Origin of the sequence: Fibrella forsythiae (genome assembly GCF_017353175.1) — a bacterium.
Classification (GTDB): Bacteria; Bacteroidota; Bacteroidia; order Cytophagales; family Spirosomataceae; genus Fibrella; species Fibrella forsythiae.
In genome coordinates this window covers 1-115343 of sequence record NZ_JAFMYW010000005.1, presented here as the reverse complement: position 1 = coordinate 115343, position 115343 = coordinate 1, and the positions used below count along the sequence as shown (strand labels likewise).

99 protein-coding genes and 1 rRNA gene (1 of these 100 running past the window's edge) are annotated in these 115343 nt (G+C 51.6%); 47 read left to right on the top strand and 53 right to left on the bottom strand.

Annotated elements, in window-relative coordinates:
• From J2I46_RS16990 to J2I46_RS16935, 12 genes are all read right to left on the bottom strand, one after another.
• Window positions 1-792 carry the 5' end (the start) of a hypothetical protein gene (locus J2I46_RS16990; protein ID WP_207330252.1) on the bottom strand. The gene continues 948 nt to the left of window position 1, outside the view, so 792 of the gene's 1740 nt are visible here — the first part of the coding sequence; the start codon lies at window positions 790-792; its stop codon lies beyond the left edge, outside the window.
• A 64-nt stretch (window positions 793-856) separates the two neighbouring features.
• A complete protein-coding gene (locus J2I46_RS16985; protein WP_207330251.1) occupies window positions 857-1660 on the bottom strand; it encodes a hypothetical protein in 804 nt (267 codons plus the stop codon).
• 224 nt (window positions 1661-1884) lie between these two features.
• Window positions 1885-2613, bottom strand: a complete 729-nt coding sequence (locus J2I46_RS16980; RefSeq protein ID WP_207330250.1) for a hypothetical protein — start codon at window positions 2611-2613, stop codon at window positions 1885-1887.
• A 13-nt stretch (window positions 2614-2626) separates the two neighbouring features.
• Window positions 2627-3094 carry a hypothetical protein gene (locus J2I46_RS16975; protein ID WP_207330249.1) on the bottom strand — a complete coding sequence of 156 codons (468 nt, stop codon included), beginning with the start codon at window positions 3092-3094 and terminating at the stop codon, window positions 2627-2629.
• A gap of 24 nt (window positions 3095-3118) precedes the next feature.
• Window positions 3119-4441, bottom strand: coding sequence for a C39 family peptidase (locus tag J2I46_RS16970; RefSeq protein WP_207330248.1), 1323 nt, complete (start codon window positions 4439-4441; stop codon window positions 3119-3121).
• A gap of 16 nt (window positions 4442-4457) precedes the next feature.
• Window positions 4458-5096, bottom strand: a complete 639-nt coding sequence (locus J2I46_RS16965) for a response regulator transcription factor (protein ID WP_207330247.1) — start codon at window positions 5094-5096, stop codon at window positions 4458-4460.
• Between the two features lie 75 nt (window positions 5097-5171).
• The gene (locus tag J2I46_RS16960; protein ID WP_207330246.1) at window positions 5172-6245 is read right to left on the bottom strand and encodes an ATP-binding protein; all 1074 of its coding nucleotides are present in this window, start codon (window positions 6243-6245) and stop codon (window positions 5172-5174) included.
• 209 nt (window positions 6246-6454) lie between these two features.
• The gene (locus tag J2I46_RS16955) at window positions 6455-7522 is read right to left on the bottom strand and encodes a hypothetical protein (RefSeq protein ID WP_207330245.1); all 1068 of its coding nucleotides are present in this window, start codon (window positions 7520-7522) and stop codon (window positions 6455-6457) included.
• Window positions 7425-10211: a S8 family serine peptidase gene (locus J2I46_RS16950; protein WP_207330244.1), complete on the bottom strand. Its 2787-nt coding sequence runs from the start codon at window positions 10209-10211 to the stop codon at window positions 7425-7427. The genes J2I46_RS16955 and J2I46_RS16950 overlap by 98 nt, the downstream gene beginning before the upstream one ends.
• Before the next feature lie 210 nt (window positions 10212-10421).
• Window positions 10422-10862 carry an ester cyclase gene (locus tag J2I46_RS16945; protein WP_207330243.1) on the bottom strand — a complete coding sequence of 147 codons (441 nt, stop codon included), beginning with the start codon at window positions 10860-10862 and terminating at the stop codon, window positions 10422-10424.
• Window positions 10863-10874: 12 nt separating this feature from the next.
• Window positions 10875-11519, bottom strand: coding sequence for a DinB family protein (locus J2I46_RS16940; RefSeq protein ID WP_229379811.1), 645 nt, complete (start codon window positions 11517-11519; stop codon window positions 10875-10877).
• 129 nt (window positions 11520-11648) lie between these two features.
• On the bottom strand, window positions 11649-12458 hold the full coding sequence (locus J2I46_RS16935; RefSeq protein ID WP_207330242.1) for a DUF6597 domain-containing transcriptional factor: 810 nt from the start codon (window positions 12456-12458) through the stop codon (window positions 11649-11651).
• Window positions 12459-12714: 256 nt separating this feature from the next.
• Between J2I46_RS16935 and J2I46_RS16930 the strand changes: the two genes are divergently transcribed.
• The 3 genes from J2I46_RS16930 to J2I46_RS16920 all read left to right on the top strand — a co-directional run bounded on the left by J2I46_RS16930 (window position 12715) and on the right by J2I46_RS16920 (window position 16876).
• A complete protein-coding gene (locus J2I46_RS16930; RefSeq protein WP_207330241.1) occupies window positions 12715-14775 on the top strand; it encodes a CHU_0125 family OmpA-like outer membrane integrity protein in 2061 nt (686 codons plus the stop codon).
• A 124-nt stretch (window positions 14776-14899) separates the two neighbouring features.
• The gene (locus J2I46_RS16925; protein ID WP_207330240.1) at window positions 14900-16015 is read left to right on the top strand and encodes a carboxypeptidase-like regulatory domain-containing protein; all 1116 of its coding nucleotides are present in this window, start codon (window positions 14900-14902) and stop codon (window positions 16013-16015) included.
• Window positions 16016-16087: 72 nt separating this feature from the next.
• Entirely contained in the window at window positions 16088-16876 is a 789-nt protein-coding gene (locus J2I46_RS16920) for a TspO/MBR family protein (RefSeq protein WP_207330239.1), read from the top strand.
• Window positions 16877-16956: 80 nt separating this feature from the next.
• Here J2I46_RS16920 and J2I46_RS16915 read toward each other — a convergent pair whose 3' ends face one another.
• Entirely contained in the window at window positions 16957-17946 is a 990-nt protein-coding gene (locus tag J2I46_RS16915) for an aldo/keto reductase (protein ID WP_207330238.1), read from the bottom strand.
• A gap of 236 nt (window positions 17947-18182) precedes the next feature.
• Here J2I46_RS16915 and J2I46_RS16910 point away from each other — a divergent pair, with 236 nt between their 5' ends.
• From J2I46_RS16910 to J2I46_RS16900, 3 genes are all read left to right on the top strand, one after another.
• Window positions 18183-19751, top strand: a complete 1569-nt coding sequence (locus J2I46_RS16910) for a capsule assembly Wzi family protein (protein ID WP_207330237.1) — start codon at window positions 18183-18185, stop codon at window positions 19749-19751.
• Between the two features lie 46 nt (window positions 19752-19797).
• Window positions 19798-20301, top strand: coding sequence for a 2-amino-4-hydroxy-6-hydroxymethyldihydropteridine diphosphokinase (folK, locus tag J2I46_RS16905; RefSeq protein ID WP_310589045.1), 504 nt, complete (start codon window positions 19798-19800; stop codon window positions 20299-20301).
• 77 nt (window positions 20302-20378) lie between these two features.
• Entirely contained in the window at window positions 20379-21599 is a 1221-nt protein-coding gene (locus J2I46_RS16900; protein WP_207330235.1) for a pyridoxal phosphate-dependent aminotransferase, read from the top strand.
• 74 nt (window positions 21600-21673) lie between these two features.
• Here the strand turns inward: J2I46_RS16900 and J2I46_RS16895 are convergent, their stop codons facing one another.
• Window positions 21674-22141: a hypothetical protein gene (locus tag J2I46_RS16895; RefSeq protein ID WP_207330234.1), complete on the bottom strand. Its 468-nt coding sequence runs from the start codon at window positions 22139-22141 to the stop codon at window positions 21674-21676.
• A gap of 210 nt (window positions 22142-22351) precedes the next feature.
• On the opposite strand from J2I46_RS16895, the gene J2I46_RS16890 reads away from it, so the two are divergent.
• Window positions 22352-23869: a S41 family peptidase gene (locus tag J2I46_RS16890; RefSeq protein ID WP_207330233.1), complete on the top strand. Its 1518-nt coding sequence runs from the start codon at window positions 22352-22354 to the stop codon at window positions 23867-23869.
• 107 nt (window positions 23870-23976) lie between these two features.
• Here the strand turns inward: J2I46_RS16890 and J2I46_RS16885 are convergent, their stop codons facing one another.
• The 6 genes from J2I46_RS16885 to J2I46_RS16860 form a co-directional block, all read right to left on the bottom strand.
• A complete protein-coding gene (locus tag J2I46_RS16885; protein WP_207330232.1) occupies window positions 23977-24327 on the bottom strand; it encodes a hypothetical protein in 351 nt (116 codons plus the stop codon).
• 59 nt (window positions 24328-24386) lie between these two features.
• Window positions 24387-24749: a hypothetical protein gene (locus J2I46_RS16880; RefSeq protein WP_207330231.1), complete on the bottom strand. Its 363-nt coding sequence runs from the start codon at window positions 24747-24749 to the stop codon at window positions 24387-24389.
• An 83-nt stretch (window positions 24750-24832) separates the two neighbouring features.
• Complete coding sequence (locus tag J2I46_RS16875; protein WP_207330230.1) at window positions 24833-25324, bottom strand: hypothetical protein; 492 nt, start codon at window positions 25322-25324, stop codon at window positions 24833-24835.
• Window positions 25325-25428: 104 nt separating this feature from the next.
• Entirely contained in the window at window positions 25429-25803 is a 375-nt protein-coding gene (locus tag J2I46_RS16870) for a hypothetical protein (RefSeq protein WP_207330229.1), read from the bottom strand.
• 74 nt (window positions 25804-25877) lie between these two features.
• Window positions 25878-26213 (bottom strand): hypothetical protein, encoded by a 336-nt coding sequence (locus J2I46_RS16865; protein ID WP_207330228.1) that lies wholly within the window; start codon window positions 26211-26213, stop codon window positions 25878-25880.
• 126 nt (window positions 26214-26339) lie between these two features.
• A complete protein-coding gene (locus J2I46_RS16860) occupies window positions 26340-26684 on the bottom strand; it encodes a hypothetical protein (RefSeq protein WP_207330227.1) in 345 nt (114 codons plus the stop codon).
• A gap of 189 nt (window positions 26685-26873) precedes the next feature.
• Between J2I46_RS16860 and J2I46_RS16855 the strand changes: the two genes are divergently transcribed.
• Window positions 26874-28082, top strand: a complete 1209-nt coding sequence (locus J2I46_RS16855) for an anhydro-N-acetylmuramic acid kinase (protein WP_207330563.1) — start codon at window positions 26874-26876, stop codon at window positions 28080-28082.
• Window positions 28083-28172: 90 nt separating this feature from the next.
• Window positions 28173-29369 carry an L-2-hydroxyglutarate dehydrogenase gene (gene lhgD, locus J2I46_RS16850; protein WP_207330226.1) on the top strand — a complete coding sequence of 399 codons (1197 nt, stop codon included), beginning with the start codon at window positions 28173-28175 and terminating at the stop codon, window positions 29367-29369.
• A 118-nt stretch (window positions 29370-29487) separates the two neighbouring features.
• Here lhgD and J2I46_RS16845 read toward each other — a convergent pair whose 3' ends face one another.
• From J2I46_RS16845 to J2I46_RS16835, 3 genes are all read right to left on the bottom strand, one after another.
• On the bottom strand, window positions 29488-30966 hold the full coding sequence (locus J2I46_RS16845; protein WP_207330225.1) for a M28 family peptidase: 1479 nt from the start codon (window positions 30964-30966) through the stop codon (window positions 29488-29490).
• 260 nt (window positions 30967-31226) lie between these two features.
• Window positions 31227-32663, bottom strand: coding sequence for an MOP flippase family protein (locus tag J2I46_RS16840; RefSeq protein ID WP_207330224.1), 1437 nt, complete (start codon window positions 32661-32663; stop codon window positions 31227-31229).
• Window positions 32664-32696: 33 nt separating this feature from the next.
• Window positions 32697-34808: a hypothetical protein gene (locus J2I46_RS16835; protein WP_207330223.1), complete on the bottom strand. Its 2112-nt coding sequence runs from the start codon at window positions 34806-34808 to the stop codon at window positions 32697-32699.
• A gap of 283 nt (window positions 34809-35091) precedes the next feature.
• On the opposite strand from J2I46_RS16835, the gene J2I46_RS16830 reads away from it, so the two are divergent.
• The 4 genes from J2I46_RS16830 to J2I46_RS16815 all read left to right on the top strand — a co-directional run bounded on the left by J2I46_RS16830 (window position 35092) and on the right by J2I46_RS16815 (window position 38967).
• Window positions 35092-35865, top strand: a complete 774-nt coding sequence (locus J2I46_RS16830) for a 4'-phosphopantetheinyl transferase family protein (protein ID WP_207330222.1) — start codon at window positions 35092-35094, stop codon at window positions 35863-35865.
• Window positions 35866-35885: 20 nt separating this feature from the next.
• Entirely contained in the window at window positions 35886-37007 is a 1122-nt protein-coding gene (locus J2I46_RS16825; RefSeq protein ID WP_207330221.1) for a glycosyltransferase family 4 protein, read from the top strand.
• 12 nt (window positions 37008-37019) lie between these two features.
• Window positions 37020-37976, top strand: a complete 957-nt coding sequence (locus tag J2I46_RS16820) for a hypothetical protein (protein WP_229379810.1) — start codon at window positions 37020-37022, stop codon at window positions 37974-37976.
• A 121-nt stretch (window positions 37977-38097) separates the two neighbouring features.
• Complete coding sequence (locus J2I46_RS16815) at window positions 38098-38967, top strand: alpha-1,2-fucosyltransferase (protein ID WP_207330220.1); 870 nt, start codon at window positions 38098-38100, stop codon at window positions 38965-38967.
• Window positions 38968-39008: 41 nt separating this feature from the next.
• On the opposite strand, the gene J2I46_RS16810 is transcribed toward J2I46_RS16815, so the two are convergent.
• The 15 genes from J2I46_RS16810 to J2I46_RS16740 all read right to left on the bottom strand — a co-directional run bounded on the left by J2I46_RS16810 (window position 39009) and on the right by J2I46_RS16740 (window position 56605).
• The gene (locus tag J2I46_RS16810; RefSeq protein ID WP_207330219.1) at window positions 39009-40217 is read right to left on the bottom strand and encodes a glycosyltransferase; all 1209 of its coding nucleotides are present in this window, start codon (window positions 40215-40217) and stop codon (window positions 39009-39011) included.
• Between the two features lie 96 nt (window positions 40218-40313).
• The gene (locus tag J2I46_RS16805) at window positions 40314-41765 is read right to left on the bottom strand and encodes an O-antigen ligase family protein (RefSeq protein WP_207330218.1); all 1452 of its coding nucleotides are present in this window, start codon (window positions 41763-41765) and stop codon (window positions 40314-40316) included.
• A gap of 114 nt (window positions 41766-41879) precedes the next feature.
• Window positions 41880-42785 (bottom strand): glycosyltransferase family 2 protein, encoded by a 906-nt coding sequence (locus J2I46_RS16800; RefSeq protein WP_207330217.1) that lies wholly within the window; start codon window positions 42783-42785, stop codon window positions 41880-41882.
• Window positions 42782-43954: a glycosyltransferase family 2 protein gene (locus J2I46_RS16795; protein ID WP_207330216.1), complete on the bottom strand. Its 1173-nt coding sequence runs from the start codon at window positions 43952-43954 to the stop codon at window positions 42782-42784. The genes J2I46_RS16800 and J2I46_RS16795 overlap by 4 nt, the downstream gene beginning before the upstream one ends.
• A gap of 227 nt (window positions 43955-44181) precedes the next feature.
• Window positions 44182-44694: a YdeI/OmpD-associated family protein gene (locus J2I46_RS16790; RefSeq protein ID WP_207330215.1), complete on the bottom strand. Its 513-nt coding sequence runs from the start codon at window positions 44692-44694 to the stop codon at window positions 44182-44184.
• A 131-nt stretch (window positions 44695-44825) separates the two neighbouring features.
• The gene (locus J2I46_RS16785; protein WP_207330214.1) at window positions 44826-45317 is read right to left on the bottom strand and encodes a VOC family protein; all 492 of its coding nucleotides are present in this window, start codon (window positions 45315-45317) and stop codon (window positions 44826-44828) included.
• A gap of 181 nt (window positions 45318-45498) precedes the next feature.
• Window positions 45499-46665, bottom strand: coding sequence for a glutathionylspermidine synthase family protein (locus J2I46_RS16780; RefSeq protein ID WP_207330213.1), 1167 nt, complete (start codon window positions 46663-46665; stop codon window positions 45499-45501).
• 128 nt (window positions 46666-46793) lie between these two features.
• Window positions 46794-47429, bottom strand: coding sequence for a Cj0371 family chemotaxis-regulating polar lipoprotein (locus J2I46_RS16775; RefSeq protein ID WP_207330212.1), 636 nt, complete (start codon window positions 47427-47429; stop codon window positions 46794-46796).
• Window positions 47430-47639: 210 nt separating this feature from the next.
• The gene (uvrA, locus tag J2I46_RS16770; protein WP_310589049.1) at window positions 47640-50495 is read right to left on the bottom strand and encodes an excinuclease ABC subunit UvrA; all 2856 of its coding nucleotides are present in this window, start codon (window positions 50493-50495) and stop codon (window positions 47640-47642) included.
• Between the two features lie 170 nt (window positions 50496-50665).
• The gene (locus tag J2I46_RS16765) at window positions 50666-51586 is read right to left on the bottom strand and encodes a bestrophin-like domain (protein WP_207330211.1); all 921 of its coding nucleotides are present in this window, start codon (window positions 51584-51586) and stop codon (window positions 50666-50668) included.
• Window positions 51587-51712: 126 nt separating this feature from the next.
• Window positions 51713-52321, bottom strand: coding sequence for a DUF1684 domain-containing protein (locus J2I46_RS16760; protein WP_207330210.1), 609 nt, complete (start codon window positions 52319-52321; stop codon window positions 51713-51715).
• 52 nt (window positions 52322-52373) lie between these two features.
• Window positions 52374-54515, bottom strand: a complete 2142-nt coding sequence (locus tag J2I46_RS16755) for a PASTA domain-containing penicillin-binding protein (protein WP_207330209.1) — start codon at window positions 54513-54515, stop codon at window positions 52374-52376.
• Window positions 54516-54627: 112 nt separating this feature from the next.
• Window positions 54628-55017, bottom strand: coding sequence for an FtsL-like putative cell division protein (locus J2I46_RS16750; RefSeq protein WP_207330208.1), 390 nt, complete (start codon window positions 55015-55017; stop codon window positions 54628-54630).
• Between the two features lie 57 nt (window positions 55018-55074).
• On the bottom strand, window positions 55075-56034 hold the full coding sequence (gene rsmH, locus J2I46_RS16745; protein ID WP_207330207.1) for a 16S rRNA (cytosine(1402)-N(4))-methyltransferase RsmH: 960 nt from the start codon (window positions 56032-56034) through the stop codon (window positions 55075-55077).
• A 79-nt stretch (window positions 56035-56113) separates the two neighbouring features.
• Window positions 56114-56605, bottom strand: coding sequence for a hypothetical protein (locus tag J2I46_RS16740; RefSeq protein WP_207330206.1), 492 nt, complete (start codon window positions 56603-56605; stop codon window positions 56114-56116).
• 228 nt (window positions 56606-56833) lie between these two features.
• Between J2I46_RS16740 and J2I46_RS16735 the strand changes: the two genes are divergently transcribed.
• The 3 genes from J2I46_RS16735 (at window position 56834) to J2I46_RS16725 (ending at window position 61721) form a co-directional block, all read left to right on the top strand.
• Window positions 56834-58087 carry a peroxiredoxin family protein gene (locus J2I46_RS16735; protein ID WP_207330205.1) on the top strand — a complete coding sequence of 418 codons (1254 nt, stop codon included), beginning with the start codon at window positions 56834-56836 and terminating at the stop codon, window positions 58085-58087.
• A 157-nt stretch (window positions 58088-58244) separates the two neighbouring features.
• Complete coding sequence (locus tag J2I46_RS16730; protein ID WP_207330204.1) at window positions 58245-58829, top strand: YceI family protein; 585 nt, start codon at window positions 58245-58247, stop codon at window positions 58827-58829.
• A gap of 240 nt (window positions 58830-59069) precedes the next feature.
• Window positions 59070-61721: a valine--tRNA ligase gene (locus J2I46_RS16725; protein WP_207330203.1), complete on the top strand. Its 2652-nt coding sequence runs from the start codon at window positions 59070-59072 to the stop codon at window positions 61719-61721.
• Window positions 61722-61793: 72 nt separating this feature from the next.
• Here the strand turns inward: J2I46_RS16725 and J2I46_RS16720 are convergent, their stop codons facing one another.
• Entirely contained in the window at window positions 61794-62543 is a 750-nt protein-coding gene (locus J2I46_RS16720; RefSeq protein WP_207330202.1) for a carboxypeptidase-like regulatory domain-containing protein, read from the bottom strand.
• A 203-nt stretch (window positions 62544-62746) separates the two neighbouring features.
• Between J2I46_RS16720 and J2I46_RS16715 the strand changes: the two genes are divergently transcribed.
• On the top strand, window positions 62747-63553 hold the full coding sequence (locus tag J2I46_RS16715; protein WP_207330201.1) for a mechanosensitive ion channel family protein: 807 nt from the start codon (window positions 62747-62749) through the stop codon (window positions 63551-63553).
• 72 nt (window positions 63554-63625) lie between these two features.
• On the opposite strand, the gene J2I46_RS16710 is transcribed toward J2I46_RS16715, so the two are convergent.
• Together J2I46_RS16710 and J2I46_RS16705 are read right to left on the bottom strand one after the other, a co-directional pair.
• Entirely contained in the window at window positions 63626-64348 is a 723-nt protein-coding gene (locus J2I46_RS16710) for a hypothetical protein (protein WP_207330200.1), read from the bottom strand.
• Between the two features lie 117 nt (window positions 64349-64465).
• Window positions 64466-64705: a type B 50S ribosomal protein L31 gene (locus tag J2I46_RS16705; RefSeq protein WP_085411487.1), complete on the bottom strand. Its 240-nt coding sequence runs from the start codon at window positions 64703-64705 to the stop codon at window positions 64466-64468.
• Between the two features lie 595 nt (window positions 64706-65300).
• On the opposite strand from J2I46_RS16705, the gene J2I46_RS16700 reads away from it, so the two are divergent.
• The 4 genes from J2I46_RS16700 (at window position 65301) to J2I46_RS16685 (ending at window position 68601) form a co-directional block, all read left to right on the top strand.
• Entirely contained in the window at window positions 65301-67769 is a 2469-nt protein-coding gene (locus tag J2I46_RS16700; RefSeq protein ID WP_207330199.1) for a ribonucleoside-diphosphate reductase subunit alpha, read from the top strand.
• 124 nt (window positions 67770-67893) lie between these two features.
• A complete protein-coding gene (locus tag J2I46_RS16695; RefSeq protein ID WP_207330198.1) occupies window positions 67894-68196 on the top strand; it encodes a hypothetical protein in 303 nt (100 codons plus the stop codon).
• On the top strand, window positions 68183-68374 hold the full coding sequence (locus tag J2I46_RS16690; RefSeq protein WP_207330197.1) for a hypothetical protein: 192 nt from the start codon (window positions 68183-68185) through the stop codon (window positions 68372-68374). The genes J2I46_RS16695 and J2I46_RS16690 overlap by 14 nt, the downstream gene beginning before the upstream one ends.
• Before the next feature lie 8 nt (window positions 68375-68382).
• Window positions 68383-68601: a hypothetical protein gene (locus tag J2I46_RS16685; RefSeq protein ID WP_207330196.1), complete on the top strand. Its 219-nt coding sequence runs from the start codon at window positions 68383-68385 to the stop codon at window positions 68599-68601.
• 128 nt (window positions 68602-68729) lie between these two features.
• On the opposite strand, the gene J2I46_RS16680 is transcribed toward J2I46_RS16685, so the two are convergent.
• The 3 genes from J2I46_RS16680 to J2I46_RS16670 form a co-directional block, all read right to left on the bottom strand.
• Window positions 68730-69872 (bottom strand): hypothetical protein, encoded by a 1143-nt coding sequence (locus J2I46_RS16680; protein WP_207330195.1) that lies wholly within the window; start codon window positions 69870-69872, stop codon window positions 68730-68732.
• Window positions 69869-70501: an ABC transporter ATP-binding protein gene (locus tag J2I46_RS16675; RefSeq protein WP_207330194.1), complete on the bottom strand. Its 633-nt coding sequence runs from the start codon at window positions 70499-70501 to the stop codon at window positions 69869-69871. Before J2I46_RS16675 ends, J2I46_RS16680 begins: the two co-directional genes overlap by 4 nt.
• A gap of 240 nt (window positions 70502-70741) precedes the next feature.
• A complete protein-coding gene (locus tag J2I46_RS16670) occupies window positions 70742-71803 on the bottom strand; it encodes an FAD:protein FMN transferase (RefSeq protein ID WP_229379809.1) in 1062 nt (353 codons plus the stop codon).
• A gap of 134 nt (window positions 71804-71937) precedes the next feature.
• Between J2I46_RS16670 and J2I46_RS16665 the strand changes: the two genes are divergently transcribed.
• The 5 genes from J2I46_RS16665 (at window position 71938) to J2I46_RS16650 (ending at window position 77321) form a co-directional block, all read left to right on the top strand.
• Window positions 71938-73434, top strand: coding sequence for a type III PLP-dependent enzyme domain-containing protein (locus tag J2I46_RS16665; protein ID WP_207330193.1), 1497 nt, complete (start codon window positions 71938-71940; stop codon window positions 73432-73434).
• Between the two features lie 13 nt (window positions 73435-73447).
• The gene (locus J2I46_RS33195; protein WP_262898038.1) at window positions 73448-73576 is read left to right on the top strand and encodes a hypothetical protein; all 129 of its coding nucleotides are present in this window, start codon (window positions 73448-73450) and stop codon (window positions 73574-73576) included.
• A 157-nt stretch (window positions 73577-73733) separates the two neighbouring features.
• Window positions 73734-74204, top strand: coding sequence for a MarR family winged helix-turn-helix transcriptional regulator (locus tag J2I46_RS16660; protein WP_207330192.1), 471 nt, complete (start codon window positions 73734-73736; stop codon window positions 74202-74204).
• A gap of 13 nt (window positions 74205-74217) precedes the next feature.
• On the top strand, window positions 74218-74808 hold the full coding sequence (locus J2I46_RS16655; protein ID WP_207330191.1) for a hypothetical protein: 591 nt from the start codon (window positions 74218-74220) through the stop codon (window positions 74806-74808).
• Window positions 74809-74885: 77 nt separating this feature from the next.
• On the top strand, window positions 74886-77321 hold the full coding sequence (locus J2I46_RS16650) for a 3-hydroxyacyl-CoA dehydrogenase/enoyl-CoA hydratase family protein (protein ID WP_207330190.1): 2436 nt from the start codon (window positions 74886-74888) through the stop codon (window positions 77319-77321).
• Between the two features lie 108 nt (window positions 77322-77429).
• Here the strand turns inward: J2I46_RS16650 and J2I46_RS16645 are convergent, their stop codons facing one another.
• Both J2I46_RS16645 and J2I46_RS16640 read right to left on the bottom strand, forming a co-directional pair.
• A complete protein-coding gene (locus tag J2I46_RS16645) occupies window positions 77430-77864 on the bottom strand; it encodes a hypothetical protein (protein ID WP_207330189.1) in 435 nt (144 codons plus the stop codon).
• A gap of 79 nt (window positions 77865-77943) precedes the next feature.
• A complete protein-coding gene (locus J2I46_RS16640) occupies window positions 77944-78339 on the bottom strand; it encodes a DUF3887 domain-containing protein (RefSeq protein WP_207330188.1) in 396 nt (131 codons plus the stop codon).
• 124 nt (window positions 78340-78463) lie between these two features.
• On the opposite strand from J2I46_RS16640, the gene J2I46_RS16635 reads away from it, so the two are divergent.
• Entirely contained in the window at window positions 78464-79075 is a 612-nt protein-coding gene (locus J2I46_RS16635; protein ID WP_207330187.1) for a hypothetical protein, read from the top strand.
• Between the two features lie 100 nt (window positions 79076-79175).
• Here the strand turns inward: J2I46_RS16635 and J2I46_RS16630 are convergent, their stop codons facing one another.
• Entirely contained in the window at window positions 79176-81089 is a 1914-nt protein-coding gene (locus J2I46_RS16630) for a RecQ family ATP-dependent DNA helicase (RefSeq protein WP_207330186.1), read from the bottom strand.
• A 108-nt stretch (window positions 81090-81197) separates the two neighbouring features.
• Here J2I46_RS16630 and msrB point away from each other — a divergent pair, with 108 nt between their 5' ends.
• The 4 genes from msrB (at window position 81198) to J2I46_RS16610 (ending at window position 86270) form a co-directional block, all read left to right on the top strand.
• The gene (msrB, locus tag J2I46_RS16625; protein ID WP_207330185.1) at window positions 81198-81593 is read left to right on the top strand and encodes a peptide-methionine (R)-S-oxide reductase MsrB; all 396 of its coding nucleotides are present in this window, start codon (window positions 81198-81200) and stop codon (window positions 81591-81593) included.
• Window positions 81594-81614: 21 nt separating this feature from the next.
• Window positions 81615-84260: a T9SS type A sorting domain-containing protein gene (locus J2I46_RS16620; RefSeq protein ID WP_207330184.1), complete on the top strand. Its 2646-nt coding sequence runs from the start codon at window positions 81615-81617 to the stop codon at window positions 84258-84260.
• A 96-nt stretch (window positions 84261-84356) separates the two neighbouring features.
• Window positions 84357-84728: a fluoride efflux transporter CrcB gene (gene crcB / locus J2I46_RS16615; RefSeq protein ID WP_207330183.1), complete on the top strand. Its 372-nt coding sequence runs from the start codon at window positions 84357-84359 to the stop codon at window positions 84726-84728.
• Between the two features lie 138 nt (window positions 84729-84866).
• Window positions 84867-86270 (top strand): M14 family zinc carboxypeptidase, encoded by a 1404-nt coding sequence (locus tag J2I46_RS16610; protein WP_207330182.1) that lies wholly within the window; start codon window positions 84867-84869, stop codon window positions 86268-86270.
• A 90-nt stretch (window positions 86271-86360) separates the two neighbouring features.
• Here the strand turns inward: J2I46_RS16610 and J2I46_RS16605 are convergent, their stop codons facing one another.
• Window positions 86361-87305, bottom strand: a complete 945-nt coding sequence (locus tag J2I46_RS16605; protein ID WP_207330181.1) for a DUF8428 domain-containing protein — start codon at window positions 87303-87305, stop codon at window positions 86361-86363.
• Window positions 87306-87696: 391 nt separating this feature from the next.
• Between J2I46_RS16605 and J2I46_RS16600 the strand changes: the two genes are divergently transcribed.
• Window positions 87697-89238, top strand: a complete 1542-nt coding sequence (locus tag J2I46_RS16600; RefSeq protein WP_207330180.1) for a YifB family Mg chelatase-like AAA ATPase — start codon at window positions 87697-87699, stop codon at window positions 89236-89238.
• Between the two features lie 429 nt (window positions 89239-89667).
• On the opposite strand, the gene J2I46_RS16595 is transcribed toward J2I46_RS16600, so the two are convergent.
• From J2I46_RS16595 to J2I46_RS16585, 3 genes are read right to left on the bottom strand one after another with little or no spacing between them, the layout of a single operon-like run.
• Window positions 89668-90696 (bottom strand): MlaD family protein, encoded by a 1029-nt coding sequence (locus J2I46_RS16595; RefSeq protein ID WP_207330179.1) that lies wholly within the window; start codon window positions 90694-90696, stop codon window positions 89668-89670.
• Window positions 90693-91445 (bottom strand): ABC transporter ATP-binding protein, encoded by a 753-nt coding sequence (locus J2I46_RS16590; protein WP_207330178.1) that lies wholly within the window; start codon window positions 91443-91445, stop codon window positions 90693-90695. Before J2I46_RS16590 ends, J2I46_RS16595 begins: the two co-directional genes overlap by 4 nt.
• A 21-nt stretch (window positions 91446-91466) precedes the next feature.
• Complete coding sequence (locus J2I46_RS16585; protein WP_207330177.1) at window positions 91467-92267, bottom strand: MlaE family ABC transporter permease; 801 nt, start codon at window positions 92265-92267, stop codon at window positions 91467-91469.
• Window positions 92268-92521: 254 nt separating this feature from the next.
• Here J2I46_RS16585 and J2I46_RS16580 point away from each other — a divergent pair, with 254 nt between their 5' ends.
• The 7 genes from J2I46_RS16580 to J2I46_RS16550 all read left to right on the top strand — a co-directional run bounded on the left by J2I46_RS16580 (window position 92522) and on the right by J2I46_RS16550 (window position 100620).
• Window positions 92522-93454: a ring-cleaving dioxygenase gene (locus J2I46_RS16580; RefSeq protein ID WP_207330176.1), complete on the top strand. Its 933-nt coding sequence runs from the start codon at window positions 92522-92524 to the stop codon at window positions 93452-93454.
• Between the two features lie 106 nt (window positions 93455-93560).
• Complete coding sequence (locus J2I46_RS16575; protein WP_207330175.1) at window positions 93561-94187, top strand: alpha/beta hydrolase; 627 nt, start codon at window positions 93561-93563, stop codon at window positions 94185-94187.
• A gap of 29 nt (window positions 94188-94216) precedes the next feature.
• Window positions 94217-94510, top strand: coding sequence for a muconolactone Delta-isomerase family protein (locus tag J2I46_RS16570; RefSeq protein WP_207330174.1), 294 nt, complete (start codon window positions 94217-94219; stop codon window positions 94508-94510).
• Window positions 94511-94608: 98 nt separating this feature from the next.
• Window positions 94609-95127: a guanyl-specific ribonuclease gene (locus J2I46_RS16565; protein WP_207330173.1), complete on the top strand. Its 519-nt coding sequence runs from the start codon at window positions 94609-94611 to the stop codon at window positions 95125-95127.
• A gap of 54 nt (window positions 95128-95181) precedes the next feature.
• Window positions 95182-95625, top strand: a complete 444-nt coding sequence (locus J2I46_RS16560) for a barstar family protein (RefSeq protein WP_207330172.1) — start codon at window positions 95182-95184, stop codon at window positions 95623-95625.
• Window positions 95626-95776: 151 nt separating this feature from the next.
• Entirely contained in the window at window positions 95777-99208 is a 3432-nt protein-coding gene (gene mfd, locus J2I46_RS16555; protein WP_207330171.1) for a transcription-repair coupling factor, read from the top strand.
• Between the two features lie 137 nt (window positions 99209-99345).
• Window positions 99346-100620: an SUMF1/EgtB/PvdO family nonheme iron enzyme gene (locus J2I46_RS16550; protein WP_207330170.1), complete on the top strand. Its 1275-nt coding sequence runs from the start codon at window positions 99346-99348 to the stop codon at window positions 100618-100620.
• A 39-nt stretch (window positions 100621-100659) separates the two neighbouring features.
• Here J2I46_RS16550 and J2I46_RS16545 read toward each other — a convergent pair whose 3' ends face one another.
• Entirely contained in the window at window positions 100660-101361 is a 702-nt protein-coding gene (locus J2I46_RS16545) for a ComF family protein (protein ID WP_207330169.1), read from the bottom strand.
• A 132-nt stretch (window positions 101362-101493) separates the two neighbouring features.
• Here J2I46_RS16545 and J2I46_RS16540 point away from each other — a divergent pair, with 132 nt between their 5' ends.
• From J2I46_RS16540 to J2I46_RS16515, 6 genes are all read left to right on the top strand, one after another.
• Window positions 101494-101853: a hypothetical protein gene (locus J2I46_RS16540; protein WP_207330168.1), complete on the top strand. Its 360-nt coding sequence runs from the start codon at window positions 101494-101496 to the stop codon at window positions 101851-101853.
• A gap of 4 nt (window positions 101854-101857) precedes the next feature.
• Window positions 101858-105187, top strand: coding sequence for a DUF4175 family protein (locus J2I46_RS16535; protein WP_207330167.1), 3330 nt, complete (start codon window positions 101858-101860; stop codon window positions 105185-105187).
• 62 nt (window positions 105188-105249) lie between these two features.
• On the top strand, window positions 105250-107124 hold the full coding sequence (gene mnmG, locus J2I46_RS16530; protein WP_207330166.1) for a tRNA uridine-5-carboxymethylaminomethyl(34) synthesis enzyme MnmG: 1875 nt from the start codon (window positions 105250-105252) through the stop codon (window positions 107122-107124).
• Window positions 107125-107126: 2 nt separating this feature from the next.
• On the top strand, window positions 107127-108008 hold the full coding sequence (locus tag J2I46_RS16525; RefSeq protein ID WP_207330165.1) for a class I SAM-dependent methyltransferase: 882 nt from the start codon (window positions 107127-107129) through the stop codon (window positions 108006-108008).
• A 4-nt stretch (window positions 108009-108012) separates the two neighbouring features.
• Entirely contained in the window at window positions 108013-109638 is a 1626-nt protein-coding gene (locus tag J2I46_RS16520) for an Ig-like domain-containing protein (RefSeq protein WP_207330164.1), read from the top strand.
• A gap of 439 nt (window positions 109639-110077) precedes the next feature.
• A complete protein-coding gene (locus tag J2I46_RS16515) occupies window positions 110078-111904 on the top strand; it encodes a tetratricopeptide repeat protein (RefSeq protein ID WP_207330163.1) in 1827 nt (608 codons plus the stop codon).
• Between the two features lie 81 nt (window positions 111905-111985).
• On the opposite strand, the gene thrC is transcribed toward J2I46_RS16515, so the two are convergent.
• A complete protein-coding gene (thrC, locus tag J2I46_RS16510; protein ID WP_207330162.1) occupies window positions 111986-113290 on the bottom strand; it encodes a threonine synthase in 1305 nt (434 codons plus the stop codon).
• Between the two features lie 150 nt (window positions 113291-113440).
• Here thrC and pruA point away from each other — a divergent pair, with 150 nt between their 5' ends.
• Both pruA and J2I46_RS16500 read left to right on the top strand, forming a co-directional pair.
• Window positions 113441-115072, top strand: a complete 1632-nt coding sequence (pruA, locus tag J2I46_RS16505) for an L-glutamate gamma-semialdehyde dehydrogenase (protein WP_207330161.1) — start codon at window positions 113441-113443, stop codon at window positions 115070-115072.
• Between the two features lie 193 nt (window positions 115073-115265).
• A 16S ribosomal RNA gene (locus J2I46_RS16500) occupies window positions 115266-115343 on the top strand; the annotation flags it as partial.

The following is a 115343-nucleotide window of genomic DNA, read 5'->3' as shown; positions in this document are numbered from 1 at the left end:
ATTTTGGATACCCAGCAGCAGATCGCGGGTCAATACGCTACCGCCCAGGTCAATATCAAACAGCAGCTTGTGCCTGAACAGGCCGAAATTGCTCTTGAGCCCAACCGCCACGTTTTCCATCGGCGTAATCTGTGACCGGCGGGATGGCGTCGGAATAGAGCGCATGCGGTCGGTTGCTTTGAAGAGGAGCAGGTCAACGTAGTCGGTCTGTTTACCATAGCCGAGCCGGGCCGCGTAGCCGAGCCGCTGATAGGTTGGCCTGACGTACCGATAGCGTAGATCGCTGTTGGCTTCGTCTTCTGCCACCGCCCGGCTAAACTGCCCGTATACGAATCCCAGCCGCAACTTGCCGGGATTCAGTTCAACGCCCGCCCCCAGAAAGTTGGCCCCGCCCAGCGTATAGTTCGAAAACCGGATGGTACGGTAGCCAAGGTGTAGTTTCACCCATTTGTAATAGGGCGATACCCCATACTGGTTGAAAGGCTGCGAAAACCGCCGTTCCTGCTCGCTCACCACCAGCGAAAACGGCATCACCACGCCATAAATGGTGATCACCGGCGCGCCCGACAGGTACCACGAGAACGGTTGCCGCCGGTTGGCAATGCCATTGGCCTGGTAATAGGTCAGCCCGGCCGAAAGAGACCCGCGAATGCTGATCGGTTTCTGGTTCCGAAGCCCCTGCACATCCTGACCCGCCGCCGGGAACGTACCCAGCATGGATGCGACCAATAGCACGATCAACGGCAGTAGCGATAGGCGACAGAAACGGTATAAACTGGATGGAGTGGACATAGGAATAGCAAAGAGGTTTGCATAAACCACTGACAATCAACAATAAACTAATTGAGATTCGCCCCTATCGACAGCTTTGATTTGTAGTCAGAAAGTAGCGGCGCCCCTGTAAGTTAATCTCGCCTTGGACGCCAGAAGTCAATTCGTATACACTCGGCTGGCCATTATTCGGCCTTAATTCGAGATAGACTACATTACCTTCGAGCCCAACCCGCCACGTTCCGCTGCCGCCATCGCGTGTGTATGCGCTGAAGTCACTTCCACCGCCGTAACTACTATAGCTGGTGTCGTCGCTATACAGGTAGGTACCGTTGCTACATAGGTCGTAGAACCACTTCTGAGCCAGGCCATTCCCTGTTTTAAGATACAGCAACCGCCGCCCACGTACCAGATCATCTACTTTGGCGGCAATACCCGACGTGGGCCGTTTAGCTGAGGCCACAGGAGCGGCTCTTTGCTGACTTGGTACGTTGCCTGCCTGCGGGGCAGCTTTGCCAGCACCGCCTTGTTGAGTAAACACGCCCATAATGACCGGCACGTTGTTGAGGCCAAATGCCACCACCAGCTTCCCGTTTGTGAGGGCCAGCTCTACGTTCATCGACGTACCTGCGGCCGCGTCGGTAACCATACCGGCTGCCTGCGTACCGGTTATCTGGGCGTTTACCCGGTACGTTTCGGTGCCGATGGGTACCTGCGCCGTTACCGACCCCGTAAGCTGGCTACCGGCTACGCGGAGATTCATACTGGCCGGATATTCCTGTTGCGGATTCTGCACGCTGGCTATGGCTCCCTGCCAGTGGCCCGAGAAAGTCTGAGCCAGTAATGCGGGTGAACAGAGAAGGAAGAAAAGAGTAGCTAGCTGTTTCATGGCCGTAAGGTCGTTCGTGTTCGGGAATCAGGAAGTGGCTCACTTTGCTGCTTATTGGACAGCAACAACTCAGAATCAACGGGTTTAGGCGTTCATATACGTTCGTTGACCAGGTCAAAGGTCTGGTTGTTCTGACCGATCTGTACCCGCCAGATGTGGTGGTAATTTGGCCTACAAAAAACCGCCCCGGAATGAGGCGGTTTTTCCTTTTTAAGACCGAAAGGTCAGGCGGTTTTCGTTATAAAGCGCACGTAACGAACCTGGTAAAAAGCGCAGGCGTACAGGCCTAGACTGATGAGTACGAATGCATTTCTAAGCAGCGAAAGCTGTAGGAAACGTATTCCATCAGTTTCATTCAGCTTGTGGCCAAACAACGACAGATAGAAGCTGAATATATTGGCCGTTAACAGCCCCAGACTGATCAGGAAATATGAATTTTTCCATAGACTCAATGCAGGCAACGAGCGGTAGATCAGCCACAGGTGTAAGAGCGGTAAAACGATCAGATAAACCCGGTTCATCAGCGCATTTACCGCCCCGAACGACCGAAAGCCATCGATCCAGATATATACGCCAATGGCTGTGAAAATCAAGGCGATCGATGTCCATCTGATCCAGTTGGCCAGTTGGCCTGTAAGCAGCCGGGCATAGAACGGCCCCAGAAAAATATAGTCGAGCAGGCGCGGCAGGATACTCAGAAAATTGGTGTCGCCGATCTTGTATTTTTCCAGGTAAGGCAACCAGAAATCAGTCTGGTTATTGACCGACCAGATAAAGCCCTGTTCCAATAAATTAGAGCCAAAGCTGGCGAGGAGATAGTACCAGAAAATGCGTAATTCATCGGTTAACAATCGCCATCGCCAGGCACCCAACAACAGCAACCCGATACGCAGTACCAACAGTACGGTACCACTTTGCACATAAAGCGAATTGTAGGTGTTTTCAGGGGTCATAACAGCTTACGGATCAGCCACGTGGTGCAGGAATGCGGGTACCGGTAGTATCATTTTCACCGCCCACTCCACCGCCGATGATCATGGGTTTGAACATGATGTAGATATTATGATGAATGTCTTTTCTGAGCAATGCTAACAAGGCGTTGGGCGGCTGGCCATTGCCGGGGCTGGTAAGGGCATCTACCTGCGCGCTTGTTAGTACGAAATAGTGAAATGCGTTCTGCGGATGGTTGCCATCATCAAACGGCAGCCATACAGCCGAGGCATAGCGCGGGCTTGTCAGCGAACGCACCCGTAGGGCCACGTGCCCCGTAGGCGAACCGTTGCGAAGGCCTAGTAGGCGGTCAAAGGTGATTCCGAAGAATGCTTCAGGATGATTACCCCAATAATTGATTCGATCGATCGATATGTCGGCAGGGGGACCATCAAAATCGGCATTTCCGGTGGTTCTGGGGATATTGCTTTCATAGACAGGCATAGTGAAAGAGGGATAAGTTGACAATTAATTAAGGGCAATGCGAAGCCGACTCAACACGGTCGTTTCGGCGTAGGCTACATTGGGCAGAAGCGATTGGTCATCGCGGCCATCGCGGAACGTATAGCGAATACTGGGGACTAAGTACCACCGTTTCCGGTGCGAGAAGCGATAGTATGACTGCCCCAGCGCCCGGATTCTGACGTACTCATAGCGTTTGGTACCCGCCACATTTGGGCGGTAGGTCAATAGGATTCGTTTAGGACCCAATGAACAGGCAAACCGTTTTTTGTAATGGCTCTCGCTTAGTTTAATCACCGCTGGGCTTTGATTGCGCGTTCGCTGAAACGTGTACGCCAGGGGGCGGCTCCCTCTTGTATCGACCCAATCGAAAACGGGCTGCGCACCCCGGAGTGAATCCAGCACCAGCGATACGGTGCTGTCGCGGAGTTTCTGAACCGATACGTAATGATTTCTGATGAGGCGGCTCACCTTCACTGCCGGTAGCTTATTTAATCGGAGCAGCCCGGCCAGGAGCGGTGTCTGACGCATTCTTGCCCAGTAAAGGGTATATTTTCGTTTTGGCCCACAAGTCAGTCCGGCTGTTAGGTCCTGTGGCTGAATGCCGTAGATAAATGACTCCGCATAAATCACCTGGTCGGTGTTGACTCCTATGTTCGTTGTGAGCGAAGTGGGGTGGTTTAGCAGGTACGTTTCGGCTTCGCAGTTGGCTGGACCGAGTGGGTCGTTGATCAGCAACCACCGCACGGGTAGCCCCTTTACAAAGCCGGTCAATTGGACGTAGCCCGTTGTTACAACAGCGTGTGTGTTCCTGTCGATACTATTTCCCTCGCTGATGATGGAAATAAGCGGCCGACAGTGGTCAATTTCACCTTTCAGAGCAGTCCAGGAGAGCGGTGTATAGGTCTCTGCCGAGGCAAACCCGATTTGGGCAAATATTGGCAAAAACTGACTCGGTTGGTACAGGTCATTGTTCCAATTGCCGGTTGTGCCAATCTGTAGCTGATCGAACTCGTCGGGGGCACAAACAAGACTCTCGCATACCGGTGTGAAATTGGCGGGAGGCGTGGCAGCAGCGCTGTTTTGTGTCTGCCAGTAAGTTGAAGCCTCTACCCGTAGTTGGCACTGCGTTCTTTCCTGACCATGGTAACGGGTAATCATCTGCATACTCGCCGCCCAGCACAACAGCGATGCCTTTTGCGGAATGAGAGGTACGCGGCAATTGGCCACTCGTAGTGAGAGCGAAGTCGGGGTCCAAAAAGTGGCCTGGGCAGTAGCCCATACCCCCCACAGGCAGAAGAGCACGCAAAAGAGATACTGTTTTTTCATGCAGGTTCAGGATTCATTAACTCACCAGTTTTCCCTCAATTGCTTTCGCCACCGCTTCGGGGGCTGAGTTGACGTGGAGTTTTTCGTAGATGTTCTTTACGTGCCAATGCACGGTGTGGTAGCTCAGGCAGCAGGCGTCGGCGATTAGTTTGTAGCTCATGCCTTTTACCATGCAGCTCAGCACTTCGCGCTCGCGGTCGGTGAGGTCGACGTAGGTGGGTTGGGTCTGCACAAACTGCTGCTGAAACATACCCAGCACTTTCGCCGCGATCGTGGGCGACATCTGCGCCCCGCCGTTGTACACGTCGCGCACGGCCTGCACGATCACCTCCGGGTCGGGGCTTTTCAGCACGTACCCAGACGCCCCGCCGCAAATGGCCGCAAACACGCGGTGTTCATCTTCGTAGACAGTCTGCATCAGCACTTTCGTGGCGGGCAGGGCAGCTTTGATTTTCTGTAGCGCTTCAATACCCGAAATGCCCGGCATCTGAATGTCCATCAGCACCACGTCGGGTTTGTGTTTCCTGATCTTGGCCAGCGCGTCGTTGGCGTCGGGGAAAGCGCCGCAGAAAAACAGGCCATCGGCACTGGCCAGATACAGACCAAGGCTTTGCCGAAGGCTTTTATTGTCTTCAAACAGAACGACGCGGATCATGGCATAAGCGGTTAAAACGAATAAGCAAAACTGCCGGAAATTCAGAGGCGGCGTACCCCCCAATTCTGGCGGTATTTATAAAGTTGGTACCAGTAAGGTCATTCGTGTCCCCTCCCCTAGCACCGACTGGATGGTCAGATCAACAAAGCACTCGGCGGCCCGTGCTCTGAAATTCTTGAGGCCGTTTCCTTCACAGTCAGCCGACATATCGAAGCCACGACCATTGTCGCTGATTTCCAGTCGAATACCTTCATTGGCGAGACTCACGACGATACTGGCTTTGGTGGCTTCGGCATGTTTGGCAATGTTGTTAATCGCCTCTTTCACCATCAGGTACACATGCCGGCGCTGATCCATATTCATTGTCAGCCTGGTGTTTGGCGGGAGTGCATATCGGAACTCGAAGGCTACTCCCTGAGTGGTCAGCACCTGAAAAGCAAACGACCGCATTTTCTCGAACAGCTTGTCGAGCGAGTCATTGTCGGGGTTGATGGCCCAGATCGTGTCGCGGATGGTGTAGATCGTTTCTTCCGAATCGGTCATGATCGTGTTCAGGATCGACTGCACGTCGGGTCGCGAATCGCCCACTTTTTTTTGCGCCAGCCGGGTCGAGATGGCAATGCTGCTGAGGGTGGCGCCCACTTCGTCGTGCAGATCGGCGGCAATTCGGTAACGGATATGCTGCACTTTCAGCTTTTGCCGGAATGTGTAGAGCAGGAAAAAGTAGATGGCCGCTCCCAGCAGCAGCATAACGTACCCAACCACCGCCGGTACAAACCACCATTCTTCAGTCAGTTCGCGCTCAACCAGCACCGGAATTGTGGTGGTTGCCGACAACCCGCCGCGTACCTGATACCTCACCTGAAACGCATACTCGTTACCGGTCAGGTTCGTGTAGCGGGCAATGGGGTACGGGCTGCTTTGCCACTGCCGGTCGAACCCAACAAGCTGGTACTGATACGTACCTGCGTCACCGGGAATCGGGTTTAGCAGGAAAGTAACATCATTGTCGAGCGCAGCCAGCCGGATGGGTTTCCCCGGCTGAACTACCAGTACCCTATCATTGGCACGTACCTGCCAAACAGCCCCTTTTGCCAGGCTGACCAGTGGCAGCAGGCAAAAGCAGGCCGAGAGCAGAATAATGAACATGCCGCAACTTACTAGTTTAACAGTATGCTCAAATATAGGCGGTTAAGTAGTTTTTTTTTACATGACAACAAAACAAACTGTAGCAACCAGCATCCTGATGTCTATCGGATGTTACGGTTAGACTATAGCTGGTAGAGTTCGGCAGATGACGTCCAAATACAGACGTAATTGTATAGCAGCGCTGGTCTGTTTTTGGACGTCATTTTGTTTTATCCTTTTTGGGGGCCTGTCTGCTCTGTGCGGGCGGGTGTACATAGGCAACGGCGCAGGGCTGTCAGGTTGATGCCCAGTTCCTGTAGTCGCTTTGCGTCTAAGGCGCCGTTTTTCTGCCAGCACCCTATAAGCTGGCAGAAGCGTTCGTAGTCGGAGGGCCGAGGGGGTTTAGTATCGCCGCCTTTCCAGACAATTGCGCTTCGTAATGCCTCACGCGTCCAACGCGACCCTAACGTGGTCATGCCCGACCCAAGTACGTGGACCCTATACACGCCGCTAAGGGCGGCTACCCAGTGCATCTCAAAAATTCCGTCGGCGGTTTCCGGGGCCGGGTACGTTGTCTGACTGCCGTCGGGCGATGTTACCACGACGTTCACTCGCCCGCCCCGCTGGGCCGGATAGCTGTATTCGGTCACAACAACTCGCAATTGTACCATAGCCCCTGGTTCGTAGCTGGTCTGCGATAGGTAAGTCTGCATGGTTAGCACTGACCTTGCCTGAGCCACAAAAGCGTAGCGCAGCCCGTGGGCCTGGCTCATCCGGTACTCGGTCTTATCGTCTTTGAGCTTTTCGAGGTACCTTTTGAAGCGGCGGGCATCAAGCGTCAGAATAGCGTGCCATACGCCTTGAGGATGCTGGGCCCCCACTTTGCTTACCGGTAACGATAATCGGTAGAAGGCCGACTTCTGGTCAGTAACAAACTGGGAGGCTGGTTCACCCGCCAGACTCCCGGGGTCGATAATCTGACCGTCGGGGGTTTCAAGTTGGTACGTAATAGCATCGGGTAGTGGTGAGTGCAACACGGCATCGACCTGCCAGTCGGTCTCGTTGACCCGGAACGGAATCCGAACACTGGCTCCGGGTTGCAGCCAGCCCTCGGGGTCAACCACAATCTGCATATTCGTTATACCTGCCAGAATCTGCTGGTAGTATTTGGTAAGCAGAAAGTAATCATCCACGCCGATGTTACCCGTCATCAGAATATACCCATTGTTGCCGCCCGTGAGCTGGGCCAGAGCCGTAGGCTGGATGTTCTCGGGCGTACCCAGCCCAATAGCAAACACATTGGCGTTGATTGTTCCCGCCGGCAACTCCGACAGGTAAAGGCTCCCGGCCGTCGGTAAGCACCACCACTGCTTTCACGCTGTAGCCTCCGGGCGCGTTGGGGGCGGCGTTAAGCATGTTCTGGGCTGCCAGCACACCATCGCCAATGGCGGTCATCCCTGCCAGATTAGTATTATGTGCCGAAATATGCGTACTAAGGGCGTTTCGTCCCACACCGATGCCCGCGAAGCCAGCATCCTGTACAGGCATTGCGCCGGCCACGTCGGCATTTGAATCCCACGAAACCGCGCCTAGTCCCGTATCGGTCTGGGCAAGGGCCGCCACTACCACAGCACTGTCGCGTAGTACCTGAATTTTGCGCCGTCCGTCGCCAGCAAACTCGTCCATGCTACCCGAGCGGTCGAGTGCCAGAACCAGGGCCGCACGGGGGCGCTCGACCACGTTGGCGCTGAATTGAATCGTGTACTGCTGACCCGTTTCGACACACTCAACTATGGCTTCGCCGTGGGCTATATCATCAACGTTGGTGGCTACGTAACGTACCCAAATACGAGGTGTAGAAGGCGAGCAGGTGTAGTTGCCCACATGAATGGCCTCATTGCCGTTGTGCAGCACAAACGAGTTGGCTGGCCCTATGGTCGTGATTGGCCCGTCAATTACCCTAAACGTATGATTACGAGTGCTTTGTACCGAGAACGAGATAGCCCGTAGGGTAGGCTCACCGGCGGGAACGTTCAGAAACTGCACCGTAGGCGTATTAAGTGTGATGCGCGTTCGGGCGGCGCAGACAGCTTTGGCAGCATCAATGCGCCCGTAACCGTACCAGTTGCTGTATTCATTCACACCGTCGCCGTCACGATCACGCCAGCGACCTTCGGTGTCAGTATTGGCAAAGTCGATTTTCACGGCGGTGTTATACAGAATCTCCCGTATTTCCTGCCAGGTAAGCGAGGGGTCCATACTGAGCATGAGCGTGGCGATACCCGCTGCAAACGGCGTGGTCGACGAGGTACCTCCGAACCCGTTGGTATAGTCGGAAGGGCCACCCGTATGCCCGGTTCGATTGCCAGTTCCCGGAAGTGTGGTGGTTGTTATGCTGCGCAGGCCAGCGCCGGCGTCGCTGCTTGGGGCGCACAGGTCAATCCCGTCGCCGAAGTTGGAGTAACCTGCCTTGCGGTCGTTTTCGTTGGAGGCAGCAATGCCAAATGTGCGCGGGTGGTTGGCCCAGGGGCGGGCCGACGCAAACTGAACGTTATCATTCCCGGCCGAAAAGAACAGGAGCGTACCCAGCCCGCCCCGGCCATCATCGGTAATGCGCTCGAAGGTCGCATCTATCAAGTCGGAGACCGGAAACGCCGCCGGGTTATAGGTGCCGGCACTATTAGTGATAACGGCCGCTCCCTGCGCCAGCACCGCTGGGAAACCGGGCGTGGTGCTGGCTGGGTCAAGGCCCGCCATCCAGAGATAAATGTCGGAAAACTCGGCTTCGGTGCTGGCAGAGGGTACTTGCACCGACAATAACCGGGCGTTTGGCGCGGCCCCGGACACACCCTCTTCTTCGCCCGCCACCGATGAAGCATTACCTGCCATCGCCGTGGCAACGCCACTACATCGAGTGCCGTGCGCGCCCAGCGGGCTGTTGTTGTTGGCAACCATACCGCCAAAATCGAAGAATCCAGTTACTTTGGGTTGACCGTTCGATACATTACCCTGAAAATCAGGGTGCGCTGGCCTAAGTACACCGCCAACGGTTTCCGACGTCAACCCCTCGTCGATAACCGCGATCGTCAGATTAGCGTCGCCAAAGGTGCGGTCATTCGCCGTACCAGGCACTACACCGTCGGCATTGGCATCGCGCAGGTGTTGCCAGGCATCGGGCAGGCCAACCAGCGGAATGTGCCATTGCTGGGCCACTAACTCGTCGGTGGGGGTAATGGCATCGGGTTCAAACGTAAAGGTCAGTTCGGCTTCAGCCCCCAGCACAATCGGCGAGGTCTCGAGCTTGTCGCAGTCGTTAAGCACCGACAAATCACCTACCGCCGATTGCAACAACCACCTGTCTTTTAATGACAATTTCCGCAACACGCGGGTGTTCGTCTCCTGCGCTAAGGTTTCCACAGCTTCCGGTTTTGTACCAGGAACGACACGCACCATGATATTACCCGAAAAAAACGCAATGCCTCTTTCAGACAAATGCATTACCGGCCCCACGGCGGCAATATCTGGCAGACCGCGTAGTTCAGCTACAAGCTTGGCTAGTCGGCCGGGTGTAACCTGTATCACAAACAGGTCGCGGGTCGCTATGGGTTTGAGGTCAGCTAGCTTGCCGATTCGTTTCTCGAGCTGCTTTGCCGCCTCTTTTCCCCGAACAGAAATTCCAACAAGCCCTTCAACTGGCCGAAACGGCACCCGTATTCCCCGTCGTTTATAAGCAGGCAAACCAGGTTCGCCCAGAATAAACTGCGCTACATTACGCCCCAACTCGATTCGGATTTCCCGCTTTTCAGCCTGTAGGCCATCCGCTTCTACCTGCAACGTGACGCTTCCCAGTATGAGTTGTTCAATGATATACCGTCCGGGGCCATCTTCCCGAGCCACTGCTCCTTTATCTGTCGTTATCCGCGCTTTGTCGAGGGGCTTTCGTTCAATGGTAAAAACCTCGATCCACAAACTGCCAAAATTGATCATAGCTGTAAAGGTTTAGTTCGATACAGGCAAAGCTATCTTATTCCTCACTGGCATATACCCTCCAAATGTGGTGGTTAATACCAATGATCCATAAAGAGATAGGTAGATAACAAAGCCTGCCATGCAGCATAAGTAGTCTGTAGCATGGCTCCCCTTCTGCTAATTTTAGGAAACGGTTAGGCAGTGAAGTTAACGGTAGGAAGGTCGGCACTAAGCCCCCAACTGCCGGGCAAAACTGGCGGCGTCCCAGTTGATGGTCAGGCTCTGAATCTGGTCGGCGGCGTTGAAACGGAAAACGAAGATATGGTCGGAGTCAAATCGGAATCCTTTGCTGGCAATGCCCAGAAATTCCTTCGTTTGTGTACCGCCAATGGTTACGTTGGCCGTTACGGTATCACCCTCAGCCGAGAGGTTATCAACGGTGTTGCTAATGTCGGGGAAGCTGTCGATGAGCGAATCCCAGACGGCTTTGCCAAACTCCCAGAACGTACCTAGCCCACCTTCGCCAAGGGGCAGAAAATGAACGGTGGCGTTGGGGGCGGCAAGGCCAATCATGCGGGCGGTGTCGAGGTCGTCGTAGGCCGTGAAGAAGGCAAGGCAAGCCCCCTTACGGGTCATTTCCGAGATAGATTCCTGTTGTGTGGTCTGCATGGCTAAAGGAGTTTATTTGGTGGAAAGGGAGGCGGGTGGATAATTGGGGTGCTGCTTGATTTTACGGATCTGGCGAAGGTGCCGGTCTACATGACCCCACTGAAAAATATACACCTGGTGCATGTTCCGGGGGCTATCGGTGCCGGTCAGTTCAAACTGCGCCCGCATATCGGTGGTCGTTGTCGACACAAAGTCGATGGTCTGATTACGCAGTTTTGTGAAAAAGAGCAGGTTATTTTTGCCTTCAATGAAGCCCGTTGGCCGCGAAAAATCGGGCGATTTGTGTGGGGTAGGTTCCATAATCCACTCGGCATAGTAGCCGTCGGGTTTGCTGGTCTGGTTCAGTTCGGACTGTGGTTTGCTGCGGCTACCCATACTGACCTCCCGCGCCCAGATAATTTCCCACAGGGCCAGATGCTCCACCACTTCGCCGATGCTCCAGCGGTCGGGCGATTCGTGGAAAGCCCACTGTGCCGGGGTTAGGTTTTCGGTTTCCCGGGTTAGTTCATCGCGGGTACGTTTCAGGTTATCGAGCGTATACTGGCGGTCGGTTTCGGTCCAGAGTTTGGCGGGTGTCTGCGCCAGTAACGAGCTGCTGATCAGCAGAAAGAAGAGCATTGCTTTCACGGTTTCGATCTGGTTTTGATAGATAGTCAAAACTAACTTGCCCGCTTCAGGCCAGATTGTACGTTTGCGACATTCTGTTTTGTGTCCTTTGTTGCGTTGCCTGGGTACGTTGCCGTTGACTAGCTGCACAACAGAGGACGGAAGACTGAAAACCGAGGATTATAAATACTGACTCAGTTCGGCGTTGTCTTTCACGTAGAGCGTCGGTCTTTTTCCCGTAAACTGTGTGAACTCCCGAATGAAATGTGACTGATCGTAGTAACCGGCCCGAAAAACGAAGTCCTGCCAGTCGCTGACCTGCCATCGCTGCGTAGCCAGTTGCGCGCAGACATGCCCCACCCGCCGAATGCGGGCATAGTACTTCGGACTAACTCCCACTTTTTGCAGAAACTGCCGCTCAAACTGCCGCCGACAAACGTACAGGTCGTTCATTAATTCACTGACAGTCAACACACCAAACCTGTCCACAATCAGGTTAGCGGCAAAATCGGTCCGGTCGAAGCGGTTGCCCTGGCGGAGTAACTGCCGGTTCAGAAACTGTTCCAGCAGGTTTATTCGTGCTGTCGTGCTGTTACACTCGCATAGCTGTTCGTGCAGGTACGTTATCGATCCCGTCAGCACGTCGGTCAAGGCAATTCGATCATCGGTAAACTCGTACATGGGCAACCCGAACAACGTGTTCAGGCCCGCCGGCCGAAACACAATCCCCACCATACCGATTCGCCCCGGCAGTTGCAGTTCATATTGCCGGGTAGCCTGGCCAGTTATAAAGGCCGTCGGGGCCGTTTTGGCATATTTCCCGGTCTGAACAACATACGGATCGCCATAAGTGAATACCATTGATGCAAACCCGGATGGGGGCGATTCAATGCGCAACGGCACAACCGGATGAGCATCGTTTTCCCAAACGAAATAGCATGCTACGAACGGGGCCAGATGAGGAGACGGGTGTACTTTTTGATAGCGCATATACTTGACTGTCAGTATACGAAGCTACCCGACTTTTAGTAAGTACGTGCAACAAAAACCCCGCGCATTAGGTAACGGTAGACAGGATCCTCTCCGGCGCAGACAACCAGCCTGATACGCATGCCTGGGGCGGTCCATTTCACATGAACATTTGCTAATAAACGAGGCCCTGATTTCGTTTAAATAAGGTATTGACGAATGACCCCGCCAAAACGTTATTATCTTGGGCGGGTTAATCTGTTTTGCTCCATTGATTATGAAATTCTATACGCGGGTTCCGCTGCTGATACTGAGTGTCGCCATTGGGCTAAGCAGCTGTAATTCGGCCATGCAGGCCTACAAAAAAGGTGTTCGCCATTTCGATGCCGGCGAATACAATCTGGCATTGGGCCAGTTTACCAAAGCAACAGGAAAGGTCGATGCCGGCCGCCTCAATTACTACACTGCCGAATCGTACCGCCTCTCGAACCATATCGATCAGGCGGCACCGTTCTACCAGAAGGCGCTCGATGGTGGGCTGGGTACGTCGGTAGCAGTTGCCGCAACGACCGATGCCACCGTAAAACCGGCCTTTGCCGACCAGAATCTGGCCGACCTTCGCCTTAACTATGCCTATGCGCTGAAAGCAAACGGCGATTACGCGGGTGCTCAGGCGCAGTTGCAGCAATACATCGATGCCCGGCCAAAAAGTAAGGTTGGTCTGGCCAAAGCGCAGCGCGAGATCGAAACGTTACGGGCCATTAGTGCCATCAGCGGCAAACAGGCCGATTTCCGGGTCACAAATCTAGGAACGATCAACTCAGCCGGTACCGAATATGCGCCGGTGCTCCGCGGCGATGAGCTAATTTTTACGGCATCGCGGAAAGACGTTACCTATAAAAACAATGGCCTGGCCATGACGGGCCTGTACAAGGCAAAAATTGGCCAGAAACCCGACGAAACCGGGGTAGGCAGCGCTGGCCCCCAATTGTTCAGTGGAAGCGTGTTTCAGGGCGACGTTAACGAAGGAACGCCTGCTTTCTCTAAAGATGGCAAGATGATGGTATTTGCCCGGGGCAACAATGGTAAGCGCAAGGGCGGTGCCGATGTTGACCTGTATCTGAGCCGACAAGACCAGAGCGGCAACTGGAATCAGCCCTTCCGCCTGCCCATCTCCGATTCGCTGGCCTGGGATGGGTCACCGGCGTTCTCGGCCGATGGCAAAACACTTTATTTTGCGTCGAACCGGGCGGGTAGCGTTGGCGGTATTGATCTCTATCGGGCCAATATGGACGCGTCGGGCCGGTTTAGCCGCCCGGTGAATATGGGACGCGACATCAACACCCCCGGCGACGAGATGTTCCCGTTCGTAGCGGCTGATGGCAAGCTGTATTTCTCGTCGGATGGGCACCCTGGCCTGGGTAAGCTCGACGTATTCGTAGCAACCCGCTCGGGCGGCGTTATCCGGATCGAAAATATGGGGCAGCCCATCAATTCACCCGCTGATGATTTTGGCCTCACATTCCCCGAGCCGAACAAGGGGTACATGGCCAGCAACCGCCCCGGTGGTAAAGGCGATGATGATATCTATCTGGTCGAAAACGGATCGGCTTCGTCGGGCGATACAACGACCATTGCCCGGAACAACCCGCCCAAGTCAGGTTCGCCGAAGATAGTGCGCTACTTCCTGGCCGGTACCGTAAAAATCAACGCGGCTCCCAACGCCCCGCTCGATTCGGCGCGGGTACGTATTGTTGACGACAGCAACGACGCTACCGTAGCTGAGGCCACTACGGGTCAGCCAGGTACGTTCGGGAAGTTCCCGGTGGTAGAGGGCAAAACGTATAGCGTCATTGCCGAGCGCCCCGGTTATCTGACCCGCCGCGAACCGTTTACGATGCAGGGCCGCAGCATTCCCGAGATTTTCCTGACGAAGCCCGAAACAGACACGACGTTCAACGTGGCTTTATTGCTGGATAAGGTGGAACTGAACAAAACCTTCGCGCTGGAGAATATCTATTATGATCTCAACAAGTACAACATTCGGCCCGACGCAGCCGAGGAACTGGACAAGCTGGTGACGATCCTGAAAGACAATCCATCGCTGAAAATCGAGTTGGGCTCACATACGGATGCCCGCTCACCCGATGCGTATAACATGACGCTCTCGCAAAACCGGGCCAAGGCCGCCGTTGAGTATATTGTTTCAAAAGGCATCGACGCCGACCGCATCACGGCAAAGGGCTACGGAGAAACGCAGTTGGTTGTGAAAAACGCCCGCACGGAGGAAGAGCATCAGCGCAACCGACGTACCGAATTCAAAGTATTGGCGCTGTAACGTACCTACTCCCAAAAAAGGGGCCACTCATGTGTATGGGCGGCCCCTTTTTTTGCAACCTCACAACTAAACTTATAGTTAATCGGTAAATTTGTGACCCTATGCCCGTAAGACTGCCTAAATGATGATGCGCCTCCTGTTGCTCCTTCTGCTGATTTCCCTCACGGCCCAGGCTCAGTTCACCTTGCGTGGCCGGGTTGTTAATGCCGCTGATGGGCAGCCTGTACCCTTCTGCAGCGTATTTCTGGCCAACACAACCAAGGGCACCACGGCCGACGAGAATGGGAGTTTCGTGCTGGCGAACCTACCCGCAGGTCGTTTCGATCTGGTCGTGTCCAGTGTGGGTTTCGAAACGCTGGCGTCGCCGATCAACACCAACCAGCCTGCCTCTCTGCTGATTCGGATCATGCCATCGGCGAATCAACTGGCAGAGGTGCAGGTACGTGCCAACCGCGACCCGGAGTGGCTAGAGCAGTTGGGCGTTTTCCTTAAAAACTTCATCGGCACCAGCAAAAACGCGCAGGAGTGTAAAATCATTAACCAGAACGCACTTTGGTTTGATGATAACCGGGCCACCATGCGTATGACAGGTGGAGCCCGGGAGCCGCTTATCATCGACAATAAAGCGTTGGGTTATCGGATCAGGTACGTGCTGGAGCAATTCCTGTTCGATTACGGCAACAAATCGGTGTCGTATCTGGGCTACCCTGTCTATGAGCTCATGAAGCCTCGTGGCCGCCGGGAAGCTTTGCGTTGGGAGAAAGCACGAACAGAAGCGTATCGGGGCTCATCGATGCATTTCATGCGAACACTCTACGCGAAGAAAACGGCCGAAGAAGGCTTCGAGATTCGTCGGGTTCTGGAGCGAACCGATTCGTCGAAAGTGGCTGGGCAATGGCGGATAAAGAAAGCGCGGTACCTGGTTAAGGATGCATTGCCGGCAACGTTCCTGTTAAGTGAGGAAGCATCGACAGACTCAACCACCGCCCTCTCGTTCGAGAACCTTATTCAGGTTACCTACACACTGGAGAAAGAATCGCCCGAATACGTGCGCTCGCTCTCGCCGTTTAGCGAAAAACTTAGCCCCGGTGGGCCTCAAACTTCGCTCATCTACCTGACCGAGCCAACCGTTACCATTGAACGGAACGGCAACTTTTACAATCCGCTCGGTGTAATTTTTGAAGGATATTGGGGTTGGGAAAAGATGGCTGAATTATTACCACTGACCTATGAGCCCTAACTATCAGGTACGTGCTTCGTGAACACTTGACGAGCAACGTCGGTTGTATCACCAATCAATGCTACAGTATGTATGATGAATGATCGTTTACGTCAGGTTTTGGTCGTGGTCGTAACTGTCACGCTGATTGTGATGAATGGCCTCTCAAATGCGCGCGTGTTTGGTCCGCAAACCAACGGCGACGTGTCGAATAAGTACACTACGCTGATCACGCCTGCAGGTTATGCCTTTGCCATCTGGGGCGTCATTTTTCTAGGGCTACTGGGTTTCGCCATTTATCAGGCCTTGCCATCGCAACAGCATAATCCGCGTTTTCGGGCAGCGGGTCCGTGGTATATCATCAATGCATTGGGCAATGCTATCTGGAGCCCGATCTTCAATCAGGAATGGATTGGCGGAGCATTGACGGTCATTCTGATCATGTTTGCCAGCCTGTTTATGGTTATGGAAGCATTACGGATCAACCCACGCACGGATATGGCCATGATGCGGCCTGTAAAAACGGCCGAAACGTGGCTGGCGCGCGTGCCGTTCTCTATTTATTTCGGCTGGCTCACCGTTGCCACCATCCTGAATATTACGTTGTGGTTCCGTGCCCACAGTTTCGATCTGTCTGGCATTTCTGAACCAGTCTGGGCTGTTGGCGTACTAGTATTGGCGCTGGTTGTAGGGGCCGTGCTGTATAATCGCTACCGGAGCGCCGCGTTCATTTTGGTCTTTACCTGGGCCTACACGGCCATCGCGATGAAGCAGGCTGCTACGCCAACCGTTCAGCTTGCAGCCGGGGCCGGTGCTATTGTTGCGGTTTTATTGGCCATCTACGGCCTTATTGCCCCCAAACGAAGGCAGGTATCTTTTTAAATTAAGAGTGAAGAATTAAGAATGGCTCCGCTTGCAGTCTAATGTATCTGCAAGCGGAGCCATTCTTAATTCTTAATTATCTACCCGTTCACCAGTTTCATCATCATAGCAGGGTAGCGCTCGCCGGCGGCGGCACCTTTGGGCGAGATGGCTTCGATGGCGGCCAGATCAGCCGGCGTGAGTGAGATGTTGAGCGCGCTAAGGTTTTCCTGTAGATACGATCGGCGTTTTGTACCAACAATGGGGAGTAATTCATCGCCTTGCGCCATGATCCAGGCTAAGGCCAGTTGCGAGGCGGTAACACCTTTTTGAGCGGCCAGCGCTTCGATCTGCTTTACCACGTCGAGATTCTTCTGGAAATTTTCGCCCTGAAAACGAGGTGAGTGCCGGCGGTAATCATCAGCGGCCAGGTCATCGAAGTTCTTTATTTGCCCGGTTAAGAATCCTCGGCCAAGCGGGCTGTAAGCTACCAGCGTAATGCCCAATTCACGTACGGTGGGTATTACGTCGTCTTCAATATCCCGGCTCCAGAGCGAATATTCAGATTGCACCGCCGCAATTGGGTGAATGGCATTGGCCCGGCGAATGGTATCGGCACCCGCTTCTGACAAGCCAATAAAACGAACCTTCCCTTCGTCGACCAGTCGACTCATTTCGCCTACGGTATCTTCAACAGGCGTGTTGGGGTCTACGCGGTGCTGATAATACAGATCAATGTGATCAACGCCCAATCGTTTCAGGCTACCTTCGCACGCCCGACGTACGTAGTCGGGTTTTCCGTTGATGCTTCGCTTTGCGGGGTCGTTTGGGTCGCGAACAAATCCAAATTTGGTGGCCACGAAAACAGCAGGACGGCGGTCCTGAATGGCTTTTCCTACCAGTTCTTCATTCGTAAACGGGCCATACATATCGGCCGTATCCAGAAAGTTAAGCCCCTCATCCAGCGCCGCATGAATCGTGGCTATCGATTCGGTGTCGTTGCGCTGACCGTAGAAATCGGTCATTCCCATACAACCAAGGCCTAAGGCGGATACTGTCTGGCCTGTATTTCCGAGTGTTTTCGTTTTCATAAAAGCAGTTTAATTGGTTGAATTGGCCAATACAATACAGGCAGATGACGTACTCAGCACGCTAATAGTTTTGGGTAATCTGAATTGTTATCGTGCGTGTAAATAACTACTCATTCTGTGCCCATTAACTGGAATCGAGTGGCATTGTATCTAAATTTTCTATTTATGTCGTTACCTTATAGATAAGCTATGCGTATTGGTTAATAGCTTACAAACCCAATTAATAACGTTGCTTAATGCAAGTACCTCCTTTCAAAGTGAACAGTATCCCTACTTGTCTGATCGTTTCAGTTCATGTATACTGTTTGTTGCTTTTCGTCACGAATCCGATTCAGGCGCAGGATCCGGCCCGGATAAACCAATATCATCTGGAATCAGGTAGTTTACTGGCCACTGACCAGACACCCTTCTGGCTCCGGGCCAATCAATATGGTATTGTACCACTAAAAGGCCCTGTTATTCGCTTTCAGGGCGGCATCCGGTCTGATTACCGGCTGGCCGATAGCACCGGTCATCGGCGCAAAACAGATTGGGGGTATGCCGTTGATGCGGTAGCCAATATTGGGGTCACCAATCAGTTTATTCTTCCCGAAGCCCACGTGAAAGCCCGTTTAGGGGCTTTTGAGCTGTATGCTGGCCGGAAGCGTGAGATCATCGGGCTAGTCGACACCTTGCTGACGTCGGGGGCATACGCCTGGTCGGGTAATACGTTACCAATACCAAAGATTCAGATTGGGTTGTATCAGTATACAGCTGTTCCGTTTACGAAAGGTGTTCTCTCAGTGCTGGGTGCCTATGCCCACGGTTGGTTCGAAAACAGTGATCGACTAGTAAAAGGGTCGTACCTGCATCAGAAATACCTGTACGGCCGAATCGGGAAGCCTAACTGGCCATTTCGGTTATATGGCGGATTCAACCACGAGGTAATCTGGGCGGGTCAGGCAGCACCGGGCGTATTAAGTGACCTGATTGCGGTAAATGGAAAATTGCCATCGGGTATCCAGTATTATCTGCCAATGGTTCTTGGTCTACGTGGGCAGGGCGACCGGAACGACCCCAACGTAACCTCGCTTGAAGACAACCGGATTGGCAACCATCTGGGGTCGATCGACCTGGCCGCCGATGTAAACCTTCGAAACTGGAATCTGTACGCTTATCGCCAGTTCCTGTACGACGACGGTTCGTTATTCTACGGCACAAACCTGGCCGACGGGCTGAATGGGCTACGACTGAAAAACCGACGCCAGCCTGCCGGGGAGCCATTCTTTTTACAACAGCTAACCGTTGAGTACCTATACACGAAAAGTCAGGGCGGTGACGATTTTGATGTCATTGATCCTGAACGCAGAGGGCGTGATAACTACTTCAACCACGGCCAGTTCCCTGACGGGTGGACGTACTTTGGCCGTACAATTGGCTCACCTTTTCTAACGCCGACCGCCGAGGCTCGTTCGTCGCTGCCAATTAACCGGGGAATTGTAAACAATAGGGTCAGCGTAGTCAACCTGGGTGCCAGTGCGCTGATTTCAGGAACGGTTCATATAACCTCTCGCCTATCGCTGTCGCAGAACCTGGGTACGTATTCCGTTCCTTACCCGGATGCGCCCACGCAATTTTCCGGGTTGCTGACGGCCGCGCTGCCCATCTCTGCCTTTGGCGGCACCATGCTGAGTAGCTCGCTTGGTATAGATGTGGGCGGTTTATTACCAAATAGCGTTGGGGTTTATGTTGGTCTCCGCAAGACGGGGTTGCTGGGTAACAGTAGCAGCTCAAAAGTGGTAAGCACACGATTCGCACAGCGCTGAGCATCGGTCAGGTACGTATTTTTACGCCTTAAATGAATGCATGGCCGTGAGTAAGGAACCACCACTTAGCCACAATCTTTACCTGCTGCTTGGTGCCAATCTGGGCGATAAAGCGCAAACGGTTGCCCTGGCCCGCAGGTACGTTGCCGAGCAGATTGGCTCAATCGTCTTGGAATCAGGGCTATACGAAACGGCGGCCTGGGGAATAACCGATCAGCCATCCTACCTGAATCAGGTATTGTTGGTGGTAACGTACCTGACACCCACCAGTGTATTAACGCATACACTGGCTATAGAAGAGCGCCTGGGCCGGGTTAGGGCAGAAAAATGGGGTGCCCGCGTGATTGATATCGATCTGCTTTTCTATGATGGTCTGATCCTCAATACGCCTACTCTGACGTTACCCCACCCGCTGCTGCACAAACGGCGTTTTACGCTGGTACCCCTGACAGAAATTGCCCCTGGCTTCGTTCATCCTGTATTGAAACAGACGATCCAGACATTACTAGATGACTGCTCTGATGAGGGTGAGGTAATTAAATTCTCCTAACAAGTCGGCTTAACTGCGTTGAAGTCACTAATTTTGTGGCCGTTCAGTTGCCAAATTTTCAATAAACACATACCAATATGGCTATTGCCGTAGAAAGTCCCGCCAGTATGCTGGCCGACCGGATCAATGCACTTGAAGAATCGTCTACGCTGGCCATGACCAAGATGGCTCGTGAGTTAGCCGCGAAAGGCCATAAAGTGATCAGCCTAAGCGTAGGTGAGCCCGATTTTAAAACGCCCGCCCATATTTGCGACGCCGCCAAGAAAGCCATCGACGACGGTTTCCACGGCTATAGCCCAGTAGCTGGCTACCCCGATTTGCGGAAGGCCATTGCCGATAAATTCAACCGTGACAATAACCTGCCCTGGAAGCCCGAGAACGTAGTTGTCTCAACCGGTGCCAAACATTCATTGGCCAACGTGTTGCAGGTACTGGTGAACCCCGGCGACGAGGTAGTGATTTTTTCGCCGTACTGGGTAAGCTATTCCGAAATGGTGAAACTGGCCGAAGGCGTGTCGGTGGTGATCGACGGAACGTTTGAGAACGATTTCAAGGTGACACCCGAGCAGTTTGAAGCCGCCATTACCGACCGTACGAAAGTGGTAATGTATGCATCGCCCAACAACCCAACCGGCTCGGTATATTCAGAAGCTGAACTCCGCGCCATTGGTGAGGTAGTAGCCCGCCACGAGAACGTGTATGTACTGGCCGACGAAATCTACGAATACATCAACTTCACCCCCGAAGGTCATTTTAGCATCGGTTCGATTCCTGAAATCGCCGAACGGGTGATTACCGTTAACGGCGTGGCAAAAGGTTACGCCATGACGGGCTGGCGCATCGGTTACATCGGCGCCGCCAAATGGATTGCCGATGGCGTCGAGAAACTCCAGGGACAGGTAACATCGGGGACGAACTCGATTGCCCAGAAAGCAACGGTTGCCGCTCTGAATGGTTCGCTGGATGCCAGCCGCGAAATGGCGAAAGCCTACCACCGCCGGCGCGACCTGGTAGTTGGTTTGCTGAAAGAGATACCTGGCTTTAAGGTCAATACACCGGAAGGTGCTTTCTATGCATTCCCGGACGTAAGCGCCTACTACGGCAAATCAGACGGAACAACGGTGATTAATAACTCCGACGACTTCTCAAACTGGCTGTTGAATACTTGCTACGTTGCCACCGTAGCTGGCTCAGGATTTGGTGCTCCTAACTGCATCCGTATCTCTACCGCCGCCGCCGACGAAGCCCTCGTCGAAGCGGTACAGCGCATCCGCGACGCCGTAGCAACGCTAGCTTAAGAGTTAAAAATTAAGAGTTGCTTTGCTAACAGCAGAATACGTTGTTAGCAAAGCAACTCTTAATTCTGAACTCCCTAAACCAGTTCCTGGATTTCCAGCAGGTCGGCGGGGAGTTTGATTTTGGCTAAGAGTCGTTCTTCGAGCAGGTTAGCCCACTCATTCAGGTACGTCACTACGTCGTCGCGGCGGTTATGTTTCAGGAAACGCTGCTCGATCGGGAATCGGCGGAGCACGTCGCGGTCGTCCAGTTTTTCGAGGTGACGCAGATCTTCCAGCGAAAGACCCGCCTGGAGCATCTGATTGATAATCACATCGAACGGAAGCTGGCTGGTTTCGCAGTAATCAGCCACCTGCTCGTTCCAATCGCCGTAGCGCTGCATCGCATACTGATGAATCTGGTCTTTGGTCATGCGGGTCAGTTCCTGGGCTAAATTGCCGCAGTTGCAACTGCCCATATGGCCCCACTGGTAGGGGGCGCCCTCAGCCACGTTACGGGCCGTGCGGCGCAGGGCGTCGATCAGTTCGGGGGTTGGTCTTGCCATAATATTGGTTGACTAGGTTTATTGGGAAAGCCGATTAACTCGTCAGAATGAACCGTCGAAGCTACACGTTTTGCTGACCAACTGGTGTGGAGAAGGCAAAAAATGCGCACGAATTACAGTTCGCATTGACAACGACCCGTTCAGCCGATTTGTTCGATGACTGAAAGGTACCTGATTGTACCTTTGGTGACCCGTTCAACCTATTCGTTTGTGATTGACTCCACACTGAAACGAAGCCAATACAGGCTATTTATCTTTCTCTTTTTTCTCGCAGGGCAAGCAACTGGCCAATCGGTACTGAATACACCTTTGGTCAAGGTGTATTCAGTGGCGCAGTTACGCAGCGATTTCCGGCTGATCCGGCAGGCAATGGAAGAAGCGCATCCCGGCCTGTACCGTTACCATTCCCGCGATAGTGTGTCGCACTGGTTCGATGATACCGAAGCCCGCCTGACAAAGCCGATGACCGAACTTCAGTTCAGGCGAACGGTTGAGCCCACCATTGATCGTATTGGTTGTGGCCACACAGATCTGTACGGCTCAAAAGCGTTTGTGAAGTACCGAAAAAAACACCCGTTCAGGCCCTTTCCGGTTGATGTGTTCGTACTGGACAATAAGCTGTATGTTCGTGAGAACCGCAGTACCGATACCACCGTTCAGCGCGGGTCAGAATTGCTGGCCGTCAATGGTCGATCGGCAGGTACGTTGCTCAGCCACTTTTACCAGTACATCTCATCCGATGGCTACAACCAGACGTTTAAGCCCTACGTGCTTAATACAGGTCTTTTCACGACCTACTACACGCTTGCATTTGGCCTCGATTCAACGGCTCAACGGCTAACCCTACGCGATTCGACGGGAAAGATTCGCACGCTGACCTTTCGGCCACGCCCCGATAAACTCAAAATCAGCACTGATTCAGTAGAAAAACGGGTGATTCCAGCGTCGAAACCCAATAAACCCAGCCCTCGAAAACCCGTACCGCTGGAGGAAGAACCCCGCACGCTGACCTTCTCTGACCGTGATTCATCGGTGGCTATACTGAAGGTCAGTTCGTTTACGGGCGGTGGTCAGCGCGCCTTTTTTCGTCAAAGCTTTAAGGCCATTGCCAAACGGAAAATTGTTAGCAATCTGGTTATCGATGTCCGCGGCAATTTGGGCGGGAACTCCGCAACCTCGGCAAAATTGGTCACTTATCTGGCCGACAAACCGTTCCAGGCCTACAAGGAAGTAGATGCACCCGTCAGGCAGGTGTCGTTCAACCGATATCTCGGCTGGAAATTCTGGCGGTTCTGGATCCGAAACTTCTTTACCCATAAGACTCCTGAAGGCGCGTTCCGCCGCTCGGGTGTAACCGGAATCTTCAAGCCAATCAAAAAGAACAGATTTAGGGGAAAAGTCTTCGTGTTGACCAACGGGGGGACGTTTTCGGCAGCGTCGATCTTCACGTCGCTAGCCAAACATAACGCCGTCGGCAGAGTTACGGTGATTGGTCGGGAAACGGGCGGTGGTGAATATGGCTGCAACGCCTTCACCTCTCCGTATATGACCCTCCCCGAAACAGGTGTGCAACTCCGGTTGCCGCTTTACAAAATTGTGCTGGCTATTCCCGGAACCGACAAAGGCCATGGCGTAATGCCCGATGTACCGGTTACTTATACTGCTTCGGCCATCCTGTCGGCACAAGACCTGGACATCGAGAAGGTGTATGAATTACTGAAAAAATAAGTGGTCATTACACTGCGCTGTTATTGGTTGTCATGAAGCGATCATCTGTCAGAAAAACAATGAATGAGCACGACAACCAATGACAGCGCCGCCGTAATGTCCGCTGATCACACATTTGTCAATTGACCAGCTACAGTCTGTAGCGCTGCGCCCAGGGCTTCAAGGCGGGTGGCCATGTCTCCCTCCGGGCCAACTTTTACGCCCATTTCATGGGTGTGCGTTGCCAGATCGACCAGAATCTGTTGCAGTTCGCTAGGGTTAGGCGAACCGCTCTCCAGCTGGGTCTTCAACTGCTGAAGCAGGGCAACAACTTCTTTGGTGTTCTCCGACTCGCTCAGGGTGCTGATCCATTGATCGATGACCCCTTTTCCGCTTTGTGGCGTCAGGTCTGTTACGTCTGTGGCCAACGCCCCCATAGTGGTGTCGAGCAGATCGGTTGCTTCTTCGTGGTTATCCATAATGGTATAAAACAGAGGTGCTCCACGGCCAGGTTAGCCACGGAGCACTAAGTCATTGATTATACAGTTGTTGACAATTGTCCCGCAAAATTGCGCAGTGATGTGCTCAGCGTGCTCAACCGCGAGGGAAGATCCCCTCCCGCCGACGTACCCAGCGCATCTGTTTGGTCGGCCAGCGTCAGTAGCAGGTCGTGCATTTTCTGGTTGCTGGGCGAACCGCTTTGCAATTCGGCCTGCAGATCATGCAATGGCTGGATCATCTTGCTGGCATTATGGTCACTTTTCAGTGATGAAAACCAGTCGGTAATTAACGAAAGGCCTTCCTGTGGCGAAGCCGCCTGACCTTGATCAAATGCTTCGATAGTAGCGTCGATGAGCGTTGATGCCGATGACCCGCTCGATTGTGAATGTTGATTTGCCATTGTTTTTCTATTTACTGTTCTTTTTTGTGTCCTCTGTTGCGCTGCTCTCGGCACTATACGTACCTAGGTAGCACATATTTCTGTTAGTTGCCGTAACCTGAGTTGTAAGGGCCGCCATCTTGCTGGGCTGCACCGCTGGCACCGATCGAGTCGTCGTCGTTGCGGGTACTGGTTGAGGCACCCACACTCGGCGCAACCGTTGCACCAGCACTACCATCGCCTGATCGTTTGCCATCGAGCCGTTCCCCAAAGCCTTTGAGCGCATCTGACAACTCGATAAGCGATAGCTGTTCACCACCGTCGACCGACTTTGCCGCATTTCGGGTTTGCTCTGTTAGCTCTTCCAGAATTGTCTGAATCTGCCCAACATTAGGCGTACCGTTCTGGAGTTGCATACGTAGCTCGCTCAGCGTATGCGCAATTGGATTCGTTGACTCGTCGCCTGAATGAAGGGCACTGATCCAGTTTTCGATCAATGAAATACCGTCTGTAGGCGATACCGTTTCGGCTCCGCCGCTAAAAGTTGTAACAGTCTCGTTAATGAGTGCCGTTGCAAATTGTGATGATTCTGCCATTGGGATAGGAGAGTAAACCAGTTGGCTGTGGCAGTAAGCAGTTGCTTACGAGAACTACATTAGCGTAAGTAATTGCTTACTGCCGCTGCCAACTACCCTACTGGTTATTTAGCTACTTGTTGATTAATGTTTTCCAGGGTAGATACGAGCCGCTGCAATTCCGTTTGTTGTGCGCTGGCTTCGGGCGATTCCATCACGCTCTGGGTAATATCGATCAGGTCTTCGAGGTAAGCCTGGATAACTGACGATTCGGGCATAACGCCATCTTTCTGACTTTCTTCCAGTTCAGCCTTCAGATCTTCAAGCACATCGGCAATTTCGTCGGTTTCGTCGTTACCATTCTGGTCGAGCAAATCAAGCCATTGGTCAATAAGGGCAAGGCCATCTTTAGGCGTCGATGGCTGAAGACCGCTATCGAACGTAGAGATCGTCTGTTCGAGAAGCGCAGTTGTTTTAGGATCTTGTGATGTAAGGGCCATTTGAGTAAGGGGTTGCGGTTAACAGTAGCGAAAACAACGCCATCGAACTGGCGGAAAGCGCTGTAAACGGTTGCTTATTTGAGTTCTTTAGCAAAATCTTTAAGCGATTCGCCCAGATCTTTCAGCGAGTCCTGATAGGCTTGGTCGGCCTTTTTGGCGGCTTTAGTGGTCTCGTCGCCTAGCTTCTTTACCAGTTGGGCAATCTTCTTTTTGTCAGGCGACTGCCCGCCGAGTTGATTGTGCAGTTCCTGAAGCTCATCGGCCACTCCACTGGCCGTTTCCTCTTTCTTTACCAGCGCAATCCATTCTTCAATTAGCGAAGCACCGTCTGTAGGATTTACGCTATCGAGGCCGTTGTCGAGGGTTTCGATGGTAGAGGTTATGAGCGTATTGGCTTTTTTAGGGGCCATTTTTTTAAGCTGATGAGTGTGAATTAGATCTCCGTGCCCGAAGGAGATGGCACAGGAATAGAACTCGACTAAATCTGTATTGTTTATAGAAAAAATGACACGTGAGCCAGTGGGTCACCTTCCGCTTTACGAATGGCCGATTTGGTCGGCACTGATAATCAGGCCCTGAAGGGTATTGGCCAGGCGGCGTAACGCGTCTGGGTTTGATGTCGCTTCCTGTGCTGAAAAGGCTTGTGTATACTGAGCAAGCTCCATCAGCAACACCCGGATCTGAACGGGGTCAGCTTCATTCAATAACGCTTTCTGAAGGCTGCTGAGTGCTTCCCGAACGTTGGCCAGCCCATCATAGTGACTCAGTGCATTAAGCCAGTCATCAACCAGGGCAGGTCCAGATTCGGTGGTATGTTCACCGTTGGTCAATGCCTGAATCGTTGTTTCGAGTAGCGTCTCGGTTGTTTGTTGTGTGTTCATTGGGTTGCGTTTTATAACGTTTTTCAGAACGCGGATTTAGCGGAACTGGCAGGTTGACACGATTTCTACCGTACGCTTGTGCCAGCCTTTCATTCGCCTGTCTGTGCTGATCCGTCAAATCTGTATACCATCAGAATCTGTCGTGTATCAGATAACTAGTTTGGCGGGATAATGGCTGATATTTACCGCATGAATCCGCAACTCGAATGTCTGTATCAGCTGGCGCAGAAACCCGAACGCCGAATTATTGGCCTTATGTCAGGTACGTCACTCGATGGCCTCGACATAGCCCTTTGTCGCATTACCGGCAGTGGACCGGCCACAACCGTGGTGGTGGAACAATTCACGACGATACCGTACGACGACACCTTTAAGGATAGTATCCGGGCCGTTTTCGCGAAAAAACAGGTCGATTTTGAGCACCTGACCCTACTGAATGAGCAAATCGGGCGACGGCATGGCCAATGGGTGGCTGATTGCCTGCGTTCCTGGAGCGTACCCGCCGAAACAGTTGATCTGGTGGCCAGCCACGGACAAACAGTATATCACGCGCCCCGGAAACAGCACCAGCGGCCAGACTATCCGAATGCTACGCTACAGATTGGCGATGGCGATCATATTGCCGCCGAAACCGGCATTATCACGCTTAGCGATTTCCGGCAACGGCATATTGCTCACGGTGGCGAGGGCGCTCCGCTGGCTGTTTACGGTGATTATTTTGTTTTTTCGCAGGCGGGCGAAAACCGGGTGCTGCTCAATATGGGTGGTATTGCCAATTTCACGTACCTGCCCGGTTCACTTGATGCCAGCGTTGTATTCACAACCGATACCGGACCTGGCAACACACTTCTTGACGCGTACGCCCGCCAGTTTACGGGTAAGCCCTACGATGAAGATGGGCAACTGGCCGCCGCCGGTACCATTAGCGCTCCACTGCTGACTGCCTTACTCGATCACCCGTTCTTTGGCCAGCCTTTTCCGAAAACCACAGGCCCGGAAGTATTCAATACCGGGTACGTTCGAGATGCACAGCAGCGCAGCCAAACGGATGGTCTGCCGGCCGAAGACCTGCTGGCTACATTAACCCGATTTAGTGCCGAAAGCATCGCACAGGCCATTAGCAAAGCGCTGGCTAACGTACCTGAGGCAGACCGGCACGTTCGTATATATATGAGTGGAGGCGGGGCCCATAACCCCGTGTTAACGCAAACAATAGAAGCGTTGCTTCCGGGTTGTACCTTTGCAAAAACCGATGAGCTGGGTATTGCCGGCGACGCTAAAGAAGCCGTACTTTTTGCCGTGCTGGCCAACGAAGCCGTGGCTGGTTCAGGTACGTCATTCGGCGAACGACAAGGCGTGCCCAGTGTATCGATGGGGAAAATTAGCTTTACTAAATAGCGTTTACTGTTTACCGTTTGCTGTTTACTGTTGCTCCACTATTGGCAGCGCAACAATGAATAGCAAACGGTAAACAGTAAACACAAAACCATGATTGACGTAACTGTAATTGGCGGGGGTATCGTGGGTTTGGCCACAGCCCTACAAATCAAGCAGCAGCGACCAACCTTGTCGGTGGTGGTGCTGGAAAAGGAAAATCGGGTGGCGGCGCATCAGACCGGCCATAACTCAGGCGTGATTCACTCGGGGCTGTATTATAAGCCGGGTAGTCTGAAAGCCACCAATTGCATCGAAGGCTATCGGATGCTGCTCGATTTCTGCGACAAGGAAAGCGTACCCTACGACCTGTGCGGAAAAATTGTAGTGGCCACCAAGCCCGAAGAAGTGGGTCAGTTGAACACGCTCTTTCAACGCGGTCAGCAAAACGGATTGGGTGGTCTTCGCCGTATTTCGCTGGCCGAAATGCGGGAGATTGAACCGCACGTAAATGGCGTAGAAGGCATCTTCGTTCCGCAAACCGGAATCATCGATTACACGCAGGTGTGCGAAGCCTATGCCCGCAAATTCCGTGAACTGGGTGGCGAACTGCACCTTGGCGAACGAGTTGAAGAGCTTACGCCGGGTACGTCGCTGAGCGTAGTGGTAACCAACAAAAGCCGCTACGAAACAAAGCTGGTTGTGAACTGCGCAGGCCTGTATTCCGATAAAATTGCCCAACTAACTCAGCGCGAGCCTATTGGCCTTCAGATCGTTCCGTTCCGGGGCGAGTATTTCAAGATCAAGCCGGAGAAGCACTACCTCGTCAAGAATTTAATCTACCCTGTTCCCGATCCGAACTTTCCGTTTCTGGGTGTTCACTTCACCCGCATGGTCCACGGCGGCGTTGAGGCCGGACCAAATGCGGTGCTCGCCTTCCAGCGCGAAGGATACAAAAAGTCGGACGTGAATTTGAAAGAGCTTTTCGAGACATTAGCCTGGCCCGGTTTCCAGAAGGTAGCAGCTAAATACTGGCAAATGGGCCTCGGTGAAATGTACCGTTCCTTCTCAAAATCAGCCTTTACCAAAGCCCTGCAGGAGTTGATTCCCGAAATTCAGGAAGATGACCTGATCGAAGGCGGCGCGGGGGTTCGTGCACAGGCCTGCGACCGCACCGGCGGCCTCCTCGACGATTTCTCGATCATTGAAACCGCCCGCGCCGTGAACGTCTGCAACGCCCCGTCGCCAGCGGCGACGTCATCACTGTCGATTGGCAAAACCGTATCAGAGAAAGTACTGGCTCGGTTTTAGGAGTTGATAACCAACTCGTTGATCTGTAGGGGCGGCCACGACGGGCCGCCCCTACAGATCAACGAGTTGGTGCCGGTTGGCAATGGATATCGGTCGCGTCAATGATCCGTAAATAGTGCTACCGCTCCAGTTTGAAGCCGGGATCTACTGGCGGGCGGGTTGGGGCATTAGCCACTTGCCAGGCCGTAACATACATCCAGCGGGTCATGTTGGCCAGTTTCGCGTAGTCGATACGGGCGGGTTCGTCGCGGGGCGTATGGTAGTCGGGGTGAAGCAGTGAGGTGAAGCAGATCGCAGGTACGTTGGCACGGGCGTAGGGCAGGTGATCAGAACGGAAGTACCAGCCTTCCGGGTGGTCGGGCCGATCCCAGAGCGTATCGAGCTTGAACTTCGCCGTTGCCTGATTTGCCGCCATGGCCTGATTAACCAATTCCGTAGAATTCCGGTGTGGCACCTGCGAGCCCAGCAAGGCTGCACTATCGGGCGAGTTTCGGCCCATCATTTCCCCATTCAGCACCGCCGCGATGCTCGATTTAGGTACCGTTGGGTGATCAACGAAATACCGTGAGCCCAGCAGGCCCCGCTCTTCGGCCCCGTGGAACACAATCAGCAGCGATCGCTTACCTGGTTTTTTTGCAAAAGCCCGACCAATAGCCAGGGCAGCGGCGCAACCCGTGGCGTTATCGTCGGCCCCGTTGTAGATGGAGTCGCCCGCCACGGCCCGGCGAATACCGTCATGGTCCTGGTGGGTGCTGATCAGTACATATTCCTCTTTCAGTTTAGGGTCTGTTCCCGGCAGCTTCGCCACAATATTTACCGACGGGTAGCTGAAGCTTTCTACGTTCACGACGTTGGTAAACTGCTGATTCGGCTGCTGAATCATCGCCAGTTTACTGGCCGGAAGCCACAGCAGCGGTGCCTGCGCAAACACGCGGGTATTGGGGCCGCCGGGGAGATCGTAACGCCCCATTTCCATAGCGCTGCTCCACCAGTTATAAATTGCATCGGCGCGTGAGTCAGACACGAAAATGGTGGCTACGGCTCCCGCTTTCACAAATTCAGCCGCGCGGCGATTCATGGTTGTCAGCATAAATCGGCGGAAACTGAGGTCGCCCGGTGGTGTTCCTGAGAACAGAATGGCTACGGCTTTCCCTTTTATATCTACTTTCGCCATTTCCTCCGGCGTGCCGGTGCCCACATATACAAGCGGTGCATCGACCGAGGCAATAGCCGGTGCCAGCGCAATCACATCCGGGCCGTAGGTCAGGGCCTTACCTCCCACAATAAACCGGCTGGTTTCGCTCACGCGGGTGCGCTGAATGTGGAAAAACTGAAAATATGTGCCGTCGTCGCCAGCGGGTTGAAGACCCATCGCGCGAAACTGCTCGGCAATCCAGGCTGAAGCTTTCAACTCGTTGAGCGACCCAGCAACCCGACCCTGAAAATGATCGTCGGCGAGTTTATATACATCGCGTTTAAGGTCTGCCTCGTTAATGGCTGCCCGGTTGTCGGCGGCCTGTTTCTGAGCAAGAACGGCGGTAGACACCAGGGTTAGTAGCAGGGTTATTCGGCTGATGAAGCGGGTAATTTTTATCACAGCAGCTAGTCGGTTAGATGATAAGCTAAAGTACTACGGATTTAGGCGCAATTGGGGCGCTTAGGTCCATAATTGCGCCTGGATGCCATAAGATTAGCGCAGATCCAAATCGAATGGATACAGGGAAATGGCAGACAGACTTATTTCCATATGAAAAGGACGCAGCCTGAAAGAGCCCTCTGTATGTCGGAAGCAACCTGTTTTCCAACACGTCCCGCTCACTGGTATGTTCAGCGGGCGTTTTTTTGCAGGCCCTGCTATCAGAGGGCCTGTTTCAGTTCTTTTATATCGCTTACCGAGAACTTGAAAGCCAAGGTTAAGGCCCCGTAAACAGCCCCGCCGATACTAATTTCTGCAATGGTGTTGACGATACCCTCGTAGCCGAATAATGCCTTATAGGCCGCAATAGAAGCCACCATGAGTACACAAAACAGTACCGGACGGACCACGTTGCGTAGGAAAACCCCCATAAAATTGCCGATCAGGTAATGAACAACGGCAAAGTTGGCCAGCAAATTGAAGAGGGTCGCCACCAAAAAAGCCGTTGCCGCACCCGTAACGCCGTAGGTACGGCCCAGCCAATAGACCAGCGGAATCTTGACGATCAGCGTAACCAGGTTCAGGTAAAACAGAAGGTTCGGCTTGCCTTTGGTAAACGCCAGCGTGAACAGCGGATGGCTCAGGCACATCATCATACCCACAAACACGAAAATCTGGATCAGACCAACGGTGCCGCCCCAACCGGGACCATAAAAGAGGGGTACAACGCTATCAGCGGTGATAAACAGGCCCGCCAGCAACGGAAAATTGCAATAGCTCAGGATGTCCAGGATTTTCAGATACGACCGTTTCAGTTCGGCGTTGTCATTCTGCATCTTCGCCAGTACCGGATAGGCTACCTGCAGGATGATTGGGTTTAGCTTGGTGATTGGGAAGATGGCCAGCTGATAGGCGAGTGTATACAGCCCCAGCATCTCGTTGCCCAGAATAAAGCCGATAAACAGGTTGTCGTAGTTCGACTGAACGTACCCAAGAATGCCATCGCCGAGGTTAAAAAAGCCAAATCGAAGGTGTTCGCCTACTTCGTTGAACGCAAAGCGAAGCACGGGTTTGAACAGCGAACTGCCCAAAACAACCTGTAGGGTGGTCTTTATGGCCTGCGTAATCAACTGCCCAATAACCAGCGACAGCTCGTGATAGCCACTGTAGGCCATAATCAGGGTCGTAGCCGTGCCAATGAACGTACCTACAATTTCAATGATGGCAATAGTGCGAAACTGAAGTTCCTTTTCCATCAGGAACAGGTAAATCTGCCCGAAGTAAACAATCAGAAAATAGCAGGACGACAGGTGCAGCACCCGCTCGAGGCGAGGCTCTTCTTTAAAGGCAACAATAGACGGCGTAGCCACCTGAATAATACCGAAGATGAGAATACCCAGCGTGATATTCAGCAGATACAGCGTTGACAGAACCGAGCGGTCGCTCTCCTGTTTATAAATGATCGAGTTAGAAAATCCGAGGTTAGTAAAAAGCTGAAAGAACGTGAGAATCAGGTTACTGAGCGCCACCAGCCCAAAGTCGCTGGGCGTAAGCAGGCGTGCCAGAACAACCATCTGACCAAACTGGAAGACAGTTGAGATCACCGTTGCGATGGTGATCCACTTCCCCCCGTTCATGGCCGCACTTTTTGTATTCATTAGTTACTGATTATGAGGCTAAAATCGTATCTATCATTTCCGTGATCGTTCTGCCGGAAGCAGCGCAAAAACAGGTGTTTCGCTAACGGGAATCTGAACGCTACCGTTTAGACTGACAAGCATTCGTTTTGTCATACTCTCCTGCCCCTTCGTAGGTACAAATAACTGAACCGTATCTCCTTCAGAAACAGGCAATGTGTAGGTAGCGGTGCGACCGCGCTCGTCAGGAACAACCAACACGTAGGCTGTCTGTCTTTTTCCGCCGGGCAGGCTCTGCTCGTACCTGTCAACGATCGGCTGGGCAGGGCTGGTCTGGCGAAGGGTCTCCTGATACGTAAAACTACCAATTAACCTCGTTGCCTGATAGAGATAATCGGCCGCAGGTTTGCGGGTCTTATTGCCATTGATAAGCCCCATTGAACTAAACTGGGTTGGGTCGGCCGGATTTTCGTCGTACATCTGGTAAAAAAATACCCGATCGATGCCCTTGCGCAGGTACAGCAACGCCGTACGCAGGGTCCAGTCGGCCTGGGTTTGTTCTACTGATTTTGAGCCAATGGCGATAGCGTGGAACGGGCTGCCGGGATTGGTATCATACCCCGCTTCAGTGATCCAGACGGGCATGTCGTTGCATAACTCGTGCGACAGCCTCACGAAAGCCACGGCCTGTTCACCAACACCCGCCAGTTCAGGCGCGGCACCGCGCGAAGCAGCCTTACCGCTACCGAGTTGCGACGTACCCACGTCGTTGGCATACAGGTGCTGATTGATCACATCCCAGCACAGATTCACACGCCCGTCGGGGTGGTAGCCCCGAAACTCGCGGCACCAGTCAACCATCGCGCGCACATAATCGGTCGTGTGGGCGGCCAGCCCGCCAATGACCACGGTAACCGTAGGGTCGGCATTTTTTACGCCCGTGGCAGGGCCCAGCGTATTCTTGTGTCCATCGTAGAACGCCGATAAGTTGGCGGCATATTCGCGGGCGGTCTGGTAGCCCTGGCGGCCTTTCCAGGTTTTATCACGCTCGTTTTCGCACTCAATGTACCGAATCAGCCCCATCCCGATCTTTTTCTGGTTGGCTGGCGCCCAGCTGTTATGTTGTGCCGTTACGCTGACCAGCGCGGGGTCGATCCGTTTGTTGTAGCCGTAGCGGGCCATATACTGAAACGCCACACGCGCCTGTTCGATGTACGAAGCCGGTTTCGACAGATCGGCACCGTAGCGAACCGGGTTGTTGCCGTAGTCGCGTTGATCGGCGGGGTACAGGTTTTCGAGCCACTTCGGAATGGTTTTCAGGCAGGCCAGCACATCAACGTGTTCGGCTTTCAGTCGTTCGTACATGGCGTCGTAGTTCCAGGCACCGCTGAGCGTGAGGTTATACGAATACTGGCCCGGTTGTGCTTCCAGCTTTTCCCAATCCATATAATGCCGTACCGCCGCAAAACTGCGCAAGGCCGGTATCCGGTTCTCATCCACCTCCCACGATCGGGCGGCCTCTTCCATATTCCATTCGAACATGTTCACGCCCACAGCTTGCCGAAATGGGGTATGACGTACCTGAATGGGCAACGTGGGTCTGTTGCCGGGTGTGTAGCTGCCATATAACTCTATTTCCGACGGATACGCGCCCGAGGTATTGATAAGTAGAAAACGCGCACCCGTCACCGGTGTTTTCAACCGGAACGTACCTGGCTGCCTGGGGTCCGGGCCAACCCATTCCTTGTATTTATCGCCCACAAACCGGGCAATCGGAATCCGTTTCCAGTCGGCGGTGATGATCGACAGCGTCATGGGCTTGTCGAGGTTCTGGTCGGCGTAGTCGTAGAGGCGGATGCGGTCGATGGTCATCTGCTCACCAGTGCGGAGGGGGTAATAGGCGTCGTAATTATCGAGCAGTTTGCTCCATCCGGTATTGACATTCTCTTCCGTAACACCGTCGAAAAGCCCTTCCAGGCCACTGCTGGCATTCACGACCTGATACCACCGTTTAGCATCGATTGGAATTCGGCCCGCCGTATCGAAATGGGCAGTTGGCTGTACGTCGACCAGTTGCGGCGGATGCGAAGACGCGCTGTTGGGCCGGTTTAGCAGCAACAACGTAACGCTTAAGGCCGCAACAGAAAAAAAGAGAAGTGGTTTCATTACGTAGTGCCGATTGGGCGGGGGGTATACCTTGCCCAGCGTCGGTTCTGGCCATGTTGCTGTTGATTACCGATGCTGACATGGCTCGTTCTTCAGGTCGGTACTACAAATCATCGTACGAACAGTACGCGGCTCACATACGAATAGGTTACCATGCTGAGAGAACCTGTTTGTGGTTTGAGCAACCGATTGTATGGATGCGGGTAAAAATGCCTGTTCAGTATGTTGATTTAGACCTAAAAGCTGCAACTTCGTCACGTAACCCGCTCGTTCATATCGTCTAATGCCTACGCTTCTCATTGATACATTGCCGGTTGTGTCCTGGTATCAGTGGCCCGCTTCGCTCACACCGCCCGACGTGGCCGTTTTTCGGTACAGGCTATGCGCTGCAGACCAGCCCTGGCTGTACGGCCTGTTGCACCCAGATGAACGGGAGCGCGCCGAACGATTTAGACAATTGGATGATAAGCAACGATTTGTGGCCGGGCGCGGCTGGTTCCGATACGTGGCAGGTCAACTGCTTGGTCAGTCTCCACAACAGGTCCTGCTTACAACGGGGCCGTCGGGTAAACCTGAGCTTATTCGTACCACGGGTTCGCAGCCTGGCTGGCATATCAACGTGTCGCATTCGGGCGAGTGGGTGCTTTTGGCCGCTGGCTACGTACCTGTGGGCGTTGATGTGGAATGGATCAAACCCGGCTGGCCTTTTCAGGACCTGATCGAATCCAGCTTTAACGCAGACGATCAGGTCCAACTGGCTGCCAGTCAGCACCCGCGCGAGTTGTTCTACACGCTCTGGACCCGAAAAGAAAGTTTGTTTAAAGCAACAGGCCAAGGGTTAACAAATGACTTTATGCGCATTTCGGCGTCAAAAGGGGTACATCAGGTCAAGTATGGCCTGCCAGCCGGGTCAGGTACGTGGTCGATTCTGAGTTTTGCGGTTACAGATAGCTACATTGGCGCTGTCGCCTGTCAGGAATCGCCGATGCCTGTTCGCTTTTTTACGCTTGAAACGGCCTCATTGGGTCTTCCATTCTCCGCTTCGGATCATCAATAAGCAGGAGGCGTGTACACAATATGATCATTGGCATTGAAGCCCAGCGGCTATTGCGGCCCCACAAACACGGAATGGACATTGTTGCCCTGGAGACAATCCGGGCGCTGGCTGCTCACCGTGACCACGAGTTTGTTGTTTTCGTAAAACCCGATACCGACCGCGCCTGCTTGCCCGATGCCCCCAACTTGCACGTGGTTGATTTGCACGGCGGGCCATACCCGGTTTGGGAACAGTGGGCGTTACCCAAAGCCGTTAAACAGGCCGGTGTTGATTTGCTTCATTGCACGGCCAATACGGCACCACTCCGATCATCAGTGCCGGTGATAGTAACGCTGCACGACATTATTTTTCTGGAAAAAGCCATCGTTGGCGGCACGGCTTATCAACAGTTTGGCAACGTATATCGCCGCTGGAACGTACCCAGTGTTGTGAAAACCGCCGACCGTATTCTGACCGTTTCGCACTACGAACGGGAACGAATCATTGATCATCTCCGGGTTGCACCCGAGCGGGTAATTACCGTGCATAACGCCGTTAGCCCAACATTCAGGGTAATCGACGATTTAGTGAAACTAGCTGATGTTCAGGCGAGTTTTGCGTTACCCGACGAGTTTATTTTCTTTCTGGGCAATGCCGATCCGAAAAAGAACGTACCCAACGTGTTGCGGGCGCTGCTATTGCTCAAACAGCGCGGACAGCTCACCCTCCCGCTCGTAATGGCCAACGTGTCGGCCGGGTACGTTGATAAAGTGCTGGCCGAAACGGGAACCACAGCCCTGAAACCAGACATAATCCTGTGCGGCTACATTCCGAACCCGTTGCTGCCGGCCGTTTATAATCTGGCTACGGTGTTTCTGTGCCCATCGCTGCGCGAAAGCTTCGGCCTGCCCATTCTGGAATCGATGGCCTGCGGAACGCCTGTACTGACGGCTAGTACATCGGCTATGCCCGAAGTAGCAGGCGACGCCGCACTCCTGGCCGATCCTGCTTCGCCTCAAGCCATGGCCGATCAACTCGCTCGCCTGCTGACCGATACCGATCTATGCCTTAGTTTACGGCAGCGGGGTCTCGAACGGGCCGCCTTATTTTCGTGGGCCAATACGGCCAAACAATTGCTCGATGTCTATGCAGGCGTTTTGTAGCGGCTGGGTACTATGATTCAACAATTACTTCTCAAATCGCTTTACCTCGTTGCCGCCCTGCGGTATCCCCGTTTCCGGCCCGATCTGCGGTACTTTGTGCGCGATAACTACTTCGCCCGAATAAGCCAGTTTCGCTTCTGGAAGGCCGATTTCGTGACGAAAAAGCCCTATAAAGTGATCGAGTTTTATGGAGAATTTGATCAGGAGGTGCGGTATGCCATGCCGTTTGCGTACTGGCATCATCTGAATGGAACACTGAAACAGACCATCGCCGCTAAAAACACCCGGCCGTTTTATTTCTTTAGCCCCGATCACCTAGAGAAGCATGATAAACGGGTTTGGGAAGCGGGCTACGGCAATTACAGCATTCCAAATATGACCCACGCCCCCACCTACGACTTTTCGAAGTGGGCGCGGGTGCCGTTTAAGCAACACTATAAAAACGAGTTGTTTGTCTACGGGAAACCGCTGCTGGTGATTGCCAATAAGTACAATATCGAATGGGATAAACCACCTATCAATTTCCTGGACATTCCGGCTCTCGATCGACTGATCAACGGGTTGAAAGACCGGTATCAGATTATCTACAACCGCCCGCTGGGGGGGCAGATCGTGCTCGATAACAGCGAAATCATGGATCTGGGCGAGCATGTCTGGCTGAAAACAAATCACCCGGACGTGCTGTTAATGAACGACTTATTTGAGCAACACTGTCATCGGGTCGACAATTTCAATCACCTGCAACTAATGGTGTACGCCAACTGCGACCGCTTCATTTCTATGCATGGCGGTACGGCGGCGCTGGCCAGTTGCTTCGGTGGCATCAACACGTTACTATCTCACCCCGGCGGCGGTTTTGAACACGATTTCGACGAGTACACGAACCTGTTCCCGGCCCTGTCGGGAGCCAGAATCCTCCACGCCAAAAACCGCGACGAGTTGTTCAGGTACGTGGAAATAAATTATTAGTCCACCCTCTTTTGTCCTCTGTCTTCAGTCTTCCGTCCTCTGTTGCGCTGCTTTTTAAATCCAGGTACGTTAGTGAGCAGCGCAACAGAGGACGGAAGACTGAAGACATTTTAACGGTTTTATGGTTATTGCGAAAATTACATCGGGGCTTGGTAATCAGCTATTTCAGTATGCACTGGGGCGGCATCTGGCGTTGCAGAACAACACGTCGCTCTGGTTCGACCTGCGCTATTTTCACCAGGAATACGAAACCGATACGCCCCGAAAATTCAAGCTCGACCGCTTCAACGTGGCCTATAACCTGCTCGATAAGTCGCCCTGGCTATACGCATCGAAGGCCACCCGGCTGCTCCCCAATCGGTCGTTACGCCCGCTTGTAGAGACTCGCTACGAAACCGAGTTTCATTTTGAACCCCGCATGATCAGCCCCACTGCGCCGCTGACAATCTTGTGGGGATTCTGGCAGTCGGAACGGTATTTCGAGGCCAGTACGGCGCAGATTCGGCAGGAGTTGACATTCCGGCGCGCGGAAGGAGATACGTTCCGGGCGTATAAACAACAGATCGAGCAGGCTAACGTACCTGTTTCCGTCCATATCCGGCGGGGCGATTACGTTACGCATCCTGAGTTCAGCCAGTCGTTCGGCTTTCTGGGGCTCAACTATTACCAGACGGCCATCACATACCTAACCAGCCGGTTACCGAACGCAACGCTCTTCTTTTTCAGCGATGATCCCGACTGGGTACGTGCCAATCTGAACACGGCGCATCCAAACGTGCTGGTAGCTAATACCGGCCCCGACGCCGACGTGGATGACCTGCAATTGATGAGCCTGTGCCATCATCATATCATTGCCAATAGTTCGTTCAGCTGGTGGGGCGCCTGGCTCGACCCTCGGCCCGATAAAATCGTGATTGCCCCCCAACGCTGGTTTGCCAACAAACCCTGGGATACCAAAGATCTGGTGCCCGCATCGTGGCTACGAATGTAAGATACCGTATCTGCCGATTTACGTATCTTATTGTCACAGACCTACGCTACTGCCAGCTTCTCAAAAATGGCTTCGAACTCGTCTGCCCGATGGGCCCATGAATTGGCGCGGGCCATATCGACGCGGGCCTGAATACGGTCGGGGGCGTTGTCGGTAAGGGCGTGGCGAAGGGCGTCGGCGAAGGCGTCGGGCGTATCGGCCAGTTCGATGATGCCTGCAAAATCATTGAGGATCGAGAACGGCGTTGACACGACCGGCAGGCCGCCAGCCAGATACTCATTGATTTTCAGAGGATAGATCGTGTACGTATGCGCATTGCACACAAACGGAATCATGGTAGCCGATAGCCCGGCAAGCAGCGGCGGCAAGTTGGCAGGCTGGTGCGGCGGCGTGAACAGAACGTTGGGGAACGTACCCAGCCGCTGCGTAATGGCCGGTTCTTTAATTTCACCGATGAACTGGAATGTCACGTCGGGCATCGTCCGAACGCAATGTTCCACGATATCGATATTCACCCGGTCGTCGGCCGTGCCGAGGTAACCAACTACAGGGCGCTTCGGATCTGATAGTGGGGATGGTGCTTTCTGCTCAATCAGCTGACGTACCTGGCTGAAAAGCGGAAAATCTACCCCGTTTTTTACGCAAAAGGTATTTGGCTGACTTATCGCTTTAGACTGCCGCAGCGCTTCTGACGTCGTGATCACGCCATTGACCCGTTTCATGTACTCGGGCTCGAACCGCCCCCCGTGTTTACTCATCCACTTGGCAATGGTAATCTCGTCGAAGCAGTAATAAATGGTGCCCGCTTCATTGAGTTTTCCCAGCATGGCCAGCCCTAAAACGGGATGCATACCATTGATAATCAACGGATTTTTGAAGTCGATTTCGTGCATAACCCGCCGTAGCCCGGCAATCAGACGGCCAGCGTTAACCCTCAGCAGTTTATCATGAAGAGCAGGAGGCAGAAAATTGATCGGCAGCATAACGGGTGGCTGCCAGACATGAACCGTACTGCCTTCCTTGCCTTGTCTGGTTGTCAGTGGGTTTTCAAGCCTGAGCATAGACCGTACGGGTACGTTTTTCTGCCTGCCCAATGCGCCCATGATCAGATCTTTTGCCGTATGCTGATAGTCGACATACAATACGCGGCGGCGCACCGATAGTTCACACATGAGTTGAACTACGGCTTTCTGAAAGTCGCCTTCCCAGGTTGTCTGACCTACGCAAATGATACTATCGAATGGAGGCATAGATGAGTTTACTGTTTACCGTTTACTGTCTTCTGTTGCGCTGCTAGTCATTGTCGCGATCCATAGGCAGCGCAACAGAAGACAGCAAACGGTAAACTATTTTTTCTTCTCCCACCGGTTGGCCGAGGCGAAGAGCATGGAGTTGATATACAGCATGGTACTGGTTGGAAACTGCCCCAGAATTGGGTTGGAGTAGCTCACGACGCAGATACCGATGAATTCGCAGAGGAGAATGAGCATCATCGTTGTCAGCCACGGGTCTTTTAGCTGCCAGAGCTTCCAGATTCCCGTCATAATAATACCAGCCAACACAAACAGATAAACACTAAGCCCCACAATTCCCGTTTCGATCCAAAGCTGAACGTACCAGCTATCGGGCGGGATCTGCGCCGCCCAGTGCCAGGGCGTAAACCGAACCCCCGCCCCCGACGAACTACCGATACCGGTACCAAACGGCAAATCTGCCAGATAGGCCTTCAAGCGGTTCTGATTTTCTAACCGAACCAGAAACGACTCATCCTGCGTGGGATGTAGGGCCGTACGAATACGGTAAATCTGGTAAACGCTATCGCCAATGTGGGTGAAATACAGGATGCACAAAATCGGAATGCCTACTGCAGCACTGTAGATGATGGGCTTCAGTTTTTTCTGAAGTACCAGAAAAGCGCCAAACCCACCTACGAGTACAAAAAGAGCCGACCGTGTTCCTGATACGGCAAACCCCCAGAAGATGACAAGGGTCAGGCCCAAATAGATGAACCGATAGAACCAGTTTTTCTCGGCCATGAACAGGATAATGCAGATCAGCGTAACGCCCGCCATCTCCGCCCCAAACTGCCCTGCATCTGAATAAAACGAGAAGCTGCGTAGTTGCCCCCATAGAATGTGGGTACGTGCACCGCCCGCTGCCAGCCAGTTTAGTTCAGCCTGTTCAAGGTCGCGAAGGCCGATAGCATGGCCATACTGTTGCTTGAAGCCCCAAATGGCGGCTATCACCGACCAGACGATCCAGGTCCGGATCAGCAACCACACGTCGGTGCGGGTAATGGGGTTTACCAGCACGATCAGTGACAGAAAAGACCAGCTCAACGAAAACGAACGGGCATGGTAGAACCAGGCAGGCGGATAGGGCGAATCAGGGTTGAAATATTCGAGAATGGTGTAGAACAACCAGAAAAGAACCAGATAAAAAGCCGGATTTTTCAGTCGATGCCAGTCCATCCGGCTGGCGTTGAGCAGCGTACCGGCGAAGGTGAGCACCAGCAGCCCATCGAGGCCGAGGCCCACCTGAATATCACCGTCCAGGAAGCGGGCGGCACCAATCATAAAGCTCAGGTTCGCATAGATATACACCCCGATTTTCGGCTCCAACAACACAGCGACCAACGTAGCAATGCCAACGGGTAGCCCGATAACCATCAGCCCGCCCATAACGCCGAACCTGGCAATGAGCACACCCGCCAGTAGAGCCAGCACAATACCCAGCACACCGTATATCCACGGATTATAACGCCAGCGGCTGGTCAGTATGGAAAGTTGTTCGCGCAAAAAAACAGTCAGTTTACAGTTTTCTGTTTACTGTCTTCTGTTGCGCTGCTAATCACAGTCGCGCTCCGTAAGCAGCGCAACAGAAGACAGTAAACAGAAAACTGTAAACTTTTTTTACACCGCAGAAGCCGTGCCATGCTGCAGGTTCCAGAAGGTTGCTTTCAGAAACGCGCTGGCATGCGCGAAGCGGCCTTTAACTACATACGAAGCTACGTGTTTAGGTAGTACGGCTACCATGAAAAAGCCATAAAAAACCCATCGTTGCACCAGCGAACCATGACGCCGAATAAAAAGAATGCGGTTGCGGGTCAGGTAATAGGTACGGATGGTGCTTTCGCGGCCCACCGACGCCGACTCTTTGTGCCAGATGGTAGCCGTGGGCTGATACTGGATCAGAAAGCCTGCATTACGAATCCGTTGCGACCAGTCGAGTTCTTCATAGTAGAGAAAAAAACGATCGGCAAAACGGCCCACCCTGTTTACTACCGCCCGGCTGACGAGCATAGCGCAGCCATGGGCAAACGGCGACGTACCTGGCTGATCGAATTGCGGGCCATCGGGCTGGTTGAAACCAACGAGGTGTGCCGTACCGGTGAACATGTTCATGGGGCCATACCCCGCAAACTGCACCAGATTGGGCGCGTCGAAAAAGCGGATTTTCGGGCATACCACGCCTACCTGCGGGTTTTCCAGAAACGGCTTGATCAGTTCCGTCAACAGGTTTGGCTCCAGTTCGGTGTCGTTGTTAACGATAAAAAAGTAATCCCCCTTCGCCGCATCGATACCGAGGTTGTTGCCCCCCGTGAAGCCCATATTCTGCTCACTTCTGATAAGCCTGGCAAACGGATACTGGTTCAGATCAAGCTGCGTACTGAGCGCCGGTGACGAAGCATTATCAACCACGATTACCTCAAACGCCGGGTACGTTAACCCCCGCGCCGACTCGAGAAACAGCCGGGTCATTTCGGCCTGGTTGTAATTGATCGTGACCAGCGAAATAAAAGGAACGGCGGGGCTCATGCGTTGTGGGGCGTGTGCATGAACGATTTAAAGGCCTTCCGCATGTTGAGCAAGGCCCGCCCAAAGCTGATCATCAGGGTGAAGACCACGCCCAGGTCGCGAATGGAGAGGCGCTTCCAGAGATAACCGGGAATCGATAGCGCCATGCTGAAGCATAATGCCAGTAGCAAACTAACCGACAGCAGCAGCGAAGACAGGTGCCCGATGAGCAGGCAAAGCAGCGTGACGATTAGCAGAATACCGAGCAGCAACACTTTCGGCAACGCCATTTCCTGCACCAGTTTGATACCGCTAAGCCATTGACCAGCCAGCAGATTGCGCATACCGGGTTTGAAATAATCGGCCACAAACTGCCATTGTGCGGCGATCCAGCGCGTACGCTGGTGCTCGAAAACGGCCCGTTTGGCCACTTTCTCATCGTACACATACGCTTTTTCGAGGTAGCCGATCTTGTGATTGCCAACGGCCAGTTTCATGGCCAGTTCCTTATCAAAGCCGCCAATGGTAGTCAGGTTATTCATGGCCGCTTTCATTAAACCCAGATCTATGGCCATACCCGAGCCAATGATCGTGGCCGAGACGCCCGCTGCCCGGTAGCCTTTACGGGTAATGTGGTTATTGATTTCTTCGCTAACGGCATCAAGTACGGCCACACGCGTGTTCGTATTCTTGGCCACCCGGTGCCCCTGTATGGCCTTCCAGCCCTGCGCAAAAGCAGAATTGACCCGGCTCAGAAAATCGGTAGCCAGGTGATTATCCGCATCGGCAACTACCACAATATCGTAGTCGCCAGCCGACAACGTACCCAACGCGGCGTTGAGGGCTTTGGTTACGGTTGACACCTCGAATGAAACGGGCAGTACCCGAACGGGCATCAGGGCGAGCGCATCGAGCGTGTGTGGCTGAAATGAATCGGCAATGACAATCAGGTCGTAATGAGTGTCGGGGTAGTCCTGGTTTAGATTGGCCTGTACGGATTCTAAAATGACAGCATCCTCTTTATACGCCGGCACCAGTACCGCAATCCGTTTTTTCGGCAGATCGGCCGCAGGTGGTACATCGTCGGCCCGACCGAGGCGGCCCAGAATGGCGTAAAATAGGTAGTGTAGTGTATTGAGGACCAGAAAACCGAAAAAGAGGCTAACCAATAGCCAGAGAACTGTTTGCATGAGAGTAAACATATAAGTCATTTCCGAAGACCTTATATGTTTGGATGTTCAGCTATTTAGACGCAAAAAAAGCCGTTCAGTAACACCAGCTGTAAGATGGGTTGTTTTTGGCAGGATTAATACCGCCCCTACTCTGGATCGACAGCGTTCTTCTTTGTTTGAGCGACACTAGCGCGAGCACAAAATCCTGTCAATATTCTCCAAAAAAGGTCGTCAAGAAAACCGATCTACTCCTCCTGCTTCTTGTAGTACCGGATCATTTCGCCATAACCCATTCCCATCGAAAAACCCGTGATGGCCTGCGCAATACGTTTCGCCTTTGTTGGTGCCGTTTTGGCGCTCTCGATCCAATTGGTGTAATACCGCTGGTGCCCCGGTGCCAACGAATCGAAAAAGGCCTGCGCAGCCGGGTCGTCGGCCAGGCACTCCAGCAAGTCGGCCGATTGGGTAAATGGCTCGTCATCGACCTCAAGCGTGACCTGCACCGAGGCGCTCTCTTCCTTCCGAATAGCCCGGCGCATGGTGGTATTCACAACCAGGATAAAGGTATCGTCGCCCATGGGCAGTAGCGCAATCTGCCGGATCGGGTGTGCGTCGAGTGTACCTTTCACCCGATAGGAGGTGCGCTGGCCGGGTTTAAGGGTTTCGGTTAAGGCGAGTGGTATCTTAATGTATGTCCAGCCCGTTTTTTCGCCGTTCCGGCCAAATTTCAGTAAAGTAGCTTTAAACGTGATAGGCATAGGTGAATGTCATTACGCTGCGCTGTCATTTGTTGTCTTTCAATGTCATACGTCGTTGAGCAATGAATGACCATCCAATAACGCCAAAGGCAAATGGCCATTAACGACAGCGAAGCGTAGTGACCGTTCAGTTATTCTACTTCCGTCATCGAGCGCCAGATTGACTTGGCCGCCGACTGAAGAAAGCCGGGGCCTTCAGATTTGCCTTCGTTGAATTCAAACACATACCCGTCGGGGTCTGAGACAAACAGCGACGATTTGCCGCCTGTCTGCAAATTTTGCCGGGTAGCGGTAACACCCCGCTGTCGAAGTTGCTGCTCCGTTTTCCGTAGTGAGCTAACCAGTAAGGCTATGTTCATTCCGGTTGATCGGCTGGCTTCGGGACGACCTTCAACCAGTCGAATTTGCTGGCCACTGCCAATATCGAACCAGGCTTGTGAACTGGCTATACCGCTGGGAACCGCTACGGCTTTCAGACCCAGCACGTTATTGTAAAAAGAGATGCTGGTTGCCAGCGATTTTACGGGAAGCACTACATGACCATACCGTTGAATACCCAGCCGTTCCTGACCGACCGCCAGCAGCGAAACAAACATTAATAAGACCGTCAATCGTTGTTTCATGCGTTGGAATTATTTCGTTGAGCAAGTTAGCGGTAATGCAGGTACGTTGTCGATACCACCACTTTGCAAATAACAGATGCTAAAAGGGTACGTACCCGTTGCATCAATGAACGGTGGATTTGTTGATTGGTGGACTGGTTGATTGGTTAGTCAGTCGTACAATCATTTGCCTTACAATCAACTACTCAACGATATGACCAACAAATTGCGCGGTGTTATCGATCACGGCTCCACCCCGCCGGAAGCCCAGGCCGCACGCTTCGCCCGCGAAAAAGACGCCTGCCTGATACTGGTTACCGGCCGCATCCTGCGGGAAATCAACGTATTGCTGGTAAATCGTATCCTGGTCACCGTAATCGCCATCAACGCTTTGCGTAACTTGACCGGTGGCGTCGAGAATACGAACGTTGGCTCCTTCGCGCCCGAATAAAACTTTCTCGACCGACGCTTTTCCCAGCAGTGGTTCGGTGGTCGTTTCAAGCAAAAGCGGGCTCTCCGGAAACAGTTCCCAAAGCACTTTCAACATGTATTTCGACTGAAACAGCAGCGCATAAGCCGGGTTCAGAATCACCACTTTACGCTCCTTCACCAGTTGCGTCAATATCGTTGCGAGTTCGGGTTCGTCATGACCGATATATTCCCAGGGAATCAGTTTGAACCAGAAGTCGAAGCGGGTAAATGTTCCATCTTCAAAGCGATAAATGCCTTCGGTGGCCGAAAATTCAACCTCATCGATATAGGCGAATGCTACCTCAAAACCAGCTTCGCGGGCGGCCTCGCCCAACAGGGCTACGTTGGCGTCGTCTTCCGGTGAGTCGCGCATGGCCGAGAGTAAGATCGTTGGCGTGAGGTCGTCGTTTTGCGCTTTTATTTCCTCAAATTGAGCCACCAGTGCTTCAAAAACAGCATTAACCTGCTGGCTTTCGTCGAGACCATTGGCTTTGAGGTGAGCGTACTGAACCACCGCTGTTTCGGGTAAACAAGTGGCTGTATCGGCGTTGAACTCGATCAATTTAACGGGCGCATCATCGATGCCACCGGCCAGATCAAACCGGCCGTAGAGCAGAATATTCCGGTCATCGTCCCACGAATGGCGGATGATGTCGATCAGATTGGCCGGAATGCCGAGTTCGGCAAACCGGTCCTGATCAATCACGTGCTGCCCTGCCTCGACCAGCATTTCGAACAGGCGATTGGCCGCTTCGGCATAGCCCATTGCCTGCTGCACGTTGAGCTGTACAACTTCATTGGTGAGGTAAGGCAGGGTGTCGGTGCCCAACATCCAGTCCCAGCCAATCTGCCGAAGTTGCGCATCGGGCGATTGTGGTAGCGATTTAAGAGAAATCATTCGATTAGAAAGAGGGAAAACTAACGTTGGGTACGTTGCTGGTAACTGGTAGGGGGATTGGATCAGTTATTCTGGCTTTGAGGTACCCCCTTCAGGGCGGGAGCTACCCCAAATAGAAAACAAAAAAATTACCCTGAAAAGCCTCTACCACCAGAGCCACGGCTGAAAAATCCGCTACGGCCACCTGATGGGCGACTAGTTACCACACGTGACGAGGTAATCGTTCGGCCAAGTTGCTGCGAGCGATTATAGGTATTCTGGTTCGTGTAAAAACCCGAACTGTAGCGTTGGTCGTTATAGTTCGGCGCTGTACTCCGGCCCAGCATATAGCCCATGCCCCCCCACAGCAGCGCGTTGGCAAGGCCATTTGAGTGGTGCTGACCATACGAACCGGGATCATTGAAATACCGGCTCGTCGATGGATCATTCTGCACCAGTTTCCGGGCCGCTTCCACACTCAGCGTGTCGGAATGACCATCTTTATACTTCACAATTGCCCCTGATTCGCTTGGCTCGGCTTCGGTCTCGTCAGTGATTTTGAATTCGCCGGGAGCCGTTTCCGTAATCACCGACCGAACGCCTTTTTTAAAGGTAACGGTTTCTTCGGCGGGGCCATCGCCATAGCTGCCCCCCGCCTCGTCGGACCGGTTATTACCACAGCTTTGCAGCATCACGGTTCCGTTGAGGAGGGCAATGGTGAGCGTGGTGCCCAAGGTTATGTCTTTCACACGCCGTAACAGCGTGCCTTGTTTGAGTATGGTCATGAGTGTTAACGGCCTGTATGTGTACACTAAACTACAATCAGCCAGTGCTGGTTGCAAACCGCTTTCGGGCAGGCGGTTCCCGGGCTGTGCAAACGTTAGCTTAGCTGGGTGAGTGGGGTTGGCAGCGTACCTGTTACTCGACCATATTATCTTTTTTGTCATCCCGCCTGCCGTCGGGATGACAAAAATCCTCAACACGACAAAGAGCGTTTACCCCGCCAACTCCATGGCCAGGAACTTACCGGTATAGCTGCCTTTGGCTTGCGCTACTTTTTCGGGGGTGCCTTCGGCGATGATCGTACCACCTTTGTTGCCTCCTTCAGGGCCGAGGTCGATCACGTGGTCAGAGACTTTGATCACGTCGAGGTTGTGTTCGATCACCAGCACTGTGTTGCCTTTATCGACAAGCTTTTGCAGCACGCCGAGCAGTAGGGCAATATCCTGGAAGTGGAGGCCCGTAGTGGGTTCGTCCAGAATATACATCGTCTTGCCCGTATCCTTCTTCGACAGTTCTTCGGCTAGTTTTACCCGCTGGGCTTCCCCACCCGATAGCGTCGTGGCGTGTTGGCCGAGCGTGATGTAACCCAGACCCACGTCGCTAAGCGTCTGTACTTTACGGATGATCTTGGGTTGGCTCTGGAAGAAGTCAAGCGCTTGCTCAACGGTCATGTCGAGCACATCGGCGATGGATTTGCCTTTGAAGCGTACCTCCAGCGTTTCGCGGTTGAAGCGTTTGCCTTTGCAGGTTTCGCAGGGTACGTGCACGTCGGGCAGGAACTCCATTTCGATCTTCTTCATGCCTGCGCCTTCGCAATCTTCGCAGCGTCCGCCTTTCACGTTGAATGAGAAACGGCCCGGCTTATAGCCCCGTATTTTGGCTTCAGACAGTTCGGCAAACAGCAGACGAATTTCCGAGAACATACCCGTATAGGTAGCCGGGTTAGAGCGCGGGGTACGTCCAATCGGCGATTGGTCTACCTCGATCACTTTATCCAGAAACTCCAGCCCTTCCACGCTCTTGTGCGGCATCGGCTCGCGCTTTGACTTGTAGAAATGGCGGTTCAGCACCGGAAACAGCGTATCATGAATCAGCGACGATTTGCCACTACCCGACACGCCCGTGATGCTGATCATACGACCTAGCGGCAGTTTCAGCGTGGCGTTTTTCAGGTTGTTACCCGTTGCACCTTTGATGATCAGAAATTTACCACTACCCTTACGCCGTTCGGCAGGTACGTCGATGTTGGTTCGGCCACTCAGATAATTGGCTGTGGTGCCGCCTTTCTGAATGAACTCGGTAGGGGTTCCGTAGCTGACTACCTGCCCGCCATGCCGACCCGCACCGGGACCAATATCCAGGATATAGTCCGATTCGAGCATCATGTCTTTGTCGTGCTCAACGACTAGTACGGTGTTACCCAGATCGCGCAGGTTCTTCAGCGACTCGATCAGTTTTACGTTGTCGCGCTGGTGGAGGCCAATACTTGGCTCGTCCATAATATACAGAACACCAACGAGTTGCGTACCAATTTGCGTAGCCAGCCGGATGCGTTGCGCTTCGCCGCCCGACAGCGTTTTCAGCGACCGGTTCAGCGTCAGGTAATCCAGGCCAATGTCGACCAGGAAGCCGATGCGCTTGCGGATCTCTTTCAGAATCTCTTTGGCAATGGTATTCTGCCGGTCGGTCATCCGGCTTTCTACGTCAACGAACCACTCGGCCAGTTCGGCAATGTCCATGTTGGCCAGCTCGGAAATATTCTTCTCGGCCACCCGGAAATACTGTGATTCTTTCTTCAGGCGCGCTCCATTACATTCCGGACAGGTATTGACAACCAGAAAATCGCGCAGCCATTCCTGTATCTTCTCGGAACCCGTTTCCTGCTGCCGTTTCAGGAAGTTGACGATTCCCTCGAACTTGAAATTGTAGTAATCTTCCCCCGGATGCTTTTTCGACGGAACTGCCGCTTCTTCTTCCGTGCCATGCATCAACACATGCAGCAGTTCGGGTGGGTATTTATGAACCGGTGTGGTCAGGTTCATCTTGTATTTTTTCAGGATAACCTCCACTTCCTTGAAAAACCACAGTTCACGGTATTCGCCCAGCGGCGCAATAGCTCCCCGACTAATACTCAGCGACTTATCGGGAATGACAGACTCTTCGGTGATCTCTTCCACCACACCCAGTCCCTGACAGGTAGGGCACCAGCCGTAGGGCGAGTTGAACGAAAAGGAGTTGGGCGATGGCTCGTCATAGCTGATGCCCGATTCGGGGTCCATCAGGTTTTGCGAGAAGTAGTGCAGCTTGTCTTTGTAATCGAGCACCTGAATGGCCCCTTTTCCCTGCTTTAACGCCGTAGCCACCGACTGGCTCAACCGGAAACGATCTTCGATCGTCGGAATCAGCCGGTCGATCACAATTTCGATGTCGTGGACTTTATACCGGTCGACCTGCATCTTGGGCACAATGTCCTGAATGACGCCATCGACCCGCACTTTGGTATAGCCGAGCTTGGCAATCTGTACGAACAGTTCGCGGTAGTGTCCCTTCCGACCGCGAACAACCGGAGCCAGCAGCGTTGTTTTCTTGCTGGCGTGTAGCTCCAGCAGCGTATCCACGATCTGGTCCTGCGATTGCCGAATCATTTTCCGACCCGTCACATACGAGAACGCTTCACCCGCCCGGGCGTAGAGCAGGCGCAAAAAGTCAAAAATTTCGGTAGTGGTTCCAACCGTCGAACGGGGGTTCTTCGAGGTCGTTTTCTGCTCGATGGAAATCACCGGGCTCAGGCCGTTGATCTTGTCGACGTCGGGCCGCTCCATGTCGCCCAGGAATGAGCGGGCGTAGGCCGAAAAGCTTTCCATATACCGCCGTTGGCCTTCGGCGTAGATGGTATCAAATGCCAGCGACGACTTGCCCGATCCGCTGATGCCCGTTACGACAACCAGCTTGTTTCGGGGAATAGAAACGTCGATGTTTTTGAGGTTATGTTCGCGGGCACCGAGCACGTCGATCTGCTCATAGCCGGTTAATTGTACGTCGGTCAGCGGTGAGCGATCAGACTGGATCGATGGCTCGGCTGTTGGCGTAGTATGGTTCGTTTGTTGTTCCTGCGTCACGTGTTGCTCATTGGCCCAAAGCGGTAGGGCTATTCCTAAGATCAACACCCAATGAGCGGGGGGAGTTTCCGGCCAATTTTATTTGTGCAGGATTGCTGCTCAGGTACGTTGTCTAAGCGCTACTTAACCGAGCCAGCACCGTTCAGAAGCGCGCCGGGGCTGATAGTACCAGGATCTGGTGGCGCGATGACCGACGAACTGGGTTGGTTACCCATCACGTTTTTCAATACCAGTTCGTACGACTCTGATGTCACGCTGACGTCGCCCCAGTACGGATGGTCGAGCGCGGCCAGCAGAAACACCAGCAGGCCAATCATACCCGCCAGTAAACCGGTCATGCGAGCGTGGACCCAGAAGTTTTTCAGCGAAAAGTAGTAGGAAGAAATCAGCGTGATAATGGCACCGATCAGCACGACCGACCACAGAACCCCTGGCACACTGCCCCGCACCGACTCGATCCGCTGGCGACGCAGTTCAACCATGTTGTTGAAGGCCCGCACGGCTTCGGTATGAATGATTTCCTGCCCCGTCGTTTCGGGTTCGGTATTAAGCAATTTCTCCTGAAAATTGGTCAGTAGCCCAGCCTCACCGTCGCTGATTCGTCCCCGCCGTTGGATGGGCCACGACTTATTGATGATATAAGCGGTGTAGTCTTTCAATAACTGCCGAAGCTGTTGCTGCTCAGGCTGTTTGTAGCCGCTCAGGTCTCGGTAGAGCACCGTTATTGTGGCCGCCTCGTTGGACGCGATGGAGGACGCCTGCGAAAAATTGCTCCAGGTAGCCACGGTTATCAGGCCAAGCGTGAGGCCGTAAAGGACAGTGACCGACGAGAAAAACCAGCCAATAGTGCCGTTATCGAGTAGCAGGGCCAACTCGCTTCGGTGAATACGGCGATGAACAAACCCAAGGCCGATCAGCGCGGGGACCACAAACACCAATACAGTGAGCAACCCGAAAAGCCAGGTTGGTAAATCATAGAGCCAGAGCATAGGCAACAGTACATCGTCGACCGAACGCCCGGTTTCATCGTTCGTCAGCATAGGTTCGCGTATCCATAACAACCCCAGGCTTGGGGTGTAGGTACGTCTCCTGTAGAGACTAGCCTTTCTGGCAGATGTTTTGTAAAGCGAGTTTGAGGCAGTACATCGGAGCCTCTGCACCAAGGGCTAATGTGTGCCACCGTAGGTCAGTTCACCCGCTTTTATGGGTATAACCAGGCGGTTGGCCGCGGGTGGAATCGGGCAGGCATAGCCTGATTTATAGGCACAGTACGGATTATAGGCTTTGTTGAAATCGAGCACGAGTCTGCCGTTCTGAATTTGCCCGGTCCGAAGGTCGAGATATCGCCCGCCGCCGTAAGTTTCTTTGCCGGAAGTGGCGTCGGTGAAGGGCAGGAATAAGTAATCGCGATAGAGCGGGTTATTTGCCAGGCTTAGGCTTCTATACACCGTTAACTGGCAGGGTTTCCTGTTAATGACGAACGATAAGGTAGCATAGGGGACTTCGGTCGCTGTTCTGTTAGCCATCGACGTAGGCAGATCGACCGGCACGGAGCCGGGGGTACGTTGCACGGTAGCCGTAACGCGATAGGTAGAGTCGGCCGGATAAAAACGAAGTAACGATACAGCCTCCTTCGATTGTAGCGGGCTGCTTTTTGTACTCAGAAACTCAGCTTTATACTGCTCCCGATGATCGGCAATCTGCTGATCAAACGGCGTTTGCGCAAAGGCTGGCAGCCTGAAGAGAGCGAAAAGAAGGAGGTGATGTAAACGCATAGGTACGTAGTTTTTGTGGCTGCCGTCGGCTCAATAGGTAGTTCATCTACGACTACTCACTCCCTTGAAGAGTCAAGGCAATTTGCCGGTTAGTCGTTACGGCCTGACCAGGTTCCAGCGACTGCCCAACTACTTTGCCATGCCCCTGCGCAATGACGTGGAGCCCCCGGTTTTCGAGTAATGGAAGAGCATCGCGCAGGGGTAAGCCCCGTACGTCTGGAACACGATCTTTCCGGACGGGGATGCTCTGCCATGATCCACCCGAACTACGACGTACCCAGCCCTCGGCAGCGGGTTGACTGTCGATGTTCAGTTCTGAACCGATCGTGTGCAGATCATCGGCATAACCGGCACTAGCCAGCATGGCGCCCTGCGGACGAGAGGTAACGTTCTTGCGAACCCGCATCGGCGCATGAATGTCGATGTCGTACGCGTAAATTCGGTCGGCTACTTCCTTGAAAACCGGAGCCGACACGCTACCGGCATACAGCAAATTGACGTTTTCGCCGTGCGGATTGTCCACCATCGTCAATACGCTGTATTTAGGTTTATCGGCGGGAAAATAGCCGATGAATGAGGTATAGTAACGCCCCTTCTGATACAGCCCGTTGACGATCTTCTGCGCGGTACCGGTCTTCCCTCCGATCGAATAATGTGGATTCTGAATGTTGCGCGCCGTGCCGTGGGTGACCACACCCTCCAGCATTTTCTTCACCAGCCGAATAGTTTCGGGTTTGGCAATCGGGTTTGGTGAAATGTACGGTTGCGTTTCCTCAACCACTTCACCGGCCAGTTTCACCTGCTTTACAAGCATGGGACGTACCCAGTGCCCGTCATTGGCCACGGCGTTGTAGAACGACAGCATCTGTAACGGCGTCAGTTGCATCTCGTAGCCGTACGACATAAACGTAAGCGATGTTTTGCTCCAGCCCTTCATGTCGGGGTTACGCATAATGGGCGGCGCTTCGCCTTTCATATGAATGCCTGTTGGCCGGTTCAGATGGAATTTGCGCAGGTACTGGCAGTACAGGTCGGGGCGGGCGTAGAAGTAGCTCTGCATCATCAGGTGAATGCCTACATTCGATGATTTTTCAAACACCTGCTGCGCCGTAATACTACCCGACGCCCCCCCTTTCGAATCGGCCACTTCAACGCCATGATACCGAACAGCCCGGTCGCCGGTATGGATCATTTTGTTCGGAGTGATCGCTTTTTCTTCCAGAAGCGCCATCATCGTGGCCAGCTTGAATGTGCTGCCGGGATCAGTACGGCCAGCCAGGGCGTGGTTGAAATTCTCGACATACCCATCACCCTGCCGGGTGAGGTTGGCTAGTGCGCGGATCTCGCCGGTCTGTACGTCCATCACGATCACGCAGCCCTTATCAGCATTGTATTTGTTCAGGGCGTTTTTCAGGGCCGTTTCGGCAATATCCTGAAAATTAACGTCCAGGGTTGTATGCAGGTCCAGGCCAGGTTCGGGTTTCATATCGGGGCCATCGTCAACGGGCTTTTTTACGCCGCCCGCCAGTACTTCTACCAGACCCACCGCGTTTTTTCCGGCCAAAACGGGCTGAAATGATGCTTCAAGGCCCATTTGCCCCTGCATATTCTTCGGGTTCAGGTCACCAACGGTTCGGAGTGCCATTTGTCCATAGGGGTGATACCGCTCATAGTAGGCCCGCAACCCGCCGCCCCGCGCCGAGAGTTTTTTGGTGGCCCGGAAGAAAGGCCAGGTTAACATTTTTTGCCGTTCAACAAACGAAATACGCCGGTGATTGAGCAGCAGGTACTTTCGGCCACTTTGCCGGGCCGCCCGAATCAGACTCGTGTATTCATTCGCCGATTTATCGCGAAACAGCCCCGACAAATGATGACCCAGCGAGTCGACCTTACTATTGAAATATGCGTCTTTGGCCACGCGTGGGTCTATACCAACCTCGTAGGTTGGTAGCGAGGTAGCCAGCAGGCTTCCATCGCGGGCGTAGATGTCGCCGCGTTTAGCCCGTAGCGTATCCTGCCGGATCTGAAAGCCTTCAATCCGGTCGTGCCAGTACTTGGCCGTTGTTTCGCCTTTTTTCTTGAAGGTGGCAAAGTACTGCATGTAAATCAGTCGGGCGGTAATGGCTGCGCCCAGCAACACCAAAAAATAGAAGGCGTGCCGCGACCGGATAAGGAATTCTTCTTTGATGTTCATGGGAAGGGAGTTCACTGTTTGCAGTTTGCTGTTTACCGTTGCGTTGCCGATTCAATAATACTTGCCTTAGCAGAGCAACAGCAAACTGTACACAGTGAACAGTAAACGTATTTTACTCGCTGACAATCAGTTTCGTTGGTGGGCTCTGGCTATCCAGCAGGCTATCGGCCAGAACGCGTTTACTGAGTTCAGATTGCTTGCTGCTGCGGGCCAGATCAGCTTCCAGCGTAGTGGCCTGGGCGCGAAGCTCGTCTACATCTGTGCGGGTGCGGTGAATGCGCCGGACGAGCCGTTCGGCGTTATGGTTCAGGCCGATGTACAGCACCAGCAACAGCGTTACCCACAGGATACGGTTGATGTTCCGGATGGGCCAGGAGTTGTCTGAACCAAAGAGCCGATCGAATCCCATCACCTCGTTAATCCAGATAGCGAGGCGGTTGGGCCTCCGTTTGCGCCGCGTTGGCTTCACTGGCGGCTGATGCTTGAATGTGTTGAGGGCCATGGGAAGGGGGGAGGAAAGAGAGGAAGGGAGGAAAGGGAGGACGGAATTGTAGCAGAGCTACCCTTTCCTCCGTTCTCCCTTTCCCGCTTCCTCCCCTTTTTCTGCTATTCTCAGTTTTGCGCTTCTGGCTCGTGGGTTACGGGCTACTTCGTCGGTGCTGGCTTCAATGGGTTTGCGTGTAACGGAGTGCAGGGGCTTTATTTCATTGCCAAAGAGGTCTTTCTCTACCTCGCCCGAGAACTTGCCTTTGTTAATGAAGTTCTTCACCAGCCGGTCTTCCAGCGAATGATAGCTCATCACCACCAGTCGGCCGCCGGGCGACAGCACCTCGGGGGTTTGTTCCAGAAACTCTTCAAGCACCTTCAGTTCGTCGTTCACTTCAATACGCAGCGCCTGAAACACCTGCGCGAAATACTTGTTTTCTTTCCCTCTTGGTGCACAGCGCTTTAACGCATCTTTCAGGTCGTTGATTGTCTGGATCGACTGGTTGGCGCGGCCCGAAACCAGCGCGGCGGCGGCGGTGCGGGCGTTGGTCAGTTCACCATACATGCCCAAGATGCGGTGAAGCTCCGCTTCGGGATACGAATTGACAACCTGCCTGGCGGTAAGGTCGCCCTGCTGGTTCATGCGCATATCGAGGTCGGCCTCGAAGCGGGTCGAAAAACCACGTTCGGGTGTATCGATCTGGTGCGACGAAATACCCAGGTCGGCCAGAATGCCGTCTACCTGCCGAACGCCGTAGAGGCGCAGGTAGCGTTTCAGGTTGCGGAAATTGGCGGCAATGAACGTCAGTCGGGGGTCGTCGATGGCTGCGGCGTTGGCGCGTGCGTCCGGGTCCTGATCGAACACCAGTAGCTTGCCGGCATTTCCTTTTGCATCGGGCACCATCGCGTTGAGAATTGCCCGACTATGCCCGCCGCCGCCAAACGTCACGTCGACGTAGACTCCCCCCGGTTTCAGGGCGAGGCCATCGATGCATTCGGCCAGCATAACGGGATTGTGGTACTCGGTAGTCATAGGGCGGGGGGTTAAGGCGGCTCGTTGAAAAAGCCTTATACAAACTTAGCAAAACCCGCTCACCCGACCAGCCCTATTCTTATTGTTGCGCCGAATTCATGCCCGAAATAATGTTGTCTTCTTTGAGCTTCCGCACAACTACGCGCGGGTCTAACGCATCCTGCCTGAAGGATTGAATGGATGTTAGACCCTTCCAAAAAGGGGTATGATCGGGCAGCGTTTGCATTTCGAGCACAACGTCATTTACGCTGGCAGCATACTTTCCCTGACTGATCAAGCCGCTTTGCCCAACGTTCAGGGTTAATATGACCTCACTGTTACACTCCTTACTCTTCGCCCGAATTAGTGAGTCTATATTTCCGAAAGCCAATGGACCTGCATCGACGGTACAAACAGCATAGTTTTTAGGAAAAGCCCGCACATACTGGGCCATGTAATTGGGCGAGGTGCGAGTCAGCTTTGACACCACCAGGATGCGGGTAAAGTCGGGTGGCGTGCCATTGATGTTGCTTTGAAAAGAGACACAACTGGCCAACAGGCTCACGAATAAGCAGTAAATCAGCAGTTTCATTGGTTGTAACAGGGTTATGTGATAGGGAAATTACCGTTTTACCAGATAGTCAATAGATTGACGTTCAATGAAAGTTGACTAGATGCTATAGTATTGATTATGTGCCGTTAGACTCAGAACGTTACTGTAAAGTTTAATCCATGAACATTTTTTCTACGTGAACGGGAAAGACCTGTTTTGCTGTTGCCCATGTTGAAAAACAGAGCATAGCCGTTAAGCCGGTATCGCATGAAAAATCGACTGACGCACGTCGTTACGACCTTACTTATTATACCCTTTCTGGCAAACTGCCAGTCGGCCACAACGGTGAAAACGGGCGTATGGCGGGCTACCCTGGAAACGAGCGGTGGCCAGCTTCCTTTTGGCCTGGATATTAAACCCGCCGCGCAGGCGGGCAAATACACGGTATTCGCTATCAACGGAGCCGAGCGCCTGCCCATGGACGAAGCAACGCTTCAGGGTGATACCCTGCGCATTCCGATGGGGCTGTTCGAGTCAGAACTGGTGGCGAAGGTGGATGGCGATAAGCTGACCGGAACGTGGCGGAAACGGCGCGTGAAAGATCAATATCAGATCGTCCCCTTCAGCGCCCGGTTCGGCGAAGCCAGCCGCTTCAACGTACCTGCGGGCGTCTCCCCTACTAGTGACCTGTCGGGCAAGTGGCAGACAGTGTTCCGGGCCGAAGGAGGCGACGGCACACCGGGCGACACAACGGCGGCCGTAGGTGTATTTGCGCAAAAAGGGAATGAGGTGACAGGTACGTTCCTGACCCCTACCGGCGACTACCGATACCTGGCCGGAAACGCTTTCGGTGATAGCTTGCTCCTCTCCTGCTTCGACGGTAGCCATGCGTTTCTCTTCAAAGCAAAACGCGGACCTAACCAGACGTTAACGGGCGTTTTCCATTCCGGCCCAACCTACCGCGAAACCTGGACAGCACGCCTTGACCCCAAGGCTTCGCTGCCCGATCCGGCCAGGCTAACGTACCTGAAACCCGGCCAGAAATTCACGTTTGCCTTTCCAGACGCCACGGGTAAAACCGTTTCGCTGAACGATCCGCAGTTCAAAGGCAAAGTAACCGTAGTGCAGATTATGGGGTCATGGTGCCCGAATTGTATGGACGAAACCAGGTTTTTGGCGCCCTGGTACGCGAAAAATAGGGCGCGCGGCGTTGAAGTGGCAGGTTTAGCCTTCGAGAAAACGGCGGATCTGGCCGAGTCGGGGCCAAAACTGAAACGGATGAGCGAGCGGTTCCAGATTCAGTATCCCGTGTTGCTGGCCGGTATCAACGATAAGGCCGAAGCGGCAAAATCATTACCAGCCCTGAGCAGCGTAGTGGCCTTTCCGACAACGATCTTCGTGGATAAGAAAGGAACGGTGCGCCATATTCACACGGGGTTTGCCGGGCCGGGAACGGGGATTTATTACGATCAGTACGTAGGTGAATTTAACCGGCTGATCGATAAACTTCTGGCCGAATAATTGCTTAGGCTTCGCCGGTTGCCGCTTCAGCCTTGAGCAGTAACTGTAGATGAAACAAGTTTGTACGTCGGCACATGAAACTTATGTATCGACACATATTTTTTTCTATCAGAAAGTAATCCGTCTTTTGTTCCAGAATCTAACTTCTTTTAATCGCATGAAATTTTTACTCCTCCCCGTAGCAGCCCTGCTGACCCTGTCGGCTGCCAATGCACAAACCTGGAATGTTGACAAGTCGCACTCTCGGGTTGGTTTCACGGTTACTCACCTTCTGCTCTCAGAAGTTGACGGTAACTTCAAAACCTTCGACGCAAAAATCACGTCGGCCAAAGAAGACCTGTCTGATGCCGTTATCGAACTGACTGCCGACGTTAACTCGATCAACACCGACAGCGAGCGCCGCGACGGTCACCTGAAAAGCCCTGATTTCTTCGATGCCGCTAAATTCCCAACCCTGACCTTCAAGAGCACGTCGTTCAAAAAAGTAGAAGGCAAAAAATACAAACTGACGGGCGACCTGACCATGCACGGTGTAACGAAGCCAGTTACGCTCGACGCCTTTGTAACGGGTCCCGTTAAGATGAAAGGTATGGGTGGCAAAGAGCAGGAGAAAGTAGGCCTGAAACTGAACGGTACCATTAAACGGACCGACTTCGGTGTAGGCACGCCAGGCGGTACTACCGTTAGTGAAGAAGTAGAACTGAAAGCTGCCGGCGAATTCGCCAAACAAGCTGCTCAGTAGTAGCTGGCTAATCCCGGGTACGTCCTCATAAGGCAAAGCCGATGCGTGAAAACGTGTCGGCTTTTTGCTTGTTGGTGTAGCTCTCGCCCCAAGGAGAGCCTGCTGGCGCTAAAGCATCCCTGCCCCATCGGCAGAATCATGCGCCAGCGGGCATCCTCCAGGGTAGGGATCTACGCCGATTAACAAGCTATTTATTCGTATTTTTGCGGCCTTAACGCGGCCCCGGCCCTACCAGACGGCATGATTGCAAAGACATATTCACCCACCGATATTGAAGCCAAATGGTATCAGTATTGGCTTGATAATAAACTGTTTACCTCAACGCCCGACGAGCGTGAGCCGTATACAATCGTGATTCCGCCGCCCAACGTAACGGGTGTGCTGCATATGGGCCACATGCTCAACAATACCATTCAGGACGTGCTGATTCGCAAGGCCAGAATGGAAGGGAAGAATGCCTGTTGGGTGCCCGGTACCGACCATGCCAGTATTGCCACCGAAACGAAAGTGGTGAATATGCTGAAAGAGCGGGGAATAGACAAAAAAGACCTGACCCGCGACGAGTTTCTGGCTTACGCCTGGGAGTGGAAGGAAAAATACGGCGGCATCATCCTGCAACAGCTCCGCAAACTAGGCGCCTCCTGCGATTGGGACCGGACCCGCTTTACGATGGACCCGGCCCTCTACGAATCAGTGATCGACGTATTTGTTGATCTCTATAATAAAGGACAGATCTACCGGGGCGTGCGCATGGTGAACTGGGACCCGCAGGGCCTCACCGCCGTGTCGGATGAAGAGGTGAACATGAAAGAGGTTCAGCAGAAGCTGAGCTACATCCGTTATGAAATTCAGAGCGACGGCGGCGAGAAGGAATATGTAACGGTTGCGACCGTTCGGCCCGAGACGATCATGGCCGACTCGGCTATCTGCGTGAACCCGAACGATGAACGCTATACCCACCTGCACGGTAAATCCGCCCTGATTCCGCTGATCAACCGGCCCATTCCAATCATCACCGACGAGTATGTAACGATGGATTTTGGCACGGGTTGCCTGAAAGTGACCCCTGCGCACGACCCCAATGATTACGAACTGGGCATCAAACACCGTTTGCCCGTCATCGATATTCTGAACGACAACGGGACGCTGAACGAGAAAGCCCAGATTCTGATCGGGAAAGATCGGTTCGTTGCCCGGAAGGAGATTCTGAAGCTGCTGGAGGAATCGGGTAATCTGGTCAAGACGGAAGAGTACAAATCGAACGTAGGCTTTTCGGAGCGGACCAATGCCGTTATTGAGCCGAAGCTGTCGTTGCAGTGGTTCCTGAAAATGCAGGACATTGCCAAACCAGCTCTCGACGCCGTCATGACCGACGATATTGCGCTGGTGCCGCCCAAGTACAAGAACATGTACCGCTCGTGGATGGAACAGCCCCACGACTGGTGCATCAGCCGTCAACTGTGGTGGGGTCAGCGTATTCCGGCTTTCTACATGCAGGATGGTACCGTCATCGTGGCCAAGAACAAGCGCGAAGCCCTGCGAAAGGTGCAGCACGAGAAACTGCTCTTCGCCATGACCGAAGCCGATCTGACCCAGGACGATGACGTACTCGATACGTGGTTTTCGTCATGGCTCTGGCCTATCTCGGTATTCGATGGTATTCGCTACCCCGACAACGAAGAGATCAATTACTATTACCCGACCAACGACCTCGTTACAGGCTTCGACATCATTTTCTTCTGGGTTGCCCGGATGGCAATGGCGGGCTTCGAGTTCCGGGGAGAGCGGCCGTTTAAGAACGTATACTTCACGGGGATGGTCCGCGACAAGCAGGGCCGGAAAATGTCGAAGCAACTCGGCAACTCCCCCGACCCGCTGGTGCTGATCGATCAGTTCGGCGCCGACGGCGTACGGACGGGGATGCTCTTCAGCGCTGCGGCCGGTAACGACTTGCTGTTCGACGAAAAGCTCTGCGAGCAGGGCCGTAATTTCTGCAACAAGATCTGGAACGCCTTCCGGCTGGTGAAAGGGTGGACGGTATCCCCCACCGCGAAAGCAGGTGACAGTCTGCCAATTCAGTGGTTCGAAGCTAAACTGAGCCAAACGCTGATTGAGATCGAAGATCATTTCAGCAAGTTCCGGATTTCGGATGCCCTTCAGAGCATCTATAAGCTGATCTGGGATGATTTTTGCTCGCAGTATCTCGAACTGATCAAGCCGACGGAATACACAGAAAAAGACGCCGACGGTAACTACAGCGGTATCATCGACGAGGCAACATACCTGGCAACGATCAATTTCTTCGAGCGGCTGATGGCCCTGACGCATCCGTTTATGCCGTTTATCACCGAGGAAATCTGGCAGGATATTCGTGAACGTCAGCCTGGCGAAAGCCTGTGTACGGCCACGTTCCCCAAAGCAGCATCGATCGATACGGCTATACTGGCTGATTTTGATACGCTGTTCGAGATCGTAACCAGCATTCGCAACATCCGCAATGCCAAGCAGATTGCGCCAAAGGTAGAACTGCCGCTCTCGATCCGTACTGCCACGCCCGACCGGTTCAAAGCGCTGGAAGGCTTGATCCAGAAAATGGCAAACGTACCTGCCATCGAGTATGTATCGGAGAAGCCGGAGAATGCGACTTCATTCCTGATTAAAGGCGACGAATTTTACATTGATCTGGCCGATCAGCTAGACGAAGAGCAGGAAAAAGAGAAAGCACAACAGGAATTAACGTACCTGATCGGTTTCCGCGATTCGGTGTTGAAAAAACTGTCGAACGAACGGTTTGTGGCCAACGCAAAAGCCGATGTGGTCGAGCGCGAACGCCAGAAAGCCGCCGACGCTGAATCGAAAATTGCGTCGCTGCAGGCGTTTTTGCACAAGTAGGAACGAGACGTATCAGATGTGACAAAAAATGCCCAATCCGTTGCTGGTTGGGCATTTTTTGTAAAATGAATTTCACCGTTTCCCAGTTAAAAACTGCCAGAGAGAGCGTCGTTTAGGTTGCTCCTGCCGGGTAACTACCAGGCCACCGCCAACAATAGTACGGCTTGGTACAGGGGCGTATACGGTGATAAGTAGCGGTGCTTGTTCCTGCCTGGTCGACACATTGATATACTGCCGATTGGAATAGATAATGCCCACCCGAATTGAATCCTCTTTCTGGTCGTCTGCGTAAACAGGTAATCGGAATCTGCCGTCACTATCTACCGGTACTGATACGCCGGCCGATTCATGCTGCACAACAATCTGGTTGTACGGTTCCCCATCCTCATCAACGACTTGTCCCTTTATGTAAAATACTGGTTCTGGTCTTATCAGAGGTCGTTGACTATTAACCAGGGCTCTTCTAGGCTGAATGGTAGCTGGTTGTGGAACAGGTATACTTGGGGCTGCCTGTCCCCTGGCCGTCTGCCAGCCCAGCACAAGGGCCACCGCCCAACGTACCCAGCCACCATTTCTGGCTTGTTCTGAACGTACCTGAACCTGCTGGATACGTCTCTCTAACTGATCGGTACGGAGTCGGCCACAGACTGCTTCGCCGGTATACGTTGCCAGCCAGTTGGCCAGTTCACGATCCGAGAACGTTGATAGATCATGAACCGTTTTTTGGCACAATTCGCAATGCCGTCCACCGCTCACGGCAGCCATTTGCTCCCAAGACTCAGGGCAGGGCGAAGGAATAGAAATCAGAGCGGATTGTGGCATACGATAGGCATTTAAAGCAAGGTATAGCAATTCCATTTCTGATACATTAAGTCTTCTTTAATGGCCCCGACCACGGCTGTTGCCTTTGTGTATCAGTCTGGTACAACCGCAAGTCCAATACAAACCTGTAAGTATGTAGTACCCCCGTTACTTTGATCACTTGTTAAAGTCAAAGTCACAAACCACCATTTCACTACATACTTATGGATTTCACTAAAATTTCGGATCAGCTCCTAACGCTGGTAACGCTCTACGGCACTAAGCTCCTGCTGGTTGTTGTCACGCTGATCGTAGGTCTGTGGATCATCGGTCAGCTGGTTAAATTTCTGTCGAAACTAATGAACAACCGGCACGTCGACCGCGACGTGCAGCCGTTTCTGCTGTCACTATTCAGCGGACTATTGCGCGTATTATTGCTGTTAAGCGTAGCCAGTACGCTGGGGCTCGAAACAACCTCGTTTGTAGCCATCATCGGCGCGGCAGGGCTGGCAGTTGGGTTGGCCTTACAGGGAAGCCTCTCCAACTTCGCGGGGGGCGTATTAATCCTGATTTTCAAGCCATTCCGGGTAGGCGATCTGATCAGCGCGCAGGGCTTTACCGGTCATGTCGATGCCATTCAGATCTTCAACACCATCCTGGTTACACCCGATAACAAAACCATTATCCTGCCGAACGGGCCATTGTCTACTGCGCCCATCACGAACGTATCAACGCGTAACCTGATACGGGTCGATATGACATTTGCCGTTGGCAATGATAACGACCTCAATGCTACCCGGGCTTCCGTGCAGAAGGTCATCGACGCTTGCCCGTATGCGCTGAAAGACCAGACACATGACATTCTGGTCAATCACCTGAATGATAATGGCGTTGCCTACGATGTCCGCGTCTGGACCAAGCCCGAAACGTACTGGGAAGCGTATTACTATGTGCAGGAAAACGTAGCCAGCCAGTTCAGAACAGACGGTATTTCCGGTCAGAAAAACGCCGTGCTTATCAGGCAGGCCTGATTGCTGTTAGTCTATAAAAGCCGAAGGGACGTTCCTGAGCAGGAACGTCCCTTCGGCTTTTATAGACTGGCGTTACTTTTTATCAAGGCTAGTTGGCGTACCTGGTTTATTTACCGTGACAGCACCTACCCTCAACTGCAAACCAGGAGGTAACTGGATGACTGTGTTCAAGACAGTAGGCTTGAGCGTAATTGTAATGGGCGGGCGTTCCTCCCTGGTCGAAACCCATACCTGTACCTGAGAACCAAAATTGAGCAGCACTACATCGTTACGCTGGTCAGACAAATAGATCGGAATGGTAAAATGACCGGTTGAGTCAGATGCAAAAAGAGTCTGATCGTGGCCTTTCTTGATATGTACGGTTGCGGGCTTGCCGCCATCATGAATTACCTGACCCCGAATGTAGAGAAGAACGGAATCTGGCGTCATTACTGGCTGTTGGCTGCTAGCCGGAGCAACCGTTTGTGGAGCTGCGGTTTTAACTAGTAAGGCGTTTTGTGCGCGTGCTGTTTGCCAGCCAAGTACCAAAGCCAATGCCCAACGTACCCAGCCGCGAACGCCCGTTGGTGCAGCAGGCTGATTCGTATAAAGTGGCAAATCCAATTGATCGGAGCGGAAGCGCCCACAGGTGGGTCCGGTATGGTTAGCAAACCAGGCCACCAGTTCAGCATCCGAAAACTGGGTGAAATCATGAACTAGGCGTTGGCAGGATACACAATGCCGCCCACCAGAAACAGATTGCATAGCCAGCCATTCCTGCGTGCAGGCTGCCGGCATCGAAATCGATTGACTCATAATCTGTTTCTTACAGAGGTGTGTATGCGATGATGCAAATTGCACAAAAAAGCCTCGTTCCAAACGGGCGTAGTTTGGAACGAGGCTTTTTTAGCGAATCCGAAGAAACAGGGGCGCTTATTTGCCGTACTTCTTGCGGAACTTGTCAATACGACCAGCGGTATCGAGCAGTACGTTCTTACCCGTGTAGAAAGGGTGCGATTGTGAGCTAACTTCGATTTTCACCAGTGGGTACGTTTGACCTTCGAACTCCATAGTGTCTTTAGTCTGGACTGTTGAGCGCGTTACAAATTTGTAGTCGGCCGACATGTCGTGGAATACCACATCGCGGTACTCTGGGTGAATGCCCTTTTTCATTGTATCTATCTGATTATCTGCCAAAATTCGGTTTCCGTCCGAAAAGGACTGCAAAAATACGGGCTTTTTCGCTGACACACAACACTTTCTGTCAACGAATTATAGAATTAACCGCACCCTAATATTAATGATGTAAAACGAGGGCAGAGGTTGGGATTTTCGGCAGTAAATCGGCTATTTTGATCACGTTCGCCGAAAAGCCATCCTTGTTTAAATACCAATTCTATATACACAGTAGCTTTTATAGCATAAACGCTATATGACTATTAGGAGTAGTACCTTTTTTAGGCCATCTCCCCGGTAGAGTATTGTAAGTCGTTTACGGTCAGCCATCAACGGAGCAGCCGGGCGGCTGGCCAAGTTTCATTTTTCGAAGGACTTCTTGACGAAGCGAATTTTTCGGCTGGTTTGGGGTTACCTTTAACAGTGGCTTAACACTCAATCTGGCCACCATATGTTCCTGTATTTATCTAATTGTCAACACATTGTATCATAATTGATTAGCTCGTTGCGGAACGGTTTCTACTGATCATTCCACAGCCCTGTTAATCGTAAAATTCACGGCAAAACGCGTATCTAACCCCCTACAAGCACCATGTATGTAATTAAACGAGATGGCCACCGGGAGTCGGTCAAATTTGACAAGATCACCGCCCGTATCGAAAAACTGTGCTACGGCCTCGACCCGGCTTATGTACAACCCGTTGAAGTAGCGATGAAAGTGGTCAACGGTCTGTATGATGGTGTGAAAACCACTGAACTCGACAACCTAGCCGCTGAAACGGCCGCGTCGTTGACTACCCGCCACCCTGATTACGCTATCCTCGCAGCACGTATTGCGATTTCCAACCTGCACAAGGAAACGAACAAATCATTTTCGGGGACCATCAAGCGGCTTTACAACTACATCGATCCTAAAACGGGGGAAAATGCGTCGCTAATTTCAAAAGAGGTATACGATATCGTTCGGGAGAACGCCGCCATCCTCGACTCAACGGTGATTTATGACCGTGACTACGGCTACGATTACTTCGGCTACAAAACACTCGAGAAGTCGTACCTTCTGAAAATGGAAGGCCGCATTGCCGAGCGTCCGCAGCATATGCTGATGCGCGTGTCAGTTGGTATTCACATGGACGATATCGATGCCGCCATTGATACCTATAACCTGTTGAGCGAACGGTGGTTTACGCACGCTACACCAACGTTGTTCAACGCCGGCACACCGAAGCCGCAGATGAGCAGCTGCTTCCTGCTGACGATGAAAGATGACAGCATCGAGGGCATTTACGACACACTGAAGCAAACGGCCAAAATCTCGCAGTCGGCGGGTGGTATTGGCCTGAGCATTCATAATGTGCGGGCTACCGGTACGTATATCAAAGGCACCAACGGTACCTCGAACGGCATTGTGCCGATGCTGCGCGTATTCAACGACACCGCCAGGTACGTTGATCAGGGCGGAGGCAAGCGGAAAGGCTCGTTCGCCGTTTACCTGGAGCCCTGGCATGCTGATATCTTCGACTTCCTGCAGCTGAAGAAAAACCACGGCAAAGAAGAAAATCGCGCCCGCGACCTGTTCTATGCTCTATGGACGCCCGATCTGTTCATGAAGCGGGTAGAAGACAACGACGTTTGGTCGCTGTTCTGCCCGCACGAGTGCCCGGGCCTGTCTGATGCCTATGGCGACGAGTTCGAGGCGCTATACACGCGCTACGAGCGGGAAGGACGTGCCCGCCGCACCGTAAAAGCGCAGGATCTGTGGTTTGAGGTACTGGAAAGCCAGACCGAAACCGGTACGCCGTACATGCTGTATAAGGATGCTGCCAACCGGAAATCGAACCAGAAGAACCTCGGCACCATCAAATCGAGTAACCTCTGCACCGAGATCATGGAGTACACCTCGCCCGACGAAGTGGCGGTGTGTAACCTGGCCAGCATTGCCCTGCCGAAGTTTATCTTGAAAGGAGACGACGGCGTGTTGCGGTTCGACCACCAGAAACTGTATGAGGTAACGCGCACAGCTACGCGCAACCTGAACAAAATCATTGACCTCAATTACTACCCCGTTGAAGAAGCCCGTCGCTCGAACATGCGTCACCGGCCAATCGGGCTGGGTGTGCAGGGGCTGGCCGATGCCTTCATCATGCTCCGCATGCCGTTCGAATCAGACGAAGCGCGGCGGTTGAACGAAGACATCTTCGAGACGATCTACTACGCCGCCATGACCGCTTCGCTGGAACTGGCCAAGCAGCATGGTCCATACGAAACGTGGAAAGGCTCACCAATTTCGCAAGGTCAATTCCAGTTCGATATGTGGGGTGTAACGCCAAAATCGAACCGTTGGGACTGGAACGCACTGCGCGCCGAAGTAATGGAGCACGGTGTACGGAACTCACTGCTGCTGGCTCCGATGCCAACGGCATCAACGAGCCAGATTCTGGGCAACAACGAGTGCTTTGAGCCTTATACGAGCAATATCTACACCCGCCGCGTATTGTCGGGCGAGTTCGTGGTGGTAAATAAGCACCTGCTGCGTGACCTGGTGAAACTGGGGCTGTGGAACGAAAACATGAAGAATAACCTGATCATCGCCAACGGATCGGTGCAGGACATTCCGAACATTCCGCAGCATCTGAAAGATCTCTACAAAACGGTGTGGGAGATCAAGCAGAAGCACATCATCGATATGGCCGCCGACCGGGGCGCGTACATCTGCCAGTCGCAGTCGTTGAACATTCATATTCAGGATGCCAACTTCGGTAAACTGACGTCGATGCACTTCTACGCCTGGCGCGCCGGCCTGAAAACAGGTATGTATTACCTGCGCACGAAAGCCGCCACCGATGCCGTGAAGTTCACTGTGGTACAGCCACAAGCCGAGCCACAACTCGAACCTGCCATGGCCGAAACGGCCCCCGTCGAAAAACCGCTCGACTATGTAGGCTACGCTAAAGAGCACGCCGCCCAGAACCCCCAGCAGGTCAGCGAAGCCGAACAGGCTTACGCCGCCATGATCTGCTCAATCGATAATAAAGACGATTGCGAAATGTGCGGATCTTGATTTATCGGCTGACTATCAACTAATTAACGCTCCCGGCTATGTCTGACATAGTCGGGAGCATTAGTGAAAAAGAGAATTAATTACAGAGTTTTAAAGACATTAATCTAAGATCTGATATCTATTTGTGAATAAGGATAAGGAGTATTACGAAAATTGGTTAAATTATATTGAAACTAGTCAACTTGAAGCAGTAGGCGATCTGCTCAATGTCGAGATGGCAATTTATGAAGCCCGTAAGATAATCCGAATGTCGCGTGAATTGAACGAATACGATAACCTTGCGTTTGAAAAGGTAAAAGTTCTTTTGACTGGACTTAAGAGTAAACAAAAGATATTAGCCGAATCTATCGACAACCATGAGTTAGACATTACTCATTGTCGGTTTATGATCGAATTATTAAGCAGACCAACTAATGAAGGCGGATAAGCAACAACTAATAGATGAATTGGCTAAGCGAGCAGAGGCCATTCTTGAGGATGGTATGATTAAGGCTGATGGCCTGCTCATCAAGAATGCTAGCTTACATACGCAACTAGACCAGTTTAAACGAGAAGTAAGTGAACGACTCGCTCAGCAGGGTAAATCTGAGTCTTTTCATCCCTGAAAACGCTTATGAAAGCTTTGGCACTTAGTATAAAGGACGTTGTGATAACAGAAAATTCTGACCTAGGTCGCTTTTTGGGAGGCCGTGTTCTTTTTCCGGAAAAGAATGAACTGGCCAAAGAGCACGCCGCGCAGAATCCACAGCAGGTCAGCGAAGCCGAACAGGCTTACGCCGCCATGATCTGCTCAATCGATAATAAAGACGATTGCGAAATGTGCGGATCTTGATTTATCGGCTGACTATCAACCAATTAACACTCCTGGCTATGTCTGACATGGCCGGGAGTTGTTTTTTTTTACTGGGTCTTATAAAAATGTATGGGCGTCTCTTTATCAGCAGGCTCTATTCGTCCGCTTCATTCTCCTTCCCAGGCCGATGTCCAGTAATACTGGCTGAACAGCCAGCCTGATGCCAGCAGATTCGCCGTGGCCAAGCCCCAGAGCGGAATTCGGAACATGACGAAGAGGAAATAGGCAATCAGCATGATGTATACAACGGTCATGCTACGGTCGGGCGTCCGGTGAACGCGAAACAGCAAACCCTGTTGCACGCTTAGCAGGCTCACGCCAAACGCCCACGCGCCGATTGTTCGCCACAGAGGCTGGTCGGCGGGGAGGTGATAGAGCAGGAGCAGGGCTTCGGGCAGGAGCAACAACGCAAACTGGCCAACGTACCCAGCCCATCGCCGCCAGTCGGGTACCGGCATATTTCGGTAAATGGGTAGCCAGCGATGCTCGAAACGGTACTGCTCATACACCACAGTAGCATGGCCCAGTCCAACCAGCAGGCCTCCAAGACCAATCAGACGAAGGTCATAGTCGGGTGTTCGGAAAAGGTTGATCTGGTAATGGTCGGTGGCGTAGAGCTTCAGAATACCGATCCAGACCAGGCCTGTTCCGAGCTTGGTTCGCCAGAACAGGGTACCCTGTTCGTTCAGCAGGTAACGCAGATAAAACAGGCTATAGGGTGTGCGAACGTACCTGCGGATCCTGTTGACCCACGTCGCCCACCGGCTTACCGGGTTTGGATGGCGTAGCGCGTATTCGTACCAGGAGATACCTGCCGCCCAGATCAGCAACAGACTTCCACCAATCGTTGCAATGGCCCAGACCTGCTTCTCCTGCCTGGCAATACGAATAACAAACCATGCATAACCCAACGCCGGCCCCATCAGCAGGAGTTGGGACGTACCCAGCCCCGCCCAACGGTTGATTGGCGAAAATAGCCGCAAATGCAGCAGCACATCGTAACGGTTGATCATGCTGACGGCGAAACGCGTAGCCAGCAGCGTGTAGAGCAGCCAGATAGCCACATACAGAGCCAGCACCGTTACAGACGACACCGCGTAGGTAGCCAGCGCTACATGGTCGCTCTCCCGCATGAAACCGCCTGCCAGCAACCCGGCTATCCATAATAAGCCAGCATTCTGCCTATAAAAAGGATACACCAGTGTTTTGGCCAACACGGTATACATTACTTGAAACCGTTTCCAAATCATACCGAAGCAGGCGTTACGGTCTGGTTGGCTACCTGCCAAACTGAGTCGATGGGGAGTTGCGCCGTTTCCATGGCCTGGTGTGATGACAGCAGGAAATTTACGCCAGCCAGGCGCGCTCTATCGATCAGTTCAGCCACGGTTTGGGTAGCAGCCACATCGAGTGTGACCAGCGGCTCATCGAGCAGAATCAACGTTGGCTGGCCCAGAAACGCCATAATCAGCGACGTCTTCTTCAGCATCCCGCTCGAATACGTACCTACGGGCGTATGCTGATACGTACCTACGCCAAATTCCTCGGTCAGCCCCGCTGCCTGCCCGGCGGGTGCCTGCTTGGCATCGGCTACCCATTTGATCAGCTCATGCGCCGTCAGGAAAGGAGGGAAGGTGGGCTCCGCTTCGGCATAGTTGACCTTCAGCCGATAGGCCACTACATCTTGCCGACTGTCCAGCTCGTTCAGCCTCACCGACCCTTCGTGGGGTAACATCCCCGCAATAGAGCGAAACAGGGTTGTCTTCCCGGCACCATTCGGTCCTTTCAGCCAGTGAATACCGGTTGGTAACTGCCAGTCAGGAATCGTCAGAATAGGCCGTTCGCCGTACGATTTCTGGAAATTATGGAGAGTAAGCATACAGTCAGAACGCAGTTTCGCCCTAAAGATTAGGATTGGGGTTGATTGCCAAGGGCTTTTTGGGATGAGTGGCGATGAATTACGGGTACACGGATAAGGCGGATTGAGTAGGTGTTTGCGGGTCTTTGGATTTAAGCAGATGCTGGCTGACGCAAGGGTAAATCCACTTAAATCCAAAGACCCGCAAACACCCATTCAATCCGCCTCATCCGCGTACCATTATCATTTGTTGTAATTCACTCAATCCGCGGTATTCGTGTTCCCATTTCTCTTCTCCTTAATCCACACTCGCGCCTGCGGAAAACGGCGTTGCAATCGCTTTCGCTGACTGGGCCGCGCTACGCTGAATACCTTCGTGAGCGCATCAGCATACGTACCGGTAGGCGCTTGCACGGTGGCTTGCACGAAATGGCGTAGGCCCAGACCCGTTCGCGGATTCATAATGTGCGAATACCGACGGCCATTAATATCCAGATGCCGCTCCGTATCACCTGATGTTGTAATGGCCGCATTTTTCAGTAGGATAATAGAGTCAGCTTCGGGTACGTTGCCTTTGGTCAGACTAATTCGCCAGCCTTCGGGACGGCCGGGGGGAGCATCGCCAACGAGGATATCACCGCCAATATCAAGCAGAAAAACGCGAATGCCGTATTGGTGAAGCACCTTCTGCGCTTCGTCGATGGCAAATCCCTGTCCAATGCCACCCAGATCGAGCCGCATACCGGGCTTCTTCAACCGAACTGACTGGCTATTCGAATCCAGTTCGATATACCGCCACGAAACAGCCCGCCGCGCTTTCCGACGTTCTTGAGCAGCCGGAAAGGCGAACCCGCCCCGGGTGCGCTGCCGCACCGCCCGCCGCCACAACTGCGACAGCGGACCAATCGTCGGGTCATACCGCCCACCTGACTGTTGAGCAATCTGTTTAGCCTTCTGCAAGACATCAAATAGCGTAGGCGAGACACGTACCCAGCGATTCTGCCCGCTTGTCGCCGATAATAGGTTCACTTCTGACCCATCCAGATAATCGCTCATGATCTGGTTCAGCGTATCCATTCGCGCCGAAACGGCGTCATAGGTACGTTGTGCGGTCAGGCTGTCGGCAGCATACAGCGTCACTACAAATGTTGTCCCCATCAACCCACGGCGGAATTTGTAGGGCGGCTGCTCTTGCTGCTGGATGGTAGATATGTAGGGGCGGGCCACAGTGGCGGCCCCTACATATCTACCATCCAGTATCGTACCTATACACCATACATACGATACCAATAGCCAAACTTTACCCAAAAAACGTAACGTCATAGAATCAAACCCCCCGTAAATGCGTTTTCTACTTTGCAGATGGGGCCTACTTGCATGACACCAAAATTAGCCCCACTTTCGCGACCCGTTTTTTTACTAACCACGAACAAATTCTTTATGCGCTGACCGCAGGGATGAAGACGTACTACGACCTGATTGACCAGACCTTTGAATTCCCTACCTTGGAGTTCAACGTCGAGAACAACCACCTGTTGTTCAACAATGTACCCCTGATGGACATTGTAAAGCAGTATGGCACCCCGCTTAAACTGACCTACCTGCCGAAAATATCGGAACATATTGATCAGGCTAAGTCGCTGTTTAAGAACGCGATGAAGCGCTATAATTACAAAGGCAATTACACGTATTGCTATTGTACCAAATCGTCGCACTTCCGGTTCGTGCTCGACGAGGTCCTCAAAAACAACGTTCACCTCGAGACCTCATCGGCGTTCGATATTCCCATTATTCGGGAATTACATCGGAGCGGAAAGATCAATAAGAGCACGTACATCATCTGTAACGGCTATAAACGGCCGCTCTACACGCAGTATATCAGCGAGCTGATCAACGAGGGCTTCAACGTATTCCCGATCCTAGACAACCTCAAAGAAATCGAGGCATACGAGGATTCTGTAACGGCCGAATCGGTGAATCTTGGCATCCGAATTGCAACGGATGAAGAACCAAACTTCGCGTTCTACACGTCGCGGCTTGGTATTCGGTATAGCGACATCAACGAGCTGTACAAGAGCAAGATTCAGAACAGCAGCAAGTTCAAACTGAAAATGCTGCATTTCTTCATCAATACGGGCGTGAAAGACAGCGCGTATTACTGGAGCGAACTGAGCCGGTTCATGTACAAATACTGCGAATTGCGGAAAATCTGCCCTGATCTCGACAGCATCGATATCGGCGGCGGACTCCCCATCCAGACCTCGTTCCAGTTCTCGTACGACTACCAGGCCATGATCGACCAGATCGTGGAATCGATTCAGTGGATATGCAACAAGAACAACGTACCTGTTCCGCATATCTTCACCGAGTTCGGTTCGTATACGGTAGGGGAGAGTGGCGCCGTTATCTACAAAGTAATTGACCAGAAGCTCCAGAACGACAAGGAGTTGTGGTATATGATCGACGGTTCGTTCATTACGCAGCTGCCCGACTCGTGGGGACTGGGACAGAAGTACATCATGCTGTCGGTGAATAACTGGGATAATCCGTACCAGAAAGTAAATTTGGGCGGGCTAACCTGCGATTCGCACGATTTTTATAATACAGAAGTACACTCGGCTGACCTTTACTTGCCTATTTTCGATCAGGAAACGGAAGATCAGTATGTGGGCCTGTTCCACACGGGTGCGTATCAGGAATCGCTAGGCGGGTATGGCGGTATTCAGCACTGTCTGATTCCGGCGCCACAACACGTCATTGTCGACAAAGACGAGGAAGGCAACCTCCGCACGCGCCTGTTTGCGCCGGAGCAGCACAGCGAGTCGATGTTGAAAATATTGGGCTATACGCCCACCAATTTACCGCAACCAACTGAGCTGGAGGCGGCACAGGCCGCTGAAGAAGCAGAGGAAATCGCCGACTTACAGCCTGAATTAGTGAAAGAAGATAATTAACCAAATCAAAATCATGAAAAAGGTAGTGATGTTGGCGAGTGCTGTTCTGCTGCTGTCGATGGGAGCCTGCGCTCGTAAAGGCGTTTGCCCGGCTTACGGAAGCACTAAGCAAGTCAAGCCCGCCGTAACACGGGCGGCGTAAGCGGTTACATAGCTAGGAAAGAGGGCCAAAGAGCTGATTCGTCAGTTCTATGGCCCTCTTTTCATTTAGCCAAAATCAGTATGCATGCATACTATTTTTGAAAATTTCGTAGTTTTGTCTAACTGAACAACCATCTGTTGGTCAGGCGACATCCGCTATGAAGAAAGAGAAAACCGTTGATTTTCACCTGAAGTGGGGTTGGCACGCCATCTCACGGATGTACAATGCCTATGCGGCCCGGTTCGATCTGACGATGGCGACTGGGTACGTACTGCTGAACATCGATGCCGAGCAGGGTACACCCGCTACTAAAATCGGTCCGCTGCTGGGTATGGAGCCGCGCAGTCTGGTCAGGATGTTGAAAACGCTGGAAGAGCGCGACCTGATCCGGCGTGAAACAGATAAGTCAGATAAGCGGTTTGTGCGCATTTACCTCACCGAAGAGGGCAAAGCCAAGCGCGAAATGGCTCGCGAAGGAGTGATCGAATTCAACAAGATGGTTCGCGAAAAAATACCGCTCGACAAGCTCGTGGTCTTCTTCGATGTCATCAAGGAGATCAACCTCATTGTGGAAGAAGAAAACACCAAGCTGAAAGCCAGCAACACCCCAATCGAAGACGTTTTATAAACGTGACCTCTCTATGCAACCGACTTACCCCGTTATCGCCCAGCCACTTTTAGACCGCTTCGTTGGTCTGATGCAGGTGGCGAACGCGTTTTACCGGGGTAACTCAGTCAATCCAGCCAAGACGATGGATATTTCGCAGAGCGACGTGCAAAGTCTTTTCCGCAGCCTGAACCGGTTCGGGGTGCAGTATCTGCTGGTTGGTGGCATAGCCAATATTGTCCACGGTTATATACGGGCAACGGAAGACCTTGATTTGTGGATCAGGGCCGATGATGCCAATAAAACAAACCTCGTGCAGGCGTTGGCCGAAAACAACGTGGCTGGCGCCGAGTTGCTGATGAACGTCCCTTTGCTACTTAGCTGGTCAACAGTAACGGTTGGTAAACAAGGCTTTACGCTAGACATGGGTCATTCGCTGAAAGCATTTGCTGATACCGATTTTGATGCCTGCTATGCTCGTGCCCGCGACGCGACCTTTGATGATGTCCCGTTTAAAGTCATTCACCTGAATGATCTGATCACGGAGAAAAAAGCTACTGGTCGCCCCAAAGACCTTGGCGATGTTGATGAACTCACTAAACTTTTAGATCGCAACCAGTTATAGAGTGCTGACGATGCCGATTGAACTCATTCATCTACACCTTTCAACCGGCCAGTCAGCGTTTCAATCTTACCCTTCTCATGGAAGCAACACTCGAAAAACCCAAAACAACCCAAAAGAACCGTAGCATTCGGCGTGTAGCCGTGCTGGGATCGGGCATCATGGGGTCGCGCATTGCGGCTCACTTCGCCAATATCGGCCTCGACGTTCTGCTGCTCGACATGGTTCCGCGCGAACCAAACGCCGCCGAAGCTGCTAAAGGCCTTACTACCGACAGCCCCGCCGTTCGGAACCGGATGGTGGGCGATGCCTGGCAAACGATGCTGAAAGCCACGCCTGCGTCGCTCTATAGCCCCAAGTTTGCCGACCGGGTGAAACTGGGCAACTTCGACGATAATCTGAAAGACATCGCCAATTACGACTGGGTGATCGAGGTCATCGTGGAGCGGCTCGACATCAAACGCTCACTGTATGAGCGTGTTGAGCAGTTCCGTAAGCCAGGTACGTTGATTACCAGCAACACGTCGGGTATTCCGATGCATCTGCTGACCGAAGGCCGTAGCGACGATTTCCGTCGGCATTTCTGCGGCACGCACTTCTTCAACCCGCCGCGTTACCTGCGCTTGCTCGAGATCATTCCCGGCCCCGACACCGACCCCGCCATCGTGGATTTCCTGATGAGCTACGGCGATCTGTATCTGGGAAAAACCACGGTTCTCTGCAAAGACACGCCCGGTTTCATTGCCAACCGGCTCGGAATCTACGCCATGGTGCAGACCATCCGCGTGGCCGAAGAGATGGGCCTCAGCGTAGAGGAAGTGGACAAACTGACCGGTCCGGTGGTTGGTCGGCCGAAGTCAGGTACGTTCCGGTTGTCGGACGTGGTAGGCCTGGATACGACCGTCAACGTGGCGAGCAATCTGGTGAAGCTGGAGTATGACGAGTCGCACAAGGCGTTTGAACTGCCGTCGGTGATGCAGAAACTGAGCGATAACAAATGGCTCGGCGACAAAACCGGACAGGGTTTCTACAAGAAGACGAAAGACGAGAAAGGTAAGACGGTCATTCTGGCCCTGAACCTGAAGACGTTTGAGTATGAACCGTCGCAGAAAGTAAAATTCGCGACGCTTGAGAGCACCAAAGCCATTGAAAGCCTGCGGAAGCGTTTTTCAGTACTGCTGGCGGGCACCGACAAAGCGGGTGAATTCTACCGCCGCACGTTCTCCGATGCCTTCCAGTACGCCACGAATCGTATTCCGGAAGTAGCCGACGAACTATATAAGATCGATGAGGCCATCAAAGCGGGCTTCGGCTGGCAGATGGGTCTGTTCGAAACCTGGGATGCCATTGGGCTGCAGGCTGGTATCGATATGATGGAGAAACTGGGCACGAAACCTGCGCAGTGGGTTTACGACATGGCGGCCAGCGGTGCCACCAGCTTCTACAAAACCGAAAAAGGCAAGAAGCAATATTACGATATCGCCACAAAGTCGTACAAGACCATTCCGGGCACCGAGTCGTTCATCATTCTCGAGAGTCTGAGCGATAATGTGATCTGGAAAAATGCCGGTGCCGCCATTTACGACCTGGGCGACGGCATCATCAACCTCGAATTCCGCTCGAAGATGAACACCTTCGGGGCAGAGGTAATTGAAGGCCTCAATAAGGCTATCTCGCTGGCCGAGAAAGATTTCCGGGGCTTGGTGATCGGCAATGAATCGACCGAGGCGTTCTCGGCGGGGGCCAACCTGGCTACGCTGTTCATGTTTGCGCTGGAGCAGGAATACGACGAGATCAACCTGATGATTTCGCAGTTTCAGCAGAGCATGATGCGGGCGCGCTATTCATCTATTCCAGTAGTGGGCGCGCCTCACTCGCTGGCGCTTGGCGGTGGTTGCGAGATCAACCTCCACTGCGACCGTGTGGTGGCCCATTCAGAAACGTACATGGGCCTAGTTGAAGTAGGCGTGGGCCTGATTCCGGCGGGTGGTGGCACCAAAGAAATGGCCGCCCGCTGCTCGGACCTCTACCAAACCGGCGACCCTGAGCTGAACATCCTGCAAGCCGCCTACATGAACATCGCCACGGCGAAAGTGTCGACTTCGGCGCAGGAGGCCCGCGAGATGAATTACCTGCTGCCCTCGGCGCAGATCGTGTTGAACCGCAGCCGTCAGATTGCCGAAGCCAAGCAGGTAGCGATTGAACTGGCCGAGAACGGTTACACGCAGCCCAAGCAACGGAATGATATTCGCGTGCAGGGTAAAACGGGTATCGCCCTGTTCAAAGCAGGTATCACCGCTATGAAAATGGGCCGATTCATCTCAGATCACGACCTAAAAATTGCCGACAAATTGGCCTACGTCATCTGCGGCGGCGACCTGAGTAGCCCACAAAACGTAACGGAAAAATACCTCCTCGACCTGGAGCGCGAAGCCTTCCTGTCGTTGACCGGTGAGAAGAAAACCCTGGAACGTATTCAAAGCCTGCTGCAAGGCGGCAAGCCCCTGCGGAATTAAGGATGGGTACACGGCTAACGCGGATTTAAATGGATCTACGCAGCAAATCAAAAAAGGCCATTCCTTACCGGGAATGGCCTTTTTTATTGTTGACAGGTACGTTGTACGTTACTCCTTCGCGCCGGTGAAGGTGATGGCGGTTTGCGGGTTGGCGTTGGTTTGTACGCGTAAGACGAGGGCTTGCCGTTCCATGCCGTTGGTGTTGAAAGCGCGATCGGTCTGGACGGTGCCGAGAACCTGACCTTGCTGGGTTAGCTGAATGCTTTTATCGGCAAGGCGGGTAAGCTGCAGGTGGGTAAGCGTCTGCGATTGGGCCGTCGGATACTGGCGCAGGTACGTTAGCGTAACGGCGGCTTCCGTCTCGGGCGTTAGCGTGACGGCAGGCATTTGATTGGCGGGGAGAGCAATACAGAGTATGTCCAGAAAGCCGTTGGTCAGGTACGTTCCTGCCACTTCACTTGCCAGCGTGGGCGCTACGTCATTGTTGCGGCTACAAGCGGCCGACACGAAAAGTAAGGTACTGAACAGTAAGGCTTTTTTCATAATCAGATGCGCTTCATTCCATAGACGCGAGTTAGGCTGTAACCGTTGTAACAGCAAGTTATTTTTTCTTAACGTCTTCTTATTCTGACGGTTTCATCAGGAACGTACTGATCTTTCCCTCAGCGTCGCGGCTGATATAAAAATCGAGGGTGGCGTTGGTGAAGGTGGCTTTGTACTTAGCGATTCCGTCCTTAATACCAACAGGTTCAGCGGCAGTCCATTTACCCAGTTGGCCACTTACCTGCGAGGCCACCTGCTTCATCATTTCCGGCGAAATCTGGCTTTTAAACGTCGATCCCATCAACGCGTACAGTGAGTCTACTTTTTGTTCGTTAAGAAAACGTTGTGACAGCTTCGTGAGCGAATCGAGTTTCACCATTTCGGGTGACGGAGCCGTTGGTACACTAGCCGTTTGAGCGGTGGCGGTGGCGATGATACACGTTAACAGAGCGGCAGTCAAGATAAATTGTTTCATATGACAATAGCACATTTTTGGACCGTAAAGTAGAATGATTTGTCTATTTTTTCATCAATTGATGTTCTTCTGGCAGGTCGCTCAAACAATAAACGGCCTATCTCACATTTATTAACACAATCCAATGAAACAGTTTTTTGCACTGTGCGCCGCCCTTCTGCTGGGCGTCTCAGCTCAAGCTCAGGAGTTCAAACCATTTAAAGTTAACGTATCAATCGGCGCTGCCATTCCAAGCGGTGGTGGCGGTGTTTTGTTTGCCGTTGAACCAAAGTACGGCATTAGCGACCAGATTGACGTTGGTATTCGCCTTGAAGGAGCTGGTATGGCCCGCAATGTTATTGTAAATGGTAATACAACGTCGGGTAACGCCCAATTCGCCAGTTCGTTTATTCTAACAGGTAACTATATGCTTTCTACATCGGGCTTTCGGCCTTTTGTAGGCATTGGTGTTGGTGGTTATGGCGTTGGTAGTACTGGTTTTACATACGTAGGGTCAGGCTCGAACGGTCAGTCGTCTAACGGAACAATCTCGGCAGGAACAGTCTTCGGAGGTATGGCGCGGGTAGGCTTCAAAACCGGGCATTTTGTGTTAGGCGTTGAGTATAACCTGATTCCAAGCAGCAATGCCGCTGTATTTGACAACAGTGGTAGTACTCAGATCGGTACTACTGTGCAGAGCAAAAACTCATATGCAGGCATCAAGGTTGGCTTCGATATTGGCGGTGGCCGTCGGTAGAGAATACGTCTAGTTTTTCAAAAGAACGCCCTTCAGACATCATCTGAAGGGCGTTCTTGTTTACCCAACCCCCTGAAGAGGGGTTGAGGGGCTTATACTCTCACTTATTCATCGTCAGATTACCCACGTCATTGTAGCGGAGTTCTTCTTCGGCAAGCATTAAGCGGACGGTCTGGGCGAGATCGTTTTCGTCGGTCTGACTGAAATAGTTAGACAGTTGTTTTGGCGTAACGCCTTTATCGCGGGCCAGCGTTACGTACTGACGAACCTGATCACGTACCTGCGGGTCGGGACCGGCTTTCTTTTTCGCTTTCAGGCAGTTATCACAAATACCGCAGGCTGCATCAGTTTCCTCACCAAAGTAATTTTGTAATAGACGGGTTCGGCATTGTATCTGATGGCGGGCATAATCAACCGATGCCTGGGCTTTGGCCATTGCATGGGCGCGACGCTTTTCCAGACCATGCACATCGAAGGGGAGCTGGCGGGCGTCTTGCCGGGGTGTCAGGTACGTTAGCTGAGGCTTGTCGGTCTGCTTTTCATAGATGATCACTTCCCGCTCGGCCAGCTGCGTCAGTAGCTGGATGATCTCGTTTTCCGACACCATAAACGCCCGCGACAGGTTGCCCTCGGAAATGGCCAGAAAGTCGGTAAAAATTTTGCCGCCGTACATCCGTAGCATCAGCTTGATGAACGGATCGAAACGGGGATTCATGACCTGAAACTCGTAAATAGCGCGGTTGTCCATATTCATCATCACCCGCGATGGCCGGAAATAGGCTTCGCTGAGGTCGATGTAGCCTGCTAGTTGAAGCTGCTTTAGCGCATAATGCGTGTCTTGCGGCGGCAATGAATAGGTCTTGGTAAACTGAGCCAGGTCAAAGTCGAATGTCTCGAATTCACCGCTGCCAACGGGCACTTTCGTATAGTTGGCCAGCGCCTGGTAGGTACGTCGGATCAGATCGACAGAGGGGTACTGTTGCTCCGTTTGAACCAGTACACGCGCGCAGTCGGCTTCGGTATACAGTAACACGGCGTAGGCCTTCTGCCCGTCGCGACCAGCCCGGCCAGCTTCCTGATAGTAAGCTTCGAGGGTATCGGGTGGGTCGAGGTGAATCACCACGCGCACATCGGGCTTGTCGATACCCATTCCGAAGGCATTGGTCGACACGATGACGCGGGTTTTGTTGTTGATCCAGTCTTCCTGTTTCTGCGATCGTTCGGGCGTGCTGAGGCCAGCGTGGTAGAAATCAGCAGAGATGCCCTGTTTCACCAGCCATTCGGCGATCTGCTGCGTTTGTCGGCGACTGCGCACATATACGATGCCCGTGCCAGGTACGTTGGTCAGAATCTTCAACAGGCGGGTTTCTTTGCCTTCTTCGAGCATCGCCGAGTAGGATAGATTAGCCCGCGCAAACGTTTGCCGGAATACCTTATAGCCAGTTCTGAAATCCAGCTTCTCAACAATTTCCCGCTGCACATCGGGCGTTGCCGACGCTGTCAGCGCCACGGTAGGTACGTTGCCGGAAAGGTGTTCCCGAAATTCAGCGATTTGCAGATAGGGGGGGCGAAAATCGTGCCCCCAGGCCGAAATGCAGTGTGCTTCGTCAACGGCCAGCAGGCAGACGGTCATCTGCTTCGCCCGTTCAATCATAATCTCGGTACGCAGCCGTTCGGGCGAGACGTATAGAAATTTCAGATTTCCGTAGATGCAGTTGTCGAGAATCGTGTCTATTTCCCGGTAATGCATGCCCGAGTGAATAGCCGCTGCCGGTATGCCACGCCGCCGCAGTTGAAACACCTGGTCTTTCATAAGGGCAATCAGCGGCGTGACCACAATACAGACGCCGTCCATACCGAGGGCTGGTACCTGAAAACAAACGGACTTACCGCCGCCCGTAGGCATCAGCACCAACGCGTCGTGGCCGTCGAGTAAGGCATTGACAACGTCTTCCTGCAACGGCCGGAAAGTCGAATATCCCCAATACGTTTGCAACAGTTGTGGCGCAGTCATACGTATTACAAAAATAACAGTAGCTGTCCGGGTTTCAGTAAGACAATTCGGCAGTGTTGTTCGTTTATGAGAATAAACCCCGATTCGTGGGTAAGAAATCATTGTACTATGGAGAAAGTCATCAAAACCGATGAAGAGTGGCGCCGGATTCTGACGCCCGAGCAATTTCGGGTTACCCGGCAGAAGGGCACCGAACGGGCTTTTACGGGCGAATACTGCGAGTCGAAAGAGCCGGGTACGTATGCCTGCGTCTGCTGCGGAACGCCTTTGTTCGAATCGACCAACAAATTTGAGTCGGGTACAGGCTGGCCAAGTTTTACCGAACCGCTTCAGCCCGATGTGGTTCGGCTCGAAAAAGATTACAGCTACGGCATGTATCGGGTAGAAGTGCTTTGTAACGTGTGCGACGCGCACCTGGGTCATGTGTTCGACGATGGACCGCAGCCGACGGGCTTGCGCTATTGCCTTAATTCAGTATCTTTAGTACTAATCAATCCTTCTTGACTCTGACTCAATTCTACGTGTATGATGCACCGATACGCATTGCGTTTGCTGGTCGTCCTGTTGCTGGCCACAGGCTCGCTGATGGCCCAGAAACGAACAGCTCCTCCCAGGCTCAAAACGCTGACAACCTACGAGAATTTCGCCATGCGGAATCGGATCGTAAAAAATGATTCCATCATCTGTTACGCATCAAAAGAGAACGTGTTTTCGCGTATAGGCCCACCCGCTGGTTTCAACGATTCACGCGCTCGTAAGGCAGCTACGGCCAAGTTTGTGGTGAAATACATTGGGTATCCAGATAGCGCCCGAGCGGCGTTTCAACGCGCTGTGGATATTTGGTCTACCCTGCTTGTCAGCCCTGTAACGATCAACATTACGGCGGTTTGGCAACCACTGGCAACCGGCGTATTGGGTAGCGCCAGACCAGCCGATTACGTGGGAGGCCCCGATGGATCGCAACGGGCTACAACCTATTATCCGATGGCGCTCGCCGAGAAAGTTGCGCGCCGAAACATCAATCACCCTGACTCTGCCGATATCATCGCCAGTTTCAGCAGCACCAACAACTGGTACCTGGGACTGGATGGTAAGCCAACGGCTGGCAAATATGATCTGGTAACGATTGTGCTACACGAATTGGGTCACGGTTTGGGCTTTACGGGTGGTATTCGGGCCGATGCAACAAGCCGGGCGGCCGGCGTGCAGTATTCGACAGTGTTTGATGCTTACGTTGAAAATAGGCTGGGCACCAAAATTCTGAATGATGCTATTGCCGGTAGCTCGTCAGCCCTTTACACACAGCTCACAGGCCAGAACTTATACATCAATGGCCCAACGCTGGTTCGTAAAACGGGCGACAGGGCTAAACTCTACGCCCCAACTGCGTATTCGCCTGGGTCGACACTGTATCACCTCGACGAAACAACCTACCGGGCAAGCACGGCCAATTCACTGATGACTCCCTTCATTGGAGCCGCCGAAGTTGCTCAGGACCCAGGCCCAATCGTTTTGTCCTTTTTCGAAGATCTGGAATGGAAGACCACTTCGCTGCTTCATACTCCCATTACAGATACAGAATCGACCAGTGCCGTGACGTTCACCGCCCGGGTTGTCAGCGACACAACGCTGGGTGCCGATCCGCCTAAATTGTTCTACCGCACAGGATTTCCTACTCAGACGGATAACTCCTATAAGCAGGTGAACATGGTTAGGCAGGGCACCACCGATACGTATTCGTATACATTACCTGCCAGCGAAATGCCGGGCCGTACGGTGTATTATTTGCAAACGCAGGATGGAACGGGCAAGACATACACCAATCCCGGAAAAGATAACGGCGGTACTGTCCAGTATTACTATTCGTTCACAATCGGCCCGGACCGCGTTGCGCCAACCATCGTGCATGCCCCTGAGCAGACAGTGATACTCGAGGCAAAAGTAGACTCACTCCTGATTGTGGCTAAAGTGTCAGACAATCGGCGGCTAATCAACGCAGCTCGCACAAAACAGGGAATAGATACGGTATATGTTGATTACCAGATCAATGGCGTTGCAAAGCAAGCCCTTCCGATGTTTCTGCTCGACCCATCTAGATACAACGTACCTGACAGCACTTGGGCGACTGTTATTCCTATTGCAACCCGTTCGCTTAAAGCTGGATCGGTCATCAGCTACCGGATTATAGCCCGCGACGTATCAGCCGCCCGGAATCAGGCCATAAGTCCGGTCACTGGCTTTTACTCGGTCAGTGTGGTGGCTCCCCAAACGACGGTCAGAACGCAATACACGAATGATTTTAACGTGGCAGCAACGGCGGCGGCTGATTTTGCGGGGAATGGATTCAGTATTCAGCAGCCAGCCAGTTTTACCAGTGCCAGCATAAATTCTGATCACCCCTATAAAAACGGCTTAAATGCGTTCTACGAAAGCAATTACACGTATACGCTGCTTGCGCCTATACGCGTGAAAACCAACCCTGATAGCGCTCGTATCCAGTTCGACGAGATTGCCCTGGTTGAACCCAACGATGCCGGAGCCGCCTTCAATGGCGAAGGTTTCTACGACTATGTAACGGTGGAAGGCAGCAAAGACAATGGTCTGAACTGGTTCACTCTGCTCGATGGCTATAACGTCAATGCGTATCCGGAATGGACGGCCACCTGGAATTCGAGCACATCGACGGGGAGCGCCGGTGAGCCAAACTCAACCGCTGTTGGTACGCAATCGCTACTGAAAACCCGTACGATTGGCCTTCAGGCAAACGGAACATTCAAGGCGAACGACGTCATCCTCATTCGGTTCCGGCTCTTTGCCGATCAGCTAGTTCATGGCTGGGGCTGGCAGATCGATAATCTGAAGATTCAGGTGCCGCCACCACCCGTTGTTCTGGCTACTGAGCCGTTGCCGCTGGCTTCGTTCTCGGTATATCCAAATCCGGCATCGGGTTCGGTTCGGGTAATGGCCGAACTGTCGCAAACGGCTACAGAAGGTACTATGACGTTGAGCGGGCCTACCGGCCAAACATTACGTCAGCTGCCCGTAACGGTGCGTAATGGCAAGCAAATCAGCGAACAGCTCGATGTTAGCCAGCTACCAACCGGCATGTACTTCCTGCAACTGAACGCCGGGGATGCCAAGCAGGTGAAAAAGATTATGGTTACCCGTTAATCAGCGATCAACGAGTTTAAAGCTCAGCATATAGAGTTCAGGTACGTTTTACGCGTATTTTGGCTCTGTATTCTGAGCTTTCTCTTTTTTTGGCTGATGAACCAGTACGTACTCGTTTTTTTAGGCGGTGGCCTTGGCAGCATGCTTCGTTTTAGCCTGGGTAAGGTGATTCCCATTACCTGGCTAGGTACGTCCTTCCCAGCTAGCATTCTGACGGTCAACGTACTTGCGTCTGTCGTATTAGGCGCCGTAATGGGTTGGGTGGCTGGCCGACCCGAGGCAGAACCGTGGCGGTTACTGCTGGGCGTTGGCATTTGCGGTGGGCTAAGCACGTTCTCCAGCTTCAGTCAGGATAATCTGATGCTGCTTCAGCAGGGTAGGGCAGGGGCCGCACTCCTGAATATTGCGCTCAACGTGTTCGGCTGTTTGCTTGCCTCAACAGGTGGCTGGTGGCTGACTACCAAATAAAAAGGCTTTACTACTGACATTAACTTACCCATGAGCGCATCATTTACACCAGCCACCCTCAGCAGCCACCAACGTATTTCCTGGCCCTACAGCGTGTTTTTTTACGCGCCACATACGCTCTTGACTTTACTTTTGTATATGACTTTGTTGACCTCAACACAGGCGCAGGAGCTGTCCAGGCAGCTTCATGATGCCCACGATACCTATAAAGATCCTTCGTTTACCCATCGTCGCTTCAAACACCGCGATATAGTACCCGTCATTCAGCAACTGGGTGAGCCGCTTTCTGTGAGCCAGGTAGGTACGTCTCTTGAGGGGCGAAGCATTCATCAGGTGAAAGCCGGAATGGGTTCTATACCGGTACTGCTTTGGTCGCAGATGCACGGCGACGAAGCCACGGCTACTATGGCCATGTTCGATATTTTCCGTTTCTTACAAGCATCGGGCGATGGATTCGATGACATGCGGCAGGCCATTCTGAGCAAAACGACGCTCTATTTCGTACCCATGCTTAACCCCGACGGTGCCGAACGATTCCAGCGACGTACCTCGGCAGATATTGATTTGAATCGCGATGCGCTACGCCTGCAATCGCCTGAATCGGTATTATTGAAAGGCTTGCAACAATCGCTGAAACCGCTCGTGGGCTTCAACCTGCACGACCAGAACCCGCGCTACAGCGTGGGCAATTCGGGGCGTCAGGCGGTGGTTTCGTTCCTAGCCACCGCCTACGACCCCGCCCGGAGTGTGAACGACATCAGAAAGCGGTCGATGCAGTTGATCGTGGGCATGAACCGGGTATTGCAACAATTTATTCCCGGTCATGTGGCGCGGTATGATGATGAGTTTGAACCCCGTGCGTTTGGCGATAACATCCAGAAATGGGGAACCACGCTGATCCTGATCGAATCGGGCGGGCAGGTTGGTGATCCGGAAAAAATGAGCATTCGCCGCCTCAATTTCGTAGCTATCCTGACCGCTTTGCACGCTATTGCTACAGAATCGTATACGGGCGAGAAAACGGCCGAGTATCAGGCTATTCCCGAGAACGGCCGTACCCTGTTCGACCTTCTGATTCGCAACGCCACGGTTACGCGCAACGGCAAGCCCTACACCGTCGATCTTGGCATTAACCACTACGAAGTCAGCACCGATTCGGCCAGAGCCTTCTCGTACCGCAGCACGATCGAAGACCTTGGCGACCTGTCTACGTTTTACGGTCTTAGAGAGATTGACGCGACTGGCCTTACGCTCACGCCGGCTCGGTTACATGCCACTACGCTGGATTCACTGGCAGACCTCCGCAAACTGGATATAGCTCAGCTTCGGCAAGATGGCGTGGTGGCTTTTAAAGTGAGCAAACCACTAAAAAAGAACAGCGTTCCAACATATCCGGTGCATGTGCTATCCGAGGGAAAACTCCCCGGCCGACCCGGACTTGGCCAGATTCCAACCTTCCTTCTGAAAAAGGGTAGCCAGACGAAATATATCTTCGTCAACGGATTCAGCGATGAGCAGTTGGGCAATGGCGTAGTTGATTAGCGAACGTTGAGCCAGTTGATAGTTGATACAAAAAACCCCGCCAGAAGCTGTTCTGGCGGGGTTTTCACTGTTATTTAGTCTCCTGCTTATCTATCGAACAGCAAAAGCACCTGAGCCAATCTTGAATCCTTCACTGTATAGCTCTACTGTGTATTTACCCGGCCGGTAAGGTGTTCCGCGTGTGTACAGCAACTCAACGTTTTTGCCATTGCGGTCATAATCTACGGTCTGCTTAACGGTGTAAACCATTTCATCGCTACCCGATTTGAATGTACCTGAACCGTTGGCCATATCAGAGATTACAGCCCCATCGGGGTCCAGCACACGGATGAACACGTCTTTAGGTTCTTCCTGCGTAATTGGGTTATCGGCCAGAGCGTAAACCAGTTTAATTTTGTCCAGTCGTTTCGCTTTGTAAGCGTCATCTTCCTTCTCTTTCCCCTTCGGATTTACCGACAGCACCTTGATATTCTGCGCTTTAAGTGCAGACGCCCGGGTTACTTTCGAGGCAAGTTCCTGGTTTTGAGAGGCAACAACGGCGACTGTGTCTTCCAACTGCTGACGACGTGTTTTCAGCGTAACATTCTCCGTATTCAACGTCTGATTGTCGGTAGCTAACACCTCTTTCTCGCGCTGTAACACAGCAATGGCGGTGTCTTTTTCGGCCAGGTAGGCCATGTATTCCTGAATCTTGAGCTCATATTTGGCAATGTTGGCCCGAGACAGCTTAGCGCCCCGAGACAAGGCCAGTTTATCGGCTTCCAGATCGGCCTTTACCTTTTGTAACTCTGTAATATCGCCGCCTAAGCGTTGTACTTCAGCAATTTTAGTATCAAGGGCGGTTGAGATCGAATCCAGTTTCACGCGGGTATTCGACAGTTCTTCTACACGCTCAGCGATGGTTACTTCCTGCGTTTCGGCCACTGTCTTCTTGTCGAAATACAGGTAGCTCGTCACCCCGGCCAGACCCGTCATTAATATTAGGGCGGCTAAAAGTGCTCCGTTTGCCTTCGGCTTCTGCTGATTACTCTCCATAATGATAGTACGGATTTAAGTTGAACAAACACAAATTGAGGTACTATGTAGAGTAAGCCTATAGAATTGGATTTTTATGTGAACCAATGATGATATAACGAAAAACCTCTGAAAATAGTGCACACCCTTAGCAAACGGCCCGCTGAGTGCCTGACAGGCAACACATATTTTATGGCAGGATTCGCAAAACGGCCAGGATTTATAGATAACCGAGGCAGATAAAAAATCTCATTCCTCTGGCAGATGCTGTTGAAAATGGCCTGCAAAATACACTCCATCAGGCCACGTTCCCCTACCTGTACTCAGTTAGGTACGTCAGATAGTCGGGATTGTTGTAGCTTTGACTATTATACCTTTCGGGGATAACCGTCTAGTTGCCTACCGTAGAATCATGCTTGCAAAAACATTTGGCGCGGCCGTTTATGGCGTCAACGCCACCATCATTACCATTGAAGTGACCGCCGGCCAGGGTATGAAATTCTTCATGGTTGGCTTACCCGATAGTGCCGTAAAAGAAAGCGAACAGCGGGTTGAAGCATCGCTGAAATATTCGGGTTACCGAATGCCTCGCCAGAAGGTAGTGGTCAATCTGGCCCCGGTCGATATTCGGAAAGAAGGCTCTGCTTATGACTTGCCCATTGCGCTTTGCGTACTGAAAGCGTCAGAACAGGTCAATCTGGAAAAAAACCTGGAAGAGTATGTCATTATGGGTGAACTGGCACTCGATGGTACGCTCCGGCCAATCAAGGGCGTATTACCCATTGCTATTGAAGCCAGAAAACGGGGGTATAAAGGGTTTGTGTTGCCCGTTGAAAACGCCGAAGAGGCCGCCATCGTAAATAACCTCGACATTATTCCGGTTCATAACATGATGGACGCACTCGAGTTTTTCGAAGGTAAGCGGTCCATCGAACCACTTGTAGTTGATACGCGCGATTTGTTCTTCAGCAGCCAGAATGCGTATGATGCCGACTTCGCGCACGTTCAGGGGCAGGAGAATATCAAACGGGCGATGGAGATTGCCGCTGCCGGAGGGCATAACGTCATCATGATCGGCCCACCGGGGGCGGGGAAAACCATGCTGGCCAAGCGCCTGCCCACGATCTTACCACCCATGACGCTCCAGGAAGCGCTGGAAACAACCAAGATTCACTCAGTAGCGGGTAAGCTTGGAGCAAAAGCGACGCTGGTATCACGGCGGCCCTACAGAGCACCTCACCATACCATTTCTGACGCTGCATTGGTAGGAGGGGGAAGCTTTCCGCAGCCCGGCGAGATCTCGCTGGCGCACAACGGCGTCTTGTTTCTGGACGAGTTACCTGAGTTCAAACGCTCGGCTCTGGAGGTGATGCGGCAACCGCTTGAAGATCGAAAGGTCAGCATTTCACGGGCTAAATGGGCCGTTGAATTTCCGGCCAATTTCATGCTAATCTCGAGCATGAACCCATGCCCTTGCGGCTACTATAACCACCCCGACAAAGAGTGTGTTTGCGGCCCCGGTGTGGTACAGAAGTACCTCAACAAAGTCAGCGGTCCCCTGCTCGATCGGATTGACCTACACGTTGAAGTAACGCCCGTCTCGTTTGATCAGATGACTGGCAATCGCCCCGCCGAGACCAGTGAAGCCATTCGCGAACGGGTAGTGCAGGCCCGTGAACGCCAGACAAAACGTTTTGAAGGGCATGAAGGCATCTATTCCAACGCCATGATGCCTTCTCAAATGGTCAAGGAAATCTGTGAGATCAACCCCGCAGGACGTATTCTACTCAAAACAGCCATGGAACGCCTCGGTTTGTCAGCCCGTGCCTATGACCGTATTCTGAAAGTATCACGCACCATCGCCGATCTTGCCGGCACCGACGAAATCAGGATCGAACACTTAGCCGAAGCTATTCAATACCGCAGCTTAGACCGAGAGAACTGGGCGGGGTAAAGCATGTTTAACACATGACACAGCAAGAACGACGAGGTTTGCTTGATTTAACGTTGGCACAAACGGAAGAGCAGAATAGCTTGTATCCCATTCATGCCAGCGATCAAGAGCACCGTTCATTAATCAATGAGATAAGGCCATTTATTACTGCGAGCCCCTTAAGCAGATTCATACCAAACAAAACTCGGCTAGCTGATGATGCTAACAACCGACCTTGCAGACACGTACCTGAGCTGTATTCAGCAACGCAGCTACTGACAAGGAACGTAAACATATTACGGATGACCTGCTCTTGTTTTATTATCGCCCTGACAATGAAAAACAGGAAAGTATTAAGAGGTTGAATACAACCTATTCTGGACGAATTAGGCCAAAAACTAGCCCAAGTAGATCCGCTTGTACAAAGAGTACAGCAGCTTCTGGGAACTCCTACTTAACCGAATCAGCGGGAGCAACGGGTATCGGCGTTCCGTTCTTTTCAGCTTCTTTCGCGGCTTTTGCTTTAGCTTTTTCCTGCTTTTTGAAATAACCCCGGAACAGGAAATTGCTCTTCAAGGCTTCCAGATTCTGGTCGAGCTTCTGCGTACTGCTGTTTAGGTTGCGAACGGTACTTCGAATATCATTACCGACCGACAGATCGCTGGTCAGTACGCCTAGCGCGCTGTTGCCATTCTTCAGTTTCTCCGTTGCCTGCTTTACATCAGCCACCACGTCATTTGCCGATACAGACGCCCGCTGCAAATTTGACGTTGACGCCCGAACGCTACGCATAATGGCCGTATCCGAAACCAGATCATTTGCCAACGTACCTGGCCGGTTTAGTTTAGCTGTGTAGGCGGTTAGCGAACTGGTCATTTGTGAGGCGTTAGCTGAGGCTTTTTGCAGGCCAGTCATTGTTCCCCGGAAGTTCTGAACGATCGTTGTGTCATTCAGAAGTAGGCCGGCAAGTCCCCGACCGTATTTCACTTTATTGACAATGCTGCCAATATCTGTAGTGATTTTCAACAGGTTCCGGTTCGTAATCTGTAGCGTATCGATGATCGATTCCATACTGAGCGATTCGCGCGCCCGGAGCATATCACCATCTTCTACCGGAGCCGAACTTGGTGAACCGCCCACAATCACGATCAGCTTGTTGCCAATGAGCCCGTCAGAGCCGAGTGTAGCTTGCGCATCTTTACGGATATACTGCGCTGATTTTTCTTCGATGTTCATGTCTACCTCTACTTTCGAGGAGCCCACGAAACTAATGCGTTTGATAGTGCCGATTTTGACACCCGAAAACCAAACATTATTACCCGTTTTCAGCCCGCCAACATCGTTAAAAACGGCTTTGATCTGCAGCGTCGACACGAATCGTTTCTGCTGACCACCCAAAAACAGGATGCCACCTATTAAAATAGCCAGGCCAATAAGGACAAACAGGCCAACAACTACGGCACGTCGATTTGATTTCATTTGCTTTCAGTAAAGTTGTAGTGATAGAATTGTTGTACGCGTTCGTCGTCTGTGGCAAACACCTCGTCGAACGTACCCATGCGTTGAAACTGCCCGTCGAAAAGCATGGCTACCCGGTCGCCGACGGTTTTAGCGCAGGTTAGGTCGTGGGTAATGATGATCGACGAAGCCCCGTTGCGTTCCTGAACTTCGTTTATCAGACTGTTTATCTCGGTACAGGTAATTGGATCTAGCCCTGCCGTTGGCTCGTCGTAGAGCATTATTTCGGGCTTCAGAATCAACGTACGGGCAATACCAATCCGTTTGCGCTGCCCGCCCGATAGTTCCGACGGCACCTGATTGATCGCCTGTTTCAGTCCTACGTTGTCGAGCGCCTCTTCTACCTGCCGGTCTATCTCGGACCGGGTTAGATTACGAACGTTGCGAACAAGTGGAAACTCCAGGTTTTCACGCACGGTCATGCTGTCGTAGAGCGCGCTGTTCTGAAACGAAAAGCCCACTTTCAGCCGAAGTTTATCTAACTCGATCGAATCGAGGGCCATAACGTCTTCGTTGAGCACAGTTACGGACCCCGAATCGGGCTTCAACAGGCCAACCAGCATTTTAATAAGCACCGATTTACCCGTACCTGACCGGCCCAGAACAACAAGATTTTCACCTTTATATAGATCCAGATCCACCCCGCGCAGCACGTAATTGTCGCCAAAGGCAACATGCAGGTCTTTTATCTGAATAACTGATTGTGGCATAGCTAAGTGGGGGATATTTGCCTACATATCCCGGATGGCTCCGACGATCTGTAGGGCGAGTAATTCTTCAACAAACACCAGGAACATTGAGGTAACTACCGAAGCGTTGGCCGCTTTACCAACGCCCTCCGTGCCCTTCGATGAGTTATATCCCTGATAGCACCCAACCATACCAATAGTGAAGCCAAACACAACTGACTTGATCACCGACGAGAAGATGTCGAGAAAGGTAATGGTGTTGAACACTTCACTGATGAACGACTGTAAGCTGGTTGCTTCGCTGCTACTCACGTTCAAAAATGAACCGAGTAGACCTACCGCAATAGCATACATTGTCAGCACTGGAATCATAAACGTAGTAGCCAATACGCGGCTGACTACCAGAAACTTAAACGGATTGGTAGCCGACACCTCCATAGCGTCGATCTGCTCGGTTACCCGCATGGAGCTTAATTCAGCACCAATATTTGAGCCTACCCGACCCGCCGCAATCAACGACGTAACCAACGGACCAATGGCCCGAACCAGCGCGATCGATACCAGCGAGGGTAGCCATGACGTAGCACCAAACTGTGATAGTGAAGGCCGCGATTGGTTGGTAAATACGATACCCGTGATAAAGCCTGTTAGCGAAATCAGCGGCAGTGAGCGTACCCCAACTTCATAACACTGCCGGATGATCTCACGCCCTTCATAAGGAGGCAGCACAACCTCACGGAAAAAGCGACCTATAAACGTAAATACGTTGTAGAGTGACAACAGTATATCGTCGAGGCGCTTACTCAGAAGCGGACGTTCAGTGGTTGGCGAAGGGGGATTCATTACTGTGATTGGTGGACAGTGATGTAGTGTCTTGAGTAGTAAACGTTTCAACAGGCTAGTGGTTTAAATAGCCTACGGTACGGGATAATGGGTACTCGACGTTGAACGTCGGGGTATTGGATGTAATCGATCATACCGTCTATCGCTGCTTATCATCCGGTGCCTAATTGTTGACATCCGTTTTCCGGATTGAACGAATTCCGTTTATTAAATGTATCAACATTAAATACAAGTGAAAATAAAAAAACTTAACCATGAGCACACTCATTAACGGCCTTCACCACGTAACCGCAATAGCTGGTGATACGCATCGCAACGTTGATTTCTACAGACATGTATTAGGGCTGAGGCTCTTGAAAAAAACCGTCAATTTCGACGCGCCGGATGTGTATCATCTGTATTACGGCGACGAGACAGGCTCACCTGGCAGCATTTACACGTCTTTTCCTTACGGCAATATCCCACGCGGTCGGAAAGGAGTAGGGCAGCTGACCTACACGGCATTCTCAGTACCCGTAGCCGGGATGAGTTTTTGGCTTGATCGGTTGCATGAGTTCCAGATTGCCTACGCCGGGCCCAATAAACGCTTCGACGAAATGTATGTTCGTTTCGAAGATTACGACGGCATGGGCATTGAATTGGTCTTCACTGATGCCGACAACCGTCCAGGCTACAGTAATGGTCAGATAACGCCCGAGAACGCTATCCGTGGCTTTCACACGGTCACGCTGGAGCAGCTAAAACCAGAACGAACTGTGGAGCTTCTGACGGGCGTTATGCAACATCGGTTGGTGGCTGAAGAATCCGGCCTATTTCGCTACGAAGCTGGCGTAGGCGGGTCGGGCAGGTACGTTGATATTCATGTGTCGCCTAATCCGGTTCGGGCGTTGCAGGGCGCGGGTTCAGTCCACCACGTGGCTTTTTCAACAGATACAGATGAGACACAGCTGATCATTCAACAGCAACTGGCCGAAGCCGGTTATCAGGTAACGCCCGTTCAGGATCGTAACTACTTTCACAGCATCTATTTCCGCGAACCTGGGGGCGTTCTGTTCGAAGTAGCTACCAACCCGCCCGGATTTGCCATTGATGAAGCACCTGAGTCGCTGGGTACGTCTTTGATGCTGCCTCCACAGTACGAAGCACGCCGGGCTCAGTTGGAGAAAGTTCTGCCGGAAATCAACTAAACCAGTTCTCGGTCTTGTGTTCTCTGTTGCGCTGCTATACCACGATAGGTCCTGAGAGGCTGCGCAACAGAGGACAGAAGACCGAAGACAGAGAACATTTTCTACGATGATTCACAACCCAAACAATATCCTCACCGCCGGGGTAGCACTGGAAGAGGCAAAGCGCGTCATGATTATGGTGCATGGCCGCGGTAGTTCGGCGCGCGATATTCTGTCGCTGACTCAATACCTGAATGCCAACGATATGGCCTTTGTGGCACCGCAGGCAACCGATGGTACCTGGTATCCGTACTCGTTTTTACAGCCTACCGAACGAAACGAACCCTACCTGTCGTCGGCGTTGACTACGCTGGAAATGGTCAGAGCGCGATTGCAGGCTGATTTTAACGTGAAGACCACGCAGCTGTACTGGCTTGGTTTTTCGCAGGGAGCTTGTCTGACGCTTGAATTCCTGGCACGCAATCCGGCGGTTTATGGCGGCATTTTCGGACTAAGCGGCGGGTTGATTGGCCCGGATACGACACCTCGTGATTATCCGGGTACGTTTGCCGGAACGCCGGTTGTGCTGGGTTGCAGCGAGCCGGACTCACATATTCCGAAGGCGCGTGTTTTGGAGACGGATACTGTTCTGACTCGGATGGGTGCTAATGTTCTGACACGAATCTACCCAAATGGTGGGCATACAATTAACGAAGATGAGTTATCTTTGGTTAATACCGTACTGGCCGGGTAATCTGGCCGAGCAATTAACTACTAGTCGATATGAGTCAATTCATGGTCGAGTTTTCGCTGGCCAACATGGACGCCGCCTTTATGGCCAAAGTTCCGGAGCAACGGGCTAAAATCAATGAGCTGATGGAGCAGGGGCACATTCTGTCTTACTCGCTCGCCGCTGATCGGTCTAAATTATGGTGCATCGTCAACGCTGACTCGGAACTGGATGTGCTGGAAACGATTGCTGGCTTTCCGCTGATCGACTACATGAAGCCAGAAATTTCTGAGTTGATGTTCAATAACGTTGTTTCACTGCGAGTACCCATGTTCTCGCTGAACTAACCCTATTAGCGCTGAAACGATCAGCCGCTGTGACTGAAGCTTCGGTAGTTGTATCTCGTCATTACACTACCGAAGCTTCAGCTTCGTTGCTACCACCAATGCCCCACTTCCTCCATCGCTATTTCTTTTTCGTTTGCCTTTTTCTGGGTACGTCTCTCTTACTTGATTGCCAGCCTAAGGCACAGGATAATCAAGAAACGGCGCATCAACAGACACGCAAGAAAAAGCACCGGAATCGTCACCACGATCGCGCTGAGCAACAGCGTGACAATCAGCAGCAACGTACCCGGAACTATCAATCCGATCATTCATCGCAACAACATGCTGGTATACGTACCCAAACGGGCTCGATTCCGCAGAAGGTCTACGATGTACTAACGTATGTTCGGGCTAACAAACGTGCTATGGATGGGTACGTTGGTGGCCGACGTTTCGGAAATTATGAAAACCACCTGCCTCGGTCTGATACCGACGGCAAATCCATTCAATACCAGGAATGGGATGTCAATCCGAAAATTCAGGGTAAAAACCGGGGTACCGAACGACTGATAACCGGTTCAGACGGCCGGGCGTGGTATACAACTGATCATTACAATACATTCACAGAGGTAAACTAAGCCTAGTTTCGGCGTGCCACCGCAATCAGGCTCAGTTCCTACCTATCCTTTACTATGGCTGCTAACTTCATTCTTTCTTCATCAGAACCAGCGCTGGCCGAGCGTTTTCCCGATCATTTCGTTGCCCACATTGATGGGAGCAAGGCCCGCACGCTACGTCAGTTCTATGATCAGATCGCCGACGTGCTCGAGTTTCCTGATTTTGGCAACAACCTCGACGCGCTAAACGACGCGCTGAATGATTTGCAATGGCTCGAAGACGAGAAGATTGTGCTTTACTTCACAAACACCGACCAACTGATCAGTCAGGAGCGTGACCCGAAGAAAATTGCTTCGCTTCTGGCCATTCTGGAAGCAACCGCCGAAGATTGGAAATGGATGGCCGACGATGAAACCGATATGGCCGACAAGAAAGAATTCTCTGTTGTTTTCGAGACCAGCCCCCGCATTCAGTCATTGATGGAACAAGAAGGAATTGCGTTTGAAACGGTTGGCTAACTGCTGCTACTTATTACCTCGTTTTTCGGGCAAAATCGACCCTCTGCAGGGTCTGTGTTGCAACAAATCAACGTCGTTCGCTGTTGTTTTTATGCCGCCGGGTTTAATCGCCCGGCGGCTTTTCGTGTTCCCGCAGACCTGATTTTACGCTTTGACAACGACTGCTCTTTTATCGCTTTACGCCGACGATCCGTTCATAAACATCCTGGCGCAACCGCTGCTTAATCGCAGCAAAACAGACCCTACTCGCATTCAGGTGAAGGGTATTACGGGAAGTCTCGACGCTGTGCTGGCCGCTTCATTAACGAAGCAAACCGGTGGCAATCACCTCTTCGTACTGACTGATAAAGAAGAGGCTTCCTACTTCTTCAACGACCTGCAAAACCTGCTTGGCATCTCCGAACGCTCGGATCGTGATCGCGCTGATAGCTCTCAGGCTAAGGGAGCAGCTGACACACCAGGGAACGTCTTGTTGTTTCCGATGTCGTATAAGAAGCCTTATCAGTACGAAGAGGTTGAAAATGCGAATGTGTTGATGCGGGCTGAAGTGCTGAACCGGGTGAACCTTGGCAACAAACAGAGCAATTTACTTATAACGTACCCGGAAGCGATATTTGAGAAGGTGATCAACCGCCGTTCGCTGAAAGCCAATACGTTAGCCGTTCGGGTGGGGGATCGCCTCGATACGAATTTTATTTCTGAAATGCTCCAGAATTATGAATTCGAGAAAACTGACTTCGTCTATGAAGCCGGTCAATTTTCTGTTCGTGGTGGCATCATCGATGTGTTTTCGTTTGCGTCTGAATTTCCATACCGCATTGAGTTGTTTGGCGATGAAGTTGAAAGCCTGCGTCACTTCAACCCGGAAACTCAGCTGTCGACCGATCGCCTCGATCTGATCAGTATCATTCCAAATGTGCAAACGCGCCTGACGCAGGAAACCCGCGAATCGTTTCTGGAATTTCTGCCCAAGGATACCTTCCTGTGGTTTAAAGACATTGAGTTTGCCCTTGAAATTATCGAGAAGTGTTTTGAGCGGGCTGAGCAGAGTCTGGCCCAGGTAGTAGGCGCGGGCGGCAACATTCAGGTAGTTGATGACCCTGAAACGTTGTTCGAAACACGCCGCGCTTTTCTGAATCAGGTGAAAGGATTCACAACTGTTGAGTTTGGCCGGAAATTTTACTTCAAATCAGAGAACAAGCTGGCATACCCGTCGAAACCACAACCGTCGTTCAATAAAGATTTTAAACGCGTTGCCGACGCGTTGAATGACTACCAAAGCAAGGGGTTTACCAACATCCTGATTGCGGAGTCGTTCAAGCAGCTCGAACGATTGAAAACGATTTTCGATGAAGTTGATCCCTTCCTGAAATTTCAGACTCTGCAGATGGGTATGAAGGAAGGCTTCATCGACGAAACCCTGAAAGTTGCCTGCTTCACCGATCATCAGATTTTCGACCGGTATTTTAAGTATCGGGTACGTGATAAGTTTAGTAAGTCGAAAGCATTGACGCTTCGCGAGTTAAAAACGCTTCAACCCGGCGACTACGTGACGCACGTCGATCATGGCATCGGGCGGTTCGCCGGCATGGAACGCGTTGACCACGGGGGTAACGAGCAGGAAGCGATTCGACTCATTTACCGCGACAATGATATTCTGCTGGTAAGCATTCACTCACTCCACAAAATCTCTAAGTATAGTGGGAAGGAGGGAGGACCGCCAACGATGAGCAAACTCGGCTCGCAGGAGTGGGATCTGAAAAAATCGAAAGTTCGCAAGCAGGTCAAGGATATTGCCCGCGAGTTGATCGCTTTGTACGCAAAAAGGCGAAATGCACCTGGCTATCGGTTCTCCGACGATTCTTTTTTACAAGCTGAATTGGAATCATCGTTTATTTATGAAGATACCCCCGATCAGGCCAAAGCAACAGCCGACGTTAAGAACGACATGGAGAAGCCACACCCGATGGATCGGCTCGTTTGTGGCGACGTTGGTTTCGGCAAAACGGAGGTAGCTATTCGGGCGGCGTTCAAAGCGGTGACGGATAATAAACAGGTGGCCATTCTGGTACCGACTACTATTCTGGCCATGCAGCATTACCACACCTTTAAAGATCGGCTCGCTAATTTTCCGGTGAAGGTTGGGTACATCAACCGGTTCAAGACCTCGGCTCAGATTAAAGAAACGCTTCGTCAGGCTGCTTCGGGTGAGTTGGGAATTCTGATCGGAACTCATCGGATCGTGAACAAAGACGTTAAGTTCAAAGACCTCGGCTTGTTGATTATCGACGAAGAACAGAAGTTTGGCGTAAAGACGAAAGATCGTTTGAAAGAGATGCGCGTGGAGGTCGACGTACTGACGTTGACCGCTACGCCCATTCCGCGTACGCTTCATTTCTCGTTGATGGGCGCTCGAGACCTGTCGGTCATTGCCACGCCGCCGCCCAACCGGCAGCCCGTTACAACGGAGACTCATCCCTTCAGCGATACGCTCGTTCGCGATGCGGTTAGCTATGAGCTTCGCCGGGGCGGTCAGGTCTTCTTTGTGCACAATCGGGTGAGCGATATCGAGTCGATGGGCAACATGATCAAGCGACTTGTTCCCGATGCGCGTATCGGCGTAGCGCACGGACAGATGGAAGGCGACCGGTTGGAGAAGGTCATGACGCGATTTATCGAAGGCGAAACGGATGTGCTCGTGTCAACGAACATCATTGAGTCGGGTCTGGATATTTCTAACGCCAACACCATTCTCATCAATCAGGCGCAGAACTTTGGCTTATCTGATGTACACCAAATGCGCGGTCGGGTAGGGCGATCAAACAAAAAAGCATTCTGCTATCTGCTTACGCCACCGGCATCCGTGCTCTCATCTGATGCCCGTAAGCGCCTGCAAACGCTGGAGGATTTCTCTGACCTTGGTGAAGGCTTCAAGATCGCTATGCGCGATCTCGACATTCGGGGAGCGGGTAATCTGCTGGGTGCCGAACAGAGTGGCTTTGTGAATGACCTGGGTTACGAAATGTATCACCAGATTCTGGATGAAGCTGTACAGGAACTACGCGAAACGGAGTTCAAAGAATTGTTCATGGATACGCCCGACGTCTTTAAGCCACTTTTGCCAGATACCGTCATAGAAACTGATCTGGAAGTGTTGATTCCTGAATCATATGTGACGAACATCTCCGAGCGCCTATCTTTGTACACCCGGTTAGATAGTATCGAGAATAAGATTGAACTTCAGGCGTTTAAGAAGGAGGTGTCAGATCGTTTCGGGCCTGTTCCTCGGGGCGTTGAGAATTTGTTCAAAATGGTAGCCGTTCGCTGGAAAGCGGAAGAACTACACCTTGAAAAACTGACACTTAAGAATACGATTTTGAAGGGAACCTTCGTTTCTTCCGAGAAAGACAGTAAAGCCGATAGCTTCTTTTCATCAGACCGCTTTGGCAAGGTAATTGACTACATCAAGGCGCACCCAAAAGAGTGTTCGCTTAAGGACGTCAAAAACCGACTGATCTTTACTCATCAGAATGTAACGAACATCGACCAGATGGACAAGATTCTTGAAAAACTGACTGAGTAGAGACAAAATTTAAAGACCAGAAATGCATGATAGTTAGATACATGACGCAAGACATTGAGCTTTTATCCGTTTAACTCTTGCTTGTAGTTTCTTTACGTCCTGCTACTATAGTTAAAGCCTGCACACAATACACAACAATGATTCAGAAGTATCACCTGAAACACGCGGCTCTCGTGCTTCTCGCTACGGCAGCCATGGCGGCCTGTAAGACCAAACACCCGACGAGCGTAAAGCCGGGTAAAACCAGTACAGCAACGGGCATTGCCTATAACCAGAAGGAAGGGTTTCAGGTAAAGAAATTTGCCGGACCTAAAGCTGGACCGAACCTTGTTTACATTGAAGGTGGCCGCTTTACACTTGGCGCGCTGGAGGAAGACGTGGTGAACTCGCGCGATAACCGCGAACGCACTGTGTCTATTCAGTCGTTCTACATGGACGAGACGGAGATTGCTAACATTCACTACCTCGAATACCTCGACGCCATTCGTCGGGACTCATCGGAGGAAGTCTATACTCGTGCGTTGCCCGACACGACCGTTTGGGCAAACCCACTGTCATTCAACGATGCTTATGTAACCCAGTATCTGCGCTTCCCTGGCTATCGGTATTATCCAGTAGTAGGTGTATCGTGGGTACAGGCTAATGACTATTCGGTTTGGCGGACTGATGCTGTCAATGCTGAACTGTACAAAAATGGCAGTGGTAAAGCTAAAAAGAGCGGTAAAGGCTTCTCGTTGAAGCGTAAATCAAAAGCAGCCGATCCAGCGGCTGAAACCGTTCAAGGCGCAGAAACGGCTACGGCTGCAGCAAAACCAAGCTTAGAAAGTGGCCTTATTCTTCCAGACTACCGGATTCCAACCGAGGCAGAGTGGGAGTATGCAGCCAAAGCACTTATCGGTACGCAGTATGTAGACGAGAACCAGTCGAATCAACGGATTTACCCTTGGGACGGTTCGTCAGTTCGTAACCCTAAAAAGGGCCGTAAGCAGGGCCAGATGCTGGCTAACTTTAAACGGGGTCGTGGCGACTACGCTGGTATTGCCGGCCGTTCGAATGACGGTGCCATCATCACGCAACAGATTTATGCTTATCCCGCCAACGATTTCGGCCTTTATAACATGGCTGGTAACGTAAACGAGTGGGTATATGACGTATATCGTCCGCTTACCTTCCAGGTTGAAAATGACCTGAACCCAATTCGTCGTAACGGATATCTTGATGACGCCAAGAACTACGACAACAAGGGTAATAACTCAATTATTAACGATAAGCTTCGCGTTTACAAAGGCGGATCATGGAGCGATGTGGCGTATTGGTTAGCGCCAGGTACCCGCCGGTTCATGGATCAGGATTCAGCCACAGCGACTATCGGTTTCCGTTGTGCCATGACTGGTGTAGGCTTCAACAAATAAGCTGTACAACCTACTTCTTTTTCGCTTAGCGGCCACTCGTCATCGGGTGGCCGCTATTGTTATAATACCCACCGTGGCTGCGCCAGCTTCGCGTAATTGAACGATACAGGCTTCTAACGTAGCTCCGGTAGTCAAGACGTCGTCTACAATGATTACGTGTTGCCCGCGAACAACGAGCGGTTTCGTAACCCGGAATACATTGGCAACGTTTTTCCAGCGCTCTATTCGGTTCTTGCGCGTCTGTGAAGAAATAAATTGGGTACGTTCCATAACATCAGGCCGACTCACAATTCCCATACTCAACGATAATCCCTCAGCAATCCATTCGCTCTGATTATAACCCCGTTGCTGCCGTCGTAGTGAATGGATCGGAACAGGGATAAGCATATCTGCCCTCATTGGCATTCCTTTTAACTCAGCCAGTTCCTGCCCACACCACTTGCCCAGTTGCAGACCCAGATCGCGTTTGCCCCGGTATTTCATCTGGTGAATCAATCGTTGAACTATGCTTTTCTTCATGAAGTAGGCGTAAGCATATACATAATCGACCTGGGTACGTCCCCCGAATTTATTGAGCAGCACTGATTGTTCTTCACCTGTGTTGATGTGGGGTAATTGCATCCGGCAGGTCGAGCACAGCCCTTTCTCTTCACCGTATAGCATCGTCTGACAGCCTGCGCACAATGTAGGATAGAAGAGATAAATAAGGTTCTCGAAAGCCGATCGAATAAACGTAAGCATCCTCATTCAGCGTTTTATAGATACACGCTAACTATATCAGTTATTGCAGCTTATAAATAGGTTTTAGCCGTCTTAGCCCTATTCTGCTTTACAGGAATTCGCGTAATTTTAATAAATCATTATCAACTTGTTATGCATACCAGTACAGCTTCATCTATCCTCGATGATAAATGGGAAAACTTACTCGACACGCTCGAACAGATCGTTGGCAAACGGCCCTCAGATCTGAACGGCGTGTTGTTCCTGATTGGTATGCAAGAGTTGGGGCGGGGGCCTAAGCGCTATTCGAAAGAGCAGAAGCAGGATCTCCTGCATGTTGCCGTCTGCACTGTTCTTAGCCAATCAGGTTATTATATTTCTTCAGGTTTGGATAAAGATAACTGGCCCCAATTCGACCTTTTAAAACCGTTGCCTTCTGGCGACATTCTTGCTCAGGAAGACTTATTGAAATCACACGTATTGCTCTATTTCGACTCGATGCTCAACAGCTAAACTCATGGTCACTCAATCTTCTTTTTCCGCATTAACGCAGCAGATCGACGAATACAAACGCCGGTACTTCCAGAATCAGCTGATTAAAGGTTCATTGCTCTTCCTGGGCATTCTTCTGGCAACGTACCTGCTGTTGAATATTGTCGAGTATTATGGCCGGTTCAGCACGCCTGTGCGTGCCTTCATGCTGTTTAGCTATGTGGGGCTATTTCTGGCTGGTATGTATGGCTACGTACTGAAGCCGCTAATGGGCTTATACGGTCTTCGTAAACCAATTTCCGATGAAGTGGCAGCCGAGCAAATTGGCCAGTTCTTCCCCGAGATAGGGGATAAGCTGTTGAACACGCTTCAGCTTCGGAACCTGACGAACGCACAGAGCGATTTGCTGAAAGCAAGTATTGAGCAACGCTCAAGCCAATTGCTGATCACCCGTTTTTCATCGGCGATCCAGTTGAATAAAAACCGGCGCTTTATCAAATACGCGCTTATTCCAGCTTCAGTGATTGGTGGTATCCTGCTGTTGTACCCGGCGTTTTTTACCAAAAGCTCGTCTCGAATCGTTCAGTTCGATAAAGAATTTGTTGAGGAAGCTCCCTTTCGGTTTGTACTCGATTCGAAGCGTCTGGAAGCTTTTCGCAACGAAGATTTTACACTTAAGCTCCATCTTGAAGGGGATGCCGTTCCCGATGCCGTGTATCTCGTTTTGAACGACACGCGCTTCAAGCTCGAAAACGTGGGCAAAAACGCTTATGCCTACACGTTCGATAACGTACAGCGCGACCTTGATTTTCAAGTTTCAGCGGCGGGTTTCAATTCGCAGACATATCAACTCGAATTACTTGACCGGCCTTCGGTACTTTCGTTTGATGTATCGTTAACGTACCCAGCCTACCTGGGAAAGCCCGCAGAGCAACTGTCAAACGTTGGAAATTTGCTGGTACCCGAAGGCACATCTATACAGTGGAAATTCCTGGCCGATCATGCCGATTCGCTGGCAGTTCAGTTTGCGCCGGGCGGTACCGTACGGGCCTCTCAGGTTGAAGATAACGCGTTCGGTTTATCGCATCGGGCAACGCAGTCAGGTACGTATTCACTAAACCTGATGAACCGCCACGCCCGAAATGGGGGAGACCTGACTTACTCTATCCAAGTCATTCCTGACCGATTTCCTCAGATTAATCTCCAGAAAACGCAAGACTCTGTCACCTACAATTACATCGGCCTTTATGGCTTGATAACGGATGATTATGGCTTTTCAAACCTAAAACTGGTTGCCACAGTCACCCGGGCTGATAAGGCTACGAAACAATCGTTCACGCGGTCTATTCCAATTACCACCTCGACTACATCTCAGAACTACGTGTATAACTGGAGCCTTGATAGCCTTAAGCTTCAACCCAATGATAAGCTGGATTATTACGTTCAGGTAGCCGATAATGATGGCGTTCACGGCCCTAAAACAACCCGCTCTTCTGTAATGACGTTTGCTGTTCCTTCGCTTGATGAGCTGCAGAAGCAGGTGGAAGAATCGGCAGATAAAACTGAACAGCAGATGGACGAAGCGATGAAAACAGCGCAGGCCATCAAGAAAGAATTAACTCAGTTAGAAGAACGGATGCGCACGAAAAAGTCATCCGATTTTCAGGACAAGAAGCAACTCCAGGACATTTTGCAAAAACGGGATGAGTTGATGAACGAGATTGAGAAGTTGCAGGAGCAGTTTAAGAAAACGAACGATACCCAGCAGCGCATGAACCCGCAGCAACAGGAAGCGATGAAGCAGAAACTGGAGCAGCTTCAAAAGCTATTTGATCAGATGCAGGACCCGGAATCGAAAAAGCTATATGAAGAGTTGAAGCAAATGATGGAGAAAAAGCAGGACGAGCGTGCGTCTGAGCTGATGAATAAACTGAATCGGAAAGAGCGTAATCTGGAGAAAGAGCTTGATCGAGCTTTAAAAATGTTTAAGCAGATGCAGCAGGATCAGAAGGCCGAGAACGCCATCAAAGAGTTGGAGAAGCAGGCTGAACAACAGGAAAAGCTGGCTGAGAAGAATGAAAAAGAAGACGCCAAGAAAGACCCTGCCGCCCTAGAGAAACAAAAAGAAGAGCAGAAGAAAGCAGAAGAAGACTTCAAGAAGCTTCAGGAACAACTAGATAAGTTGAAGCAGGAAGCTGAGAAAGATAAGCTTTCATCTCCTGATCCACAGAAAGAGGAGCAGCAGGAGATCGAGAAGCAGATGGATGAGTCAAAGAAAGAACTTGATAAGAAGGAACAAAAGAACGCAGCCAAGTCTCAGAAGAAAACGGCAAAATCAATGCGTAACATGGCGAAGTCGATGGAAGAGTCGATGGAAGGTCAGGATATGAAGAGCATGAGCGAGAACCTTGATGACCTCCGGAATCTGCTTGATAATCTGATCACGCTATCTTTTACCCAAGAGCGATTGATGCGCGACTTCAGAAGCATGAGCCTTCAGGATCCACGAGTGATTAAATTGTCTCAGGAGCAGATTCGTCTTCAGGATAATGCGAAGGTTCTTGAAGATAGTCTTAATTCGCTCGCCTCTCGGGAACCTCAAATTCAGCCCTTCGTGACTCGTGAGCTAACGAATATGCGGTATTACATGGATGAGAGTTCACGGTTTTTGAAAGAGCGTAGACTCAGTATGGCATCTGCCCGTCAGCAATCGTCTATGACTTCCATCAATAATCTGTCGCTTATGCTTAATGATGCTTTCAAACAAATGCAGGCACAGATGAACGCTATGGCGATGCCTGGTTCAGGGAAGAGTAAGGGGAAGAGCAAGGGTGATCAGCCATCGCCGGGCATTGGTGAAAAGCAACAACAATTGAATGAGCGTATTCAGCAACTCTCTCAGGGAGGAAAGCAAGGGCGTGCTTTGTCGGAAGAGCTTTCTCGTTTAGCTGCTGAACAGGGCGTACTTCGCGACATGCTTAAGGAGCTTCAGGATAAAGCGAAAGGCACTGAAGCAGGTAAACAACAAGCCGAGCAGGTTCAGGATTTGATGAAGAAGATGGATGAAACAGAGACGGATCTTGTTAATAAGCGCCTTAACCCGGTTGTTAATAACCGTCAGAAAGACATTCTAACTCGTTTATTAGAATCAGAGAAAGCACTTCGCCAACAGGAGGAAGATCCTAAGCGGCAAGGCGAAGCAGCGAAGCAGCATGCAGTTAGTCAACCCACGTTTATCGTTCCCGATTCGCAGAGTCGATCACGCCAGGTTGAAGCACTGCGAACTGTTTCGCCCGCTTATAACTTATTCTACAAGCGTGAGTCGAATCGTTATTTGCAGAAGCTTACGAAGTAATTGAACTGGCTTTCCATGTTTTTGTGAAAGTTTCCACGTGGAACATTTTTAAATTTTCACCAATGTTTAATGAATATGATGTTATCGTAGTAGGTGCAGGGCATGCAGGTTGTGAAGCCGCACATGCAGCCGGAACAATGGGTTCCAGTGTCTTGCTCATCACGATGAACATGCAAACAATTGCCCAAATGTCGTGCAACCCAGCGATGGGCGGCGTTGCGAAAGGGCAGATTGTTCGTGAAATAGATGCTTTAGGTGGACAATCTGGGATCATCAGTGATAAAACGATGATTCAATTTCGGATGTTGAACCGATCGAAAGGTCCAGCTATGTGGAGCCCTCGATGCCAAAGTGACCGTCAATTATTTGCTCAGGAATGGCGGGATACCCTCGAGAGGAACCCAAACGTTGACTTCTGGCAGGATACCGTCGACGCAGTTATCGTAAAAGATGGCCGTGTGACAGGCGTGAAAACAGCCATGGGGGTAGAAGTTCGGGCTAAATCTGTTGTACTAACAAACGGTACATTCCTGAACGGGCGTCTTTTTATTGGCGAGAAAACATTCGGTGGTGGACGAACCGGCGAACGTTCAGCCACGGGACTAACGGAACAGTTGATCAGTTTAGGTTTTGAATCGGGCCGAATGAAGACAGGTACGCCTCCGCGCGTAGATGGACGAAGCCTCGATTATTCAAAAATGGAAGAACAGCTTGGCGACGAAAGTCCAGGCAAATTTTCATACACAAATACGCCTTCCTTAACTAAACAACGATCGTGTTGGATTACTTATACCGATGAGGCTGTACACGATATCTTAAAGGAAGGCTTCGAACGGTCACCAATGTTTACGGGCAGAATCAAAGGGTTAGGCCCACGATACTGCCCGTCGATTGAAGACAAGATCAACCGATTTGCAGACAAAGACCGACATCAGATATTTGTGGAGCCTGAGGGTTGGAACACAGTAGAGGTGTACGTTAATGGCTTTTCGACATCGTTACCCGAAGACATACAGTACAGAGCGTTAACCAGAATTGCGGGTTTCGAAAAGGCGAAAATGTTCCGGCCCGGTTATGCGGTTGAGTATGATTTCTTTCCACCAACGCAATTAAAGCAAACGCTGGAGACGCAGTTGATAGCCAACTTATTCTTTGCAGGGCAGATCAACGGAACAACTGGATACGAAGAAGCCGCCTGTCAGGGACTAATGGCGGGCATCAACGCCCATCGTAATTCGCACGAATTGGCACCGTTCACGATCAGTAGATCAGAAGGATATATTGGTGTGCTAATCGATGACCTGATTACGAAAGGGACCGAAGAGCCGTACCGGATGTTTACGTCGCGGGCCGAGTTTAGAACGTTACTCCGGCAGGATAACGCTGATCTTCGGTTAACAGAAAAAGGATATGAAATCGGTTTAGCCGACGACGATCGGTTGCAATCTATGCGGCTAAAGAAAGCTGGAATAGAACAATTGACCACTATTTTCCGACGAGCGAAACTCCGTCCAGAAGACGTAAACGATTGGCTTATCGCCCGGAACTCTGCTCCTTTGCGTGAAAAATCGATCGTGTTAAGCTTAATCAAACGGCCGGAAATTGACGCTGTAGATGTTAGGCAATTGCTTGAACTGATAGGCGCATCGGGTGAATTTGTCCCTGCTTCATTCAGTAATGAAACGCTAGAGCAAGCAGTAATCGAGATCAAATACGACGATTACCTAAGCCGTGAACGGCAGAACGCTGAGAAGTTGACTAAGTGGGAATCGCTAGAGATCACACCTATGTTCGACTTCGATAAAGTGAAAGCACTGTCGTTCGAAGGGCGGGAAAAGCTTAAGAAACTTCGACCTAGAACCATTGGTCAGGCAACACGGATAAGCGGCGTAAGCCCATCCGACATTTCTATTTTGTTAGTTTACATGGGTCGCTAATCGTGGAAGAATTACAGGAATGTCCGGCATGTACAGGTACGTTGTTTACATCGTACCTGACCTGTCAGGATCAGTTAGTCAGCCAAAAACAGTTTGCCATTCAGCAGTGTGATCAGTGCCAGTTGTTCTTTACAAATCCTCGTCCCACTGTCGAAACAATCGGATCATACTATAAATCTGATACCTATATCTCCCATGATGACACAAAGAAGGGAGTAATCGACACCATCTATCGAACCGTTCGCTCCTATGCATTAAGCCAGAAAGAAAGCTGGATCCGATCAATGAACGGTGGGGTAGGGGCACTCCTTGACTACGGATGTGGCACAGGAGCGTTCATAAAAGAATGTCAGGAGAAAGGCTGGGCAATTACTGGCTTCGAACCTGACCCGGATGCTCGGCGGCTTGCCGGCGAACGGGTCAGCCAAAAAATCTTAAAAGACAATGACGAGATAAAGAGTCTGGCTCAACTTGACGTTATTACGTTATGGCATGTGTTGGAACATGTGGCTGATCTGAAACAGACGCTGAGCATGCTGACTGAAAAACTTAAAACAGGAGGACATCTCGTAATTGCAGTACCCAACCCTGCTTCGAAAGATGCGGCTATGTATGGTCCGAATTGGGCCGCTTACGACGTACCCAGACATTTATATCACTTCACGCCAACTGTTTTGACAGCTCTAATTGAAACGTACGGTCTAAAACTCCAAAAGCGCTTACCCATGCGTTTCGATGCGTATTATATTGCCATGCTCAGTACGAAGCATCGGGACGGAAAAATCAATTATCTCGAAAGCGTAATGAACGGTATGCGGTCCAATAATGCCGCCAGCAAAACAGGCAATTATTCAAGCCTCACCTATGTATTCAGGAAACTCTAATAAAATGAAATCAAACGCTTACCGAACGCCCTCTTTGTGGGGCGTTTTCTTATTGCTGTGTATCGCCATTTTTGCCAGCAATTGCGCGCAGATTGCCCAGCCACCCGGTGGCAAGAAAGATACATTAGCCCCGAAGCTGATCGATAGCAATCCGAAAATGCGGGCTAAGAATGTGAAACCCAAGCAGGTTGAACTCTTCTTCAATGAATACATTAACGCTGAAAATCTGCCGCAAAAAACAATTATCACACCCGGAAGTGGCATAACGTTCGACTACAGGGCGAAGCCAACAAGTGTAGTATTGATCTTCAACGAACCTTTGAAGGATAGTACAACGTATACGATCAGTTTCACAGATGGAATTAAAGATGCCAGTGAGCGAAACGTAGCAACGAATTTGAAGCTGGTGTTTAGTACAGGAAATCAATTAGACTCCCTGAGTTTGAGTGGTACTGTCTCAAACGTAACAACAGGAACCACTGTTGAAGGGGCACTAGTCGGGTTGTATGCACCACGTGACACACTTGATGCACAACGAAATAAGCCCGTTTATTACACAAAAACCGACACATCGGGACGATTTATAATCGAAAACGTTAAAGCCGGTGAATACGACGTTTTATCATTTACAGACAAGAATAACAATTTCCTGTTCAATCCGAATGGCGAAGATATTGGCTTCCTTAAGCAACGGGTTAAGCTTGATAAATCGGTAAATGGACTAGCTATAGAGCTCTTCGATCAGAACACAACCCCCATACGGATACAACGAACCGACTCAAGATCGGACAGCTATACGCTGAATTTAAACAAAGGAATAGAGTCCTATAGTGTTAAATTCCGGGATACCAAGGATAGTTTACCATCCACTCAGCCGGCAATCAATCAAATCAAGTTCTTTCGAACGAAGGAAACAACAGATACCTTATCAATTTTGCTGACGGCTGTTGACTCGTTGGGCCTGTCGAACACGCTCAGACACACGATCAATTTCCGGCAGAAAAGCAAACGGGAAAAACCAGAAGAATTCACATATAGACCCGACCCAGTCCCAAACGAAGCTGTAGAGCCAAACTTTACATGGAAGCTCCTGTTCAATAAGCCAATAGGGAAGGTAAATGAGAAACGCATTCAATTCTCAATCGATAGTCTTTCATCTGCCGATCTTAGTTCATTTACATCCACCACTGGGAAGCAGCAGACAGAATTATCTACCAGAGTAATGACTAAGGCTCGCAAGTTCATCAGGATCAAGTTGAATAAGGATGCATTCGAGAGCATGTTGGGCGATACCATTACGGCTACAACAATTACGTACCCAATTCTTGACCCTGAGAATTTCGGTGTGCTGCGTGGCAGAATCACTACAAAAGAGCCCAATTATATATTGGAACTGATTGATGACAGAAAGGCTGTAATACAGCGGCTTAAGAACGTACCTGTTTACGAATTGAAAAACATTAAGCCAGGAAAATACAGATTACGGCTAATCATCGATACGAATAACAACGGAGTTTGGAATACTGGGCGGTATGAACAACGTGTTGCGGCCGAACCAATTGTGTATTATCCGGGCGTCATCCTGATTAAGCAGAACTTTGAGTCCGATGATATCAATTTATCGTATTAGAAAAGGTCAATGAAAACTATATTTTTCGCCAGTTTCTTGTGGAGAATGGAGTGGAAAACGTACATGAAAATGTGGATAACAGTATATAGTGAGAAACCGTAATGTGGATGAAAGAAGCGTTCTTCACAATTCGTTGTTATCCACAGCAGATAGTGTGTAGAACGGCCCGGTTATGAACGGCTCCCGAACAAGTTATAAGTCTACAGAAATGTGGACAGACCTAATCCACAAATGAACCCTGGCTAATTGTGGGAAATGTTGATAACTTGTAGGGAAGCGTTAAACGAACGTCAGGAACGCCAAAATAGCATGGATAACCTCGTGGATAACCTTAACATCTTATTCACACTTGGCATAGATTTTAGTGGAGAACCATGTTGTTCACTTATGCACAGGTATAATAGAGACATTAAAAAGGTTTAGAAACCAAAACTATAAAATGAAAAATAGGGCTTGTGGAAAGATTTTGCTGGGGTTCCTGCTTTTGGTCAGCCAGCTATCGTGGGGTCAATCTGAGCAGGACTTGGCTGACGAGTACTTCAAAAATGGAGAATTCGAAAAAGCTGCCGCAGAATATGGAAAACAAGTTCGAAAGAATGAAGAAAATGGCGGGCCAGCCTGGCAGACAGTGTACAGGTACGTTGTTAGTCTGAAAAAATCCAAAAAAGCAGACGAGGCCGATCGGCAACTGAAGAGGTGGGCCAAGGCAGAGGGCAATCTAAAAACATATGCCCTGCTATTAATCGGACAGAATGCCCAAGAAGCAGGTGATACCCTAACTGCAAAGAAACAATTCAGTCAGGTGTATGAGGCGTCGAAGAGCGATCCAATGAAGATTGCCCGTGTTGGCGAGTTATTTGAGGAAATAAGTTCGTCAGATTGGGCCATTCAGGCTTACCAGAGGGGCCAACAGCTTACAGAAGATCCAACCTTCCACGCGGAGGATTTAGCCACCTTATACCGCGGCAAAGGAGATACCAGACGGTGGATAGAAACGCTACTACCGTTATCGCAGAAACCAGACCAGCGTGAGCGCGTCCAAGGCGCTTATCAGGCACTTATCAACACGAAAGAGGAGGCATTGTTGGAAACTGTGCTCTACGAGCGTGTGCAGAAAGAACCCGAGTCGATCGCTACCAACGAAATGCTGACCTGGTACTATCTCCAGAAGCAAAAATTCAGTCGGGCGTTATTACAAGAGAAGGCAATGGACAAACGCCTCAAACTATCAGGTGCAAAAGTGTTTGAACTGGCCCAACTGGCAATGACAAACCGGGAGTATAAGACTGCTATCGACTCATACGAGTACATCATTCAAACTTATCCACAAGGAACGTTCTACCCCTACGCCCGACGGATGATAATCAATGCCCGGGAAGAACAGGTGAAGAATGTGTATCCAATCGAAAAGGCTGAGATCAGGAAACTCATCTACGATTACCAACGCGTGTTGAGCGATGTTGGGATTACACCCAAAACGCTGGATGCCCTCCGTAATTCGGCAAACCTCTACGCCAACTACCTGGATGAGAAAGATTCAGCACTGGTTATGCTGGATAAAGCGATCACAATGGGGAAAAGTGATCCACTATTTGTGGATAAGTGTAAATTGGATAAAGGGGATGTGTATCTCCTAAAAAACGAACCCTGGGAATCGACCCTGCTTTATTCACAAGTGGAGAAGTCACAGAAGGATGATTTGCTGGGTTACGAGGCAAAACTGAAGAACGCCAAGTTACACTATTACCGGGGTGATTTCACGTTGGCAAAAGGCGTTCTGGACGTGCTGAAAATGGCCACAACGCGTGAAATAGCCAACGACGCCGAACAGCTAAGTATGCTTATTCTGGATAACACCGGTCTGGATAGTACTGAAGCGGCAATGAAGGAATATTCGGCTATTGATCTGCTGCTGTTCCAGAACAAGCTTGACGAGGCTACCAGCCAGATCAATGGCATGCTGAAAAAGTACGAAAAGCATACGCTGGCAGATGAGTTAATCTGGCTTCAATCGAAGATCTACATGAAAGAGGGGAAGATCGACGAGGCAATTGCCAACTTGAAAACGATTGTTGATAAATACCCATTAGACATATTAGGCGACGATGCGCTATATGAAATGGCTAAACTTACCGATGAGCGTAAAAAGAACACCGTAGAGGCATTAAAGCTGTATCAACAGTTCCTGACAACGTACCCAGGCAGTTTATTCGCTGCAGATGCCCGCAAACGCCTCCGTCAGCTGCGTGGTGATCAGATCAACTAGGAATTTGAATTAAAGAAAATAGCAACGGGCCGACTCTTCATATCGAAGGACCGGCCCGTTGCTGTTTGTGTATAAATAATCCTAAGCTAGCTCAAGCAAGGACTCTTTAAAAGCAGCGAACGTACCTGGAATGGCAATAGCATGTTTCTCGCGTTGAGCCAGTACGGCTAAGCGCTCAGGTACGTCGACAGAATGGCCAAAGATAGTGTCCACAACTGGGCTGAATTTGGCTGGATGAGCAGTTGCCAACGCTATACCGCAGTTATCCACATGCAATTGTTGATAACTTTCTAGGCCAAGCAGACCAACTGCTGTATGTGGGCAGGCGATATAATTATATCTGTCGCGTAACTTTATCATCTCATCAACTGTCTGATCATCAGTAAAGTAAACGCCAGAAACAAGGCTACTCAGTTGATCAAAGTCTTCTTCGAAAAGACGTTGAAGTCGCACAAAATTGCTTGGATTCCCAACGTCCATCGCATTCGAAAGCGTAGCCAACGATGCCATAGGGGCATACTGTCCAGAGGAAAGATAATCGGGAACAACCTTGTTCAAATTAGTCGCTGCAACAAACGCCTGAACGGGTAACCCCATACGCCAGGCCAACACACCTGCGCTCAAATTGCCGAAGTTTCCACTAGGCGTAGAGAAGACAGCCGGCGCATGATCAGCCTGTAGTTGAGCAAGCGCCCGGAAGTAGTAAAAGCTCTGTGGGATAAGGCGGAAAATATTGATCGAATTGGCAGAGGAGAGTGAAAATGCTTTGGTAAGGTCATTATCCAGAAAAGCAGCTTTAACCATCGCCTGACAGTCATCAAAAGACCCGTCGACCTCAAACGCGTGAATATTGCCGCCCAGTGTTGTTAACTGCTTTTCCTGAAGCTGACTAACCCGGCCTTTCGGATACAGAATGGATACCCGCACGCCAGGAACGTTATGGAAACCCATCGCAACAGCCCCACCTGTATCACCAGACGTGGCAACCAGAATATGAACCTCGCGAGACTGTGTAGCTGAATAAATGGACATCAGGCCCGCCATGAAGCGTGCCCCAACATCTTTAAAAGCTAAAGAGGGCCCGTGGAAAAGCTCAAGAACATATTTCCGACCAGCTTCGAGTTCGACTAGGGGGGTGTCAAAAGGGAAAGCATACGTAACCAGTTCTTCGATCTGAGCAGGAGTAAGATCATCATGTAGCCAGAGCTTGGTCAGCTTATACGCAATTTCGGCCAGCGACTGGTTGGTGATACCATCTATAAATCCGTCCGGTAACTGTGGAATAGAGGTAGGCATGTAGAGGCCTTTATCCTGGGGAAGACTATTAAACAGCGCTTCCTGAAGAGAGACAACGTTGGCCGAATTATTTGTACTGTAAAAGGTCATGAGCAGCGAGTAGCAAGAAAGTGGTTGCAAGTTAGGAGTAAAGCCCCTGAAACTGAAAGCGAAAATCAGTCTAGCTTCATCATACCGAGTTATGAGAGAACGCTTACAGGGTAGCTATTTGTTAAGTTTGTAGGAGACAAACTAAAAACGATGATAAACGGAATTACGGGTGTACCCCAGCCCCAGAACGAACCGGTAAAAGAATATCGGGTTGGCTCACCAGAGCGTAAAGCCCTTCAGGACGCCTTGAAAGCGGCAAAATCGGAAGAGCAGGATCTGCCCATGTGCATCAACGGGAAGGCGGTATTCGGTAGCAACAAGGTGCGGGTTTCGCCTCCACACGAGCACGCACACACCTTGGGCTATATACATGAAGGTGATGCATCCCATGTGCGACAGGCAATAGACGCTGCCTTACAAGTTCGCGAAAACTGGTCATCAATGCCTTGGGAACAGCGGGCCAGTATATTTCTAAAAGCTGCTGATCTGCTTGCCGGTCCTTATCGGGCAAAAATCAATGCCGCAACAATGTTGGGCCAGTCGAAAAACGCGTATCAGGCCGAAATCGACTCAGCCTGTGAATTCATCGACTTCCTGCGGTTCAACGTCCATTATATGACCGAGATCTATTCGCAGCAACCCTACTCACCACCGGGGGTATGGAATAGACTGGAATACAGAGCGTTGGAAGGATTTGTATTCGCACTAACACCATTCAACTTCACCGCCATTGCCGGAAACTTACCTACATCGGCCGCTCTGATGGGAAATGTAGTTGTCTGGAAACCGGCCTACACACAAGCGTATTCAGCCCAGGTGATCATGGAAGTGTTGCAGAAAAGCGGCTTACCAGATGGCGTTATCAACCTGATCTATGTTGATGGCCCTGAAGCTGGTGAGGTGATCTTCCAACATCCCAACTTTGCCGGAATTCACTTCACAGGAAGCACCGGCGTTTTCCAGACTATTTGGAAATCAATCGGTGAAAACATAAGTAACTACAAGACGTACCCGAGAATTGTAGGGGAGACGGGTGGTAAAGACTATATCCTGGTTCATAACACAGCCGATGTCACAGAGTCTGTTGTGGCTATGATTCGGGGTGCGTTCGAATATCAGGGGCAGAAATGTTCGGCAGCCTCCAGAGCCTACGTACCTGCCAGCTTGTGGCCAGCAATTAAAGAACAGTTGCAGGAAGAACTCGCCAAACAGACTATGGGAAGCGTAGAAGACTTCAGCAACCTCTTCAATGCGGTCATCGATGCGAAGTCGTTTAAAAAGATCACGAGCTACATCGAAAAAGCCAAAGCCGATGGACAAACGATTGTAGCGGGGGGGAATTACAGTGACGAGATAGGCTACTTTGTTGAACCAACCGTAATTGAAGTAAGCGACCCGAAATATCAAACCATGTGTGATGAGTTGTTCGGGCCTGTACTATCAGTCTACGTATACGACGATGCGAAGCTAGATGAAGTAGTAGACCTGATCGATACTACGTCACCGTACGCGTTGACGGGTGCAATTCTGGCCAAAGACCGGAATGTGATTACGGAGCTAACTACAAAGCTGGTGAACACAGCCGGCAACTTTTACATCAACGATAAGCCAACTGGAGCCGTCGTTGGGCAGCAGCCTTTCGGTGGTGCTCGGGCTTCCGGCACCAATGACAAGGCTGGATCAGCGGTTAATTTGATGAGATGGGTATCGATGCGAACAATAAAAGAAACCTTAGTTTCCCCACGTTCAGTGAGTTACCCATTTATGGAAAAAGATTTTTAAATTATTTTCAGTCTAGGGCTTGCGTAAAGCTAAATGTCGCCCTACCTTTGCAGTCCCAAATCGATAGAAACAGCGCACAACGGTGAGCGAGTTTATCAAACAGGGATCAGTTCTTTGGCGTATTGGCAGAATAGTAAAGCACAAATCGTGCTAAAAACATAGTAGTTACTTTCGAGTAGCTACGCACATATTTACGATGGAGAGTTTGATCCTGGCTCAGGATGAACGCTAGCGGCAGGCCTAATACATGCAAGTCGGACGGGCAGCAATG

Bases quoted from the DNA above. Each gene is read 5' to 3' on its own strand.
- J2I46_RS16910 (WP_207330237.1), top strand. From the start codon at position 18,183: ATGCAAGTACCTCCTTTCAAAGTGAACAGTATCCCTACTTGTCTGATC.
- J2I46_RS16590 (WP_207330178.1), bottom strand. From the start codon at position 91,445: ATGCCACAATCAGTTATTCAGATAAAAGACCTGCATGTTGCCTTTGGC.
- J2I46_RS16545 (WP_207330169.1), bottom strand. From the start codon at position 101,361: ATGCTTACGTTTATTCGATCGGCTTTCGAGAACCTTATTTATCTCTTC.
- msrB (WP_207330185.1), top strand. From the start codon at position 81,198: ATGGAGAAAGTCATCAAAACCGATGAAGAGTGGCGCCGGATTCTGACG.
- J2I46_RS16775 (WP_207330212.1), bottom strand. From the start codon at position 47,429: ATGACCATACTCAAACAAGGCACGCTGTTACGGCGTGTGAAAGACATA.
- J2I46_RS16870 (WP_207330229.1), bottom strand. From the start codon at position 25,803: ATGGCCCTTACATCACAAGATCCTAAAACAACTGCGCTTCTCGAACAG.
- J2I46_RS16665 (WP_207330193.1), top strand. From the start codon at position 71,938: ATGAAGACGTACTACGACCTGATTGACCAGACCTTTGAATTCCCTACC.
- J2I46_RS16950 (WP_207330244.1), bottom strand. From the start codon at position 10,211: ATGATCAATTTTGGCAGTTTGTGGATCGAGGTTTTTACCATTGAACGA.
- J2I46_RS16720 (WP_207330202.1), bottom strand. From the start codon at position 62,543: ATGCCACAATCCGCTCTGATTTCTATTCCTTCGCCCTGCCCTGAGTCT.
- J2I46_RS16685 (WP_207330196.1), top strand. From the start codon at position 68,383: ATGAAAGCTTTGGCACTTAGTATAAAGGACGTTGTGATAACAGAAAAT.
- J2I46_RS16970 (WP_207330248.1), bottom strand. From the start codon at position 4,441: ATGAAAAAACAGTATCTCTTTTGCGTGCTCTTCTGCCTGTGGGGGGTA.
- J2I46_RS16825 (WP_207330221.1), top strand. From the start codon at position 35,886: ATGATCATTGGCATTGAAGCCCAGCGGCTATTGCGGCCCCACAAACAC.
- J2I46_RS16690 (WP_207330197.1), top strand. From the start codon at position 68,183: ATGAAGGCGGATAAGCAACAACTAATAGATGAATTGGCTAAGCGAGCA.
- J2I46_RS16630 (WP_207330186.1), bottom strand. From the start codon at position 81,089: ATGACTGCGCCACAACTGTTGCAAACGTATTGGGGATATTCGACTTTC.
- J2I46_RS16830 (WP_207330222.1), top strand. From the start codon at position 35,092: ATGCCTACGCTTCTCATTGATACATTGCCGGTTGTGTCCTGGTATCAG.
- J2I46_RS16925 (WP_207330240.1), top strand. From the start codon at position 14,900: ATGATGCGCCTCCTGTTGCTCCTTCTGCTGATTTCCCTCACGGCCCAG.
- J2I46_RS16660 (WP_207330192.1), top strand. From the start codon at position 73,734: ATGAAGAAAGAGAAAACCGTTGATTTTCACCTGAAGTGGGGTTGGCAC.
- J2I46_RS16740 (WP_207330206.1), bottom strand. From the start codon at position 56,605: ATGAAACTGCTGATTTACTGCTTATTCGTGAGCCTGTTGGCCAGTTGT.
- J2I46_RS16785 (WP_207330214.1), bottom strand. From the start codon at position 45,317: ATGAAACAACGATTGACGGTCTTATTAATGTTTGTTTCGCTGCTGGCG.
- mnmG (WP_207330166.1), top strand. From the start codon at position 105,250: ATGTTTAATGAATATGATGTTATCGTAGTAGGTGCAGGGCATGCAGGT.
- J2I46_RS16635 (WP_207330187.1), top strand. From the start codon at position 78,464: ATGAAACAGTTTTTTGCACTGTGCGCCGCCCTTCTGCTGGGCGTCTCA.
- J2I46_RS16520 (WP_207330164.1), top strand. From the start codon at position 108,013: ATGAAATCAAACGCTTACCGAACGCCCTCTTTGTGGGGCGTTTTCTTA.
- J2I46_RS16875 (WP_207330230.1), bottom strand. From the start codon at position 25,324: ATGGCAGAATCATCACAATTTGCAACGGCACTCATTAACGAGACTGTT.
- J2I46_RS16600 (WP_207330180.1), top strand. From the start codon at position 87,697: ATGCTTGCAAAAACATTTGGCGCGGCCGTTTATGGCGTCAACGCCACC.
- J2I46_RS16610 (WP_207330182.1), top strand. From the start codon at position 84,867: ATGACTTTGTTGACCTCAACACAGGCGCAGGAGCTGTCCAGGCAGCTT.
- J2I46_RS16835 (WP_207330223.1), bottom strand. From the start codon at position 34,808: ATGAAACCACTTCTCTTTTTTTCTGTTGCGGCCTTAAGCGTTACGTTG.
- J2I46_RS16965 (WP_207330247.1), bottom strand. From the start codon at position 5,096: ATGATCCGCGTCGTTCTGTTTGAAGACAATAAAAGCCTTCGGCAAAGC.
- J2I46_RS16945 (WP_207330243.1), bottom strand. From the start codon at position 10,862: ATGCAGACCACACAACAGGAATCTATCTCGGAAATGACCCGTAAGGGG.
- J2I46_RS16645 (WP_207330189.1), bottom strand. From the start codon at position 77,864: ATGAAAAAAGCCTTACTGTTCAGTACCTTACTTTTCGTGTCGGCCGCT.
- J2I46_RS16860 (WP_207330227.1), bottom strand. From the start codon at position 26,684: ATGAACACACAACAAACAACCGAGACGCTACTCGAAACAACGATTCAG.
- J2I46_RS16935 (WP_207330242.1), bottom strand. From the start codon at position 12,458: ATGCGCTATCAAAAAGTACACCCGTCTCCTCATCTGGCCCCGTTCGTA.
- J2I46_RS16820 (WP_229379810.1), top strand. From the start codon at position 37,020: ATGATTCAACAATTACTTCTCAAATCGCTTTACCTCGTTGCCGCCCTG.
- J2I46_RS16535 (WP_207330167.1), top strand. From the start codon at position 101,858: ATGGTCACTCAATCTTCTTTTTCCGCATTAACGCAGCAGATCGACGAA.
- J2I46_RS16985 (WP_207330251.1), bottom strand. From the start codon at position 1,660: ATGAAACAGCTAGCTACTCTTTTCTTCCTTCTCTGTTCACCCGCATTA.
- J2I46_RS16650 (WP_207330190.1), top strand. From the start codon at position 74,886: ATGGAAGCAACACTCGAAAAACCCAAAACAACCCAAAAGAACCGTAGC.
- J2I46_RS16865 (WP_207330228.1), bottom strand. From the start codon at position 26,213: ATGGCCCCTAAAAAAGCCAATACGCTCATAACCTCTACCATCGAAACC.
- J2I46_RS16640 (WP_207330188.1), bottom strand. From the start codon at position 78,339: ATGAAACAATTTATCTTGACTGCCGCTCTGTTAACGTGTATCATCGCC.
- pruA (WP_207330161.1), top strand. From the start codon at position 113,441: ATGATAAACGGAATTACGGGTGTACCCCAGCCCCAGAACGAACCGGTA.
- J2I46_RS16725 (WP_207330203.1), top strand. From the start codon at position 59,070: ATGATTGCAAAGACATATTCACCCACCGATATTGAAGCCAAATGGTAT.
- J2I46_RS16750 (WP_207330208.1), bottom strand. From the start codon at position 55,017: ATGGCCCTCAACACATTCAAGCATCAGCCGCCAGTGAAGCCAACGCGG.
- J2I46_RS16595 (WP_207330179.1), bottom strand. From the start codon at position 90,696: ATGAAATCAAATCGACGTGCCGTAGTTGTTGGCCTGTTTGTCCTTATT.
- J2I46_RS16960 (WP_207330246.1), bottom strand. From the start codon at position 6,245: ATGTTCATTATTCTGCTCTCGGCCTGCTTTTGCCTGCTGCCACTGGTC.
- J2I46_RS16565 (WP_207330173.1), top strand. From the start codon at position 94,609: ATGCCCCACTTCCTCCATCGCTATTTCTTTTTCGTTTGCCTTTTTCTG.
- lhgD (WP_207330226.1), top strand. From the start codon at position 28,173: ATGATTGACGTAACTGTAATTGGCGGGGGTATCGTGGGTTTGGCCACA.
- J2I46_RS16790 (WP_207330215.1), bottom strand. From the start codon at position 44,694: ATGCCTATCACGTTTAAAGCTACTTTACTGAAATTTGGCCGGAACGGC.
- J2I46_RS16715 (WP_207330201.1), top strand. From the start codon at position 62,747: ATGGATTTCACTAAAATTTCGGATCAGCTCCTAACGCTGGTAACGCTC.
- thrC (WP_207330162.1), bottom strand. From the start codon at position 113,290: ATGACCTTTTACAGTACAAATAATTCGGCCAACGTTGTCTCTCTTCAG.
- J2I46_RS16515 (WP_207330163.1), top strand. From the start codon at position 110,078: ATGAAAAATAGGGCTTGTGGAAAGATTTTGCTGGGGTTCCTGCTTTTG.
- crcB (WP_207330183.1), top strand. From the start codon at position 84,357: ATGAACCAGTACGTACTCGTTTTTTTAGGCGGTGGCCTTGGCAGCATG.
- J2I46_RS16655 (WP_207330191.1), top strand. From the start codon at position 74,218: ATGCAACCGACTTACCCCGTTATCGCCCAGCCACTTTTAGACCGCTTC.
- J2I46_RS16975 (WP_207330249.1), bottom strand. From the start codon at position 3,094: ATGCCTGTCTATGAAAGCAATATCCCCAGAACCACCGGAAATGCCGAT.
- J2I46_RS16795 (WP_207330216.1), bottom strand. From the start codon at position 43,954: ATGCAAACAGTTCTCTGGCTATTGGTTAGCCTCTTTTTCGGTTTTCTG.
- J2I46_RS16760 (WP_207330210.1), bottom strand. From the start codon at position 52,321: ATGCGTTTACATCACCTCCTTCTTTTCGCTCTCTTCAGGCTGCCAGCC.
- J2I46_RS16700 (WP_207330199.1), top strand. From the start codon at position 65,301: ATGTATGTAATTAAACGAGATGGCCACCGGGAGTCGGTCAAATTTGAC.
- J2I46_RS16900 (WP_207330235.1), top strand. From the start codon at position 20,379: ATGGCTATTGCCGTAGAAAGTCCCGCCAGTATGCTGGCCGACCGGATC.
- J2I46_RS16670 (WP_229379809.1), bottom strand. From the start codon at position 71,803: ATGACGTTACGTTTTTTGGGTAAAGTTTGGCTATTGGTATCGTATGTA.
- J2I46_RS16680 (WP_207330195.1), bottom strand. From the start codon at position 69,872: ATGATTTGGAAACGGTTTCAAGTAATGTATACCGTGTTGGCCAAAACA.
- J2I46_RS16855 (WP_207330563.1), top strand. From the start codon at position 26,874: ATGAATCCGCAACTCGAATGTCTGTATCAGCTGGCGCAGAAACCCGAA.
- J2I46_RS16710 (WP_207330200.1), bottom strand. From the start codon at position 64,348: ATGAGTCAATCGATTTCGATGCCGGCAGCCTGCACGCAGGAATGGCTG.
- J2I46_RS16675 (WP_207330194.1), bottom strand. From the start codon at position 70,501: ATGCTTACTCTCCATAATTTCCAGAAATCGTACGGCGAACGGCCTATT.
- J2I46_RS16540 (WP_207330168.1), top strand. From the start codon at position 101,494: ATGCATACCAGTACAGCTTCATCTATCCTCGATGATAAATGGGAAAAC.
- J2I46_RS16840 (WP_207330224.1), bottom strand. From the start codon at position 32,663: ATGAATACAAAAAGTGCGGCCATGAACGGGGGGAAGTGGATCACCATC.
- J2I46_RS16735 (WP_207330205.1), top strand. From the start codon at position 56,834: ATGAAAAATCGACTGACGCACGTCGTTACGACCTTACTTATTATACCC.
- J2I46_RS16755 (WP_207330209.1), bottom strand. From the start codon at position 54,515: ATGAACATCAAAGAAGAATTCCTTATCCGGTCGCGGCACGCCTTCTAT.
- J2I46_RS16580 (WP_207330176.1), top strand. From the start codon at position 92,522: ATGAGCACACTCATTAACGGCCTTCACCACGTAACCGCAATAGCTGGT.
- J2I46_RS16810 (WP_207330219.1), bottom strand. From the start codon at position 40,217: ATGCCTCCATTCGATAGTATCATTTGCGTAGGTCAGACAACCTGGGAA.
- J2I46_RS16730 (WP_207330204.1), top strand. From the start codon at position 58,245: ATGAAATTTTTACTCCTCCCCGTAGCAGCCCTGCTGACCCTGTCGGCT.
- J2I46_RS16930 (WP_207330241.1), top strand. From the start codon at position 12,715: ATGAAATTCTATACGCGGGTTCCGCTGCTGATACTGAGTGTCGCCATT.
- J2I46_RS33195 (WP_262898038.1), top strand. From the start codon at position 73,448: ATGAAAAAGGTAGTGATGTTGGCGAGTGCTGTTCTGCTGCTGTCGATG.
- J2I46_RS16780 (WP_207330213.1), bottom strand. From the start codon at position 46,665: ATGATTTCTCTTAAATCGCTACCACAATCGCCCGATGCGCAACTTCGG.
- J2I46_RS16880 (WP_207330231.1), bottom strand. From the start codon at position 24,749: ATGGCAAATCAACATTCACAATCGAGCGGGTCATCGGCATCAACGCTC.
- J2I46_RS16605 (WP_207330181.1), bottom strand. From the start codon at position 87,305: ATGGAGAGTAATCAGCAGAAGCCGAAGGCAAACGGAGCACTTTTAGCC.
- J2I46_RS16815 (WP_207330220.1), top strand. From the start codon at position 38,098: ATGGTTATTGCGAAAATTACATCGGGGCTTGGTAATCAGCTATTTCAG.
- J2I46_RS16585 (WP_207330177.1), bottom strand. From the start codon at position 92,267: ATGAATCCCCCTTCGCCAACCACTGAACGTCCGCTTCTGAGTAAGCGC.
- rsmH (WP_207330207.1), bottom strand. From the start codon at position 56,034: ATGACTACCGAGTACCACAATCCCGTTATGCTGGCCGAATGCATCGAT.
- J2I46_RS16920 (WP_207330239.1), top strand. From the start codon at position 16,088: ATGATGAATGATCGTTTACGTCAGGTTTTGGTCGTGGTCGTAACTGTC.
- J2I46_RS16915 (WP_207330238.1), bottom strand. From the start codon at position 17,946: ATGAAAACGAAAACACTCGGAAATACAGGCCAGACAGTATCCGCCTTA.
- J2I46_RS16895 (WP_207330234.1), bottom strand. From the start codon at position 22,141: ATGGCAAGACCAACCCCCGAACTGATCGACGCCCTGCGCCGCACGGCC.
- J2I46_RS16570 (WP_207330174.1), top strand. From the start codon at position 94,217: ATGAGTCAATTCATGGTCGAGTTTTCGCTGGCCAACATGGACGCCGCC.
- J2I46_RS16620 (WP_207330184.1), top strand. From the start codon at position 81,615: ATGATGCACCGATACGCATTGCGTTTGCTGGTCGTCCTGTTGCTGGCC.
- J2I46_RS16885 (WP_207330232.1), bottom strand. From the start codon at position 24,327: ATGGATAACCACGAAGAAGCAACCGATCTGCTCGACACCACTATGGGG.
- J2I46_RS16550 (WP_207330170.1), top strand. From the start codon at position 99,346: ATGATTCAGAAGTATCACCTGAAACACGCGGCTCTCGTGCTTCTCGCT.
- J2I46_RS16800 (WP_207330217.1), bottom strand. From the start codon at position 42,785: ATGAGCCCCGCCGTTCCTTTTATTTCGCTGGTCACGATCAATTACAAC.
- J2I46_RS16575 (WP_207330175.1), top strand. From the start codon at position 93,561: ATGATTCACAACCCAAACAATATCCTCACCGCCGGGGTAGCACTGGAA.
- J2I46_RS16705 (WP_085411487.1), bottom strand. From the start codon at position 64,705: ATGAAAAAGGGCATTCACCCAGAGTACCGCGATGTGGTATTCCACGAC.
- J2I46_RS16765 (WP_207330211.1), bottom strand. From the start codon at position 51,586: ATGCTGACGAACGATGAAACCGGGCGTTCGGTCGACGATGTACTGTTG.
- J2I46_RS16980 (WP_207330250.1), bottom strand. From the start codon at position 2,613: ATGACCCCTGAAAACACCTACAATTCGCTTTATGTGCAAAGTGGTACC.
- J2I46_RS16560 (WP_207330172.1), top strand. From the start codon at position 95,182: ATGGCTGCTAACTTCATTCTTTCTTCATCAGAACCAGCGCTGGCCGAG.